This window comes from Pacificibacter marinus, from assembly GCF_018860665.1.
Taxonomy (GTDB): domain Bacteria; phylum Pseudomonadota; class Alphaproteobacteria; order Rhodobacterales; family Rhodobacteraceae; genus Celeribacter; species Celeribacter marinus_A.
In genome coordinates, this window is record NZ_JAHKPK010000064.1 from 1 (window position 1) to 113,075 (window position 113,075).

At 53.2% G+C, this 113,075-nt stretch carries 116 protein-coding genes, 5 tRNA genes, 1 other RNA gene, 1 pseudogene and 1 riboswitch (1 of these 124 running past the window's edge); of the genes and pseudogenes, 53 read left to right on the top strand and 70 right to left on the bottom strand.

The features are described from left to right. Nucleotides 1-75: transfer RNA gene (locus tag KO497_RS17770), tRNA-Glu, on the top strand. Between the two features lie 53 nt (nt 76-128). Here the strand turns inward: KO497_RS17770 and KO497_RS17775 are convergent. From KO497_RS17775 to KO497_RS17790, 4 genes are all read right to left on the bottom strand, one after another. Continuing rightward, nucleotides 129-1,151 (bottom strand): GGDEF domain-containing protein, encoded by a 1,023-nt coding sequence (locus tag KO497_RS17775; RefSeq protein ID WP_215945309.1) that lies wholly within the window; start codon nt 1,149-1,151, stop codon nt 129-131. A 3-nt stretch (nt 1,152-1,154) separates the two neighbouring features. After that, nucleotides 1,155-1,745: a heme NO-binding domain-containing protein gene (locus KO497_RS17780; protein ID WP_215945310.1), complete on the bottom strand. Its 591-nt coding sequence runs from the start codon at nt 1,743-1,745 to the stop codon at nt 1,155-1,157. 161 nt (nt 1,746-1,906) lie between these two features. Then, nucleotides 1,907-2,602 (bottom strand): HAD family hydrolase, encoded by a 696-nt coding sequence (locus KO497_RS17785; RefSeq protein ID WP_215945311.1) that lies wholly within the window; start codon nt 2,600-2,602, stop codon nt 1,907-1,909. Then, nucleotides 2,593-2,871, bottom strand: a complete 279-nt coding sequence (locus KO497_RS17790) for a DUF3572 domain-containing protein (protein ID WP_215945312.1) — start codon at nt 2,869-2,871, stop codon at nt 2,593-2,595. The genes KO497_RS17785 and KO497_RS17790 overlap by 10 nt, the downstream gene beginning before the upstream one ends. 121 nt (nt 2,872-2,992) lie before the next feature. Here KO497_RS17790 and KO497_RS17795 point away from each other — a divergent pair, with 121 nt between their 5' ends. Further along, nucleotides 2,993-4,369, top strand: a complete 1,377-nt coding sequence (locus tag KO497_RS17795; protein ID WP_215945313.1) for a diguanylate cyclase — start codon at nt 2,993-2,995, stop codon at nt 4,367-4,369. Between the two features lie 83 nt (nt 4,370-4,452). Here KO497_RS17795 and KO497_RS17800 read toward each other — a convergent pair whose 3' ends face one another. The 4 genes from KO497_RS17800 to KO497_RS17815 all read right to left on the bottom strand — a co-directional run bounded on the left by KO497_RS17800 (nt 4,453) and on the right by KO497_RS17815 (nt 6,754). Then, entirely contained in the window at nt 4,453-5,019 is a 567-nt protein-coding gene (locus tag KO497_RS17800) for a periplasmic heavy metal sensor (protein ID WP_215945314.1), read from the bottom strand. Between the two features lie 3 nt (nt 5,020-5,022). Continuing rightward, a complete protein-coding gene (locus tag KO497_RS17805; RefSeq protein ID WP_215945315.1) occupies nt 5,023-5,454 on the bottom strand; it encodes a dihydroorotate dehydrogenase in 432 nt (143 codons plus the stop codon). Beyond that, entirely contained in the window at nt 5,441-6,031 is a 591-nt protein-coding gene (locus KO497_RS17810) for an RNA polymerase sigma factor (protein WP_215945316.1), read from the bottom strand. The genes KO497_RS17805 and KO497_RS17810 overlap by 14 nt, the downstream gene beginning before the upstream one ends. Nucleotides 6,032-6,244: 213 nt before the next feature. Next, complete coding sequence (locus KO497_RS17815) at nt 6,245-6,754, bottom strand: EF-hand domain-containing protein (RefSeq protein WP_215945317.1); 510 nt, start codon at nt 6,752-6,754, stop codon at nt 6,245-6,247. A 244-nt stretch (nt 6,755-6,998) separates the two neighbouring features. Here KO497_RS17815 and KO497_RS17820 point away from each other — a divergent pair, with 244 nt between their 5' ends. Continuing rightward, complete coding sequence (locus KO497_RS17820; protein WP_215945318.1) at nt 6,999-7,418, top strand: DUF983 domain-containing protein; 420 nt, start codon at nt 6,999-7,001, stop codon at nt 7,416-7,418. A gap of 106 nt (nt 7,419-7,524) precedes the next feature. Here the strand turns inward: KO497_RS17820 and KO497_RS17825 are convergent, their stop codons facing one another. Next, complete coding sequence (locus tag KO497_RS17825; RefSeq protein WP_215945319.1) at nt 7,525-8,088, bottom strand: LNS2 domain-containing protein; 564 nt, start codon at nt 8,086-8,088, stop codon at nt 7,525-7,527. Between the two features lie 224 nt (nt 8,089-8,312). Here KO497_RS17825 and opgC point away from each other — a divergent pair, with 224 nt between their 5' ends. From opgC to KO497_RS17845, 5 genes are all read left to right on the top strand, one after another. Continuing rightward, on the top strand, nt 8,313-9,500 hold the full coding sequence (opgC, locus tag KO497_RS17830) for an OpgC domain-containing protein (RefSeq protein ID WP_215945320.1): 1,188 nt from the start codon (nt 8,313-8,315) through the stop codon (nt 9,498-9,500). Nucleotides 9,501-9,889: 389 nt separating this feature from the next. Next, nucleotides 9,890-11,845: a DNA topoisomerase IV subunit B gene (parE, locus tag KO497_RS17835; protein WP_215945321.1), complete on the top strand. Its 1,956-nt coding sequence runs from the start codon at nt 9,890-9,892 to the stop codon at nt 11,843-11,845. Between the two features lie 38 nt (nt 11,846-11,883). Then, nucleotides 11,884-12,639, top strand: a complete 756-nt coding sequence (locus KO497_RS17840) for a HEPN domain-containing protein (protein ID WP_215945322.1) — start codon at nt 11,884-11,886, stop codon at nt 12,637-12,639. A gap of 284 nt (nt 12,640-12,923) precedes the next feature. After that, on the top strand, nt 12,924-13,055 hold the full coding sequence (locus KO497_RS19320) for a hypothetical protein (protein ID WP_289846700.1): 132 nt from the start codon (nt 12,924-12,926) through the stop codon (nt 13,053-13,055). Between the two features lie 112 nt (nt 13,056-13,167). Further along, on the top strand, nt 13,168-13,467 hold the full coding sequence (locus tag KO497_RS17845; protein ID WP_215945323.1) for a hypothetical protein: 300 nt from the start codon (nt 13,168-13,170) through the stop codon (nt 13,465-13,467). 204 nt (nt 13,468-13,671) lie between these two features. Here KO497_RS17845 and KO497_RS17850 read toward each other — a convergent pair whose 3' ends face one another. From KO497_RS17850 to proS, 4 genes are all read right to left on the bottom strand, one after another. Further along, nucleotides 13,672-14,352, bottom strand: coding sequence for an ABC transporter ATP-binding protein (locus KO497_RS17850; RefSeq protein WP_215945324.1), 681 nt, complete (start codon nt 14,350-14,352; stop codon nt 13,672-13,674). Beyond that, entirely contained in the window at nt 14,345-15,643 is a 1,299-nt protein-coding gene (locus KO497_RS17855) for a lipoprotein-releasing ABC transporter permease subunit (protein ID WP_215945325.1), read from the bottom strand. Before KO497_RS17855 ends, KO497_RS17850 begins: the two co-directional genes overlap by 8 nt. Before the next feature lie 151 nt (nt 15,644-15,794). Further along, nucleotides 15,795-16,295: a DUF2937 family protein gene (locus KO497_RS17860; protein WP_215945326.1), complete on the bottom strand. Its 501-nt coding sequence runs from the start codon at nt 16,293-16,295 to the stop codon at nt 15,795-15,797. Nucleotides 16,296-16,487: 192 nt separating this feature from the next. After that, nucleotides 16,488-17,825 (bottom strand): proline--tRNA ligase, encoded by a 1,338-nt coding sequence (proS, locus tag KO497_RS17865; RefSeq protein WP_215945327.1) that lies wholly within the window; start codon nt 17,823-17,825, stop codon nt 16,488-16,490. A gap of 161 nt (nt 17,826-17,986) precedes the next feature. On the opposite strand from proS, the gene KO497_RS17870 reads away from it, so the two are divergent. The 6 genes from KO497_RS17870 to KO497_RS17895 all read left to right on the top strand — a co-directional run bounded on the left by KO497_RS17870 (nt 17,987) and on the right by KO497_RS17895 (nt 25,903). Beyond that, nucleotides 17,987-18,286: a hypothetical protein gene (locus KO497_RS17870; RefSeq protein WP_215945328.1), complete on the top strand. Its 300-nt coding sequence runs from the start codon at nt 17,987-17,989 to the stop codon at nt 18,284-18,286. Then, nucleotides 18,279-20,033 (top strand): methyl-accepting chemotaxis protein, encoded by a 1,755-nt coding sequence (locus KO497_RS17875; RefSeq protein ID WP_215945329.1) that lies wholly within the window; start codon nt 18,279-18,281, stop codon nt 20,031-20,033. The genes KO497_RS17870 and KO497_RS17875 overlap by 8 nt, the downstream gene beginning before the upstream one ends. A gap of 110 nt (nt 20,034-20,143) precedes the next feature. Beyond that, nucleotides 20,144-21,307 (top strand): AI-2E family transporter, encoded by a 1,164-nt coding sequence (locus KO497_RS17880; protein ID WP_215945330.1) that lies wholly within the window; start codon nt 20,144-20,146, stop codon nt 21,305-21,307. A gap of 3 nt (nt 21,308-21,310) precedes the next feature. Beyond that, complete coding sequence (locus KO497_RS17885; protein ID WP_215945331.1) at nt 21,311-22,015, top strand: DnaA ATPase domain-containing protein; 705 nt, start codon at nt 21,311-21,313, stop codon at nt 22,013-22,015. A gap of 81 nt (nt 22,016-22,096) precedes the next feature. After that, the gene (locus KO497_RS17890) at nt 22,097-24,232 is read left to right on the top strand and encodes an RNA degradosome polyphosphate kinase (RefSeq protein WP_252729785.1); all 2,136 of its coding nucleotides are present in this window, start codon (nt 22,097-22,099) and stop codon (nt 24,230-24,232) included. Between the two features lie 108 nt (nt 24,233-24,340). Continuing rightward, nucleotides 24,341-25,903 carry a Ppx/GppA family phosphatase gene (locus KO497_RS17895; protein ID WP_252729777.1) on the top strand — a complete coding sequence of 521 codons (1,563 nt, stop codon included), beginning with the start codon at nt 24,341-24,343 and terminating at the stop codon, nt 25,901-25,903. Here KO497_RS17895 and KO497_RS17900 read toward each other — a convergent pair. The 6 genes from KO497_RS17900 to scpA all read right to left on the bottom strand — a co-directional run bounded on the left by KO497_RS17900 (nt 25,900) and on the right by scpA (nt 31,507). Then, complete coding sequence (locus tag KO497_RS17900) at nt 25,900-26,268, bottom strand: hypothetical protein (protein WP_215945333.1); 369 nt, start codon at nt 26,266-26,268, stop codon at nt 25,900-25,902. The two genes, KO497_RS17895 and KO497_RS17900, sit on opposite strands and share 4 nt — an antisense overlap. Before the next feature lie 31 nt (nt 26,269-26,299). Next, on the bottom strand, nt 26,300-27,382 hold the full coding sequence (locus KO497_RS17905; protein ID WP_215945334.1) for an endonuclease/exonuclease/phosphatase family protein: 1,083 nt from the start codon (nt 27,380-27,382) through the stop codon (nt 26,300-26,302). After that, nucleotides 27,382-28,065 (bottom strand): TerB family tellurite resistance protein, encoded by a 684-nt coding sequence (locus KO497_RS17910; protein WP_215945335.1) that lies wholly within the window; start codon nt 28,063-28,065, stop codon nt 27,382-27,384. Before KO497_RS17910 ends, KO497_RS17905 begins: the two co-directional genes overlap by 1 nt. 81 nt (nt 28,066-28,146) lie before the next feature. Further along, nucleotides 28,147-28,638 (bottom strand): GNAT family N-acetyltransferase, encoded by a 492-nt coding sequence (locus KO497_RS17915; RefSeq protein WP_215945336.1) that lies wholly within the window; start codon nt 28,636-28,638, stop codon nt 28,147-28,149. After that, entirely contained in the window at nt 28,635-29,255 is a 621-nt protein-coding gene (locus KO497_RS17920) for a VOC family protein (RefSeq protein ID WP_215945337.1), read from the bottom strand. The genes KO497_RS17915 and KO497_RS17920 overlap by 4 nt, the downstream gene beginning before the upstream one ends. Nucleotides 29,256-29,377: 122 nt before the next feature. Beyond that, nucleotides 29,378-31,507 carry a methylmalonyl-CoA mutase gene (gene scpA, locus KO497_RS17925; RefSeq protein ID WP_215945338.1) on the bottom strand — a complete coding sequence of 710 codons (2,130 nt, stop codon included), beginning with the start codon at nt 31,505-31,507 and terminating at the stop codon, nt 29,378-29,380. A gap of 111 nt (nt 31,508-31,618) precedes the next feature. Here scpA and KO497_RS17930 point away from each other — a divergent pair, with 111 nt between their 5' ends. Beyond that, nucleotides 31,619-32,080, top strand: a complete 462-nt coding sequence (locus tag KO497_RS17930) for a DUF4174 domain-containing protein (RefSeq protein ID WP_215945339.1) — start codon at nt 31,619-31,621, stop codon at nt 32,078-32,080. A gap of 57 nt (nt 32,081-32,137) precedes the next feature. Here KO497_RS17930 and KO497_RS17935 read toward each other — a convergent pair whose 3' ends face one another. Together KO497_RS17935 and KO497_RS17940 are read right to left on the bottom strand one after the other, a co-directional pair. Then, nucleotides 32,138-34,135, bottom strand: coding sequence for an acetyl-CoA carboxylase biotin carboxylase subunit (locus KO497_RS17935; protein WP_215945340.1), 1,998 nt, complete (start codon nt 34,133-34,135; stop codon nt 32,138-32,140). Between the two features lie 182 nt (nt 34,136-34,317). Further along, complete coding sequence (locus tag KO497_RS17940) at nt 34,318-34,518, bottom strand: hypothetical protein (protein ID WP_215945341.1); 201 nt, start codon at nt 34,516-34,518, stop codon at nt 34,318-34,320. Here KO497_RS17940 and KO497_RS17945 point away from each other — a divergent pair. After that, nucleotides 34,517-34,765: a hypothetical protein gene (locus tag KO497_RS17945; protein WP_215945342.1), complete on the top strand. Its 249-nt coding sequence runs from the start codon at nt 34,517-34,519 to the stop codon at nt 34,763-34,765. The two genes, KO497_RS17940 and KO497_RS17945, sit on opposite strands and share 2 nt — an antisense overlap. 104 nt (nt 34,766-34,869) lie before the next feature. Here the strand turns inward: KO497_RS17945 and KO497_RS17950 are convergent, their stop codons facing one another. The 5 genes from KO497_RS17950 to KO497_RS17970 are packed head-to-tail and all read right to left on the bottom strand — an operon-like array spanning nt 34,870 to nt 38,021. Continuing rightward, nucleotides 34,870-35,265 (bottom strand): hypothetical protein, encoded by a 396-nt coding sequence (locus tag KO497_RS17950; RefSeq protein WP_215945447.1) that lies wholly within the window; start codon nt 35,263-35,265, stop codon nt 34,870-34,872. A 19-nt stretch (nt 35,266-35,284) separates the two neighbouring features. Then, nucleotides 35,285-35,689: a RidA family protein gene (locus tag KO497_RS17955; protein WP_215945343.1), complete on the bottom strand. Its 405-nt coding sequence runs from the start codon at nt 35,687-35,689 to the stop codon at nt 35,285-35,287. 1 nt (nt 35,690) lies between these two features. Beyond that, a complete protein-coding gene (locus tag KO497_RS17960) occupies nt 35,691-36,098 on the bottom strand; it encodes a DUF6497 family protein (RefSeq protein ID WP_215945344.1) in 408 nt (135 codons plus the stop codon). Next, on the bottom strand, nt 36,095-36,466 hold the full coding sequence (locus KO497_RS17965) for a hypothetical protein (protein ID WP_252729778.1): 372 nt from the start codon (nt 36,464-36,466) through the stop codon (nt 36,095-36,097). Before KO497_RS17965 ends, KO497_RS17960 begins: the two co-directional genes overlap by 4 nt. Before the next feature lie 22 nt (nt 36,467-36,488). Next, complete coding sequence (locus KO497_RS17970; protein WP_215945345.1) at nt 36,489-38,021, bottom strand: acyl-CoA carboxylase subunit beta; 1,533 nt, start codon at nt 38,019-38,021, stop codon at nt 36,489-36,491. Between the two features lie 216 nt (nt 38,022-38,237). On the opposite strand from KO497_RS17970, the gene KO497_RS17975 reads away from it, so the two are divergent. Both KO497_RS17975 and KO497_RS17980 read left to right on the top strand, forming a co-directional pair. Beyond that, nucleotides 38,238-39,452 carry a multidrug effflux MFS transporter gene (locus KO497_RS17975; RefSeq protein ID WP_215945346.1) on the top strand — a complete coding sequence of 405 codons (1,215 nt, stop codon included), beginning with the start codon at nt 38,238-38,240 and terminating at the stop codon, nt 39,450-39,452. 131 nt (nt 39,453-39,583) lie between these two features. Further along, nucleotides 39,584-40,981 (top strand): helix-turn-helix domain-containing protein, encoded by a 1,398-nt coding sequence (locus KO497_RS17980; RefSeq protein WP_215945347.1) that lies wholly within the window; start codon nt 39,584-39,586, stop codon nt 40,979-40,981. A gap of 86 nt (nt 40,982-41,067) precedes the next feature. Here the strand turns inward: KO497_RS17980 and KO497_RS17985 are convergent. From KO497_RS17985 to KO497_RS18015, 7 genes are all read right to left on the bottom strand, one after another. After that, nucleotides 41,068-41,144 (bottom strand) — tRNA-Asp (locus KO497_RS17985). A 61-nt stretch (nt 41,145-41,205) separates the two neighbouring features. Continuing rightward, nucleotides 41,206-41,282 (bottom strand) — tRNA-Asp (locus tag KO497_RS17990). A gap of 198 nt (nt 41,283-41,480) precedes the next feature. Then, nucleotides 41,481-41,556, bottom strand: a tRNA-Val gene (locus KO497_RS17995). Nucleotides 41,557-41,732: 176 nt separating this feature from the next. Beyond that, nucleotides 41,733-42,449 carry a thermonuclease family protein gene (locus KO497_RS18000; RefSeq protein WP_354668134.1) on the bottom strand — a complete coding sequence of 239 codons (717 nt, stop codon included), beginning with the start codon at nt 42,447-42,449 and terminating at the stop codon, nt 41,733-41,735. Nucleotides 42,450-42,609: 160 nt separating this feature from the next. Further along, nucleotides 42,610-42,852 carry a YdcH family protein gene (locus KO497_RS18005; protein ID WP_215945348.1) on the bottom strand — a complete coding sequence of 81 codons (243 nt, stop codon included), beginning with the start codon at nt 42,850-42,852 and terminating at the stop codon, nt 42,610-42,612. 87 nt (nt 42,853-42,939) lie between these two features. After that, complete coding sequence (locus KO497_RS18010) at nt 42,940-43,836, bottom strand: DMT family transporter (protein ID WP_215945349.1); 897 nt, start codon at nt 43,834-43,836, stop codon at nt 42,940-42,942. A 41-nt stretch (nt 43,837-43,877) separates the two neighbouring features. Then, the gene (locus tag KO497_RS18015; RefSeq protein WP_215945350.1) at nt 43,878-44,480 is read right to left on the bottom strand and encodes a LysE/ArgO family amino acid transporter; all 603 of its coding nucleotides are present in this window, start codon (nt 44,478-44,480) and stop codon (nt 43,878-43,880) included. An 86-nt stretch (nt 44,481-44,566) separates the two neighbouring features. On the opposite strand from KO497_RS18015, the gene KO497_RS18020 reads away from it, so the two are divergent. Further along, complete coding sequence (locus KO497_RS18020) at nt 44,567-45,445, top strand: LysR family transcriptional regulator ArgP (RefSeq protein ID WP_215945351.1); 879 nt, start codon at nt 44,567-44,569, stop codon at nt 45,443-45,445. Between the two features lie 53 nt (nt 45,446-45,498). Here the strand turns inward: KO497_RS18020 and KO497_RS18025 are convergent, their stop codons facing one another. From KO497_RS18025 to mgtE, 5 genes are all read right to left on the bottom strand, one after another. After that, nucleotides 45,499-46,242 carry a YebC/PmpR family DNA-binding transcriptional regulator gene (locus KO497_RS18025; protein ID WP_215945352.1) on the bottom strand — a complete coding sequence of 248 codons (744 nt, stop codon included), beginning with the start codon at nt 46,240-46,242 and terminating at the stop codon, nt 45,499-45,501. A 109-nt stretch (nt 46,243-46,351) separates the two neighbouring features. Next, nucleotides 46,352-48,133, bottom strand: a complete 1,782-nt coding sequence (locus KO497_RS18030) for an SLC13 family permease (RefSeq protein WP_215945353.1) — start codon at nt 48,131-48,133, stop codon at nt 46,352-46,354. 138 nt (nt 48,134-48,271) lie between these two features. Continuing rightward, nucleotides 48,272-49,084 (bottom strand): TIGR00282 family metallophosphoesterase, encoded by an 813-nt coding sequence (locus tag KO497_RS18035; RefSeq protein WP_215945354.1) that lies wholly within the window; start codon nt 49,082-49,084, stop codon nt 48,272-48,274. Nucleotides 49,085-49,155: 71 nt separating this feature from the next. Further along, nucleotides 49,156-49,725: a 5-formyltetrahydrofolate cyclo-ligase gene (locus KO497_RS18040; protein ID WP_252729779.1), complete on the bottom strand. Its 570-nt coding sequence runs from the start codon at nt 49,723-49,725 to the stop codon at nt 49,156-49,158. 20 nt (nt 49,726-49,745) lie between these two features. After that, nucleotides 49,746-51,137, bottom strand: a complete 1,392-nt coding sequence (mgtE, locus tag KO497_RS18045; protein WP_215945355.1) for a magnesium transporter — start codon at nt 51,135-51,137, stop codon at nt 49,746-49,748. 133 nt (nt 51,138-51,270) lie between these two features. On the opposite strand from mgtE, the gene guaD reads away from it, so the two are divergent. After that, nucleotides 51,271-52,581, top strand: coding sequence for a guanine deaminase (guaD, locus tag KO497_RS18050; protein WP_215945356.1), 1,311 nt, complete (start codon nt 51,271-51,273; stop codon nt 52,579-52,581). A gap of 9 nt (nt 52,582-52,590) precedes the next feature. Here guaD and KO497_RS18055 read toward each other — a convergent pair whose 3' ends face one another. The 4 genes from KO497_RS18055 to KO497_RS18070 all read right to left on the bottom strand — a co-directional run bounded on the left by KO497_RS18055 (nt 52,591) and on the right by KO497_RS18070 (nt 55,974). Then, nucleotides 52,591-53,085 (bottom strand): CAP domain-containing protein, encoded by a 495-nt coding sequence (locus tag KO497_RS18055; protein ID WP_215945357.1) that lies wholly within the window; start codon nt 53,083-53,085, stop codon nt 52,591-52,593. Between the two features lie 43 nt (nt 53,086-53,128). Further along, complete coding sequence (locus KO497_RS18060; RefSeq protein WP_215945358.1) at nt 53,129-54,472, bottom strand: 8-oxoguanine deaminase; 1,344 nt, start codon at nt 54,470-54,472, stop codon at nt 53,129-53,131. 55 nt (nt 54,473-54,527) lie between these two features. Next, on the bottom strand, nt 54,528-55,337 hold the full coding sequence (locus KO497_RS18065) for an inositol monophosphatase family protein (protein ID WP_215945359.1): 810 nt from the start codon (nt 55,335-55,337) through the stop codon (nt 54,528-54,530). A gap of 262 nt (nt 55,338-55,599) precedes the next feature. Further along, nucleotides 55,600-55,974 carry a helix-turn-helix domain-containing protein gene (locus KO497_RS18070; protein ID WP_215945360.1) on the bottom strand — a complete coding sequence of 125 codons (375 nt, stop codon included), beginning with the start codon at nt 55,972-55,974 and terminating at the stop codon, nt 55,600-55,602. Nucleotides 55,975-56,313: 339 nt separating this feature from the next. On the opposite strand from KO497_RS18070, the gene KO497_RS18075 reads away from it, so the two are divergent. Beyond that, on the top strand, nt 56,314-57,288 hold the full coding sequence (locus tag KO497_RS18075; protein ID WP_215945361.1) for an NADPH:quinone oxidoreductase family protein: 975 nt from the start codon (nt 56,314-56,316) through the stop codon (nt 57,286-57,288). Nucleotides 57,289-57,313: 25 nt separating this feature from the next. On the opposite strand, the gene KO497_RS18080 is transcribed toward KO497_RS18075, so the two are convergent. Continuing rightward, nucleotides 57,314-58,195, bottom strand: coding sequence for a LysR family transcriptional regulator (locus tag KO497_RS18080; RefSeq protein ID WP_215945362.1), 882 nt, complete (start codon nt 58,193-58,195; stop codon nt 57,314-57,316). 121 nt (nt 58,196-58,316) lie between these two features. On the opposite strand from KO497_RS18080, the gene KO497_RS18085 reads away from it, so the two are divergent. Both KO497_RS18085 and KO497_RS18090 read left to right on the top strand, forming a co-directional pair. Next, on the top strand, nt 58,317-58,529 hold the full coding sequence (locus KO497_RS18085; protein WP_215945363.1) for a DUF1127 domain-containing protein: 213 nt from the start codon (nt 58,317-58,319) through the stop codon (nt 58,527-58,529). Nucleotides 58,530-58,746: 217 nt separating this feature from the next. Further along, complete coding sequence (locus KO497_RS18090) at nt 58,747-59,520, top strand: Bax inhibitor-1/YccA family protein (protein ID WP_215945364.1); 774 nt, start codon at nt 58,747-58,749, stop codon at nt 59,518-59,520. 84 nt (nt 59,521-59,604) lie between these two features. Here KO497_RS18090 and KO497_RS18095 read toward each other — a convergent pair whose 3' ends face one another. Together KO497_RS18095 and rpmG are read right to left on the bottom strand one after the other, a co-directional pair. Then, nucleotides 59,605-60,180 carry a GNAT family N-acetyltransferase gene (locus KO497_RS18095; protein WP_215945365.1) on the bottom strand — a complete coding sequence of 192 codons (576 nt, stop codon included), beginning with the start codon at nt 60,178-60,180 and terminating at the stop codon, nt 59,605-59,607. 131 nt (nt 60,181-60,311) lie between these two features. Beyond that, nucleotides 60,312-60,479 (bottom strand): 50S ribosomal protein L33, encoded by a 168-nt coding sequence (rpmG, locus tag KO497_RS18100; protein WP_085849169.1) that lies wholly within the window; start codon nt 60,477-60,479, stop codon nt 60,312-60,314. Nucleotides 60,480-60,720: 241 nt separating this feature from the next. Then, nucleotides 60,721-60,889, top strand: a riboswitch (FMN riboswitch). An 86-nt stretch (nt 60,890-60,975) separates the two neighbouring features. Here rpmG and KO497_RS18105 point away from each other — a divergent pair. Continuing rightward, nucleotides 60,976-61,896, top strand: coding sequence for a DMT family transporter (locus KO497_RS18105; protein ID WP_215945366.1), 921 nt, complete (start codon nt 60,976-60,978; stop codon nt 61,894-61,896). A 65-nt stretch (nt 61,897-61,961) separates the two neighbouring features. Here KO497_RS18105 and KO497_RS18110 read toward each other — a convergent pair whose 3' ends face one another. Next, nucleotides 61,962-62,672: a DUF533 domain-containing protein gene (locus tag KO497_RS18110; protein ID WP_215945367.1), complete on the bottom strand. Its 711-nt coding sequence runs from the start codon at nt 62,670-62,672 to the stop codon at nt 61,962-61,964. A 191-nt stretch (nt 62,673-62,863) separates the two neighbouring features. On the opposite strand from KO497_RS18110, the gene KO497_RS18115 reads away from it, so the two are divergent. After that, complete coding sequence (locus KO497_RS18115) at nt 62,864-63,826, top strand: YHYH protein (protein WP_215945368.1); 963 nt, start codon at nt 62,864-62,866, stop codon at nt 63,824-63,826. Nucleotides 63,827-63,899: 73 nt separating this feature from the next. Here KO497_RS18115 and rnpB read toward each other — a convergent pair. The 6 genes from rnpB to KO497_RS18145 all read right to left on the bottom strand — a co-directional run bounded on the left by rnpB (nt 63,900) and on the right by KO497_RS18145 (nt 68,600). Further along, an RNA gene (rnpB, locus tag KO497_RS18120) (RNase P RNA component class A) lies at nt 63,900-64,317 on the bottom strand. A gap of 12 nt (nt 64,318-64,329) precedes the next feature. Then, nucleotides 64,330-65,028 carry an N-acetylmuramoyl-L-alanine amidase gene (locus KO497_RS18125; protein ID WP_252729780.1) on the bottom strand — a complete coding sequence of 233 codons (699 nt, stop codon included), beginning with the start codon at nt 65,026-65,028 and terminating at the stop codon, nt 64,330-64,332. 6 nt (nt 65,029-65,034) lie between these two features. Beyond that, nucleotides 65,035-65,739: a hypothetical protein gene (locus KO497_RS18130; protein ID WP_215945369.1), complete on the bottom strand. Its 705-nt coding sequence runs from the start codon at nt 65,737-65,739 to the stop codon at nt 65,035-65,037. Nucleotides 65,740-65,776: 37 nt separating this feature from the next. Continuing rightward, complete coding sequence (gene gatA, locus KO497_RS18135; RefSeq protein ID WP_215945370.1) at nt 65,777-67,258, bottom strand: Asp-tRNA(Asn)/Glu-tRNA(Gln) amidotransferase subunit GatA; 1,482 nt, start codon at nt 67,256-67,258, stop codon at nt 65,777-65,779. A gap of 5 nt (nt 67,259-67,263) precedes the next feature. Next, a complete protein-coding gene (gene gatC, locus KO497_RS18140) occupies nt 67,264-67,551 on the bottom strand; it encodes an Asp-tRNA(Asn)/Glu-tRNA(Gln) amidotransferase subunit GatC (protein ID WP_215945371.1) in 288 nt (95 codons plus the stop codon). Between the two features lie 200 nt (nt 67,552-67,751). Beyond that, nucleotides 67,752-68,600 carry a helix-turn-helix domain-containing protein gene (locus tag KO497_RS18145; protein WP_215945372.1) on the bottom strand — a complete coding sequence of 283 codons (849 nt, stop codon included), beginning with the start codon at nt 68,598-68,600 and terminating at the stop codon, nt 67,752-67,754. A 123-nt stretch (nt 68,601-68,723) separates the two neighbouring features. Between KO497_RS18145 and KO497_RS18150 the strand changes: the two genes are divergently transcribed. After that, nucleotides 68,724-68,933 carry a DUF2061 domain-containing protein gene (locus KO497_RS18150; protein WP_215945373.1) on the top strand — a complete coding sequence of 70 codons (210 nt, stop codon included), beginning with the start codon at nt 68,724-68,726 and terminating at the stop codon, nt 68,931-68,933. A gap of 48 nt (nt 68,934-68,981) precedes the next feature. On the opposite strand, the gene KO497_RS18155 is transcribed toward KO497_RS18150, so the two are convergent. Then, on the bottom strand, nt 68,982-69,434 hold the full coding sequence (locus tag KO497_RS18155) for a nucleoside deaminase (RefSeq protein WP_215945374.1): 453 nt from the start codon (nt 69,432-69,434) through the stop codon (nt 68,982-68,984). Between the two features lie 132 nt (nt 69,435-69,566). Between KO497_RS18155 and KO497_RS18160 the strand changes: the two genes are divergently transcribed. The 9 genes from KO497_RS18160 (at nt 69,567) to dtd (ending at nt 78,330) form a co-directional block, all read left to right on the top strand. After that, nucleotides 69,567-70,913 carry a pseudouridine synthase gene (locus KO497_RS18160; RefSeq protein ID WP_215945375.1) on the top strand — a complete coding sequence of 449 codons (1,347 nt, stop codon included), beginning with the start codon at nt 69,567-69,569 and terminating at the stop codon, nt 70,911-70,913. A 237-nt stretch (nt 70,914-71,150) separates the two neighbouring features. Continuing rightward, nucleotides 71,151-72,038: a 5-bromo-4-chloroindolyl phosphate hydrolysis family protein gene (locus KO497_RS18165; protein WP_215945376.1), complete on the top strand. Its 888-nt coding sequence runs from the start codon at nt 71,151-71,153 to the stop codon at nt 72,036-72,038. Between the two features lie 27 nt (nt 72,039-72,065). Then, on the top strand, nt 72,066-73,256 hold the full coding sequence (locus KO497_RS18170) for a toxic anion resistance protein (protein ID WP_215945377.1): 1,191 nt from the start codon (nt 72,066-72,068) through the stop codon (nt 73,254-73,256). A 2-nt stretch (nt 73,257-73,258) separates the two neighbouring features. Beyond that, a complete protein-coding gene (locus tag KO497_RS18175; RefSeq protein WP_215945378.1) occupies nt 73,259-74,233 on the top strand; it encodes a DUF2927 domain-containing protein in 975 nt (324 codons plus the stop codon). An 18-nt stretch (nt 74,234-74,251) separates the two neighbouring features. After that, nucleotides 74,252-75,355: an SPFH domain-containing protein gene (locus KO497_RS18180; RefSeq protein WP_215945379.1), complete on the top strand. Its 1,104-nt coding sequence runs from the start codon at nt 74,252-74,254 to the stop codon at nt 75,353-75,355. A 24-nt stretch (nt 75,356-75,379) separates the two neighbouring features. Beyond that, nucleotides 75,380-75,775, top strand: a complete 396-nt coding sequence (locus KO497_RS18185; protein WP_215945380.1) for a hypothetical protein — start codon at nt 75,380-75,382, stop codon at nt 75,773-75,775. Continuing rightward, the gene (locus KO497_RS18190) at nt 75,765-76,877 is read left to right on the top strand and encodes a TFIIB-type zinc finger domain-containing protein (RefSeq protein WP_215945381.1); all 1,113 of its coding nucleotides are present in this window, start codon (nt 75,765-75,767) and stop codon (nt 76,875-76,877) included. The genes KO497_RS18185 and KO497_RS18190 overlap by 11 nt, the downstream gene beginning before the upstream one ends. Before the next feature lie 86 nt (nt 76,878-76,963). Next, complete coding sequence (locus KO497_RS18195; RefSeq protein ID WP_215945382.1) at nt 76,964-77,884, top strand: carbohydrate kinase family protein; 921 nt, start codon at nt 76,964-76,966, stop codon at nt 77,882-77,884. Nucleotides 77,885-77,886: 2 nt separating this feature from the next. Further along, nucleotides 77,887-78,330 (top strand): D-aminoacyl-tRNA deacylase, encoded by a 444-nt coding sequence (dtd, locus tag KO497_RS18200; RefSeq protein WP_215945383.1) that lies wholly within the window; start codon nt 77,887-77,889, stop codon nt 78,328-78,330. 49 nt (nt 78,331-78,379) lie between these two features. Here the strand turns inward: dtd and KO497_RS18205 are convergent, their stop codons facing one another. Both KO497_RS18205 and KO497_RS18210 read right to left on the bottom strand, forming a co-directional pair. Further along, nucleotides 78,380-79,018 (bottom strand): ChrR family anti-sigma-E factor, encoded by a 639-nt coding sequence (locus KO497_RS18205; protein ID WP_215945384.1) that lies wholly within the window; start codon nt 79,016-79,018, stop codon nt 78,380-78,382. Between the two features lie 3 nt (nt 79,019-79,021). Next, nucleotides 79,022-79,570 (bottom strand): sigma-70 family RNA polymerase sigma factor, encoded by a 549-nt coding sequence (locus KO497_RS18210; RefSeq protein WP_252729781.1) that lies wholly within the window; start codon nt 79,568-79,570, stop codon nt 79,022-79,024. 234 nt (nt 79,571-79,804) lie between these two features. On the opposite strand from KO497_RS18210, the gene KO497_RS18215 reads away from it, so the two are divergent. The 7 genes from KO497_RS18215 (at nt 79,805) to tsaD (ending at nt 85,375) form a co-directional block, all read left to right on the top strand. Then, entirely contained in the window at nt 79,805-81,109 is a 1,305-nt protein-coding gene (locus tag KO497_RS18215) for an NAD(P)/FAD-dependent oxidoreductase (protein ID WP_215945385.1), read from the top strand. Next, nucleotides 81,106-81,879, top strand: coding sequence for a DUF1365 domain-containing protein (locus KO497_RS18220; protein WP_215945386.1), 774 nt, complete (start codon nt 81,106-81,108; stop codon nt 81,877-81,879). The genes KO497_RS18215 and KO497_RS18220 overlap by 4 nt, the downstream gene beginning before the upstream one ends. Then, nucleotides 81,876-82,604 carry an SDR family NAD(P)-dependent oxidoreductase gene (locus KO497_RS18225; RefSeq protein WP_215945387.1) on the top strand — a complete coding sequence of 243 codons (729 nt, stop codon included), beginning with the start codon at nt 81,876-81,878 and terminating at the stop codon, nt 82,602-82,604. Before KO497_RS18220 ends, KO497_RS18225 begins: the two co-directional genes overlap by 4 nt. Before the next feature lie 85 nt (nt 82,605-82,689). Next, nucleotides 82,690-83,178: a tRNA (adenosine(37)-N6)-threonylcarbamoyltransferase complex ATPase subunit type 1 TsaE gene (tsaE, locus tag KO497_RS18230; protein WP_215945388.1), complete on the top strand. Its 489-nt coding sequence runs from the start codon at nt 82,690-82,692 to the stop codon at nt 83,176-83,178. Further along, nucleotides 83,171-83,776: a hypothetical protein gene (locus KO497_RS18235; RefSeq protein ID WP_215945389.1), complete on the top strand. Its 606-nt coding sequence runs from the start codon at nt 83,171-83,173 to the stop codon at nt 83,774-83,776. Before tsaE ends, KO497_RS18235 begins: the two co-directional genes overlap by 8 nt. Then, nucleotides 83,776-84,390, top strand: a complete 615-nt coding sequence (locus KO497_RS18240; RefSeq protein ID WP_215945390.1) for an L-threonylcarbamoyladenylate synthase — start codon at nt 83,776-83,778, stop codon at nt 84,388-84,390. The genes KO497_RS18235 and KO497_RS18240 overlap by 1 nt, the downstream gene beginning before the upstream one ends. Next, nucleotides 84,383-85,375 (top strand): tRNA (adenosine(37)-N6)-threonylcarbamoyltransferase complex transferase subunit TsaD, encoded by a 993-nt coding sequence (gene tsaD / locus KO497_RS18245; protein WP_215945391.1) that lies wholly within the window; start codon nt 84,383-84,385, stop codon nt 85,373-85,375. The genes KO497_RS18240 and tsaD overlap by 8 nt, the downstream gene beginning before the upstream one ends. Here tsaD and KO497_RS18250 read toward each other — a convergent pair. The 4 genes from KO497_RS18250 to KO497_RS18265 are packed head-to-tail and all read right to left on the bottom strand — an operon-like array spanning nt 85,372 to nt 89,293. After that, entirely contained in the window at nt 85,372-86,109 is a 738-nt protein-coding gene (locus KO497_RS18250; RefSeq protein WP_215945392.1) for a proteasome-type protease, read from the bottom strand. The genes tsaD and KO497_RS18250 overlap by 4 nt on opposite strands. Before the next feature lie 15 nt (nt 86,110-86,124). Further along, nucleotides 86,125-86,922 carry a transglutaminase family protein gene (locus tag KO497_RS18255; RefSeq protein WP_215945393.1) on the bottom strand — a complete coding sequence of 266 codons (798 nt, stop codon included), beginning with the start codon at nt 86,920-86,922 and terminating at the stop codon, nt 86,125-86,127. A gap of 3 nt (nt 86,923-86,925) precedes the next feature. After that, a complete protein-coding gene (locus tag KO497_RS18260; protein WP_215945394.1) occupies nt 86,926-87,867 on the bottom strand; it encodes an alpha-E domain-containing protein in 942 nt (313 codons plus the stop codon). Between the two features lies 1 nt (nt 87,868). Next, on the bottom strand, nt 87,869-89,293 hold the full coding sequence (locus tag KO497_RS18265; protein ID WP_215945395.1) for a circularly permuted type 2 ATP-grasp protein: 1,425 nt from the start codon (nt 89,291-89,293) through the stop codon (nt 87,869-87,871). A gap of 393 nt (nt 89,294-89,686) precedes the next feature. On the opposite strand from KO497_RS18265, the gene KO497_RS18270 reads away from it, so the two are divergent. Continuing rightward, nucleotides 89,687-91,885, top strand: a complete 2,199-nt coding sequence (locus KO497_RS18270) for an NADP-dependent isocitrate dehydrogenase (protein WP_215945396.1) — start codon at nt 89,687-89,689, stop codon at nt 91,883-91,885. 139 nt (nt 91,886-92,024) lie between these two features. On the opposite strand, the gene KO497_RS18275 is transcribed toward KO497_RS18270, so the two are convergent. After that, a tRNA-Leu gene (locus KO497_RS18275) sits at nt 92,025-92,110 on the bottom strand. A 166-nt stretch (nt 92,111-92,276) separates the two neighbouring features. On the opposite strand from KO497_RS18275, the gene KO497_RS18280 reads away from it, so the two are divergent. Next, nucleotides 92,277-93,023: a rhomboid family intramembrane serine protease gene (locus KO497_RS18280; RefSeq protein WP_215945397.1), complete on the top strand. Its 747-nt coding sequence runs from the start codon at nt 92,277-92,279 to the stop codon at nt 93,021-93,023. Between the two features lie 82 nt (nt 93,024-93,105). Here KO497_RS18280 and KO497_RS18285 read toward each other — a convergent pair whose 3' ends face one another. The 3 genes from KO497_RS18285 to KO497_RS18295 form a co-directional block, all read right to left on the bottom strand. After that, entirely contained in the window at nt 93,106-93,312 is a 207-nt protein-coding gene (locus KO497_RS18285; RefSeq protein WP_354668135.1) for a hypothetical protein, read from the bottom strand. Between the two features lie 205 nt (nt 93,313-93,517). Continuing rightward, on the bottom strand, nt 93,518-94,306 hold the full coding sequence (locus KO497_RS18290; RefSeq protein ID WP_215945398.1) for an inositol monophosphatase family protein: 789 nt from the start codon (nt 94,304-94,306) through the stop codon (nt 93,518-93,520). A 130-nt stretch (nt 94,307-94,436) separates the two neighbouring features. Next, complete coding sequence (locus tag KO497_RS18295; protein ID WP_215945399.1) at nt 94,437-95,342, bottom strand: LysR family transcriptional regulator; 906 nt, start codon at nt 95,340-95,342, stop codon at nt 94,437-94,439. Between the two features lie 95 nt (nt 95,343-95,437). On the opposite strand from KO497_RS18295, the gene metF reads away from it, so the two are divergent. Beyond that, nucleotides 95,438-96,280 carry a methylenetetrahydrofolate reductase [NAD(P)H] gene (metF, locus tag KO497_RS18300; RefSeq protein ID WP_215945400.1) on the top strand — a complete coding sequence of 281 codons (843 nt, stop codon included), beginning with the start codon at nt 95,438-95,440 and terminating at the stop codon, nt 96,278-96,280. A gap of 54 nt (nt 96,281-96,334) precedes the next feature. Here the strand turns inward: metF and KO497_RS18305 are convergent, their stop codons facing one another. Together KO497_RS18305 and KO497_RS18310 are read right to left on the bottom strand one after the other, a co-directional pair. Further along, nucleotides 96,335-97,378, bottom strand: a complete 1,044-nt coding sequence (locus tag KO497_RS18305; protein ID WP_215945401.1) for a DUF2235 domain-containing protein — start codon at nt 97,376-97,378, stop codon at nt 96,335-96,337. A 229-nt stretch (nt 97,379-97,607) separates the two neighbouring features. Beyond that, complete coding sequence (locus KO497_RS18310; protein ID WP_215945402.1) at nt 97,608-98,783, bottom strand: type III PLP-dependent enzyme; 1,176 nt, start codon at nt 98,781-98,783, stop codon at nt 97,608-97,610. A 276-nt stretch (nt 98,784-99,059) separates the two neighbouring features. Between KO497_RS18310 and KO497_RS18315 the strand changes: the two genes are divergently transcribed. Continuing rightward, the gene (locus KO497_RS18315) at nt 99,060-99,491 is read left to right on the top strand and encodes an Lrp/AsnC family transcriptional regulator (protein WP_215945403.1); all 432 of its coding nucleotides are present in this window, start codon (nt 99,060-99,062) and stop codon (nt 99,489-99,491) included. Between the two features lie 14 nt (nt 99,492-99,505). Here KO497_RS18315 and KO497_RS18320 read toward each other — a convergent pair whose 3' ends face one another. After that, nucleotides 99,506-100,651 (bottom strand): serine hydrolase domain-containing protein, encoded by a 1,146-nt coding sequence (locus KO497_RS18320; protein ID WP_215945404.1) that lies wholly within the window; start codon nt 100,649-100,651, stop codon nt 99,506-99,508. Nucleotides 100,652-100,980: 329 nt separating this feature from the next. On the opposite strand from KO497_RS18320, the gene KO497_RS18325 reads away from it, so the two are divergent. Further along, entirely contained in the window at nt 100,981-104,025 is a 3,045-nt protein-coding gene (locus KO497_RS18325) for a valine--tRNA ligase (protein ID WP_215945405.1), read from the top strand. Between the two features lie 132 nt (nt 104,026-104,157). Continuing rightward, nucleotides 104,158-105,279, top strand: coding sequence for a pyridoxal phosphate-dependent aminotransferase (locus KO497_RS18330; protein WP_215945406.1), 1,122 nt, complete (start codon nt 104,158-104,160; stop codon nt 105,277-105,279). On the opposite strand, the gene KO497_RS18335 is transcribed toward KO497_RS18330, so the two are convergent. Continuing rightward, nucleotides 105,276-106,520: a pyridoxal-phosphate-dependent aminotransferase family protein gene (locus KO497_RS18335; protein WP_215945407.1), complete on the bottom strand. Its 1,245-nt coding sequence runs from the start codon at nt 106,518-106,520 to the stop codon at nt 105,276-105,278. The two genes, KO497_RS18330 and KO497_RS18335, sit on opposite strands and share 4 nt — an antisense overlap. A 201-nt stretch (nt 106,521-106,721) precedes the next feature. Here KO497_RS18335 and KO497_RS18340 point away from each other — a divergent pair, with 201 nt between their 5' ends. Further along, a complete protein-coding gene (locus KO497_RS18340) occupies nt 106,722-107,417 on the top strand; it encodes a phosphatase domain-containing protein (RefSeq protein ID WP_215945408.1) in 696 nt (231 codons plus the stop codon). A gap of 190 nt (nt 107,418-107,607) precedes the next feature. Continuing rightward, nucleotides 107,608-109,023 (top strand): annotated as a pseudogene (locus KO497_RS18345) (ABC transporter ATP-binding protein); the annotation flags it as partial. Between the two features lie 241 nt (nt 109,024-109,264). Here KO497_RS18345 and KO497_RS18350 read toward each other — a convergent pair. Next, nucleotides 109,265-109,942 (bottom strand): TIGR04283 family arsenosugar biosynthesis glycosyltransferase, encoded by a 678-nt coding sequence (locus tag KO497_RS18350; RefSeq protein WP_215945409.1) that lies wholly within the window; start codon nt 109,940-109,942, stop codon nt 109,265-109,267. A 79-nt stretch (nt 109,943-110,021) separates the two neighbouring features. On the opposite strand from KO497_RS18350, the gene ygfZ reads away from it, so the two are divergent. Then, the gene (gene ygfZ, locus KO497_RS18355; RefSeq protein ID WP_215945410.1) at nt 110,022-110,777 is read left to right on the top strand and encodes a CAF17-like 4Fe-4S cluster assembly/insertion protein YgfZ; all 756 of its coding nucleotides are present in this window, start codon (nt 110,022-110,024) and stop codon (nt 110,775-110,777) included. Here ygfZ and KO497_RS18360 read toward each other — a convergent pair. Both KO497_RS18360 and efp read right to left on the bottom strand, forming a co-directional pair. Next, nucleotides 110,761-111,381, bottom strand: coding sequence for a DNA-3-methyladenine glycosylase I (locus KO497_RS18360; RefSeq protein ID WP_215945411.1), 621 nt, complete (start codon nt 111,379-111,381; stop codon nt 110,761-110,763). The two genes, ygfZ and KO497_RS18360, sit on opposite strands and share 17 nt — an antisense overlap. A gap of 88 nt (nt 111,382-111,469) precedes the next feature. Then, the gene (gene efp / locus KO497_RS18365) at nt 111,470-112,033 is read right to left on the bottom strand and encodes an elongation factor P (RefSeq protein WP_215945412.1); all 564 of its coding nucleotides are present in this window, start codon (nt 112,031-112,033) and stop codon (nt 111,470-111,472) included. Nucleotides 112,034-112,244: 211 nt separating this feature from the next. On the opposite strand from efp, the gene KO497_RS18370 reads away from it, so the two are divergent. Both KO497_RS18370 and KO497_RS18375 read left to right on the top strand, forming a co-directional pair. Continuing rightward, the gene (locus tag KO497_RS18370) at nt 112,245-112,562 is read left to right on the top strand and encodes a DUF6280 family protein (RefSeq protein WP_215945413.1); all 318 of its coding nucleotides are present in this window, start codon (nt 112,245-112,247) and stop codon (nt 112,560-112,562) included. Between the two features lie 130 nt (nt 112,563-112,692). Next, nucleotides 112,693-113,075: the 5' portion of a cupin domain-containing protein gene (locus KO497_RS18375; protein ID WP_215945414.1), read on the top strand. 124 nt of this gene lie beyond the right edge of the window; the window shows 383 of its 507 coding nt (coding positions 1-383); its start codon is at nt 112,693-112,695; the stop codon falls past the right edge of the window.

The following is a 113,075-nucleotide window of genomic DNA, read 5'->3' on the forward strand; positions in this document are numbered from 1 at the left end:
GGTCCCTTCGTCTATCGGTTAGGACGCCAGGTTTTCAACCTGGAAAGAGGGGTTCAATTCCCCTAGGGACTGCCATTGGCCAATATCCCCGATAATGAATATCCAAGCCCTACCAATTGCGGGGCGCTTTAGCGTCGTGATGCTGCCGCATCGGGAACCACGGTCTGTACCCCAGTCATGCCCTGCTCAAACATATTGGCGCACGCACGTCCTTGGTGTTTGGAGGCATAAAGCGCCGTGTCCGCATCATGCATCATCTGGTCTGAATCAATCGCCTCATAGACATCCGTTGTGGTGATTCCGATAGATCCCGAAATACGACACACCGTATCGCCAAAAGGCACTGGCACTTCCAACTGGCTGATGATCCGTTTAGCGGTCTTCATCAAACGGTCCGCCTCCGTCATTTTGTGCAAGATGAGGATAAACTCATCGCCGCCCACCCGCGCCACCATATCATCGCCGCGCGTTTCTTGGACAAGGATTTTGGCGACTTTTTGCAGCACTGCATCTCCGGCCGCATGGCCCAAAGTATCATTGACGTCTTTGAAATAATCCAAATCAAGGTGCATCAATGCAAAAGGAATGGACCCACGGATCATCCGATCCAGCACATGATCCATCGCACGACGGTTTTTAAGCCCTGTAAGCGTATCGGTGAAGGCCTGTTCTTCAGCGGCCACTTTTGCCCCCTGCAGGCGCATGTTAAGCTGCTTTGTTTCTTCCAACACTGCGGATTTTGCCTCAACAAGATAAAGCATTTCAACCGCCAGATCCGTGGCCGCAAAATCACCAGCTGTCAGACGATACTCGCGCACGGAATCAACAACAGATATGCCAAACGACAGGTTGAGCAACAATCCATCACAGCCCGCCACAGGTGTCGCCACGCCTTTAAGAGTGGTGGGCACGCCGTCTTTAAAGGTGAGGTAAAGCTTTTTGTCCGTTGGCAAAAGGCAATCGCCTTTTGGGCGTCCGTCATCACGCAATTCGAAAATATCAAAAACATTCTGCCCCAAGAGTGCCGTTTCACTGCGCAGTTTGCACAAGGTCGGCCCCACGCCACAGATCACGCCGGTCTCGTCCAAAATCAAATGCATAGGCATCAACAAATCAAGAGAGGGTTTATCAAAATTGATTACATGCATCATTTTTCAAACCGCCTGTGCAGCAAGATCAAAACTACGCCCTTCAGCAAAGGATTCTTCCAACAATTGAATATTGATGATTTCTTCTCCTGAATCGCGCCACCCTTGGTGTTCCAAGAACACCAGTGCACCGTAGTCATCCGCCATGGCGCGCATGACACCCACCATCGCATAGCCGAACCCGGGCATCGAATGTAGACAGGTCAAGCTATGCGTCCCGTCAGGGTTTTCAAAAACTTCAAGTTTGGGCACTTCAAGATCAGGCAAAGCGAGGCGTGAGCGCCCTTCGATTTCATTGAGAGAGAACAAGAATTCCCTATATTCATCCCCACCAAATCGCAACAATCTGCGGATCGCTTCCACGTTAGGATGGGATACAAGATAGGTTCCGATGTCTTCAAGCATTGCGTCAACGGGTTTTGACAAATTGCGAGCGGCCGAGGCCAATAATTTGATGGTGACCTCGTCTGGATAATTCAGCATGGCTTCGAAGTTATCGAAACCAAGGTCAGCTTGCTCGGCTACATCGGCCCAAATCTGTGGCCCGTATGTGTCGCGAAGAAAACATTGAATTGCGCGATTTATCATCCCATGCATAAGCAATAGGCCCTTTTACTTGTACAGGCCTGAGACTACGCGCCACGACTTAATAAAGTACCAAGAGCCGCCAATGCATTTAACAAATATCCTTAAAATGCTGCTATATATTCCCTAGCGTCAGCCTAAGACCGTATCAACGCCCCCCCAAACAGAGCGTCTTATGTAAAGAATGCAGCGATCTCGGCCACATCTTCCACCACAATGTCGGCCCAAGGCGTCAAATCTGCGCGGCTTGCGGTTCCGGTTAACACGCCAATCGTGCGCATCCCCGCCTCGCGCCCAGCCGCCAAATCGTGCAAACTGTCCCCCACCATCACAGTGCGCGCAGGATCAACTCCAAGTGACATAGCAGCAGCTATACAGCCATCTGGCGCAGGTTTGCTGCCAAAGCCGCTGTCGAATCCGATCACCACATCAAAAGCGTCCTGCACGCCTGCGTGTTGCAGATGATCCCGCCCAACCTGTTCGAAATCATTGGTCACCACACCCATTTTGATCTGGCGCGATTGAAAGATCTGTAATGCCCTGTCCAAATCGCGCACAGGCACGGGCACAGCGACATCCATTTTCGACATCATGCGGGTCAAAATTTCTTCGCCGCTTAAATCTGGAAAGATCGGCTTAAGCCGTACTATTTGCTCATCAGGCGTGCTGGACACGGCAAAGCCGTCGGCCAAAAATTGCCCCTGCGCGATATCGAACCCCAAGACACCGGCCACAGCCTGCGCCACGGCCGTGTCGTCTTGCGCCAAACGATCGATCACGGCGGCAGCCCAAGGGGACCACGATTTTTGAAAATCAAACAAAGTGCCGTCTTTGTCGAACAAAATCGCGCGAATTGATGTTATGTCCAATGGATGTCCTCCCCGCCCGGCAATGCCTGTCGGGCGCGCATAACGTCATAGGGGTCTATTGACGCATTCTGGGCAAAATCGTTAACCCATTCATCATTCATCATGACGAACTCTAGAATGGCAGACAAAAGCTCTGGTTCGCTGGCCCGATTGCGCAGATCATCTTCGCCAAGTCCCGTAGACCCAAGGAAAACAGGTAAAAGCTCTTCGTTCCCGACCAACCAGACCAGAATTTTAAGGGCGAGAATCTCGGCGGAATCTTGCTTCATATGTGGATAACTCCTTGGGGCTGGAAACCCTTTATTAACCTTTGAGGCGCATTTTAAACGCATATCTTAACAAAAGATGCGTCCCAATAAACATCGCATATCATAGATTTCCGAGGGCACAATGGCAGGACGGATTCTCATCGTGGACAATGTCCCGACGAACCGCATAATTCTGAAAGTGAAGCTTTCATCCGCCTTCTACGAGGTGATCCAGGCGGCGTCTGGCAAAGATGCAGTGCTGCGCGCAAGCGAATGCCAGCCCGACATCATCATCCTTGATACCGACCTTGGGGATATGAGCGCCCATGACGCCTGTGCCCAATTGAAAGCCGACCCGGCCACACGCCATATTCCGGTTCTAATCGCCACGCCTGCGGGGGATACCGAGGCCAAAATCGCCGCACTCAAAGCGGGCGCTGACGAATTTTTGGCCAAACCGATTGACGAACTTACATTGACCGCCCGCGTGCGGGCCCTCATGCGCGCCCGCGCCACCACAGACGAATTGCGCAGACGTGATGAAACGGCGCGGTCTTTCGGCTTTGCAGAAGCCGCTTTTAACTTTACGACCCCCGGCAAAATTGCCCTTGTTGGTCGCTCTACAGAAGACGCGATGATCTGGCGTGCGGGGTTGCGCGGCTTGGTCTCGGATGACATCGAAATTATTGCCGCCGATCGTTTGCTGGAAACCATTGCTGGGGGCAATGCCGCCGACATCTATGTGGTGTCCAGCGACATCTTTGGCGACACAAACGGGCTGCGCTTGATCGCAGATATTCGCGCACGCCAAAACACCCGCTTTGCGGGAATCGTCGTTGTGCATGGGTTGCAAGATCGCAAAGAAGCCGTGATGGCGCTTGATCTGGGCGCGAACGATATTGTCACCCGCGGCGCGGATCCCGAAGAATTGGCCCTGCGCCTGCGGTTGCAAATGCGGCGCAAGAAAGAGGCCGATGTGCTGCGCACATCCGTGGACGAAGGTCTGCGTTTGGCAATGATTGATCCGCTGACGGGGCTATACAACCGGCGCTATGCCCTGCCGCATATGACGCAAATCTCGCAAGAATCGACAAGATCAGGTCAGAATTTTGCAATCATGTTGATTGATTTGGACCGGTTCAAAACCATCAACGACACCTTTGGCCACAGCATTGGCGATGAGGTCTTGATCGAGGTCGCCAAACGGATGCGCAACACCCTGCGTGGCATTGATTTGATCGCCCGCTTTGGCGGCGAAGAATTTTTGGTCTGTATGCCGATGACCACATTGGTCGATGCGCGCTCTGCCGCTGAACGTCTGCGCGCCGCGATTTGTGGCACGCCCGTCACGCAGACCGCGAACGGCACGCCTGTATCAGTATCGGCTTCGATCGGGCTGACAATGGGCGGGGAAAAAGCCGCATCCATCGAAACGCTTTTGGAAATCTCGGATCGGGCACTCTATGACGCAAAAGCCGAAGGTCGCAATCAAGTGACCCTCGGCTCTCATGCTGCGTGACCGCAACGGCGCTGCCTCAACGCAGCGCTTTTCTTAACGTAAGATTGCCCCCTCACATATAGCGCACCCTTTACGCTTGGCGTTTAAGGTTGCGCCTTGGGTTTGGGCTTGGCATCGCGGCCCCCATCTGGCCCTGCATCATGGCGCGGAGGACGTTTGAGCGCTTGATCCAAACGCACCACATAGGCAGCCCGTGCCTCAGGCGTCATCATCGCCACATGTTCGACAATCACAGCGGCCCCGATGCTTTGCTTTTCGGCCAAATCATTGAGCTGTGCCAGCATCGCGGCTTGGAACAAATCTGCGTCAAACGGTTCGGCCTTGAGCGCATCCAAAATCGCCTCGAACTTTTCTTGCGCCCCCGCACGAGCCTTGGCGGCCCCTCCCGCTTTGTTGATAAAATTACGGCCGATTTCGCGGCGCGCCTCTCGATCCAAGGCGGATACATAGGGCCCGAAACCAAAGTCACGGGTCTGCATGGCGCGCGCACGGGCATCGCCATCGCCAGTGGCACCGCCACGCTCACCACCGCGCAAAGCAGCACCCGCCACCAGCCCCACGACGGCCAAGTTCACCGCCAAGGAGAGGATCAAGATGAAGCGCATACGCCGTGATCCGCGTTGCTTTTTCTGAATATTTGCGTCGCTCATAGTCTACCCTTCCGCCGCCAAGTCATAAAAGCTTGGCACCAAATCATCGAGCGCATAGCTCGTGGTCTCTATACTGGCACTCGCCGTCTGCGAGATCGAAGTGCCGCCCCATGTTCCAGAGGCCAAATCCGTCACCGTTGTGGGCGCGCCCAAGCCGATGGCCAAGCCCATAACAGTGGCTGTGGCCAAACCCGCACCACCGCGCCAGCCGCCGACACTGTCCAACAGATTTGCAAACCAAGACCCGCGCGCAGGCCGCGCCGGCTTGGATCTTGCCCAATCTGGCAGGCCTGCGCCATTTGCCTCTTGCACGGCATTCGCATCGGCCAGAACCCGCGCCATAAAGGCGTCAGACGGCACCGGTGCATCCGATTGCGCATCCGCAAACAGAGTATCTAGATCAGCATCACTGAGAAAATCTTCACGCTGTGTCATCTTCAAACCCCAATGTTTCGCGCTGATCTGCCAAAGCCTTGGCCAGCGCCCGTTTGCCGCGCGCGGTCAAACTTTCGACCGCCTCGACACCAATATCTAAAACCTGCGCGATTTCAGGGTTCGATAACCCTTCGATATGGCGCAGAACGACGGCTTCTCTTTGCCGGTCCGGTAAAGTGTCCAACGCTGCATCCAGCGCTGCCACCCGTTGTTTTTGCATCAAAACCGCGTCTTGTGACGGCTTGCCGTCTTCGGGTTCCGCGATCTCATCCAAACCCGTGCCGCGTTTTTTGCGCAACCGGTCTGTGCATAGGTTGGTCACCACACGGTATAACCACGTCGTCACCTTGGCCTCGCCTGTGCGCCACTCAGGGGCGATTTTCCACAAGCGCATCATCGCATCTTGCGCGACATCTTCGGCCTCGGCACGATCTTTCAACAACCGCGCCGCATAGCCGATCACCCGAGGGGCATGTCGATCGGTTAAGACCCGCGCAGCCAAACGGTCACCGTTGCCAAAGGCAATCAGCAATGCGTCATCCGACGTGTCATTTTGGGCGTCAAAAGGCATATCCATTCCTATCAGACGTAGCCTGCGATGAGATCGGCGTCCATGGTCAGTTTTATCCTATGACCTGTGCCAGGTCTTAAAGTCTTGCGCAGTTTTACGCTTTTGTCGTCTTCACGCTTTTGTCGTCAATGTGATCAGGGCGCTTACGCCCCGACCTGTGTTATATAAGCCTATCAAAGTTAAGGCTTACCTGACTTTAGCAAGTCTGATCACGCGAGATCAATTGTCGTCGCCGTCGTGATCGTGGTCGCCACCTTTATGGTGCTTGCCGCCTTTGCCTTTGCCGTGACCCTGATGGCCTGCTGCAAATTCGTCAGCGGACAAAACGCCATCGCCATTGGTATCCAGACGCTCGAAAGGTGATTTTTTCGCCATCGCGTCCATTTCAGCGGCAGAAACTTCGCCGTCGCCGTCTGTGTCCATACGAGAGATCATTTTTTCGATCCGCTTGGTTTGACGTTCAGCCTTTTTGCCATCAGCAGCAGCGGCCATTTCCTCAGCAGACAGTGATCCGTTGCCGTCTGTGTCTGTTTCGGCAAAACGCGCCGCTTTATGCGCGTCCATTTCCGCTTGGGTCACTTGGCCATCGCCATCCGTGTCGAGCATTTCGATACTTGGCATTTTGCCACCACGGCGGCCCATATCTTTTTCGCCTTCTGCAAAGCTTGCAGCGGCAGAACCAACGACAGCGATCAAAGCAACCGCAGAGATGAGTGAAGTACGTTTCATAAGATATAATCCTTATCTGTTATCCATGCGCTCCGCTGTGTGTCAGTGCTGAGCGCTTATAATAGTGAAACGCGCCACCTTTCGCTTTCCGTCGCGGGTGGGCTAAAAAAGTTTTGACAGCGGATTTGGCATTCCGTGTGACGCGACAACCGGACGCAACGACAATCTGTCCTCTATTTCGTAAGACAGTCTCCTTATAAAGATGTCATAAGCAAAACGATCTATGATCCAAAAGGCACATCGCATGACTGATACAGTTCTTCACGCATCCACCAAACCCACTGCCAGAGATTTGCCTGAGCGCGAGATGAAAACCGCTTTGCTGCGCGGTTGGAAACGCCGCTGCCCATCTTGCGGCAACGGACCGATGCTCAAAGGCTATCTTAAAGTGCGCTCCGAGTGCCCTGTGTGCCAAGAACAGCTTCATCACCACCGCGCAGATGATGGTCCACCCTATTTGACCATTTTGATCGTAGGCCATTTGTTAGCACCCACCATGGGCTGGTATTATGTGGAATTTCGCCCTGAACCTTTGGTGATGCTCGCAGTCTTTGCGGCCGGCACCGTGGCCCTGTCTTTGTTTTTGTTGCCACGCTTCAAAGGCGCTATCGTTGCGTTCCAATGGGCCAAACGCATGGGCGGATTTGGCGACGCCCGCGACTGATCGGGCGGCGCAAGCCTTTACAAAGTTCCCTCACGCACCTTATTGACAGCAGCGGTCTTTCTGACAACTGCTGTATAACAAATGCGGCCTTTTTGACTGGTGCAGCCTATTCGGCCAGAATGTCAGCAATGGTTTGGCGCAGATCTTCCCAGCCGCCATAGCACCCCTGCCACACCCCAGCCTGACACCCCGCGGCCCCGCGTCGGCGCAGCGCGTAAATGCGATCATGCGGCACGCCCGCATAGACATAAGCGTTGAAATCAGACGTAGAATCACCAAAAGCCGCCGCAAAGCTCCAGCCGTGATCGGCATAGGCTTTCAAAACACGCTTTTTAAAGGCCCCCGTATCAAGCCGGTCTTCACGACTTTCTGTCATGTGCAATTGGCCGTCTGGAAAGCCGTGCTTGTCCAACCAGTCACTGACGCCAGATTGCAACAAGCGTACCCGTGCGGAAATATAAACAATGTCGAAACCCGCATCGAAAAAGGCCTTTACGGCCTCGGCAGCCCCTTGACGCGGCGTGCGCACAGACAAAATAGATGGCGTCAACGTGCCGTCTATGTCAAAGACAACAGCCTTGCGTTCACCATGAACAGCCGCATCCAGCGTTGACAAAGCCCGCGCTGCGATCCGTTCTGCAGAAGAGATGATCCCCTTAGATCGCCGCATCGGTTTTTATGTCCTTGTTCGCTTCAATTCCAAGCCTAATGACACACCCGCGCGCGAGTTTCTAGAAAGACTTTTAAAACAAGTGAAATGGCTGCCCTGTTAGCCGACGATGTTTGCAAGTCTTTCCGAAGGCCCGCAATCAACAGCTGCCTAATTTTTAGCTAAATTGTATCTTATTTTCACCTTTTCTGCATGCCAGAAACAAACGGAAAAGGGGACAAAACATGCGGCTACAGCATCTCGATGGAATTCGTGGCTTTTTTCTGCTCAGTATGACATTAGGCCATATCGCCATATTTATTCCCAGCGATGTCGGGATTTTGACCCATCACAGAAACGGTTTTGTGGATGCCGCGCAAGGCTTTGTCGCGATTTCCGGTATCGTTATCGGCCTTGTCTTCGGTAAACAATTACTACGAGTCTCTGGTGCTGCGATGCGTCAAAAAATGTTCGCGCGTATGTTCGTTGTTTGGCGGTGGCATTTTCTTATTCTTGGGTCAATAATTGTCTTATCGGTCGCGATGCACGGTGCGGGCATACCATTGATCACCAAGTTGGCGACTGATCCGCTACTGTTCGTTTTTTTAGGGGCCACCCTCACGTCTGGCCCAATGTTTGTTGATATTCTCCCCATGTATTTGGTGTTTATGGCTTTGACACCTGCAGCTCTTGTTGCAATGCAACGCGGGCAATGGCTGCGCGTTGCGTCGATTTCTGCAGTTGCATGGGCTATAGGACAGACCGATCTTCCAAGCCTTGCATGGGCCGCTATCGGCGAGAAAACTGGGATTGCAGATGAAGGTGTGACCTTAGGGCTTTATTTTAATCGCCTTGGATGGCAAGTGCTGTATTTTGCAGGACTGGCAGGAGGCTTTTTAATGGCGCAAAACAAGCTGTCCTTAACTTTTTTGCATCGACCGATTGGTAAGTACCTCGCATTGGCCAGCATAGCCCTTGCTGGAGTGTTCTTCGCATTGCCAAGGGTGATTGCATTCGGAGACCTTGCGCCGGAAACTAACATGGCCATTCTGGCTGCATTTGACCGCAAAGACATGTCCTTCCTACGGATATTAACCTTTGCCGGGCACTTTTATCTCGCGCTTTGGCTGCTTGTTGCTGCGCCTAACGCGCGTGAGCTTTGGCTACGCAATGTGTCGCGCATGCTGGACGCCATCGTCACTTGGAAACCGCTGATTTTCTTAGGACAACACTCTTTGCAAGTATATGCTTGGCATGTGTTGCTTTGCTACCTCATGGCAATTTTCGCAGCCGGCACTCTGAACGCAGCGCCTTGGTTTTGGCGTGAAGTGGCAGTCATCGCTGCTGTGCTGACACTCTTCGTGCCCGCTGCCTTAAACGTATTGTATCAGCGCTACCTCAGTAGGTTGCGTCTTGCCGAGTTGGCCTCGTGAGACCCAATCAACAAAAAGGACTAAGCCCGTGGGTTTGCCTTGCATCCTTTGGATGGAATTAATTCAAACCATTCAGACCTTTTAAGAAGCGGCCGTGTGCTGTCTCTCAGCACTGGAACCCTAAATTGGGCAAGCTCATCGAACTTACACTTCGTCCCGCTTAGCCGACATTAAAGGTCTGCAAAATCAGAGGCCATGGCAAAATCTCTCCTCCGAATGTCACAAACTGTACCCCCTGATCTGGCCCCTGCCTCTAATGCCCTTTGATTTGAATGCGCATTCCCCGCATCTCCTTCTACATCTCCCGCAGCCTACATCTTGCGGTTTTGGCACTTGAGTGGTCTAATCCTATCCCAAAGAGCAAACACCAAGAATCGAGCACAGTGCCAATGTCCGACGATCTCCTCGCAGGGGCCATCCCCGCCTACGACGCCTCCTCCATCGAAGTGCTAGAAGGCCTCGAGCCCGTGCGCAAACGCCCCGGTATGTATATCGGCGGCACGGATGAGCGCGCTTTGCACCACCTTGTGGCCGAGATTCTCGACAACTCTATGGACGAAGCCGTCGCAGGCCATGCCAATCGTATTGAGATGACCCTGCACGCGGATTTTTCCATCACCATCACCGACAATGGCCGTGGTATTCCGATCGATCCGCACCCGAAATTCCCTGACAAATCCGCTTTGGAAGTCATCCTGTGTACGCTCCACGCGGGCGGTAAGTTTTCAGGCGATGCCTATGCCACCTCTGGCGGTCTGCACGGGGTTGGCTCCTCTGTTGTCAACGCTCTGTCCGACAGTTTGGTCGTGCAAGTCGCGAAAAACAAAGAACTCTATGAGCAACGTTTCTCGCGCGGCATCCCTTTAGGCCCCGTTGAAAAAATCGGCTCCGCCCCCAACAAACGCGGCACTTTCGTGACATTCCACGCCGACGAGCAAATTTTTGGCAAGCACCGGTTCAAACCCAAACGCCTGTTCCAATTGGCGCGTTCCAAGGCTTTCTTGTTCTCAGGCGTTGAAATCCGCTGGAAGACCGAAATCGATGACGGCGAGACGCCCACCCAAGCCACCTTCCACTTCCCCGGTGGCCTTGCCGATTACCTGAATGAGACCCTCGGCAAATCCATGACCTATGCCGATGCGCCCTTCGCGGGCACCGTTGAATTCCAGCCGCGCTTTGGTGTGCCGGGCAAGGTCGAATGGGCCGTCAACTGGACGCCCTCGCGTGATGGTTTCATGCAATCCTATTGTAACACCGTGCCCACGCCTGAGGGCGGCACCCATGAGGGCGGCTTTTGGTCCGCCATTCTCAAAGGTATTCGGGCCTACGGCGACCTTGTGGGCAATAAAAAATCCAAAGACATCACCCGCGAAGACCTGATCACCGGCGGCTGCGCTTTGGTGTCTTGTTTCATCCGCGAACCCGAATTTGTCGGCCAAACCAAAGACCGCCTTGCCACCGCTGATGCCGCGCGTCTGGTGGAAAACGCTGTGCGTGACCACTTTGACAATTGGCTGGCTGCCGACACCAAATCCGCGGGCGCTATCCTTGATTTCCTTGTGCTGCGCTCAGAAGAACGTCTGCGCCGCCGCCAAGAAAAAGAAACCCAGCGCAAAACAGCCACCAAAAAGCTGCGCCTTCCGGGCAAGCTCACCGATTGCACCTCAAAGGACCGCTCCGGCACCGAACTGTTCATTGTGGAGGGCGATTCTGCGGGCGGCTCTGCCAAGGGCGCGCGCAAACGCGAAACCCAAGCCCTTTTGCCGCTCAAAGGTAAAATCCTCAACGTGCTTGGCGCCGCTTCTAACAAGCTGAATACAAACCAAGAAATCAATGACCTCTGCGAAGCCTTGGGCGTTGGCATGGGCACGCGGTTTAATGTCGAAGACCTGCGCTACGACAAAATCATCATCATGACCGATGCGGATGTCGATGGCGCACATATCGCCGCTTTGCTGATGACATTCTTCTTTACCCAGATGCGCCCCTTGATCGACCAAGGGCACTTGTACCTCGCCTGCCCGCCGCTCTACCGCCTCACCCAAGGGGCCAACCGTCTCTATGTGGCGGACGATGCGGAAAAAGACCTTTGGATGGACAAAGGCCTTGGCGGCAAAGGCAAAATCGACGTGCAGCGGTTCAAAGGACTTGGCGAAATGGATGCCAAGGATTTGAAAGAAACCACGATGGACCCCAAAACGCGCAAACTTATCCGTGTGACCATTGATGAAGACACTCCGGGTGAAACCGGTGATCTGGTCGAGCGGTTGATGGGCAAAAAACCTGAGTTGCGGTTCCAGTATATTCAGGCGAATGCGCAATTTGCTGAGGAATTGGATGTGTAGGGGCGTTCACGCAAGCATGCTTGCGTGAAGGGGGAATTATGAGCCAAAGTAAACTGAGCAGCAAAGCTCAATGCCTTGTAGAACGCACAGTGCTCTTGACCTATGGAATGGCCGCTGTAGAGGATTACTCAATGGCGCGGCTTTCTTGGGAAAAGCAAAGTTACAGAAGTTTTGGCTGGAATGCAGGGCAGTGTACGGAAAAGCTGCTCAAAGCGTGCCTTCTGATAAATGGGAAAAATGCGAAATTCGGTCACCCCAAAATTGGCGAATACAAAGAGTTCATCGAACAAGAATCCTGTCTCATCGGAGGAAAGCTTCACTTACCTAAAAACCTTTGCGAGCTTGACGATGAACCATATGATGAAGACCTAGAAACGTTTGTTGAGCGTCTAATTAAATTGGGACAAACCAACTTACGTTACCTAGAAGTTAGCTACGAGTTCGATACATATGATCTGCACAAATTCGATGAACTGGTCTTTCGCCTTTCTCGCTGTCTCATTCCTTTAGATTCCAGATGGCGTAATTTTCTCAAAGAAAACCCAGGTCATGTACATTCCGAGTTTTCTCAACTTGTAGATCTCGAACATCAGCACATGTTTTACAAGAATAACTATTCATTCAATCCACACAGCACTGACAACAAACCACAGCTTGCCGTTGGTTTTGGTCGCGATGGTCTTCAAGAACTAAATCGGTGCTATAAAGAGAGAACGTTTGAAGGAATGGAAGCTTACAAATTTCTCTCGGAAAGCTCAAAACTGCTACCTAAAAATAAACTTCCGAGCGCCTGACCCGAGGGTGGGTGACGTAGGCGCCCGCCCATGGGGCGGGTCGGGCGCTCGTGATTTTCTTTTTGAAAATCACTCTAAGGCGATAAGCACACACCTCACACAAGCGACTTCCCCCCACCCCAATCACAACTCCGTGCGCAGGTCTTGAGACCCTCTCAGCAACCCCCTTTATCTATAAGATCAGACCCACAACACGGTCTGACGCAGCCCGAAGCTGGCTCATCGTGGGTCGCCTTTGCGGGCGTATAAGCCGCTTTCGCGGGCATCGATTTAGGACCCTCAAAATGAATAACTTTTTCAAATCCCTCATCCTCACCCTCACTGCTTTGATGGCCTCCCCCGCTTTGGCCGAATCCGACGATCCGCGTCACACTGTGCAGAGCCAGCAAACGCAAAACATCGTGGACAAACAGTAACGGCAGCGCGCGCAGCACTTACATTTTGCGAAATACATAAAAAACAGCGCAAGCAGCGACAGAAACCTTAACCCGACGCGTATGACTTATATCCAACAGTAAGGAGGCCGTTATGCGCCCGACCAAAGTAACTCGTTCTGCCCTCATCGTGACCGCCATGCTTATGGCCGCAACGCCCGCCCTTGCGCGCGGACACCAATCCGAACAGCGCACTGTGGTGGTCACCACACCCCAGCAAACGCCAGCCAAGCATGTTCAGGCCAAACCGGCTACAAAGCAGGTTCAGGTCAAACATGTTCAGGTTAAGCATGTCCCCGCCAAGCCATCCCATGCCAAGCAATCAAACAATAACGTCGCCGAAACCGCCGCCCTCATCGGCGCGATTGGCCTGCTCGTTCATGCTCTGAAATAAATCCCGGTTTCAGCGCAAGACCAGCGCCCCGCAGTGATCCCGCGTCCTGTCCCAATCACGCGATCACTGCGGGGCGTTTTTATCTGAATTTGGTCGATCAAGCGGGAATGGCCGCGCAAAAACCATTAAAACATGTAAAGCCGCCCTGCCCCAAAGCGTTAAACAGTTTAAAACACGCGCCATAATGTCTTTAAAACACGGGGCTCAGGCCTCAACCAGCACGCCATTGTCCAACCGCAGCACACGGTCCATTTTGCCCGCCAATTCCATATTATGGGTGGCGATTAGCGCAGCCAGACCCTCGTCGCGCGCGACCTTCATCAGCGCCTCAAACACACGGTCTGACGTCGCAGGATCAAGGTTCCCAGTGGGTTCATCCGCCAGTAAAAGCGCAGGTTGATTGGCCAGCGCACGGCAAAACGCCACCCGCTGTTGCTCGCCCCCCGACATCGCCGCAGGACGGTGATCTGCGCGGGCTTCTACGCCAACAGATGTCAATAGTTTCAACGCTCTAGCCTCAGCATCCGCTTGCGGAACGCCATTGGCCAATTGCGGTAAAACGATGTTTTCCAGCGCGGAAAACTCCGGCAAAAGATGGTGAAACTGATAGATAAATCCCACCTGCGCCCGCCGCATAGCCGTGCGCGCATGGTCATCCAAACCCGTCACATCCGTGCCATTGATATGCACAGTGCCACCATTGGCAGAATCCAGCAGCCCTGCGATGTGCAAAAGCGTCGATTTACCGGCTCCAGATGGCGCCACAAGGGCCACAACTTCGCCCTTTTTCACCGTCAAATCCACACCATTGAGCACCCGAATTTCATTGGGCTTATGGATGTTATAATGCTTTTTAACCCCTTGTATTTGCAGCATATCATTCATAACGCAGCGCCTCCACAGGGTTCATTCGCGCGGCCTTGCGCGCCGGAAAAATAGTCACAATAAACGACAGCCCCAATGACAGCGACACAGCCTTGGCCACATCGACAAATCGCAGCTCAGCCGGTAGCGCATAGATGCCCCGAATGGACGGATCCCAAGCCCCCCCACCGTTGAGATAATTCACGAAAGCCATGATGTTATCGATGTACATCGCAAAGAGCGCCCCAAGCAAAACACCAAGCACAGTACCGATGATGCCAGTGAAGGCACCACAGATGAAAAACACCCGCATTACAGAGGCTTGCGTCAAACCGATGGTACGCAAAATACCGATATCACGACCTTTGTTTTTGACCAACATGATCAGCCCAGAGACGATATTCATCGCAGCGATCAGCACCAAAATGGACAGGATGACGAACATCACGTTATCCTCGATATCCAAGGCCCGCAAAAACGACCCAGAGGCATCACGCCACGTCCAAATCATGCCGCGTTCGCCCACGGCAGTCAGCAAAGGTAAGGCCAATTCATCGACCTGCTCAGGCTGTTCCACCATGACCTCGATTTCATCGGCGGCACCTGCGCGATTAAAGTATTTTTGCGCCTCAGCGAAAGGCAGGTAAGCTCTTGTTTTATCGATATCATATCGACCAGCGGTAAAGACATAAACGACTTCATAGGTCGACACTCGCGGCGAGGTTCCGAACGCGGTTTTGGCCCCGTTTGGCGAGATCAATTTGACTCGGTCACCAACAGAAACGCCCAGTTCACGCGCGACACCAGAGCCAATCGCGATACCCTCAGCAAAGCGCGAAATATCGCCCCAAGAGTCATCAGGGGTTTGCCCCACACGCGGGATGGTCAACAGGTCATCGTAAGAGATGCCGTAAACATCGATAGCGGCATTGGAGGACCGGTAAGACCCAAGCACCTGCCCGCGCACCAAAGGGGCGGCACGGGTGACACCTGGGACGGCGCGAATGGCATCAGACCAAGCATCGAAATCGGTGATCGCGCGTGAGGTCTGGCCCTCTTCAACATAGATAGACGAATAGACGGTGACATGAGCGTTAGAGCCCAGAATTGTATCAACAAATTCGTTGCGAAAGCCGGTACGCACGGCCAAGGTGATGATCAATGCAGCCACGGCCAAGGTGATGCCGATGAGCGAAATCCACGTCATCGTCGACACACCGCCCTCTTCGCGGCGGGCACGTAAATAGCGCCAAGCGATCAGCCATTCAAACCGTGAAAACGGGGGCGTTGAAACTGGTTTGGTTTGGGTCACAGGGTCTTCCTTTGGCACCGTTATTTGCTCAAGAGACCATGTTGGCAAAGTTACAAAAGGTCAAGTTCGTCAAACATTTGCGATATCAATAGGGCCAGTTCCAAATGCGCGTTAAACTGTGCTGTATCAGTCTGTAATGCCCCGCGCACAGCTAAAACCGTGCAGGACGACGCCGGCGAAACGGCCACATTATGAAATGCAACACAGCCGCAATGAAGACCCAACCGATAGCAAAGCCAATCGCAGAGGATAAAGCCCCCGCAGGCGTCAAAGGCAAGGCGGGGCGAAACGTGTCATAAGTCGCGCGGACCACGGCCTGATCACGCAATCGATGCGGCATGGAAACGCGCGCAATCGGCGAAGCACTGGTCAATGTGGTAAGATCATCTTCAAGTTTGCGATGGCGTTCAATGGTCGCGCGCATATCATTGCGGCGATTTTCCAAAAATACCGAGCCCCCCATGGACGCCAAAGCCGCGTCACGGGTCATATTAGCTTTGCCCGCGGAGGTGTCAAAATCCTGGATCACCACAGCGAGCGCATCGACCTGCCCGCCCAAACGTTGCATATATTGTTGAGTAAATTCAGGGAATTGCGACAGCGCTGCCGCACCGAACATCCCGCCTATGAGTGTCAGTGTTTTCAAGATCATGCTCTGCCTCGGAGCTGGTATTTTTGTTTATTCTTACGGCAAGGTTAGCCAGATTCGGCCCATGACGCCAAGCCATCCCTAAACTGTGCGCGGGTCTTCGCCACAGGTGCCTACATAAACAGCAAAACGCCCCACAAAAGATGCAGGGCGTTTATAATAATGTCTAAACAAGCACGCTAAGTATTTGGCTGTTTAGAGTTCTGCGTAGATTTTTGCGATTTTTTCAATGGCCAGTTCTGGCGTCATTTCCTCAGACGCACCAGTCCGGCGCGACGTCACTTCGACCACTCCGTTTTTCAATCCACGTGGGCCAACAGTGATACGCCATGGCAGACCAATTAAATCCATCGTCGCGAATTTGCCGCCAGCACGTTCTTTGCGATCATCATACAAAGGATCAAGACCCAAGGCCTGGAAGGATTTGTAAAGCGCGTCACAGGCTCCGTCAGCTTCCTCATCACCTTGTTTCAGGTTCACGATACCAACATGGAACGGGGTCACGCCCTCGGGCCAGATGATGCCTTTATCGTCGTGGTTGGCTTCGATCAAAGCGCCGAGCAAACGTGACACGCCGATGCCATGCGACCCCATGTGTACAGGGGTCTTTTTACCATCTTGGCCAACGACTTCAGCGCCCATGCTCTCAGAGTATTTGGTGCCGAAGTAGAAGATCTGCCCAACCTCAATACCACGCGCTGTCATTTGACGGTCCGCAGGCACCTTGGCAAATTCATCGGCGTCATGGGTCTCGTCTGTGCGTGCATAAAGCGATGTGAATTCTTCCATCACACCACGGCACTGGTCGACATCATAAGGATCGATATCGCGTTCACCGAGTTTGATGTCCGTGACACCTTTATCGTAAAACACCTCGGATTCGCCAGTGTCGGCCAGCACCAAGAATTCATGCGTATCGTCACCGCCAATTGGCCCTGAATCTGCGCGCATAGGAATGGCTTGTAACCCCATACGTTCATAGGTGCGCAAGTAAGACACAAGATGACGATTGTAAGCGTGCATCGCGTCTTCTTTGGTTAAATCAAAGTTATAGCCGTCTTTCATCAAGAACTCACGACCCCGCATCACACCAAAACGTGGGCGCACTTCGTCACGGAATTTCCATTGAATGTGGTAGAGCGTCAAAGGCAGGTCTTTGTAAGACCCCACATGAGCGCGAAAAATATCTGTGATCATTTCCTCATTGGTCGGACCATATAACATCTCGCGACCTTGGCGATCTGAAATCCGCAGCATCTCGTCGCCATAAGCGTCGTAACGACCACTTTCACGCCACAAATCCGCAGACTGTAGTGTTGGCATCAAAAGCGGGATATGGCCCACACGCTGCTGTTCCTGATGGACGATATTTTCGACCTTTTTCAGAACCTTATATCCCAAAGGCAACCACGAATAGATACCCGCAGATTGCTGACGGATCATCCCTGCGCGTAACATCAATCGATGAGACGCAATCTGGGCGTCCGCAGGTGTTTCTTTGAGAACGGGCAAAAAGTAACGGCTTAGGCGCATCGTATAGCCTCTAGGTATAGGTGAATTTATATCCGTCTAAGCGATCCGCCTCAAGCAAACAAGACGCCAAGAACTTTTGCCTTTAGAACTTAACCATTTTGTAGGCTCTCTCGTGCACAAGTATGAAACAAATTTCGTTTTCTACGGTCATAGGTGCGCATGTGAATTACATTTTATACGGGTTGGTTATGTTGCTCAGCCTCGCCTTTACGCCCATTGCGTTGCTCAGTGTACCGCCAAAAGATTCGGGACCTGTGATCGCAGTCTTTGCCCCCTGGACAGATATGGACAGTGCTATCGAAGCCTCGGGCACAAAGGAAATTTTCCCAATAAGAACGGCACTCGCAGCCATCATCGATGCACCAACCCTAGAGTCACGTAATGCGCTGAAACACAATGGCGCAATCTTTATTCTTAACGGTGACTTGCTCGCCATTCTATGCGGAGTCGAAAATGTTTAGTTCGCGTGACAAAACCGATCCTACCACACTCCAAGGTGTGAATGTTCTCTCTAAGCTGTGCATGGGCCTGGCCGTTGCCACCGTTGGATTTGTAACCTTAGAGGGCGGACAGATCATTATCGCCATCGTAGGGGCAGTGTTTTTTTCATGTGTTGCGTACTTTGCAGCGCGATCTAGAACAGAATCTGCCAAGGTTTTCATCGCCCTATCCCTCGTCGGCGTTACAATCACTTTGAATGCGGCTCTTATTGGACATCAGCTGCAAATTGACGTGCACATGGTGTATTTTGCGGTTCTGGCCATGACAGTCCTCATGAATAAAAATTCTGCCCTATTGACTGCAGCCGCCACCATTGCCCTGCATCACGTGCTGTTCACGTTGGTGGCCCCCGCCTTACTATACCCATCAATCGACTTGCTACAGAACCTCGGCCGAACCGCCTTTCATGCTGTTGTCGTGATCATGGAAACCGCAGTTTTGTCCCATATGATACATATGCGCAGTAAACTTGATGCAATCATCAAAGACAAAGAAGGCCAAACCAATGCGGCTCTAGACGAGGCGCGTGCCTCCTCTACTCAGGCCGAAGAGGAAAAAAACCGCGCCGAACAGGCCTTAATATCTGCAAAAACCGCCAGCGAAGAAGCGGCAGTCGCCAAAATCGCTGCGGAACGCACACTCGCAGAGTTTCAAGAAGCGCAGCTTGAACAAGCAGAACAGCGTAAAATTTCTGATGCAGCTCAAAAAGATCGTGACGCGGCATTGCACCAATTGGTTACAGTCTTTGGTCGCCACCTAGACCAATTGTCTTCCGGCGACTTAAGTACAAAAATCACTGAGGCATTGGACAGCAACTATGAAGATTTGCGTCACAGCTTCAATTTGGCCGTGTCCAAATTAGGCGCGACAATTCACCAAGTACGAGATCAATCCGGAAACATTCAAGATCAGTCGCGCGAAATTGCCAACTCTGCCAATGATCTGTCTTTACGCACCGAACGTCAGGCCGAAGCGCTGGCCGAAATCGCACTATCAATCACCGGATTGACAGAGTCCCTTAGCACCGTGGCCAAAGATTCTGGAGACGCTCAAAAACTTGCCGAAATCACGTCCCATGAAGCTGCTGAGGGCAGCAAAATTATGCAAGATGCGGTCAAAGCAATGGCTGAGATCGAAAACAGTTCAAAAGAGATCAATAAAATCACCAGCGTTATTGATGACATCGCATTCCAAACAAACCTGCTTGCGCTCAATGCGGGCGTCGAGGCCGCGCGCGCAGGCGATGCAGGACGTGGATTTGCCGTTGTTGCGTCCGAAGTGCGGGCTCTGGCTCAACGGTCATCAAACGCAGCACGTGAAATTAACGAGTTGATCAATTCCTCTGTTCAACAAATTTCTGGCGGCGCCGACCTTGTCAACAAAACAGGAAATGCCCTTGAAGGCATCAAAAGCTCGGTCGATAAAATTACAACTCGCTTAAGTTCCGTCGCTGAATCGACAGCCAATCAATCTCAAAATCTCACAAGCGTGAACTCAGCTGTTGGTGAATTAGAAAGTGTCACACAGCAAAACACGGCTATGTTCGAAGAAACGACTGCGGCAAACTCTCAATTGTCGAGTGCTGCCCAATCAATGAGTTCTCTTGTTCAAACATTTGTGACCACGGATCCCGACCTTGATGATAGTGACGAGTCTTTCGAACAGGATGTATCCGAAGCCCCTCTTTTAACGCAAAAAGTACAGTAACACTATTTCACGGACAGTGACCAAATTACAAAATCAACGGTTCTTTAAGCTGCTAGGACTTGAACGCAAGCGACGACAGGGCGATATGTAACAAAACACGGAGAATGATTTTGGCCCTACCAGTTCGCGACCAAGTCAAATATTGGAGCATCGCCAGCGTTGTCTTCTTAGGTGCAATATGGCTTTTAAGCGATGTCATGCTGCCATTCATCTTGGCAATGGCTGTCGCTTACATGCTTGACCCCGTAGCCGACAGATTAGAGACAATGGGATTATCACGAGCAGTTGCCACTGTGGTTATCACCGCCGTAGCGGCCTTTGCCTTTGTACTGATTGCACTTTTGGTTTTACCGACTCTTGTGGACCAAGCTACCGATTTAATTGCCACTGCACCGCAATTGTTCGACGATTTACAAAAATTTTTAACAGCGAAATTTCCTGAAATTCTTGACGAGCAAAGCCAACTGCACCAGTCGTTGCTACAAATCGGCGAGACCATCCAATCCAAAGGCGGAGAACTGCTATCAACGGCCGTAGGGTCCGTCATGAGCATCTTTAACGTCATGATGATCTTATTCTTGGTGCCGGTGATAACCTTTTATCTCCTGCTCGACTGGGACCGGATGGTTGCGGAAATCGATAAGCTTTTGCCGCGCGATCACGCGCCTGTGGTGCGTCGCCTTGCACGCCAAATCGACAAAACACTTGCCTCATTCATCCGCGGACAAGGCACGGTGTGCCTCATATTAGGCGGATTTTATGCCGCCGCGTTGATGCTTGTGGGCTTGAAATTTGGATTAGTAACCGGCGCGATTGCAGGAGCATTAACGTTTATCCCTTATGTCGGAGCCCTTGTCGGCGGCGCGCTGTCAATCGGTTTAGCGCTGTTTCAGTTTTGGGGCGGCACGGAAGTTATCGATGGAGCCACTGTTGTCGTTGCAACGGATTGGCTGCGCATCGGACTTGTGATTGCTATCTTCGCTTTGGGGCAATTTTTCGAAGGCAATATTTTGACACCTAATCTGGTTGGATCCTCTATCGGCTTACATCCTGTATGGCTGATTTTTGCCTTGACGGCTTTTGGAGCAATGTTCGGCTTCGTTGGGATGTTGATCGCGGTGCCGGTTGCCGCGTCCATTGGTGTCATCGCTCGTTTCGCAGTCGAGCAATACCATGAAAGTCGGTTGTATACTGGGCTTGAAGCGACAAGTCAGCGCAGGAAAGCGACCGATGATCCAGCCTCCATTGACACTGATGACGCCGAGCATTCTTAGCTGATGGCGGAGCAACTCACCTTTGATCTTCCTGTGCGCGAAGCGTTACAGCGTGAGGCATTTTTTGTTTCACCATCCAACGCCATAGCACTCGCAACACTGGACACAACTGAGCTTTGGCCAAGCAACAAGCTTGTGCTCACAGGACCACGTGGATCAGGTAAAACCCACATGGCACATGTATGGGCCGTGGACCGTGATGCTATCATCATCGACGTTGATGAGCTGACCCATGCGGATATCCCTATGTTGGCCAGCATGCGCCATGTCGTGGTCGAGAATGCGGATCGCATTGCCGATTTACCAAATGCACGTGACACTGAAGAAGCCCTTTTTCACCTACATAATTTGATATTGGCAGAAGGTGGGCGATTGTTGGTGACCGCCAGCACGCCCCCAAATCTTTGGAACCTGTGCCTGCCTGATTTAGCATCGCGCATGCAGGGCACCTGTGTCACCAAAATCAATGCGCCAGACGATGCCTTACTATCCGCAATGCTTCTCAAACAGTTTGAAGATCGTCAGCTGGCAATTTCTTATCCATTGATCCCATTTTTGATCAAACGGATGGAGCGTTCAACTGCCAATTTACGATGCATTGTTGAAGCGCTTGATGCAGCCGCCTTGCGGTTGGGCAAGCCAATTTCGCGCAAGTTTGCAGCACAAGTTCTGGACAATATCTCTTTGAGCGCGCAGGATAACTTCTGAAATCCTCTCTCATCGGTAACCTTAAGCGATATGACTTTGACGACATCAACAGATTTTCTGAATGCGCCGTTCCCAGAGGCTATGGATTTACCCGCTGAATGCCTTGAGGGGCCAAAACGATTTTTCAATCGTGAATTGAGTTGGTTGGGGTTCAACTGGCGAGTTTTAGGCGAAGCGCAAAATCCACGGGTGCCGTTGCTGGAACGATTGCGCTTTGTGTCAATTTCTGCAGCCAATCTGGATGAATTTTACACTGTGCGCGTCGCAGGTTTGCGTGAATTGGCCAAAGCTGGCAACACGACACCTGCCGCAGATGGGCGCTCGCCTGCTGAACAATTGGTGCTTATCTCTAAAGACGCGCGCGATTTGCTGGATGCGCAGGTCACGGCTTGGGAACACATTCGCAGCGAGATGCATTCGCAAGGCATCTCTATTGTGGACCCAGACCAATTGAGCGACGACGATTTTAAACACCTGCGTGACGTGTTTTTGACCCAAGTGTTTCCGGTCTTATCACCTTTGGCTATCGATCCCGCACATCCGTTTCCGTTTGTGCCCAACTCCGGTTTTGTTTTGGCCTTACAATTGGTCCGCGACAAAGACAAACGCACGCTGCAAGCTCTTTTGCCGATCCCTGCCCTGATTGATCGGTTTATTCGCCTGCCAGAAACCCCTGACACTGCAGATCGCTTTTTACCACTCGAAGACCTGCTGCTTATCTACATCCGCAATTTGTTCCCAGGCTACACTGCCGAAGGGTCCTGCACCTTTGGCGTGTTACGTGACAGCGACCTAGAGGTCGAAGAAGAGGCGGAAGATTTGGTGCGTGAATTTGAAACCGCGCTGAAACGCAGGCGCCGTGGAGAGGTTGTGCGGTTAAAAATTTCTCAGGGCGCGCCTGACGGGTTGCGAAACGTGATCAAAGAACAATTGGGCCTGTCAGAAGACGAGATCCTTGAAGTGCCCGGCATGTTAGGATTGACAGATTTGAACGAGTTGGTGCTGGACAGCCGAAGAGATTTGCAATGGCCAAACTATACTCCACGCGTGCCCGAACGGGTGCAAGATCACGAAGGTGATATGTTTGCGGCGATCACTCAAAAGGACATTTTGCTGCATCACCCCTACGAGACGTTCGATCTTGTGATCCGGTTCTTGGCACAGGCCGCAAATGATCCAAATGTGGTGGCGATCAAACAGACACTTTATCGCACATCACATGACAGCCCGATTGTATCGGCGCTCTGCGAGGCTGCCGAAAATGGCAAGATGGTTACAGCATTGGTCGAGTTAAAGGCCCGCTTTGACGAAGCCGCCAATATACGCCAATCGCGTCGTTTGGAACGCTCTGGCGTACATGTGATATACGGCTTCACCAACTACAAAACTCATGCGAAAATTTCCACAGTGGTGCGCCGCGAGGGCTCCAAACTTGTGACTTATACGCATTTTGGCACCGGCAATTATCATCCGATTACGGCAAGAATTTATACTGATTTGAGCTTTTTCACCTGTGATGCTGCGCTGGGACGTGATGCCACTAAGGTCTTTAATTACATTGGGGGCTATGCGCCGCCCGAAGGGTTGGAAAATCTGTCCATTTCACCACATACGTTGAAAACGGACCTATTGGCAGGAATTGCGCGCGAAGCAGAGTTTGCGCGCGCCGGAAAACCCGCCGAAATTTGGGCCAAAATGAATTCCTTGATTGAGCCGCAGGTCATTGACGCGCTCTATTCTGCAAGCCAAGACGGCGTCAAAATAAACCTTGTCATCCGTGGAATCTGCGGCTTGCGCCCCGGCGTTAAAGGGCTGTCTGAAAATATTCGTGTTAAATCTATTATCGGACGGTTTTTGGAACATTCGCGTATTGTTTGTTTTGGCAACGGCAAAGGCCTGCCATCGAAGAAAGCGCATGTTTATATGTCATCCGCCGATTGGATGGGTCGCAATCTCAACCGCCGCGTCGAAACGCTGGTTGAAATCAAAAACCCCACAGTAAAAGCACAAATTCTGCAACAGATCATGGCCGCAAATATGGCCGATGTTGCGCAAAGCTGGATTTTGGCGGGGGATGGCACATGGCAGCGCCCTGAACTTGATCCAGATATGACGCCTTTTTCGTGCCACCAATTCTTTATGGAACACCCCTCCCTATCGGGGCGTGGCTCTGCGGGGGTCAAGGACGTGCCTGAGCTTACACATACAGACCTTTAACCTCGCGCGTTTTGGCTGGCTTTACAAAGACAGCTGTAAACGTGCTCAACGATTGACAGCACTGCCCTTGATTTGGCAGTCTGCGCCACAGCCACTGGGGACAACATTTTGCCAACACCTGTATCAGCGCTGGCGCAAGCCGCCGCCCAAAGCGAATGGGGCGTGTTTGGTCGCCCGCTTTTCCTAGACGAAGATGCGCGCGCCTTGTCACGTGTCGGTGTCGTCGATGTCGGGTCCAACTCGGTGCGTATGGTTGTGTTTGATGGGGCTGCGCGTAGCCCCGCGTATTTTTACAATGAGAAGATCTTGTGTGGTTTAGGCGCAGGCCTGCGCGAAACAGGGTTATTGAATCCCACGGGTAAGGCACGCGCCTTATCGGCGATCAAGCGGTTTCAAAAGCTCGCACAGGGTATGGGAATCCCCCCGCTGACAGCCGTTGCTACGGCTGCGGTGAGGGAGGCTCAGGACGGTCCTGCATTTCGGGAGGAAATATTGCAGGAGACCGGCCTGAGCCTTTGGGTTATCGACGGCGAAGAAGAAGCACGCCTGTCTGCGCAGGGTGTATTACTTGGCTGGCCCGATGCGAAAGGCATGATTTGCGACATCGGTGGATCATCGATGGAGCTGGCCGTTGTGGGTGATGGTGACGTCGGTAAACGTATTACCTCGCCCCTTGGGCCGTTGAAGCTGCAAGGTCTCAAAGGCGGGCGCAAAGGCATTAAAGACCACATCAAACCCATCATGGCGGACCTGGCCGAAACCATGGGGACGGATCATAAACGCATTTTTTTGGTCGGCGGGTCATGGCGTGCCATCGCACGTATCGATATGGAACGACGTGGATATCCACTGCATGTTTTGCACGAGTACCGCATGTCTGTGCGCGATGTGACCAAAACGATTCAATACATTCGCGCAAACAATCTGGAAGACATTCGCGCCAAAACCGGTACGTCTTCTGCGCGCATGGCCTTGGTGCCGATTGCTTCCGAAGTGCTGCGCCAATTGGTGCGGACCTTTAAGCCAAAGGAAATTTGTATTTCATCTTACGGCATCCGCGAAGGTATGCTGTACGAGCAAATGCCTGTCTCTGTGCGCGCCCGTGATCCGCTGATCGAAGCCTGTCGCTTTGCAGAACAAAAAGACGCACGCCTCCCCGGCGTCGGCAAGCGGCTGCACCGCTTTATCGAGCCGATTTTTAAAGCGCGCGATTACAATAAAATGCGTCTCATTCGCGCCGCCTGTTTGTTACACGATGTGACATGGCGCGCGCATCCCGATTACCGCGCTGAAGTGTGTTTCGACAATGCGACACGCGCGAACCTTGGTGGGCTGACACATAAGGAACGTGTGTTCTTAGGCCTTGCCCTATTGCACCGTTATAAAAACTCTCGCGAGGGCACAAGTTTTGCACCTCTCATTGAGATGCTGTCAGACAAGGAAATTCAAAACGCAGAAGTGCTTGGCAAAGCCATGCGCTTTGGTGCGATGATCGCCGTGGATGCACCTGACGAGATCGCGAAGCTGAGCTATTTTCCAAAGAAAAAAGACTTGATTTTGACCCTGCGCCCAGAGGCGATTGATCTGTTTGGCGAAGTGTCAGAGGCGCGGTTTATGTCCTTGGCATCGTCTCTTGGTGCAAACACACAGATCAAACACGCGCGAAGCTAAATTTCGATATCGTCATCAGGCATGGGATCAATTTCAATGCGCGGGCGTGGAATGGGGGGCACTGGCGCGGCGGGCGTTCCCATATCGTCATCTGCTAAAGTCTTACGCCGAATGATAATGTCGCCATTGGGCAACATTTCTGGCGGCGCGTAAGAATCAAGCTCAAGCGCGAAGGATTCAAACCCTTTCAGCGCAGGTTCCAGCCCATCGAACAGATCCTGCATCAGCAGCTCCGCCCCGTCGCGCAGCAGTTCGAACCCTTCCGACATGGGCGCATCTGTCAGAGCTTGCGGGCTGTCATCGGCCGATGCCAAGCTCGGCAAAACCAAAATAACAAAAGAGATGTGACGCAAAATGTGTTTCATATCTTTTTTATACCGCTTTTGAGTTCAGGTTTCATCCATTCTTTGTATCCAAATTTTCAGTCCTCAGATCCAAATCCAAAGTCACCGGAAAATGATCGGACGCAGCCAGCAAAGCGTCACGCAATGCGACGTCCTCGTAACATGCGCGATCATCAAATGGATGCCAAATCCGCCATCTGCCCATTGGTGCCAAGTCCTTTGACACCATGATATAATCCAACAAAGCTGATAGATAACGGTTTTCATGCCGAATAAAGAACCGCGATGTGGTGGGCGCGGCACTGGCACGTGGAGCCATCGCCATCCGCGCATGGGGATCAAACAAGCGCTGATCTTCCGCCCTGCGCCCCACTCCTTCACCAATCACAATCTCCAAACCTGAACGCCCGAACAAGGCTTCGAATTCATCCAACCCGGGCCCGTCGTTAAAGTCCCCAAGCACAATCAAAGGATCGCCTGCACTCAAATGCCGCTCGATCCGTTCACGCAACCAAATGCATTGTGCCCTCTGCTTGCGACGGTTTTCGATTGAAATACGGATTTCTTCATCACGATTTCTGGCCCCATGCGGCGCTTTCGATTTCACATGGACGCCGATCATCCGAAAGGCAAATCCCGTCGCGCGCACTTGCATCGCCAGCTCCAACGGAGGCTTGGAAAAGGAAATGGGATCGCGGCTCATGTCAGTGTCTATATCGAGGTGATAGACCGAGTTGAACATCGGTGGGCCATCATTGACATCACCTAGACCCGCATCCTCCACAGGTATCCCACGCGGATCGTGCTTAGCTCGCAAGATCAACGGATCATAGAGCAGCGCGATTTCTTGTTGGGTATCATTGAGAAAGCCGGTTGTGACAGCGCGGGCGCGTATGCCTGAAAAATCCGCAAATTGTTCAAGGGCTTGCACTGTGTCACGCTTGCGCGATGTATCTGGCGCTTCAATAACCATGATCGCATCAGCGTCCAGAGTCCTGAACACCTTTGCCAAAGCGTGCAATTGATCAATGCGCTTAACATCATGACGCCGCGACCAAGCGTCATCTAACAGTGGCCTGCCTTGCGCGTCAAATAGCGCGTCAAACCATTCCACATTATACGTGGCGATACGCACTAGCTTGCGCGTTCCAAAGCGACATCATCCCACGCCCCGTTAATCTCTGCCAAGCGTCGCGTTGCCATCTGTACCGCTTCTTGAGGCACTCCGCGCGCGATCATTTTGTCAGGGTGTGTTTCACGCACAAGATCTTTATAGGCCATTTTAATATCCTCAATGGCCATGTTCGGATCAACGCCTAAAATATCATAGGGGTCGCGTTCGGCATCAGGCACAAAGCGGGCCCGAATGATACGAAATTTACGATCACTGATCTCGAAAATCTCAGCCACGCGGTGTAAAAATGCGTCCTCATTCGGGTGGTATTCACCATCGGCCATCGCGATGTGAAACAGCCCGTCCAACAGATCAAGCAGCGGCGTGCAATTGTCTCCATACATAGATTTCACCCGTTTGGCGTAATCTTCGAACCCTGCAACATCTTGGCGGGCAAGATTGAACACACGCCCCGCTGCGACTTCATCTTCGCTGGAAATATCAAACACTTCGCGAAAAGCCGTGACTTCGTCGCGTGTCACTTGCCCGTCAGCCTTGGCCATTTTTGCCCCTAAAGCGATCACAGCAATGGCAAAGCCCACGCGTTGTTCGGGTTCAGATCGCAGACGATCAAAAACGGCAGACAGGCTTTCGCCTGCGCGCAACGCCGCGATGGCGTCTAATATGCGGAACCAAATGGACATGAAAAGACCTTAGCGAAAAGACGAAAGACTGTCAGGTCACAAACTCATGACGGATTGCCACAGGCGCAGATACGCTGAAATTCACAGCATCTTTTGCATGAAAAGTGCATCCAGCCAGCGATCAAACTTAAAACCAGACTGCGGAATGCGGCCAACCTCTTTGTACCCAAGCGCTTCGTGAAACGCGATGGAAGCTGTGTTGTCGGCATCGATCACACCGATCATCGATTTATGTCCCGCCTCGCGGGCGTGTTCTTCGATGGTGATCAGTAAAATGCGCCCGTATCCACGCCCTTGCGCGGCATCACTTAGGTAAACCGAATGCTCCATTGTATGCCGATAGCCGTTGTTCGAACTGCGAAACTGATCATAGGTGGCGTATCCAGCGACTTCGCCGTCGACTTCTGCCACATAGAATGCGCGCCCTTCTTTGAGGCGGTCCTCGATCAAAGCCGCCCAGTCGTCAACGCTACGCTCCACCGACGAAAAGGTTGCTGTCGATTCCTCAACTTCAGGCTTCATGATCGCCTTGATGGCGCGCGCGTCTGCCGGTGTTGCCGTACGAAGTGTCATGCGATCCAAATCTCCCCTGAGGCTGATCCAATTTCTGCTTGCAAAGATGCCACGGGGCCTTCGCCAATAGATACATGTTCCATCGCCTGCACAAAAGGTGCAAGAGCCGCGCGTAAATCAGTTGCGCTTGGATGTGTCAATTTCAAACGACGCAACCGTAGGTCTCGGTGCGGCAAGTGCACTGTAGGGTGCGATGATTGCCATTCAATAAAGGTCGGAAAGCACCCGTCGAACAAGGGCTTTCCATCATCAGGCACCAACATACGCCACGCATAATCGCCGCGTTCAAACGACATGATCCGTCCCACGGTGGCCGGCGCACGTTCCCATGCTTCATTCAGATCATCGCAGCGGATCACCCAATTTGACAGCTTTGGCGCGCCGCCAAAATCGTCCAGTCCGAACCAACGCGCATGATCAGGTTTTGGGGCCTCGGGGTCGACAGAGATCACTTCGATATATGATCCAACATCAAGGCGTGCGATGTGATTCTGCGTGCCCATAAGCGCATGTTTGCCACGGGCTTCCAGAGGCACATCCAAAAGCCCTTCCGCCCAAAGGCGTCCTTGGTTTAATTCGGAAGCGCAGACCACCAAGTGGTCTAATTCATACGGCATGGGTCACCAAAAATAATATGCTTAATCGAACGGCAGAAACGTGGTGCCGTTTTCGGGTATGGTGCCCCTCTAGCAAGAGAATGAAAAGTGCAAAAGGGTCTGCGACCTCACATGCCCATTTTTTATGCTTTCGCGCCGCCAATCAATTCCAGGATCTCACGCGCGGCCACTGGAATATTCGTGCCGGGCCCAAAGATCGCTTTGACCCCCGCCTCTTTCAAAAAAGCATAATCTTGCTGCGGAATGACCCCGCCGCAAATTACAATAATATCCCCTGCCCCTTGCGCTTTGAGTTCATTGATCAATTTCGGTGCAAGCGTTTTATGCCCTGCCGCTTGTGACGAAATGCCGATGATATGCACATCATTGTCGATGGCATCTTGTGCGGCCTCGGCTGGGGTTTGGAACAAAGGCCCCACATCGACGTCAAAGCCGATATCGGCAAATGCAGTGGCGATGACTTTTGCACCGCGATCATGACCGTCTTGGCCCATTTTAACCACCAGCATACGAGGGCGGCGCCCTTCATTTTCAGCAAAGGTTTCTACGTCTTTCTGAATTTGCGCAAAGCCCGCATCACCTTCATAGGCGGCACCGTAAACGCCCGCCAAAGTTTTCACTTCTGCGCGGTGACGCCCAAATGATTTTTCCATTGCCATCGAAATTTCCCCAACAGTGGCCCGTGCTCGTGCGGCCTCAACCGCCAAGGCTAAAAGATTACCTTTGCCAGTTTGCGCTGCCGCTTCCAAATCGGACAGAGTTTCTGACACCAAGGCATCGTCGCGTGTTTCGCGGATTTTCTCAAGCCGCGCCATTTGGCTCAGGCGCACGGCGACATTGTCGACATCTAAAATATCAATCGGATCTTCATTGTCTTTGCGGTATTTGTTCACGCCCACGATCACCTCAGTACCACGATCAATCAAGGCTTGGCGTTTGGCGGCAGATTCCTCGATGCGCAGTTTCGGCATGCCGGTGTTGACGGCCTTGGTCATACCGCCCATGTCTTCGACCTCTTCCATCAAAGCCCATGCTTTATCTGCCAATTCTGCGGTCAGGCTTTCAACGTAGTAAGAGCCCGCCAGCGGATCGACCACATTGGTGATGCCTGTCTCTTCTTGCAAGATCAGTTGGGTGTTGCGCGCGATGCGGGCAGAAAATTCAGTCGGCAAAGCGATGGCTTCATCAAGCGCATTGGTGTGCAAAGACTGCGTGCCCCCCAGAGCCGCTGACATCGCCTCATATGCGGTGCGGATCACGTTGTTGTAAGGGTCTTGCTCTTGCAGTGACACGCCAGAGGTTTGGCAATGGGTGCGCAACATTTTGGATTTTTCCGATTTTGGTTCGAATTCATCCATCACCCGCGTCCACAACAAACGCGCCGCACGCAGCTTGGCCGCTTCCATGAAAAAGTTCATACCGATGGCAAAGAAGAACGACAGACGTGGCGCGAATTTATCGACATCCATACCCGCCTTGATCGCGGTGCGTACATATTCGCGCCCGTCGGCCAAAGTGAACGCAAGCTCTTGCACCAAATTCGCGCCCGCTTCTTGCATGTGATACCCGGAAATCGAGATCGAGTTGAATTTTGGCATCTCATTGGCGGTATATTCAATGATATCTGCGATGATCCGCATTGAGGGTTCAGGCGGATAAATATAAGTGTTGCGCACCATGAACTCTTTGAGAATATCGTTTTGAATGGTGCCCGCAAGCAGCGCTTTGTCGTGGCCTTGCTCTTCACCGGTCACAATAAAGGACGCGAGAATCGGGATCACAGCGCCGTTCATCGTCATGGAAACAGAAACCTTATCCAGCGGGATACCGTCGAACAGAATTTTCATGTCTTCCACGCTGTCAATCGCCACGCCAGCTTTGCCGACATCGCCCTCAACACGCGGATGATCACTGTCATAGCCACGGTGGGTGGCCAAATCGAAGGCAACCGACACGCCCTGTTGGCCCGCATCCAGTGCTTTGCGATAGAAGGCGTTTGATTCCTCGGCTGTGGAAAAGCCCGCGTATTGACGAATGGTCCAAGGGCGGCCTGCATACATCGTCGCTTTCACACCGCGTGTGAACGGGGCCTCGCCCGGCGTGTTGCCAAGATGGGGCAAGTCTTTGATGTCGTGCTCATCATACAGCGGCTTGACCGTGATGCCTTCAAGCGTTTCCCACGCGAGGCTGTCCACAGGTTTGCCGCGAAGCTCTTTGCTGGCAAGCTCAGTCCAGAGTTTTCTATCGGTCATGAAAGGTTCCTTTCAAACGTGTGTGACTGCAGGGCCATTGCAGCAAAACACTTGGTGGTAATCTTGGTAAATCCTGCAAAGGGCCCTATATAGAAAGGAACCGGAGGATCGATGAAACACATATTTCTCAGCGCCCTAGGCGCAGTTCTTATCAGCGTAGCGCCTGCAGCCTTTGCACAAGAGACGCCCGTTTTGGCACCCCTGTCGCAAGATGCAGAGGGCCTGGCCTTGGCGGATTTCAAATGGATCAACCGCGTCGTGGTGGTTTTTGCCGACAGTCCGCTTGATCCAAGTTTTCGCCAACAAATGGATCTGCTGGCAGAGCGACCAGAGCGATTGTTCGAGCGCGATATCGTTGTGCTGACCGACACCAATTCTGATACCTTGAGTGATGTGCGCAAAACACTGCGCCCGCGTGGGTTTGCTTTGGTTGTTGTCGACAAAGACGGCACTGTGTTGTTGCGCAAACCTGACCCGTGGGATCTGCGCGAACTGACACGCGCCATCGACAAAACACCGCTACGCCAACAAGAAATCCAAGACATCAAAGACGCCGCCCGCGCCGCGCGATAGGCTGCGGTCACGTGCGGGGCTTTATGCCCATGAATTGATGCGACGGCGGTCATGGGGTTATTCAAACTCCATGATCACTTCATCGACTGCCAAGCTGTCGCCTGCACTTGCGTTGATTTTGGACACCACGCCTTTGCGCTCTGCGCGCAGGATGTTTTCCATTTTCATCGCCTCAACAGTACACAGCGTTTGCCCCTCTTGGATTTCATCCCCAACAGCCACATCGACGCCCACGATCAACCCTGGCATTGGGCACAAGAGCAATTTGGACGTATCCGCAGGTACTTTTTCAAGCATATACTTCGACAATTCTGCCGCACGCGGACTGCGCACATAGACCGTCAAATCAGCCCCACGATTGCGAATGCGGAAACCGCCCGCCACTTTGCCCACTTTCAACGTCACCTTTGCGTCATCAATCGTCACCACGGCCAAGGTTTGTCCTGGCACCCAATCGCTCTCAATACGCATCACCTGATCGCCCAGAGTGACGTTTGATCCGGTTTTATCGGCATCAATACTGACAGGGAAATCTTGATCACCGATCTGCACAACCCAATCCGTGCCAACAATGCGTTCATGGTTGTCCATACGGCCAGAAATGCGTGTGCGCCGAATTTCAGCCACACGGTACATCGCCGCACTTGCCGCCGCGATTTTGCGCAGTTGCGCGTCACTCAGCAAAGCACCCTCAAACCCGTCGGGGTATTCTTCTTCGATAAAGGCAGTGGTGATATTGCCAGAGACAAAGCGCGGGTGATCCATCACCGCAGACAAGAACGGTAGGTTATGCCCGATGCCTTCGATCTCGAACGCATCCAAAGCATCGCTCATGTGATCAATAGCCTCCGCGCGCGTTGGCGCCCAAGTGCAGAGTTTCGCAATCATCGGATCGTAATACATCGAAATCTCGCCGCCCTCAAAAACACCCGTATCATTGCGCACAACGCGGGTATCTGACACGCTTTCGGCAGGCGGGCGATATTTGCTCAAACGGCCGATTGAGGGCAAGAAATTGCGGTAAGGATCTTCGGCGTACAAACGGCTTTCCATCGCCCAGCCATTCATTTGCACGTCTTCTTGTTTGATGCCCAAAGGCGCGCCAGCGGCGATATTGATCATCTGTTCGACCAAATCGATACCGGTGATCAGCTCGGTCACAGGGTGTTCCACCTGCAAGCGGGTGTTCATTTCAAGAAAATAGAAATTGCGGTCACCATCGACGATGAATTCCACAGTCCCAGCCGAGGCATAATCCACCGCTTGCGCCAAAGCGACAGCTTGTTCACCCATGGCTTTGCGCGTGGCCGCGTCCAAGAATGGGCTTGGCGCTTCCTCGATCACTTTTTGATTTCGGCGTTGGATCGAACACTCACGTTCTTGCAAGTAAATGCCATTGCCATGAGTGTCGCAAAGCACTTGAATTTCGATGTGGCGCGGCTGGGTGACGAATTTCTCTATAAAAATACGATCATCGCCAAAGGACGACGCGGCCTCGTTCTTGGACGATTGAAACCCCTCGCGCGCCTCGGCGTCATTATAGGCCACGCGCATGCCCTTGCCGCCGCCACCAGCGGAGGCTTTTATCATCACAGGATAGCCGATTTCGCTAGAGATTTTCACGGCTTCATCAGCGTTCTCGATCAGCCCCATATATCCCGGCACGGTGCTGACATTGGCGTCCTGTGCGAGTTTTTTCGACGTGATTTTGTCGCCCATAGCTTCAATCGCACCGACAGGTGGCCCGATAAAGGTCACGCCTTCAGCTTTCAACGCCTCGGCAAATTTGGCATTTTCAGACAAGAACCCATAACCAGGATGCACAGCTTGCGCGCCTGTTTGGCGTACAGCCTCCAAAACCTTTTCAATCACGATATAGGATTGATTGGCAGGCGCAGGCCCGATGTGAACCGCCTCATCCGCCATTTTCACGTGCAGCGCGTTTTTATCTGCATCCGAATAAATAGCGACGGTTTTGATCCCCATTTTCTGCGCGGATTTTATGACACGGCAAGCGATTTCGCCTCGGTTGGCGATCAGAATTTTATCGAACATGTGCTCTCCCTTTCTTTCTTCATATCGCTCTGCCCGACACATATGGTGATGCGGCCAACGATGGTATTTCAAATCACGCGCATGAAAAAAGGCTCCCGAGCTGGCCAGCTCGGAAACCTTGTTTTGCATAACGCCCGAGTCCGCCAAACGGCGCACTCAAAGCCAAATCTGTAGACTGTTTTTTAGCGACAAACGCCTGCGTCGTCGCACAGCGCGCCAGCAGCTGCGCCGCCAAGCGCGCCCACGGCCGCATTGCCACCTGTCGCATCCGCAACAAGCGCGCCAGCAAGGCCACCCGCGATGGCGCGTTCTGCGTCGTTGTCCAAACAACCGGCAAGGGCTGTGACTGAGATGAGGGCGAATGTAAGAAGTGATTTGCGCATGATTTTACTGCTCTTTGTTGTGTTGCACTTACTTTCAGTCTGCCAAAAAAAGCAGCCCGAGAAAAGTAAAATCCACAGACATGAACAGTTTCGGCGAAAGGCAGCGCAAAACGCGCAGGATCACCGAAAGAAAAAGAAAGAAGGCAAGGACCGCACGCATCGGGCGCAATCCTTGCCCCAAGGGAAGGGTCGTAAGAACGTCGTCTATCTGAGCGCGCAATTCTCAAAGCGCACCGGATATCAATAGGATGAAAGACCGCCATCAAACGCGCAAGCCCTGCGTCAAAAGCCCCCCCAATACGGGCAGACTTTTGCGCAATGGCGTCATATGACAGCGACAATCCGCGCATCCTACCAAGGCTCCTCATCGGTTTCAGCATCCGCATCAAAGGGATCATCTGCCACGAACAAATCAGGGAACGTCACTTGGGCAATCTTGACATTGACTTGGATCATCGCCTCGTAAGATGCAGGGTCAAAGTTGTCAGGATCAGCGGGCACGATTTCACGCCCCCAAAACCAAGACAAACGCCCCGCATCCAAATTGCCGCGTTCAAACGGTTGATCGCCGAACATCTCCCAAATCGCGGTGAGAAAGGCCGCATCCACGCGTTTGTCGACAGGCTTGCGATCCTTGAAACGTTCAAGTGCTTTGAGCGGCGTCACGCCTTTTGGATTGGCGCGGCGCAACGTAAATTGATAATCCGAGCCGGGAAAGCGCCCGGGAAAGCCCTTGTGTTTGGGCATGTAATCTTTGGGTGGCATGTTATGCGTCCTCCTGCGGTCTGCGCGCGATCAGGTCGATCTCGACCAAAGCGCCAACAGCCAGAGCGGTCACGCCCACCGTGGTGCGTGCCGGAAGCTGGCCTTCGAGGAAATAACTTTTGTAGGTGTCATTGAACAGCGCGTAATCACGCTCGAATGCGGTCAAAAAGCACCGACATTGCACAACATGACTTAAATCCAGATCCAACTCGGCCAATATCAGCGCAAGATTGTCCATCACACGCCGCGTCTGTGCTTCGATGCCATCGGGCAAAGGCGCATCTGGGGCATTCGGATCGGTGGGCATCTGCCCTGTCAAAATCACCCAACCGTCGTCTTCGACAGCATGGGAAAACGGCGCAACAGGACGCGGGCCTTTGTCAAATAGGTGGAACTTAGGAGCCATCTTAAAACGCCTCCCATTCGCAAACTGTGCCCGCTGGGCGGTAGGCTTCGAACACCTGTGCCACGTCTTGCTCGACGGAACCGAAAACAGTTTCACGTTCTGACAAGGAAATAACGATCATCGACGGTACGGGAGCGGCGATACGTGGCATCGCGTAAGTATCGCACAAATACGCCATATCGGCTTCAAGCTCATCATAACTCAAGGCAGCCAGCGTTTGTGGCAATTCGGGCGCAACGAAACGAAAGCGCGCGGTCAGCCCTGTGGCGGGACGGTCCAACATACTTTCAAAAAAAGTAACCGGCTGACCAGAAGGGACAGTGATAACATCTAATTCTCGAGGACTTAGATCGGCATGCGCCGCTGAGGCGACTGACAGTGACAGCGTAAAAAACAATGCAACTTTCATGCTGCGACCCTCCGTGCGCTGCGCACCCATCTGGCGCGGCGATCGGGGCAGTCTAGCATCTCTGACACCAAAGCCTCAGACCGCAGCTTTGGAAAACACCCCATGACGGCGCCGCCTGCGGTAATTTCCAAATCATCGCCCTGCGCTTTGACCTGCACCACGGGCGCAAAGCCGCGCAAAGATTGCAACACACGCCACATATCCTGTCGCACTTGCGTGGCAATCCGGCCTTTGCGCAAGTTCCCACCGCCTGAAATCACGGTTTTCGCCGCGAAATCAAAGCGTGCAGGCAAACGGCGAGACAGCGTCAGGCCCCCGTCATCCGCGCGCAGCATATGCCACTGTTGATGCATTCCAGTTTTTCCCATGATGTCCTCACATTATCCCAACTTACAAAGGGATATTGTCGTGCTTCTTCCACGGGTTTTCGAGCTTTTTATTGCGCAGCGATGCAAATGCCCGCGCCACACGTTTGCGCGTGGACTGTGGCTGGATCACTTCATCGATAAATCCGCGCTCTGCTGCGACAAATGGATTGGCAAAGCGGTCTTCGTAATCAGCCGTATGAGCCGCGATTTTTTCCACGTCATTCAAATCACCACGATGGATAATTTCAGTGGCCCCTTTGGCGCCCATCACCGCGATTTCCGCTGTTGGCCATGCATAATTAAAATCACCGCGCAGATGTTTTGACGCCATCACGTCATAGGCCCCGCCGTAAGCTTTACGTGTGATAACAGTGACTTTCGGGACCGTTGCTTCGCCATAAGCGAACAAAAGCTTAGCCCCATGTTTGATCACGCCGCCATATTCTTGACTGGTGCCCGGCAAGAATCCAGGCACATCCACCAGTGTCAAAACAGGGATTTCGAAGGCATCACAAAAGCGCACAAACCGCGCTGCCTTTTTGGAACTGTCGATATCAAGACAGCCTGCGAGCACCATCGGCTGGTTCGCCACGACGCCAATGGTTTGGCCTTCGATGCGAGCAAAACCAGTGATGATATTTTTGGCATGTTCGGCTTGGATTTCATAAAAATCGCCTTCATCGACAACTTTGTGAATCACTTCCTTCATATCGTAGGGCGTGTTCGCATTGTCAGGAATGATCGTATCAAGCGACAAATCAATGCGCGCGGGGTCATCAAAGAACGGACGCACAGGCGCTTTTTCGCGATTGTTCTGCGGTAAAAAATCGACCAAGCGGCGCACTTCGATCAAGGCTTCCACGTCATTTTCAAAAGCGCCATCCGCAACGGATGACTTTTTGGTATGGGTGGACGCACCGCCCAGTTCTTCGGCGGTGACCACTTCATTGGTGACAGTTTTCACCACATCAGGGCCCGTCACAAACATATAGGACGTGTCTTTCACCATGAAAATAAAGTCCGTCATGGCAGGCGAATAGACCGCACCGCCGGCACAAGGCCCCATAATTACAGAGATTTGCGGCACAACGCCAGAGGCCATGACATTGCGCTGGAACACTTCGGCGTAGCCCGCCAAAGACGCCACACCTTCTTGAATGCGCGCCCCGCCGGAGTCATTGATGCCGATCACAGGCGCGCCGTTTTGCATCGCCATATCCATGATTTTGCAGATTTTCTCTGCGTGTGTTTCAGACAATGAGCCGCCGAATACTGTGAAATCTTGAGAGAACACATAGACCATACGGCCATTGATTGTACCCCAGCCTGTGATCACCCCATCGCCCGCAGGCTTTGATTTTTCCATACCGAAATCGGTGCAACGATGGGTTTTGAACATGTCAAATTCTTCGAAACTGCCTTCGTCCAGCAAAAGCTCGACCCGTTCGCGCGCTGTCAGCTTGCCTTTGGCGTGCTGTGCATCGATACGGCGTTGCCCCCCGCCCAAACGGGCGTCAGACCGACGATCATGAAGTTCTTGAATGATATCTTTCACAGGTAGGCTCCTCTTCGGCTTATCCCACCTTAGCTGTGTGACCAGCGCGAACAAAGCAAAGTTTGGCAGATTTGCAAAGGATGCAAAGACCACCTCGCGCTAATTGCAAAGTCGCAAACCACCAAAACTACAGCTGGCGCAAACATGACGAACCCCTGTGCAAATGCGCGCCAAGATTGCAGTGGACGCGCGCCCTTTCGCTTCTATGGTGAGCCGATGAACACACATTCAAAAATCCGTTTTTTAGACCGGACCACACCGCCGCACATTCTGACATTGGTACTCATGGCTGGAATTTCCGCCATGACGATGAACGTATTTTTGCCCGCCCTGCCAGAAATGACCGAATATTTCGATACGAATTATGTGTATATGCAGTTGTCCATTGGCGTCTTCATGGGCATGAACGCGGCGTTGCAACTTGTTGTTGGACCGATGTCAGACCGTTTTGGCAGGCGCCCTGTCGCCCTTATTGGCGTATTTTTGTTTATCATTGCGACCTATGCCGCGATGCAGGCCACCACAATTCAGGCGTTTTTGATCCTGCGCGGCGCACAAGCGGGCGTCGTCACGGCGATGGTACTATCACGCGCAGTTGTGCGTGATGTCTATCCCGGCGCAATAGCCGCCAAGATGATGGCCTATGTGACCATGGGCATGTCTTTGGTGCCAATGGTCGCGCCGACAGTTGGCGGTTTTTTGGCCATGGCTTTTGGCTGGGAAAGCACATTTTGGTTGCTGTTGATGTCAGGCTTAGCTTTGCTTGCGTTAATTTATTTCGACATGGGGGAAACCGCGCCGACATCCAGCGGATCGTTTCTTGATATGGCAAAAGGCTTCCCTGACCTACTGACATCACAGAGATTTTTGGGATACGCACTGTGTTCCGCCCTTGCCTCTGGTGCGTTCTTTGCCTTTTTGGGCGGCGCGCCGTTTGTTGGCGTGCAGATTTTTGGCATCTCTGAAGCCGCCCTCGGCATGGGGATCGGTGCGCCCGCCATCGGATACTTTTTTGGAAACTTTCTTTCCGCACGCTACTCGGTGCGTATTGGCATGAACAAGATGTGCCTCATCGGCACTTTGATCACCTTCGCTGGCATAGCCCTATGCGCCTTGTTGGTTTACACTGACCACATCACCGTCTTTTGGTTCTTTGCTCCCATGGTTCCGCTTGGCTTTGGCAACGGCTTGACGATGCCCAACGCCATCACTGGATCCATGTCTGTACGCCCTAAACTGACGGGCACAGCCGCGGGCCTTGGTGGCGCAATGATCATCGGAGGCGGCGCAGCCTTATCCGCTTTTGCGGGAACATTTATGTCCGTGGATCACGGTATCCTACCGCTGTTGATGATTATGATGATAGTGTCCCTACTGAGCATCATCGCGATCCTTTGGGTCATCCACAGGGAGCGCACCTTGAGCCTGTAAAGCAAGGCCTCTCGCACAGCACAGACTGAAAGCGTGCATAAGTCGCACCACCAACCAAAGACTCCCCCTTGCGCACAAGGTTTGCAAAAGCGATGCTAGACATACGCAAAGATGCAAATATGTGAGGTTCCATGGCTCAGCAGAAACTCTACGCTGGCGCAAAGCTACGCGAAACGCGCACCCGTTTGGGGCTGACCCAACGGGCGTTTGCGGAAAAGCTCGGAGTGTCTTTGCCTTACCTCAACCAAATGGAAAACAACAATCGACCTGTATCTACAGGCGTTGTTTTGGCCTTGGCACAAGAATTCGGCTTTGACGTGACTGAGCTGTCGACAGGGGACGCCGAACGCATGGTCACAGATATGCGCGAGGCGCTGGCCGATCCGGTTTTTTCCGACGGCGCACCACCTTTGGCTGATTTACGCTTAGCCGCAAGCAACGCGCCCGCACTCGCGCGAGCATTTCTAAAGCTGCACAGCGCCTACAAACAAGGCTCAGAGCGATTGGCTTCACTCGATGATGCCTTGGGGCGCGATGACAGCCCCGCGCGCCCGTCGCCGTGGGAAGAGGTCCGTGATTTCTTTCACTATTGCGACAATTACATTGATTCCATTGACCGCGCGGCGGAACATTTTGCCTGCCCCAACGGCAAAGCGCGCGACGCGGCAGCGGCCGCAATTGACGTATTGCAATCGCAAGGCATCCACGTCCGCTACAATTCAGACAACGTGCGCCATTTCGACAAAGAGCGCGGCATACTATCGCTCTGCGCACGCACATCAAAGGCCACGCAAAGCTTTCAAACTCTTCACCAATTGGCGTTGCTAACGCAGAATGATTTGCTAGATGCAACATTGGATTTGGCGCGCTTTCACACCGAAGACGCGCGTAAAATTGCGCGCATCGGTCTGGCCAATTACTTTGCGGGCGCGGCCTTATTGCCCTACGCTGATTTTCTCGCGGCAGCAGGTGAAACACGTCACGATCTAGAAATGCTTGGCGACCGCTTTGGAGCGTCGATCGAACAAGTCGGGCATCGCCTGTCCACACTGCAACGCGTTGGCGCAAAGGGCATCCCATTCTATTTCGTGCGCGTGGATCAAGCCGGCACCATCACCAAGCGGCACTCGTCCACACGGCTGCAATTCGCGCGCTACGGCGGAGCCTGCCCCTTGTGGAATGTACACCAAGCCTTTGAGACACCGGGGCGATTCTTGCGTCAGCTGGCTGAGACACCCGATGGCGTGCGCTATCTTTCGATTGCGCGTGATGTGTCTAAATCTGGTGGGTCGTTTCATGCGCCGGTGCGGCGATATGCGGTTGGACTGGGCTGCGAAATAAGTCACGCGTCCGATTTGGTCTATGCCGATGATTTGGATGTGAAAAACCCGAATGCCTATGAACCCATTGGCATTTCATGTCGCATTTGCGAACGCAAAAATTGCCACCAGAGATCTGTACCACCCTTGGAGCGCGCACTGACCATTGACCCTGACAAACGCGGCACCCTGCCCTATTCAATTGATTGAATGGGGCTTGAGCCCTTTGGCGTAGCCCCCAAAAGGGCGGCCATAACCATTCAACAACATATTGACATCATGAATAGAATGGAAAATGGCGCGGTTGACGGGACTCGAACCCGCGACCCCCGGCGTGACAGGCCGGTACTCTAACCAACTGAGCTACAACCGCGCATTGCCTTTCGGCTATTTCCTGCCTCACTTCGAGGCGCCTCATAAGAGACAAGGTAGCGTGGCGCGGTTGACGGGACTCGAACCCGCGACCCCCGGCGTGACAGGCCGGTACTCTAACCAACTGAGCTACAACCGCTCGCTACCATTTCGACGTTACCGCCGAGACGTTGTGGCGTTCTATGGCTCGACGGGCTGCGCGTCAAGCGCCATATGCACGAAATGTGAGTTGGTTTGTAAAAAAAATGTTCGCCCTCAAATACTGGCGCCACAACAGAAGCTAAAGACAAGCAGAGTGCCTGACGCAATGTGGATAGATTATAAAACAAAGGGGGAATGGTGGGTCGTGAGAGGCTCGAACTCCCGACATCTTCGGTGTAAACGAAGCGCTCTACCAACTGAGCTAACGACCCGGTGAGGGCGATTTACCGAATGCATTAGGCAGACACAAGAGGCTTTGTGCAATTAATGTGAACTTCTTTTCATATCCCACTCATTTCTTAACGTAATTTTTTGCAGACGGGTCTGAAAATTATCAAAAATATGATTATAAAACAGTAAGATATGAACAATCGCCACACCAAAGGGCTTAGCTGCGCGCCGCACGCCAGCCTGCGGACTTCGCATCTTTTTCGGAACAAAACCACCGCTCGCCCTGCCCTTCATTGATCCGCGTGCCATCATACCAGCGTGACCCCGGTAGGTGGTACAAGCGCCCCGATTTTGAAATGTTGCCCTTGATGGTGCAGCCCTTTGGGCTTGGGGTCTCTGCTGCCGCTTGTCGCGCCTGTGTCGCGGCCCGTTTGTCGCTACGATACTCAGATGGCGCCTGAACCCCAGACCGCCACATACCAACAGCCATACGGCGCGCTTGGACTTCATGGCTGACGTAATCACGAGAGTATTGCGCATAGGCAAAGGCAGCGCCCTTGGCAACCATCGCAGCATTCACATCGACGCCTTGGGCGAAACACGTCCCAACAATGCGCCCATAGCGATCGATGTCTTTTTGCACACAAGTGATAGTGCCTGTCGCAAGCCGCTCAAGCGCCGCTTTCGACCACTGCCCGCAGGTCCAAATGGCACCGTGCATGTCACTACAGGTTTGCGCAATTTCAGGTGCGTCAATCCCATGAAGACGAATTTTAACTTCGCCCAATGCGAGCGTGTCTCCATCAATAATACGTGCTGCGCCGGTAAATCGAGGTTCGTTGCTTTGAGGCACACCATTTTGAGGTCCAGAGACCGCAACATTTGGGGATTGCGCAGCCTCTAACCCGCCTGTTTTCACAGAAGGAAAAGCCACACCGAGCCCCACCACGGCCGAAAAGACCACAGCATATTGTATAATACCCCATCTCACACCTCAGTATGTGGGGTAAAACAAGAACAAGCGCAAGGGACATCTTACTGTACGGTTAACATGCTCTCATTAATTTGGTATCACATCGCCCATTCGGCGTACCTTAGGCCGTCGCGATGAGCATCTGATACAACGCGTCTTTCAAAGCCATGCGTTTTTTACGCAATTCCGCCTGAGCCAGATCATCCATGGGCTCAACATCCGTCTCAGCGCGGTGCACTTCGCGGTTAAGCTCATGGTACTCTTCCATCTGACGTGCGAAATGCGCGTTAGAGGTTTTCAACGCAGAGATTTTATCTGCAAGTTCGGGAAAATCAGCGGACAATTCGTGTGGCGTATTGGACATGGGGGCGTCTCCTTTTGATCCATTCTTGGCCCAACTATCCAGCATTTCAGACCGCCAGACCTTGATTGGGATCAACCCGAGAAACGTTTAATGAAGCGCTTTTGCTGATTCCATGCGACTTTTGGTGCGGGCTTCACGAATCGTAATGAATGTGACCGAAGCCATGATCATAAGACCGCCGAAGATCACAAAGCTATCAAAGCCTTCACCGAACAAAGCCGCACCAAACACTGTGGCCCAAAGCAACTGCAAAAACGAAACAGGCTGAATGACAGACTGCGGCGCACAGGCAAACGCGCGTGTCATACAGTAATGCGCCAACGTGGCGAAAAAGGATGTACAGAACAGCAACACAAGTTCAAGAAATGTCGGCGTTTGCCAAACAGGAATGACCAAAGGCAACAGCAGCAGCGGCACAATTGTCGACAGCATAAAGACGACAACTGTGGCCGGCACGCGGCGCGACAAGGCATTGGCGAACAGATAACTTCCCGCGCCCGCGATCGGTGTAAACATCATCGCGATATGGCCGGGATCAAGCTCACGAAACCCAGGGCGCAATACGACAAGCCCGCCAATAACAGCAACAATCAACGCGATAATGCGCGGCGCTGCGATTTTTTCACGAAAGAAAAACACCGCGCCAATTGTGACATAAATCGGGTTCATAAAGTTCATTGCGGTAACTTCGGCGATGGGAATACGCGTCATCGCATAGAACCACAACAACACAGCGATCGTATGGATCACACCACGCCCCACCATCAAGCCGACGATTTCGCGCGTGTAGACCACAGAGCGGACCATTTTGATCATTGGTATCAAAAACACCAATCCCAAGACAAAGCGCAAAAAAGCGACTTGAACCACGGGCAACCCTGTGCCCACGTATTTGATCAAGACATTCATCGTGACGAAACTGATGGTGGTGATCGACATCCAAAGGATGCCTGCGAGGGGTCTGGATTGTGCAGATTCTGTCATTCGGCGAACATCTGCCTTTGCCCCCAAAAGCACAAGTGACCTTAGGCGCTAACACTCAAATTTAATGCTATGGACCACATGATCAGGCAGATGGCCCCGTCCAAAACCCGCCACGACATCTCTTTGGCAAAAAGCGGCGCAAGCAAACGCGCACCAAAGCCAAGCGCAAAAAAGAACACTGTCGATCCCGTCACAGCGCCAAATGCAAACAGGCCAGACGAGCTACCAAATTCAGTCGAAATCGCGCCCAAAAGCACCACAGTATCCAAGTAAACATGCGGATTCAGCCATGTCAGCATCAAACAGGTGGAAAGCGCAGCCGCCAAAGATTGGTTGGCGCCCCCAGCAGGCATCAAATGTTGTCCACCGCGCCACGCAGAACGCAACGCAAGCCCGCCATAGACCGTCAAAAACACCACCCCGCCCCAACGCATCACCGGCAAAGCCAAAGGCATCGCAGTAGCGATCCAAGATGATGCAAAGACGCCGATGCAAATAAGAATCGCATCAGACAGCACGCAGATCATGACGACAGGCAAAACATGCGCACGCCGCAGACCTTGGCGCAAAACAAAGGCATTTTGACTGCCAATTGCTACGATCAAAGACAGGCCTGTGATAAATCCGGTGATGGCTGCGTACATGGTGTATTCCTTCGCTTCGCCGACTGTCTAGCGCGCCATAAAAGTTAGTGATAGTAAATATTGCTAATACAGATGAAGGAACTCTAATGCTAGATTATGCAAGCCTCGACGCTCTCGCAGCCGTTTTGCGTGGCGGGTCTTTTGATCATGCGGCCAAGATGCTTGGGGTAACGCCATCAGCGATTTCACAACGCATCAAAGCACTTGAAGAACGTCACGGATGCGCCTTGGTGATACGCGGCACGCCCTGCACAGGTACAGATATCGGCAAACGTTTGGCGCGGCACGCCGAAGATGTCGGACTGTTGGAAGCCGAGCTATCGCAAGATATCTTTCCAAACGCTGCGACCCCGAAAACCGTGCGTATTGCCGTGAACGCCGACAGTCTTGCCACATGGTTCGTCGATGCGCTCGCCCCTGTTGAGGGCTTGATGTTTGATCTGGAAATCGATGATCAAGATACAGCTGGGGATTGGCTCAAACGTGGTGAAGTCGCCGCAGCAGTCTCGTCGCACGCGGGTCCGATTGCGGGCTGTGACAGCTTTGCTTTGGGCGCGCAACGTTACCGCGCCACCGCATCGCCCGACTTTGCGGCCAAACACTTCCAACAGGGGATCACGGCACACAGCCTGAGCGCCGCACCGGCGATGATCTACAGCGCGAAAGATCAATTACAAGACACTTGGGTGGAACGCCACATAGGGCGCAAGCTCGCCCTGCCCCATCACCGCCTACCGTCAACACAAGCGTTTTTAGATGGCGCGATTGTAGGGCTGGGCTGGGGCTTAAACCCTGAACACTCTTTTCAAGCGGCACAGGCCAAAGGGCAACTGTGCGAGCTGATCCCAGACACGCCGCTGGACATCGATTTATATTGGCATGTCTCACGCGCGGTCAAAACACCTTTACGCGGATTAACGGCCTCTGTGCGCAAGGCTGCACGTGCTGCGCTGGTCCAGTCATAAAAAAGCCCCGCGCGGAAAACCGGCAGGGCTTTGAACTAAAAAGAAAGCAAGGCTTAGCCGAGCTGTGCCATAACCTCGTCAGAGGCCTCAAAATTCGTGGTGACCGTTTGCACGTCGTCATCATCTTCCAAAGCATCGACAAGCTTCATCAACTTTTCCATGCCTTCAAGATCAAGTTCGGTTTGGATATTTGGCTGCCAGATCAACTTGGTGCTTTCAGATTCGCCCAATTCAGCCTCAAGCGCTGTTGAAACTTCGTGCAGGTCTGTGCCTTCACAGGTGATCACGTGACCCTCTTCTGTGCTTTCGACATCTTCCGCACCCGCCTCAATCGCCGCCATCATCACGGTGTCGGCATCGCCAACGGATGCGGGGTAAGTGATCGAACCTTTGCGGTCGAACATAAAGCCAACAGAACCGGTCTCACCAAGGTTGCCACCGTTTTTAGAAAACGTGGAGCGCACGGTTGAGGCGGTGCGATTGCGATTGTCTGTCATGGTTTCCACAATCACAGCAACACCATTTGGACCGTAGCCCTCGTAACGGATTTCGTCGTAGTTTTCTGCATCGCCGCCAATGGCTTTTTTGATCGCGCGATCAATCACGTCTTTAGGCACAGAAACAGATTTCGCCTCTTTCACAGCCATACGCAAACGCGGGTTTTTATCGGGATCAGGGTCACCCATTTTGGCAGCCACGGTGATTTCCTTGGCCAGCTTAGAAAAGAGTTTCGAGCGTATTTTGTCCTGACGACCTTTACGGTGTTGGATGTTTGCCCATTTTGAGTGGCCTGCCATGAGGAGCCTCCGCACTAGAATTTCAGCTTTGCACCCGTATAGGCGATGCAGCCCCTGACCTGCAAGGCCACGGGGGCAGTCTAAATGTGCAAAGGGGCTGTAATTCTGCTTAAAGTGGCCACAAAAACGGGATCACAGCTGAGGCCAGCAAGCCGATTGAAAGGTTCAACGGAATGCCCACCTTCATGTAATCGGTGAACTTGTACCCACCTGGACCATAAACCATAGTGTTGGTTTGATAGCCGATTGGCGTGGCAAAACTGGCAGAGGCAGCCACCATGACAGCCACAACAAGACCGCGTGGATCAAGCCCCATTTGATGTCCCAAAGCGATGGCAATCGGCGTGACAACCACCGCCACCGCATTGTTAGACACCAGTTCGGTCAACACAGAAGTCATCAAATAGACGGCCCAAATAACAAAGAAGATCGGCAAGCCGTCAAGCAAAGGTGCAACCCATCCGACAATCATCGTGACAGCACCTGAGGCCTGAAGCGAAGCCCCCACGGCCAACATCGAAAAGATTAATGTCAGCAGGCGAATGTCGACAAAAGAAAACGCTTCTTCGGCGTCGATACAGCGCGTCACCAAAACGACAGCGACGGACACCACAGACAGCATCAAAATCGGAGCCACACCAAGCGCGGCCAAAATCACGATCGAAAACATCGCAATCAGTGCAATCGGCGCATGGGACCGATGATAAGCGCGTTCCGTCGGTTTGGACACATCGCCCAAATCCATATCAGACGCGAGCCTTTGAATATCCGCAGGCGCGCCCTCAATCAGCAATGTGTCCCCGACGCGCACGACAAGATCATTGATCTTTTGGCCGACATTTTGATTGCGCCGATGCACAGCCAAAACGTAAATCCCGTAACGACGACGCAATCGCATCGAGGTCAGTGAACGTCCGACCATTTTACAGCCCGGCGTGATCAAGGTCTCAACGGTGGTGGTTTCAACGGCAGAAACCTGATCAACCCGCTTAAGCGATTTATCGCGTTGCAGGCTCAAAAGTTCTGAGATTTTTGAGCGCAAAATGATGCGATCTCCGACCTCTAGAACGACACCATTCAACGCGTGACGCAGCGAATTGTCCCCGCGCACGACGTCAATCAACCGCACACCTTCGCGCTTAAACAACTGGACATCCAAAACCTCGCGCCCGATCAAGTTGCTATCGGGGGGTACGATGGCTTCGGTGAAAAACTTCATCTTGGCGCGCGAACCGCTGAGCATATTGGCCAAACTGTCGCGTTCCGGCAATATATGCCGCCCGATAAAATACAGATAGATCATGCCCCAAACGACGATGATCATCCCTAAGATAGAGACCTCAAAAATTGTGAACGGCTCAAGCCCTTCGGCGCGCGCGACACCATCAACAAGCAAGTTTGTCGATGTACCGATCAACGTCATCGTGCCGCCCATAATAGCGGCATAAGACAATGGGATCAAAAGCTTAGACGCAGACACTCCCAACTTGGAACTCAGTTGAACAAAGACTGGGATCATCACAACCACAACAGGCGTGTTGGCCACAAAGGCCGATAGAATCACAACTACGCCCAAAAGCATCGCGATAGACAAAGAAGGGCGTTTTTCTGCATGCAGCCCAGCAAGACGCGTGAACCATTCCAACCCGCCAGTGCGCACCAATGCGCCCATGACAACAAACATCGCGGCGATGGTCCAAGGCGCTGGGTTAGACAAAACGGCCAGACCTGCGTCATAAGGCAAGATGCCAAAGACAATCATCAAAGCAGCGCCAGCCAAGGCCACCACCTCAGTCGGAAAAACCTCGCGCACAAACAGCACGAACATGAAACCGACCACCACCAAGGACACAATGGCTTGTGTCATCGGATCAAAATGAAAAATCTCCATGCCGCCTCAATATCCAATTGCACATATTGTCCATAATGGACGCGGATGCAAAGACACTACAAGCGGCAAAATGCCCTTATGAGGCCCGAGCCAGCAAAACGGTGAGAAAAGTCACAAAGTCCGGTCGAAAGATCACCGCTATGGATGGCTTTGTTCCAACCGTCCGCCATGACGAATTTGTTTCACTCGCGTGGCCAAGCCTGTGCGATCATCGGTTTCGACATAAACACCTGATAGGGTTGCCTCGCCTTTTGCCGGCTCGAAACGTCCCTTCGACATGCCAGTGATGAAGCGGCGTAAAGGTTCGGCTTTGTCCATGCCAATCACCGAATTGTAATCGCCGCACATGCCTGCATCCGTCAAGTAAGCCGTACCGCCCGGCAAGATCTGTGCGTCGCCGGTACACACATGTGTATGCGTGCCGACCACGACAGAGGCTTTGCCATCGCAAAAATGCCCCATGGCCATTTTCTCAGATGTGGCTTCGCAATGCACATCGATCAAAGCGGCTTGAATTTGACCACCCAATTTGTGACGCATGAAAACCTCGTCAAGCGCTGAAAACGGATCATCAAAGGCGCGTTTCATGAACACCTGACCCAATATTTGCGCGACCAAAATACGACGCCCACGAGCATCTTCAAAGATGCGCATGCCACGCCCAGGGGCGGTTTTGGCGAAATTTATCGGACGAATAATCCGCGTTTCCGTTTCGCAAAATTGCATCATGTCGCGTTGATCAAATGAGTGATCGCCAAGGGTCAAACAATCAACACCTGCGTCCAACAACAATCGGGCGTGATCCGCAGACAGCCCCATGCCATTGGTGCAGTTTTCACCATTGACCACAATAAAATCGAGCTTCCACTCTTTACGCAAAGTGGGAAGCCGCTGGATCACCGCATCGCGCCCCGCGCGACCGACGATATCGCCGAGAAATAGGATTTTCATGGCCACGACTTACCTGCCCTTGCCCCCCAAACGCAAGCCCTGCGTGACGGACAGACAGGCACAGTCGCGTGTCAAAGGGTGAAAACTTCGTTCTCGGTGACAATTGCGTTCAATGGCACATCATAGCGCGACGTCGGAAAATCCGCCATTTCTTGCCCGCTATAGGCAAATCCAACGGCAAGAATATCGCGCTCGGCACGCAATTTGGCCAAGGTGCGATCATAAAACCCGCCACCATAGCCCAATCGATGCCCCGCGCGATTGAATGCCACAAGCGGCACGATCAGCACATCCGGCACGACAGGTACAGAACGCTTGGGCACCGATGCCCCAAATGCACCGGGAATCATCTCTGTGTCAGGTGCCCATAGGTCAAACCGCAACGGTGCCGCTTTAGCTTCGACAATTGGCACTGCGACAGGGCCATGCTCAGATAACGTACGCATCGCAGCCAGCGGATCGATTTCCGATTTGATCGGCATATAGCCTGCGATCACTTTACCGTAATGCGGCACCAAAAACGTCGCCAAAAGCTGTGATGCTACCCCCGTATGACACCGGTCGCGCGTATGAACAACTTCGCGCTGCGCCAGCGCACGTTTGCGTGCTATCGCTTTCAGATCGACGCTCACATCACTCAATGCTCAAACCCTTTCGCAGCCTACAACAAAAATGTCGCAGCCAGCCCAAGGAACGCGAAAAAACCGACGATATCCGTCACAGTGGTTACAAACGCGCCAGAGGCCAAAGCAGGATCGACCCCGATCCGCTCAAGCACGACAGGCACACCTATACCAGCAAGTCCCGCAACCACCAAATTGATCACCATGGCCACGGCAATAACACCGCCCAGCGCCAGAGATCCGAACCAAACAAGACCGACCACCCCCATGATAACGGCGAATATAAGCCCGTTCACAAAGCCCACCAACACTTCACGACGGATAACCCGCCAGACGTTAGCACCAGTCAAGTCGCGTGTGGCGATGGCGCGCACTGCCACGGTCAGGGCTTGTGTACCGGCGTTGCCGCCCATGGAAGCCACGATGGGCATCAACACAGCCAAGGCGACCAGAGCCGTGATTGTCCCTTCGAACTGAGCAATGACCAATGACGCCATGATGGCCGTCAACAGGTTCACCCCCAGCCAAGGCAAGCGCTGTTTGACCGTATCAAAAACGCGGTCAGTCAAGGTGCCCTCACCGACCCCCGCCAGACGCAGAATGTCTTCTTCATGTTCTTCATCAAGCACGTTCATCGCATCATCGATGGTGATTACGCCGATCAAACGGTCGTCTTCATCCACGACAGGTGCTGAAATCATATGGTATTGGTTGAACGCATAGGCCACATCGGATTCGCTCTCGTCAACGCGAAAGGTACGAAACCCCGGCTCTAAAATATCATTCAGTTTTTGCGCCCGTGGCGCGCCCAAAATTTTACCCAAAGTCACATGACCGATAGGATGCAACAAAGGATCAGTGATCACCATATGATAGAAATCTTCTGGCAATCCTTCGGCTTCGCGCATGTAGTCAATGGCTTGGCCAACAGTCCAGTGTTCAGGCCCCATCACCACCTCGCGCTGCATCAAACGCCCTGCCGAGAACTCAGGGTAGGACAAAGATTGCTCGACGGCGACACGATCTGCGTCCTCAAGAGAGGCCAGAATGGTTTCTTGCGCCCCTTCTTCAAGATCTTCGATCAGATCGACAACATCATCCGAATCCAAATCACGTACAGCGTCTGCCAAGACCTCTGGCCGCATAAGGGCGATGACTTCTTCGCGGATACCATCATCGATTTCCGATAGAATCTCACCGTCAAGCTCGCGCCCGTACAATTCGATGATCCGTCGACGATCAAAGGCGTTCACCTGCTCCAAAATATCGGCGATGTCGGCCGCGTGCAGCGGTTCCATCAGCGCGACAAGTTGCGCTTGGTCCTGAGTTTCCAGCGCAAAAATAATCGACGACAACAGGCGCGGCGCTAGTACATAGGCATCCTCGTCATGGGGGTCGTTTTGTGTCTCGGGTGTTGTCTCTTCGACCATAATGTGCTCGCGGTCTTTTAAGGTGCCTGTTTTACAGACTTTACGTCACGATGGCCCAGAGAAACAGAGGCAAGATCGATTTACCTTCGAAAATCATCACCCTAAACTGCAGCAACACAGATCGGAGCCTTCTATGATCCCTCATGCCCAAAAAGACTGCATCATCGCAGGCCAAATCCTATCATTTCACGGCGATCCATTTGTGATGCCGCCGACCGAGGCCGTCACGGTGCGCGCGGCTGCGCTGCAGATCGCGGATGGGCGCATCAAAGACATCGCGGATCTAGCGGCCTTGCGCGCCAAGCTCCCCGATTTGCCCGTGATTGACCATGGTGACGCCCTGATCACGCCGGGGTTTGTCGATGCTCATGCACATTACCCGCAAACAGGGATCATCACCTCATGGGGCAAGCGGCTGATTGACTGGCTCAACACCTATACATTCCCCGAAGAACAGCGGTTTCACGATGCTGCCTATGCCCGCGAGATCGCAGCACTTTACTTGGATTTTCTGCTCAGCAATGGCACGACCACCGTCACATCCTTTTGCACCATTCACCCCGAATCTGTAGAGGCCCTGTTTGAAGCGGGTGAGGCACGCGGAATGCGCATTATTGCGGGTAAAACCTGCATGGACCGTGACACAGCCCCCGAAGGCCTGCGCGACACGGCACAGACGGCCTATGATCAATCGAAAGCACTGATTGAACGCTGGCACCAGAAAGCCCGCGCCACCTATGCGATCACGCCACGATTCTCGCCAACCTCGACGCCTGAGCAGCTTGAAGCACTCGGTGCCTTATGGGCTGAGAACCCCAGTTGCTTGATGCAAACCCATTTGAGTGAACAGACCGACGAAGTCGCTTGGGTCAAGTCTCTATACCCCAAGGCGCGCGACTATTTAGACACCTACGAACAATTCGGCCTGATCGGAAAAGGCGCTTTGTTTGGCCACGCGATTTACCTAGAGCCGCGCGAAATCGCCCGCCTGCAAGACACTGGCAGCTCGCTAATCCATTGCCCCACGTCCAACACGTTTATCGGCTCAGGTCTGTTTGACATGGCCGCGCGCAAAGCTGACAGGCTGCGTGTGGGCCTCGCCACGGACACAGGCGGTGGGTCGAGTTTTTCGATGTTACGCACCATGGCGGCAAGTTATGAAATCGGCCAATTGCGCGGCACGGCCTTGCACCCTGCTCAGCTATTGTGGCTCGCCACACGCGGATCATCCGAATCCCTGCATCAAGAGCACCAGATCGGCAGCATTGCTGTCGGGCTTGAAGCCGATTTGACGGTGATCGATTTGGCCTCGACCCCCGCCATCGCTCAACGCGCGCGGCGATCTACAGACGTCTGGGAAGCAATTTTCCCGACCATCATGATGGGGGATGATCGGGCTATTGTCGAAACCTATGTGATGGGGCGGGCGATGCGCCCCACCTAACACGCCTGTCTAGCAGCGGCTGCCAAAGTCGGTGACGTAACGCCCACCTTCGCCAATCCCGATGCCGATCTCGTTAAATCTGCGGTTCAAAATGTTATCACGGTGACCTTTTGAGGCCATCCAGCCCTGCACTGCGGCTTGGATAGATGCATGCCCCATCGAAATATTTTCACCCACGATACAATACTGATATCCGACGTGCCGCGCACGATCAGCTGCCGTGCCACCGTTAGAGCCCGTGTGAGAGAAAATGCCCGTGCGCACCATATCCTCCACATGCGCGCGCGCGGCGCGGGTCAGCAGGCCGTTGTAGACCAAAGGCTGCAAGCCGTAGCTCGCACGCTCAGCATTGACGGCTGCCAATACTTCCCCCTCGGCCGCAACAGCGGTATTCACACCGCCGACCTGCACGGGCACTGGTTGCGCAAACCCCACGCCGGTTTGACTTTGGCAAGCGGTCAAAGACAGTGCTGCGCACAATCCCATGAGTGTTTTTTTCAACATCGATTTGGTTCCTCGTAAATTTATCAACTGCGCCATTGATGCTTTAAGTGTCCATCAGACCACGCACCAATCTGGATTGCTCTTGCAACAGGCGCCCCATATCCATCGTCGTGAGCCAACCGTCTTTTACAATGGACTTACCGTCAACGAACAGATGTTTGACCTGCGTTGGCCCCGCCAGCAACAAAGCGGCCGGATCCCAACTGCCAGAAGATTCGATATCAGACACATCCCAGACAGCAATATCTGCGCGCATTCCCACAGCGATTTGCCCTACATCGTCACGGCCTAAGACCTGGGCACCGCCGCGTGTGGCAATTTCCAGCGCCTCACGGGGGCTCATTTTATCCGCGCCGTTCATCACCCGCTGCAACAGCATGGCTTGGCGCGCCTCGGACACAAGATTGCTGGCGTCATTTGAGGCCGACCCATCAACCCCAAGCCCCACAGGCACACCCGCATCACGCATCGCGCGCACAGGGGCGATGCCCGATCCAAGCCTGCAATTTGAACAAGGGCAATGGGCCACGCCTGTGCCTGTTTTGGCAAATAGCTCTATTTCCGAGACATCCAGTTTGACGCAATGGGCATGCCAAACGTCAGGTCCAACCCATCCCAAATCTTGTGCGTATTGGCCCGGTCGACATCCAAACGCTTTCAGCGAATAGGCGATATCTTCATCGTTTTCCGCCAAATGCGTGTGCATCATCACGCCCTTATCACGCGCCAAAATCGCGGCATTGCGCATCAAATCTTGACTGACGGAAAACGGCGAACAAGGTGCCACACCGACACGGATCATCGCGCCTGGATTTGGATCGTGAAACGCATCAATCACGCGCGAACTGTCGTTTAAGATGTCCTCTTCGCGCTCAACCAAACTGTCAGGGGGCAATCCGCCATCACTTTCGCCGATGCTCATCGCGCCGCGCATTGCGTGCAAGCGCAAGCCCACTTGATTGGCTGCATCTATCGTATCCTCAAGACGCGATCCGTTGGGATAGAGATACAGATGATCGGATGTCAGAGAGCAGCCCGAAAAAGCCAGTTCAGCCAAACCAACCATGGCTGAGACGCGTATGTGATCCGGCGTAAACTTCGCCCAGATCGGATAGAGTTTTTGCAACCAACCAAACAGCAACGCATTTTGCGCCTCAGGCACGGCACGGGTCAGGGTTTGGAACAGATGGTGGTGTGTATTGACCAAGCCCGGCGTGACAACGCAGCCGCGCGCATCGATAATTTGAGCATCATCATCATAGAGCGAGCTACCGACAGCTTCGATCACGCCATCGCGCACCAAGACATCACCGCCTTTAATCTCTCTGCGCGTGTCGTCCATTGTGATAAGAACGTCTGCGCCACGGATGATAAAACATGGATGCATCTACTGCTTTTCACCTCGCCTTTTTTGAACGCCACATACCAACCAATATTTGAGGCTACGCGTCTTTCAACAGATCCAAAGCCTCGGACAACAAGGCCTGAGATCCAGCAGCCACGACACGTCCACCGTTTTTCGCAGACTTTCCTTGCCAGTCCGTTACCACGCCCCCAGCGGCCTCGATCACACCGATCGGCCCCAAAATATCATAGGGTTGCAAACCCGCTTCGATCACAAGATCGATCTGGCCTGCTGCCAAAAGCGCATAGGCATAACAATCCATACCGTACCGTGTCAGTTTGCACTTATTCGCCACGTTTTCAAAGCCCCTGCGGTCTGCCGGCGTGCCAACTTCAGGGAATGTGGTGAAAATTATAGCGTCGCTCAAAGCCACGTCTTTGCGGACTCCGAGCGGTTTTACCCCATGAGGCCCCACAACCTCAGCGACACCGAAGCCACCGAAAAAGCGTTCGCCAATATAGGGCTGATCAATCACACCGAGATGCACGCCTGCCTCACCGCGACAGGCAATCAAAACACCCCAGGTGGGTGTGCCAGAAATAAAGCCCCGCGTCCCGTCAATAGGATCCAAAACCCATGTCAGGCCAGATGTCCCCTCTTTGGGGCCGAACTCTTCGCCATGAATGGCATCATCGGGGCGCATCTCGCTGATAACTTTGCGCATGATCTCTTCGGCGCCGCGATCAGCCACTGTGACAGGATCAAAGCCAGCCGCTAGTTTTGATTCGGTGCCCAAAGATGTGCCGCGGAAATACTGCAACGTCATCGCGCGCGCAGCGTCGGCTGCGGCATGTGCGGTTGCGATGAGGCTTGCTTGTTGCTCTGCGTCAATTTTTAACTGCGTCATACCGAGAACACATCCTTTTGTGTTTTGATCTGCGCGGCGCGGACTGTCTGATACGGTGAAAACCTCAAAGGCCATCACGCGCCAGCCTAGACCTTTGCGGTAAACACTCAGGCGCGATGCGTCAAGACGCAAGACCTAGTACTAGAAATGTGAGACAAAACCTGAACTAAGATATGCAAAGGTCCCGTGCCATAAGTGGCATCGGGACCATTGAAAGACATCGTATTGATCGACAGTTACACTTGGCAAGCTGCCACTTACGTCATGCTACGTCGGATAAAACCCGAGCCAATTCGAACAAACGACGGCGTTGGTTTTCTGGAATAGAATAGTAAGACCGCACCAGTTCAAGCGCTTCTTTGTCTGCAAGGATATCCGCAGGAACTGATCCTGATGCGACGACATCTGTGGTTGCAGTAACATCTACACCTTCAAAGAAAAATGCGACGGGCACACCCAAGGCTTCTGAGATATCCCAAAGACGAGACGCCGAAACACGATTCATGCCAGTTTCATATTTTTGAATCTGCTGAAACTTGATGCCCACCTTTTCGGCAAGCTGTTGTTGCGTCATCCCGACCATCCAACGCCGATGGCGAACGCGCTTTCCTACATGTACATCCACCGGATGTTTCATACTAACCGCTCCTTGCTGAGGTACACAAAATAACCTATGCGTGTGTAACAGAGTTCCTCTGACTCGTGACATTCCTCAACCTGTCTTTTTGGATAGGCCAGAAGAATAAAAACATAACTATATGATAAAAAATAACATTTATCACATTTCCGCTAAAGCTTAATAATTAATATTGTTGCTAAAATCGATTTTTCGACTAAACCTCAGCGCGAACGCCCAAGAACCTTTGCATTTTGCGAATATATTTTGTGAAAAGCAACCTATTGATGCAGTGCACAAATCTTAAAATGCGTCAATTCAACTTGTGCATTTCCTGTGATATTCGGATAGCATTGCGTCATGTCAAAACGCACATCCGCATATCAAGTCGTCGCAATCGACACGCCCCCAAAATTGGTGTCACTTAATGCCCCTCTCCCTCAAAGGCAGGAAGCACTTGTGAAAGTGCGTGCTTGCGGTTTGAATTTTGCTGACCTGTTGATGTGCTCAGGCCAATATCAGGACTCGCCCGAAGTGCCATTTACTTTAGGAATGGAATTCGCGGGCGAGATCATCGCCTTGGGCATCGACGCGCCTAAACATCTCGAGATTGGTTCGCGCGTGTCAGCCTATACAGGACAAGGCGGTCTTGCGGATTTGGCGGTCGCAGCAACGCAGCGCTGCATCCTATTGCCTGACGCCTTATCCTATGACGATGCAGCAGCTTTGCAGATTGCTTACGGCACCTCGCACATGGCTTTGACGTATAAAGCGCGCCTACAGCCGGGCGAACGCCTTGTTGTCACAGGGGCTGCGGGGGGCGTTGGTTTAACAGCTGTCGAACTTGGAAAGTTACTTGGGGCCGAGGTGATTGCCATCGCACGCGGCGATGCCAAACGTGAGGTCGCGCGCGCTGCTGGAGCAGACCATGTGATAGATGCAACTGATCCAGACTTACGCGACAAAATCAAAGCGCTTGGTGGCGCCGATGTTGTCTATGACGCTGTTGGCGGCGATCTGTTCGAGGCCTGCTTTCGCGCAACCAACCCCGATGGGCGCATCCTGTTGATCGGCTTTGCCGGTGGTGATCAGCCAACACTCAAGCCCAATCATATGCTGGTCAAAAACATCACCGTGATCGGGTTTTACTGGGGCGCTTACTTTGACTTTGCGCCCGAAATTGTCACAGCGTCTCTGGGCCAGCTGTTTGACTGGGCGGCAGTGGGCAAAATCACTCCGCATATTTCACACCGTTTGCCTTTGGATCGCGCCGCCGATGGCCTTGCTTTACTGGCCAATCGCCAAGCGGCAGGCAAAGTCATCATCACCCCGTAGCCTCTGTGCCGCTATCACCCAAATTTTACTGAGCCGCCAGACCGCGCGCGGTGAGACGCATATCATAGGAAGCGCGCAGCAAATCCCTGAGCGCGTTAAAGGCTTGGCCTCGCGCCATGTCTGAACTGTATAGATTGACCTGTTTGCTTTGCAGCTCGGGCAAGGCCCCGCCATGTTGAACGGTCTCTGATTGTGGTGGAGTCGAGCCAACCAGCATAGCATGGACGGCCAAATCAGCGGAAACAGAGGCCTCAATCGTGCGCGACTGATCGCTTTCGATCGCCATTTGCCACGGAATACCCGCATCATCCAACGCCTTTTGCACGCCCTTGCGGAACAAACACTTGTGTTCGAACGCCAGTCGCAAAGGCCGTTGACGCCAAGCAACGCCATTGATCGCTCCGACCCAAACCAGTGGCAATTCGACCAAAGTCTCGCCCCCTGTGTCCAAAGTGTCTTCGGTGGTTAAAATCAAATCCGCCTCGCCTTTGGCCAACATCTCTTTCAATTTCAGCGTGAAAGACGACACCAGATGCACCCGCATCCGTGGGTAGGCATGATTGAATTGCTGCAACACCTGTGGAATCGAGGGGTAAACAATATCATGCGGCACCCCCAAAGTGATTTCGCCTTCAAACTCTTGCGCTGTCAGACGCCCGAACACTTCGTCGTTCAAATCCAGCATCCGGCGCGCATAGGACAACAGCTGTTCGCCGTTGGCGGTCAAAGCAATGGTGCGCGCCGTACGATCAAGCAGCTTAAGATCAAGACTTTCCTCAAGGCGTTTAAGTTGCATCGACACGGCAGACTGCGTGAGATTTAAAAATCCTGCCGCACGCGTGACACCGCCGCAATCGGCCACAGCCACAAAAGACCGCAGAGCCGTCAGATCCAAATTTCGCGCCATATCAATCTCCGTGATGCATCAATCAACAATCATTCATTTTACTTATCATAGCAAATCGGCGAAACACATCAACATGAATGATACGTAGATAGTGAAACATCACAAATAGGAAAGTAAAGCCATGCTAACATTGACGCTTCAGCGCGCATCTCGCGCCCGCCCCGCCAAATCCCTGTTGTCCCGCGTGATCCAAGCGCGCGCAGTGGCACGTCAACGCAAAGCATTGGCAGATCTTGATGATAGCATCCTGTCAGACATCGGCATCACACGCGCGCAAGCCGAATACGAATCTGAACGTCCAGCTTGGGATGTTCCGCAACACTGGATGAAATAAACCACATTACATCTCACCAATATCGCCTGATTGGAATCATTGTCCCCGAACCATCAGCGATCCAGACCGCGCCTCGCACAAAGGCGTGGTCTTTTTACGATTAATACGCTTGAAAATCGCGCTTAAGTCTTGAAAAGCACCGACAGCACGCCAATATTGATTTGGAAACCAAGCAGTCGGCTTGGAGTAACGTTTTAAATCTCACAGGAGACAGTTAATGGCTGACTACAGAACGATTGATGCAGGCATTGGCGCCCGCTCATCCGCCCAAATCGATGCGGGGCTTCGCACCCACATGAACAAAGTTTACGGCACAATGTCTGTGGGTCTTTTGATCACGGCCTTGGCCGCTTGGGCCATTGCAAATTTGGCTGTAACATCGACACCGACGGAACTCATGTTCCGCGAAGGTCAGTATCTGACCGGCCTTGGCCAAGCACTTTACACATCCCCCCTTAAATGGGTCGTAATGCTTGCCCCTCTCGGAATGGTCTTTGCCTTTGGTGCAGCCGTGAACCGCTTGTCTGCCGCTGGCGCGCAAACGTTCTTTTACGCTTTCGCAGCCTTGATGGGCGTTTCCATCAGCTCGATCTTCTTGGTCTACACCGGCATGTCCATCACGCAGACCTTTCTTGTGACATCCATTTCCTTCGCAGGTCTGTCTATCTTTGGTTACACAACCAAAAAAGACCTGTCCGGCATGGGCACATTCTTGATGATGGGCTTGATCGGTTTGATCGTGGCCTCCATCGTCAATATTTTCTTGGGCTCAGGCGTTTTGAGCTTTGCGATTTCGGTCATCGGCGTTTTGATCTTTGCGGGCCTCACTGCTTTTGACACGCAAAAAATCAAAAACGACTATATTGCACATGCGCATGCGATGGACTCAACATGGCTTGCAAAATCAGCGATCATGGGCGCGTTGAACCTCTACCTCGACTTTATCAACATGTTCATGTTCTTGCTGAACCTTCTGGGCAATCGCAACTAAGGTTCGATGCAATAGATTTGATATAGGCCGGTCTTATGACCGGCCTTTTTTGTGCCTACTCGGCAGTGATTGCCCCGCAGCATATCAATTTAATGCGCGGCGCATTTGAATGGCGGGCAAGTAGAGGCCAGGTTCGAGCGTCAATTCCACCTCGCCTGTCGCATCGAACCCTTTGGCTTTGTAAAAATCTTCGGCCGCCAATGTGGACAGGCAAAACATACTTTCCACACCCTGCGTGCGAGCATGTGCCAATGCGTGATCGACAATCAAAGAACCAACGCCAGACCTGATCACATGCGGCAAGACCGCTACACGGCGCATATGTCCGTTGGTTGCCGGGCCTACGCCGCCAAATGGGGTGGCTTGCGACCAGCCCCCTGCCCCCAAAAGCGCACCACCGGCATCAGCCACAAAATAGCTGCCGCCAGACAGTAAACTTGGCGCGGTGCGCATCAAACGCGGCAGAGCACGTGATAGAATGTCATCATGATAAACGGGCCGCATCAACGCGCCATAACTGGCCGCGATCAAGCCATCGATAGCCAAGGCATCAGCAGGCGTGGCTGTGCGCACGACAAAAGGAGGTAGAACATTTCTCGGTTTTGTAGATAGGCTAAGACTATCGTTTTCGCTCAAAGGGCGTTCTTGTAATAAACACATATCGGGGTCTCCTGTGTCACGCTTGTGCGTCGTGATTTGGGGGAGGTCCGCGAGAGCAATCTTAAATAAAGAAAAACCGCGCGAACCTTGGTGGTTTGCGCGGCTTTTGCATTTTGTCGTTCAAATCAGGCTTACTTGATTTTGCCTTCTTTGTACTCAACATGCTTGCGCACAACCGGGTCGTACTTTTTCATGACCATCTTTTCGGTCATGGTACGTGCGTTTTTCTTGGTCACATAAAAGTGGCCCGTGTCTGCTGTCGAGTTCAGACGGATTTTGATTGTGGTTGGCTTAGCCATTTTTATGTCTCCAGTCTTACGTACAACGGGTCAGTCGGGCACTTGCGCGTGACACCCCGTGGAATCCTTGAAGCCTGCCTTTTAAAGTGTTGCGCCCTCGAGTCAATGGGGTCGCAACAAAAAAACAAGCGTGGCCGGTATGGCCAAACAAACATTGCACATCGTGGAGGCCCCACAGCGCACAATGCATTGCTCTTGGCGTCTCTATGACATAGATTCTCAGGCGCGACCATAGGGGTCGCAACGTTCTCAGGGCGGGGTGCAATTCCCCACCGGCGGTAAGGTCAATTCTGGTCGATCAGAGCAGATCAAGCCCGCGAGCGCCAAGGCTGGTTTTGCCAAGTCTTGGGTCAGCAGATCCGGTGTGATTCCGGAGCCGACGGTCATAGTCCGGATGAAAGAGAGCGGGAAACAGGTGTAAAGTGCCTTTAATACGGGCGCTATACGCCCAGTTGTCCTGTTTGCCTTGAGTTATGCGCAAATGAAAGGACATCGCATGACTCGCCAAATACACAAAGCAACAGCCTTCCAAAAGGCACGCCTTACCCCTGCGCAATTGGGGGCCGCTTTGATGGTTCTCGCCGGCATTATATTCGCCGTGATCAATCTTTTGGGCCAATTTGGCACGATGGTTCAGGGAATCGCTCCGACCCGTTTGGCCTTTTGGCAATATTTTATCGCTTTCTTGTTTTCCGTGCCTTGGGTCGTCCGACATGGCATCAAAGCCATGCGCACTGGCGCTTTCACACTGCATTTTTTGCGAGTCGCGTCCTCGGCTATCCGAGTGCAGCTTTGGATCACAGGGCTCGCCCATGTGCCGATTTGGCAGGCTATCGCTTTGATCATGTTATCCCCGTTTTTCGTCACCCTTGGCGCTGGAGTATTCTTGGGGGAAAAAAACACAGCCGAACGCTGGGGGGCGGTTACCACTGGCTTCATCGGCGGCATGATTATTTTGGCACCTTGGGCCGAAGATTTTTCACCCTATGCACTGTATCCCGTGGGCGCGGCAGTATTTTGGGCGCTGACATCTTTGTTGACCAAATACATGAGCACGACGGAAAGTCCGGAAAGCCTCACAGTGTACCTTTTGCTGCTTCTCACACCCGTCAATTTGGCGCTGGCCTTGAATGGCGATGCAGGCATAAGCAACCTCGCACTTGGATTTGATCTTGCGGGGCTTGTGATACTGGTGGCGGGGCTTTTGACCGCCCTCGCCCAATACGCAATCGCCAAGGCGTATAGTGTCGCGGATGCGGCCTATTTACAGCCCTTTGATCATCTCAAACTGCCACTCAACGTGGGCTTTGGCATTTTGGCTTTTGGCTTTGTGCCCCCAGGGTCGATGTGGCTGGGGTCTTTATTGATCGTCGGGGCATCGGCCTATTTGTTGCGCCAAGAATCGCGACGCGCATAAACTGCAAACGAAAGGGCGAGCCTGTGTACAGGACCGCCCTTTTTTGACGTTTCAATATCCGTAACTTACAGCGCAGGTTTACCCATCGACTGGTGAATCTCGGTTTGCTTGGCTGCGTCTATTTGCAAGGCGGCGGCCAAAGCGTTCAAGAATGTTTTTTCCGCATCCGTATCGACAGAAATCGCCATCAAAGCGGCAGAATAGACTTTGCTTTTGGTGTCCTCGGTCGCGTCCTTGGCCAAGGCCACGGGATCAACTGGGGCGTCCAATTCACCTTGCACGAAATCGATCTCGTCTTTCGAGGCGTCTGTCAGGTGATCCAAAATCTTGGTCCGCTCTTCTGCATCGATTTCGCCATCTGATTTGGCAGCCATGATCATCGCACGGATCATTAGCTTGGCATGCTCTTCCGCAGCATCCCCCATCGGCGTGCCTTGCGTCACAGCCCCAAACATATCAGACAAACCGCCAGCACCGGCGGCAGCCGCACCGCCCATGGCCGCAAACAGCGATCCAAGGCCCGCTTCTGTCGCCTCAGAGGCATCAGCCGCCTGACCGCCAAAAGTGCTCATCATTTTGCGAATGGCCTCTGCACCACCAGGGACACCGAATTTTTCGGCCATCTGGCCCGCTTGATCTGCCAAGCCGCCCTCATCGCCGGCCTTGCGCAGCGCGTCACGCACGCCGTCCATCCCGCCCATTTCCTTGACCTTGGTGACGCCCTTAGCGGCCGCGAATCCGACGGCCAAAGTGGCCAATGTTTTAACAAAGCTCATGGGGCTTCCTTTATGAATATTTCGCCATTGAGTTAAATATGGGGGCGAATGGGCAAAACTCCAAGTATTCTGACGCCTAAGGGGGAACGATTGTCAGATTGGCCCCCTAAATTTTTGCGACGGAAATTTAGGGGCCGCACGTATAAGCTGATACAAACGCATGCAGCTTAGCCCCCTCGATTGGAAAAACGATGCCTCACCTTTTGAAAACATCCCTGATCACCACAATCGCCCTTTGCGCCGCATCGGCTGCATCGGCCCATGAGGATCACTGTGACACAGTCGCAACCTCTGTGGCAGAGGCGGGATTTGGGGACAGCGTCACGGTTACCTGCGATGATACTCATGCATTCATTTCGTCAGATACCTATCCTGATCATGATGTAATGACGGGGATCGTGGGCACCAATGAACAGGTGCCGGTCCCCGCAGAATACGCCGCCCCGATCATTCTATTTACGACCATGGGCAGCACACCAATCACGCGCGACGCTGCGCTGGGGGTCGCGGTCAATGGCGTGCCGATCTACGATTACACAGCAGGCGGTGAAATGTCACAAGCCGACCTGGCACATCACCAAGCCCAGCACGACACCCTGCAAACCCAACAACTTGACGTCTGCGGCGGTCACGCAGGACGCGGCGATGATTATCACTATCACGCCAAACCGACCTGCATGATTGATCAGATGGCGAATGCTGGCGACGACGCCATCATCGGCTGGGCTTTTGACGGCTTTCCGATTTATGGCGACAACAACCCAGATGGCACACAAGTCGCTGAGGGCGATCTTGATATTTGTAACGGGCAAAGCGATGACACCTTTGGCTATCGCTATCACACGTCTGCTGAAGCGCCTTATATTGTGCAATGTTTGATGGGTGAAGTGCCTGACATCGACGCCCTGCCACGAGTCCGCCCGCTTGAAGTGTCAACCGGTGGCGGTGTAGAGGCAGGCCGCCCCCCGCAAGGCGGCGTCGACGATCTTGTGTTCACGCAAGATGAAAATGGCGCACGCAGCATGGATTACACATACAAAGGCGAAGACTATTACATCCGCTACACGCCATCAGACAAAGACGGATGCTATAATTTCACCACAAAAACCGTCACCAACAATGGCGAAGTGCAATCCAGCGAACTTTGCCGCTGATACGATGGCCCGCATCGACCCCACTGAGGCTTTCCATATAAAAGGAAGGCCTTGGTCTGGTCCTGTTTGAAAATTGCACGGATGGCCTATAAGCCGGATTTTGTCTGGGGTTGCCCCCTCGATGACCATTCCTCTAGGCGCAGTGTTACCAATACGCTCAAGCTGCCAACCCGGGTCTCTCGGGCTTGAACCTCCCTATGATCACTCTGCGCGAACGCAGTGCCTCACACGAAACCCCTATTTGGCATTGCTCCCAGTGGGGCTTGCCGTGCCGCTTGCGTTGCCGCGCGCGCGGTGAGCTCTTACCTCACCGTTTCACCCTTACCCCAGCTAACGCTTGCGCGCGTGTAGGGCGGTCTGTTCTCTGTGGCGCTATCCCTAGGGTTGCCCCCGCCGGGCGTTACCCGGCACTGTTGTTCAATGGAGTCCGGACTTTCCTCGCGTCCCAGTAGACTTACGTCCCCAGAACCCGCGGTCACCCAGCCATCCGTGCGCTTTGGGACTTAGGCTGTGCGCGCCGCGCGGTCAACGGGAAAGCGCATCGCAAGATCATGCGCCAAGGCCATATCCGCGCCATCAAGAGGACCGGAATGACGCGGGCGAAATCGATCGCGAAAGGCGGACAGGCACGCCTCTGCGGATGTTTCTGGTGAATATCCAAACGCAACGAGGTCAGCGAGAAACGCATCCTTATCGACTTTACGAGGCGCAGATATTTCAGGCCAAACGCTCAGGCCCTGCACAGCCAAGCGCCGCCAATCAAATCTTGGGCCTGGATCGATTTTACGCTTAGGCGCCATATCAGAATGACCGATGATGCGCTCGGGCGTGATGGAGTGGCGGGAAATGATGTCATGTAGCAGTGCCTCAAGCGCATCCATTTGCGCCGCGGCAAAAGGTACGGACCCGCAATTGGCCAATTCAATTCCAATAGAGCGCGAATTGATATCCGTCACATCGCCCCATCGCCCCGCACCCGCGTGCCATGCGCGATTGGTCTCATCAACCATATGCACAATACGCCCGTCGACATCGATTAAATAATGCGCAGAGACTTCAAATTCAGGATCGCACAAACGCGCAATAGCCGCGTCCGCCGTGGCCATCGCCGTATAATGGATGACGATCATATCAGGCACCGCCCCGCCCTTGCGTTCGCCAAAATTGGGCGAGGCTTGGCTATGGCAGGACAGTGCAGTCATGCGAGCTCAATTACGGCCAGCGGCCAAGCGAAAGGGTCTTGGATCCCATGAACAGGCAAAACCATCGCCATCAGGATCGAGACCTTTGACATTGCGCTCAGGTCCGCCACCGGCCAAAAACGCATCCTGCGCCAGATCAGGCGACGGGTATTTGGCACAATTGCGCAAGGCGCGTGCCTCGGCGCCCAGTGTCAAACGCGAATAGAGTGGCTGGCCAACCGAGTTGGTCGTTGACAGCGCAAATTGAACCAAAGACGTGCCTGTACCTGAGGGGCGACTTGGGATCGATGTAGGCGCAACCGTTTGATATATTTCGCGATTTGCTGCCACACGCGCCGCATCTTCTGCGATTGATCGTTCAGAGGCCACAGCGTCAAAGTCATTTTCCGCTGATATGCCTGCGTCATTTTCAACACCAGCAGAAATCGGCGCAGATGCAAATTGACCTGTCGGATCAGCCGGCACACCCACTGAAGACTGGCTTTGCCCAATGGCCGCCAAAGCTTCGTCAGAAATGTCTGATGCCGCAACAGAGGAGGTCGCCACAGAAGCCGAGGAGCGCCCTTCGCCATTGGCAATCAATTCAGCCTCGCGGCGGGCTTGATATTCAGAATAGGTTCCAAACCCCACGCCAGCACCACTGTCGGGCACGGCAGGATCACAAGCGGCTAAAACGGCCAAAGACATCACAGCAAAAGCGGCACGACGCATCACGCATCTCCCGAAAAAATGAACGTTGTTAGCAGAGTTACCACCATTTGGTCGGCTTGGAAACAAAGCCCGCAGACTGTTCAAGACTATGAGCAATATTCAGCAGATCGCCTTCTTCCCATGGACGCCCGATCAGCTGCAATCCCAGCGGCAATCCTGTAGACGACAGACCGGTCGGCACAGATACCCCCGGCAAGCCCGCCAAGTTGAGCGTCACGGTGAACACATCGTTAAGATACATCTCTACAGGATCGGCTTTAGACACTTCGCCAATACCGAATGCTGCGGAAGGCGTGGTTGGCGCCAAAATCGCGTCAACGCCAGCTGCAAACACCTGTTCGAAATCGCGTTTGATCAAGGTGCGGACTTTGCGAGCGCGGTTGTAATAAGCGTCGTAGAAACCAGCCGACAAGACATAGGTGCCAACCATGATACGGCGCTGCACTTCGCGACCAAAGCCTTCGGCGCGGGTTTTCTCGTACATATCATCGATGCCATCACCTTCGCCGATTTTCGCGCGGTGACCGTAACGCACACCATCATAGCGCGCCAAATTTGACGAGGCTTCCGCAGGCGCAATCACGTAATAAGCTGGCAGCGCGTATTTGGTGTGCGGCAAGGACACATCAACGATCTCGGCGCCCGCATCTTTCAGCATCGCAGCGCCATCATCCCAAAGCTTCGCAATTTCAGCGGACATGCCATCGAGACGGTATTCTTTAGGAATACCAATCTTTTTGCCCTTGATGTCGCCCGTGATCAGCGCTTCAAAGTCAGGCACGGCCAGTTCCATGGACGTGGAATCTTTCGCATCGTGGCCTGCCATGGCTTCCAGCATGATCGCCGCGTCCCGCACGGTTTTGGTCATCGGACCCGCTTGATCCAATGAGGACGCGTAAGCAATGACACCCCAACGCGAACACCGCCCATAGGTTGGCTTGATGCCGACAGTGCCGGTAAACGCAGCAGGCTGGCGAATAGACCCGCCAGTGTCCGTGCCGGTGGCCGCCAAACACAAATCAGCCGCCACAGCAGCCGCAGAGCCGCCAGATGACCCACCCGGTGTCAAATCACGGTCATCGATTTTCCATGGGTTTATCGCAGGGCCGTAAACCGAATTTTCAGTCGACGAGCCCATGGCAAACTCGTCCATGTTCAACTTGCCCAGCATCACAGCACCGGCGTCAAACAATTTGGATGTGATCGTGCTTTCATATTCGGGCCTGAACCCGTCCAAGATATGCGAGGCCGCCTGTGTGGGCTGACCTTTGGTTGCAAACACGTCCTTCACGCCAATCGGCAAACCGCACATGTTTGGCGCATCGCCAGCAGCGATACGAACGTCCGCCGCTTTGGCCTGTTCGCGCGCTTGTTCGGATGTGTCATGCACAAAGGCGTTGAGTTTGCCAGCAGCCGCAATCGATGTCAGGCAGGCTTCGGTCAGATCAGATGAGGTAAAATCGCCCTTGCGCAAACCATCGCGCGCAGCGGCCAATGTCAGTGTGTTCAGATCAGTCATAGCGCTCACTCCACCACTTTGGGCACAGCGAAAAAGCCTTCGCGTGCGTCTGGTGCGTTTTTCAAAATTTTCGCTTGTTGATCGCCATCGGTGATCACGTCGGTCCGGCGTTTGAGGCGTTGCGGAGTCACAGAGGTCATCGGTTCGATACCTTCTACGTCCACTTCGGACAGTTGCTCGATGAAGCCCAAAACGGCGTTGAATTCTTGGGCCAACTCAGGGAGGGCATCTTCCTCAACCCGAATGCGTGCAAGCGATGCAACGCGGCGTGCGGTATCAATGTCGATCGACATAGGGCAACTCCGTTATCTCAACAGCGCTTTAAGGGCGCTCAATTCAATCTATTTGCATTGGCTTTATCGCGCCGCGCGCCCCGCTTCAAGCATATGGCGCGACAAAGTTTGGCTCTGGTCTGATTAGATAGGGCTTGATGTGACGCAATGCAGCATCACGCGGTTGTTGTTTGTGCAATTCCAGCGGCTAGCCCTGCCCGTCAGCTTTGCGCCTCAATCAAGCCGCGAATATGCGCGGAAACACCTCGTGCGTCTACGACGGCCTCTCTGACAAGCCAATCGAAATGACTAGACAAAGATTTAACACGCTCGACTTCGCGAAAAGCCAGATAAAATTGCCCCACATATATAACGGCCAGATTTGGACCGAAAACGGTGACAGGGGAGCTAAAAACCCGATGCGCGTCAAATAAAAATATGCGCAACCTCGGGAACAATTCGTCACATTGATCCGCAATAAAGTTCAACTGGGCATGGCGCAGGTCTTTTCCGACACCCTCATAATAGGCTGTTCCAGCGGCGCAGGCTTCGATCTCGTGAATTGGTAGCGCAATTTCATAGTCAGACACACCAGAGGACACCCATTCCATTTGATCTTGCAGGGCGTCGTAAGCCTGTGGCAACTGGCGCGCGCGCACTGACGCATATTCCCATTCCAACATCTGTTTGGTTTTCAACATATCGGGCAAAGTTGCTGGAACGTGTCGCACTTTATAGCCCGCAGATTCGTGATGCCATTCAAGAAGTTGCGCATCCGCAGACGACCGTTCAGCTGGACTAAGCGATAAGGCTGCCGCCACAATATTACCTGGAGTTTCTGGCCTGTTCGTGAGCCCAAGCAGCCAGTCCGTGCTAACGCCCAAAACATTTGCAGCCTCAGCGGCCAATTGTGCATTCGGCAGGCGCGGTTGATCGACATTTAACAACTGGCCAATCGTAGACCGATCCACCTGCGTTGCGCGCGAGAGCGCGCTCTTTGTAACGCCCTTGAGCGCCATCGCGTCTGATAGGCGTTCTCGAAATAAGGTTGCGCGCTTACGTTTGTCCATTAAGATCAACTTTGTAGGATTAAATCTGCAAAGTTTAGTTTAGGCAGCTAATTCCCCTAATGTCCATAGCGCGATTTTCACGATAGCCCAATACCAACACAACACTTTACGCAAAGGGCCCCCATGGACAGCAAGATCAGACTCATCGCCAAATCTATCACGTGGCAACTGGCTGGACTTTTCACCATGACGCTCATTGGCTTTGCGTTCACGGGGTCAGTTACAGCAGGCGGCGGCATTGCTATTTCTGGCGCAGTCGTGGGCTTCATCTGCTATTTTGCGCATGAAATTGCCTGGTCGAAAATTACTTGGGGCAGACGCAGGCGCGAATAGGCACCACAAACGCCAAGACCACACAACGACAGCACATAAAACGACGGCTCAGCGGCGCCGACTTGCAAAGAAATCTTTAAGTAAGTCTTCGGAATCTTGAGCAGAAATGCCATCATAAACCTCAGGCGCATGATGGCATTGCGCATGAGAAAAAACGCGCGGGCCTTGGGCCACGCCACCTGACTTTTCATCTGCGGCACCGTAATACAAACGCGCAATCCGCGCATTTGAAATCGCCGCCGCACACATCGGGCAAGGTTCAAGCGTCACGTATAAATCATATCCCGACAGGCGTTCTTGTCCCAAAGCGGTGCAAGCTGCGCGGATCGCGACCACTTCGGCATGAGCCGTCGGATCATTCCATTCACGGGTCCGATTGCCCCCCTGCGCGACGACATCACCCGTGGGCGACACAATAACGGCCCCCACAGGCACTTCACCACGGGCCGCTGCCGCATGCGCCTCGCGCAACGCTATATCCATGTAAGATCTAAAGCTCATGATCTGTATCTGCCCCCAAAATCGGGCTAAGACAAGCAAATGCGCGCCCAAACCCGCTCAATCTAGGCTCAATGCAGGCCCAATGCACAGCTCCCCCTTCCCAACTGCGCAAACCCCAGCTATGGCAGGCGTATGACACGAGATTCCGATAAAAAAACCGCCCGAGGCGCAAAATCTGGCGCACCCTCCTTTGTTTCCAAAAGCAAAGGCTCCCGCAGCCATGGTGACACGGAAGGCAAATCGTACAAAAAGCCCCCCGCGAATCCCTATGCCAAGAAAGGCGCGCCCAAAACCGCGCCCGCCAAAGGCCCCGAAGCTGGCGCAGATGGCACACGCCCCGGTGATCGGATCGCCAAAGTTCTCGCCCGCGCGGGCGTCGCCTCGCGCCGCGATTGCGAAGTGATCATCGAAGAGGGCCGCGTGACCGTGAATGGCCGCAAGGTTGTCTCACCGGCGCTGAACGTATTGCCCGGTGATCGCATCACCGTGGACGGGCAACACATCGGCGAAGCGGAACCGCCCCGTTTGTGGCTCTACCACAAACCGCTGGGCCTCGTGACCACAGAAAAAGACGAACTTGGCCGCGCCACGGTTTTTGAAAACCTGCCAGCAGGCCTGCCGCGGGTTCTGTCCGTTGGTCGCCTCGATTTAAATTCTGAGGGGCTTTTGCTGCTCACGAACGATGGCGAATTGAAACGCAAACTTGAGCTGCCAGACACAGGATGGCTGCGCAAATACCGCGTGCGCGTCAAAGGGTCTCCCTCCGAGGCTTTGCTGGATCAACTGCGCAAAGGCGTGACGATTGATGGCGAAGATTTCCAACCTATGGAAGTGGTCTTCGACCGTCAACAAGGCGCAAACGCTTGGCTGACTGTCGGCATCCGCGAAGGGCGCAACCGCGAGGTGCGCCGCGCGATGGAACATATCGGCGTCATCGTGAACCGCTTGATGCGCATCTCATACGGCCCCTTCCGTTTAGGCACCATTCGCCCTGGCCAAGCCGAAGAAGTTAAGGCCCGCGTGTTGCGTGATCAGCTGGGCGTTGATCCTTTCGCGTCAGATATCGAACATCCGTCTGAACCACGTCGTCAAGTCAGCCGTGGCGGCAAACCTGCAGGTCCGCGCAAAGAAAGCTTTGGCCGTACAGATACCCGTGATCGCGATGATCGTGGTCCCAAGGGAACAGGGTTCAAATCACGTGGCGACAAAGATGATCGCGGCCCCAAAGGCAGTGGATTTAAACCGCGTGGCGAGCGTGATGATCGCGGACCAAAGGGCGGCGGCTACAAAGGCAAATCTGTTGATCGTGACGGCAAGCCTGATTTCAAATCTGCTGGCTACAAATCGCGCGGAGGCCCGGACGGCGGTCGCGCCAAAGGGTTCAAATCTCACGGCGACAAACCCACAGGTGGCCGCGATGGCAAACCGTCCGGCGGATCACGCGGCGGCGGCTTTGGCGGCGGCAAAAAACGCAGCTGAACAGCCTTAGCTATGAGCAAGGGGGAGCAACTTATGCAGCTTCCCCGCGCTTAACCCTTTCATGAACCGCATTTGTTTCCTATATCTTATGGCAAGACCCGAACGGGCAAAGGGGCATAAGCCCGCAATAGGATGGAGTGAAAGCGACATGAGCGCCAATGGGGCCCAAAAACTTGCGTATTATCTGTTGGTTGCATTGACCTTTTACGCCACTTTGGGCGCATAGGGCACCTGAGCATGGCGAAAAAATACGGTTCAAAATATTCACCTGACAACACCAATGACGCGCACAGATCGATGGACGCCCCAAAAGCACGTCCTTTTGATGGCAAAAAGCCATCCCGTGTGGGCGCGCGCTCAAACATCTTGTTTTATGCTGCCCTGCCCTTGGCATGGAAAGCTTTTGGCGCTGAACCCGTTGTCATGGCGCAATACATTGTCGCTTTGGGATTGTTGTTGGGGGCCGCTTGGCTGACCCGCGAAGGCCTGAAAGCGCAAGAAGCCTATGAAGCACGCAAAGTCGCTCGCCGCCCTGCGTTTCCACGCAAAATTTTCGGATCTGCGTTGACAGGCCTTGGTCTTGGCCTTGTTGGTATCGCGGGTTGGGGCCCACTTGAAGCTGCCATTTTCGCGGTTCTCGGCACGGCTTTACACAGTTTTGCCTTTGGTATTGACCCTTTGAAACACAAAGGCATGGAAGGCATCGACACCTTTCAACAAGATCGCGTGGCCAAAGCTGTCACCGAGGCCGAACGCCATTTGGCGTCGATGCGTGACTCCCTAGAGCGCACGGGCGATCGCGAGGCGCAAACCCGCCTAGATCAATTCGCCAAAACCGCCCGCGCCATGTTTCGCACCGTCGAAGAAGATCCGCGCGATTTGACGGCAGCGCGCAAATATTTGAGCGTCTATTTGCAAGGTGCGCGTGACGCGACCACAAAATTTGCCGACATCTGGGGCCGCAGCCGTAACATGGAAGCGCGCGCATCATATCTTGCGCTTTTAGACGATCTTGAAAGCAATTTCACAGCACGCAACAAAGCGTTACTTTTAGACAATAAGGTCGATCTTGACATCGAGATCGACGTACTTCGCGACCGATTGGCTCGCGAAGGTATCAAGTAAATCAAACAGTTATCTCTGGGGGACGTCATGTCAGATACCACTCGCCAAAAAGCCGAAGCCACGTTGAAAGACGTCGAAGCCGTCACAGCCGTTGTCCTGCCTGAACCCGCGGGCGATCTTGTCGTCTTGGAAGCTGCAGAACCTGCACAGGCTGACGCGATCCGCAGCGCCATGACTGAAATCGATATGAGCGATACAAATTCCATCGTGCGTTTCGGCTCTGGCGCGCAAGCCGAATTGCAAGAGATTTCCCAAGCCATGCTCGCAGATGTGCGGAACAAAGACGTCGGGCCTGCGGGCGACAGTCTACGATCCATCGTAACCACCATTCGCGGCTTTTCCATCTCTGAACTCGATGTGCGCCGTGATCGGTCTTGGTGGGAAAAACTTCTGGGACGCGCAGCCCCTATGGCGAAATTCGTTGCCCGTTTCGAGACTGTCCAAGGCCAGATTGACGACATCACAGACAATCTTTTGTCGCATGAGCACACGCTTTTGAAAGACATCAAATCCTTGGATGTTTTGTACGATCGTACACTGACATTCTACGACGAATTGGGCATCTACATTGCCGCTGGCGAAGAAAAGCTCAAAGAACTTGATGGCGTGACCATTCCCGCGAAAGAAGCAGACGTGGCAGCTGCGGCGGAAAACGATCAAGTCATGGTCGCGCAAGAACTGCGCGATCTACGTGCCGCGCGCGATGATCTGGAACGCCGCGTACATGACCTAAAACTGACGCGCCAAGTCACCATGCAGTCCTTGCCGTCCATCCGTTTGGTACAAGAAAACGACAAATCCTTGGTCACAAAAATCAATTCAACCTTGGTCAACACAGTGCCCTTGTGGGAAACCCAATTGGCCCAAGCCGTGACCATTCAACGCTCCTCAGAGGCGGCACATGCGGTGCGCGAAGCCAATGATTTGACCAACGAATTGCTGACATCCAACGCCAAGAACCTGCGCCAAGCCAACAAAGTGGTGCGCGAAGAAATGGAACGTGGCGTGTTTGACATCGAGGCCGTAAAAACCGCCAATGCTGAATTGATCGCAACCATCCAAGAAAGTCTGCAGATCGCCGACGATGGCAAAACCAAACGTGCGGCTGCAGAAGCTGACCTGAAGCAAATGGAAGCAGAACTGCGCGACACATTAGCCTCGGCAAAAGCCAAACGCACAGGCTCCGGCGACAACGCTGGCACAGCTGTTCCGAGCTAAGGGTGTCACAAGGCGGCACATATAAAACTCGACGCGCTGCGGGGCTTGTTGTCCTCGCAGCCGCTGCCGTGCTGTCCGGCTGCGTCCAACCCGCAGCTGTGTCGCCGATCCCTCAATCACGCCCCGCCACTGTGCCCACAGCAGTTGAGGCCGAAGCGACGCCTCAAGGGCCCTCAGCGCAAAGTAACGCTATGCGTGACTATTACGCGAAAGTGCAAAGCAACCTGCTGCTCAATGATTTGCTGCGCACAGATGGCGGCGGCAGTGATACGCCGTTCACAACCCACCAGCTGGCCAATAATTTCGACGCCATTGCGCTGAATGACGAATATACCAGTGTGGGCGGCACTTATGTGGCCCGCACCACGCCGTCGTCACTGCATAAATGGGCTGGTCCTGTGCGCATTGGTCTGGAATTTGGCGCCAGTATTCCCGATGCACAACGCGCCACAGACCGCGCGACAGTTGAGGCTTTGACAGGGCGTCTTGCACGGGCAACGAACCATTCGATTTCGATGTCAGCACGCCCCAACTTCCATGTTTTGGTGTTGAACGAAGACGAACGCCAAGTGATCGGCCCCCGCCTTGAACAACTTATCCCCGGCATCGGCCAAGCTGCCATTAATTCCATCGAAAACATGCCGCGGTCCAACTATTGTTTGGTGGTGGCGTCCGACCCTTCAGACAATGGTGTTTATCAAACGGCCGTGGCGATCATTCGCGGCGAACACCCTGATTTGATGCGAAAGTCATGTTTTCACGAAGAAATTGCGCAGGGGCTTGGCCTTGCCAATGACACGCCGCGTGCCCGTCCGTCAATTTTCAACGACGACGAAGAATTCGCGTTGCTGACGGGGCATGATGAATTGCTGCTGCGTATTTTGTATGATCCGCGCCTTTACCCCGGTATGCAGCCCGAAATCGCCCGTCCTATTTCTGCGCAAATCGCCAACGAGCTGATGCGCGACGCCACTTAACCACCACAGGAGCCTCCCATGGGAATTTTCGATTTTCTATCTGGTGAATTTATTGATGTCATCCACTGGACCGATGACACCCGCGATACAATGGTGTGGCGTTTTGAACGTGAAGCGCATGAAATAAAATACGGCGCGAAACTGACCGTACGCGAAGGTCAAGCAGCTGTTTTCGTGCATGAAGGTCAATTGGCGGATGTATTTACGCCCGGTCTCTACATGCTTGAGACCAACAACATGCCGATTTTGACGACTTTGAACCATTGGGATCACGGCTTTAAATCGCCGTTCAAATCTGAAATTTATTACGTCAACACCACACGGTTCTCAGATCTCAAATGGGGCACAAAGAATCCGATCATGTGTCGCGACCCAGAGTTTGGCCCGGTGCGCATTCGTGCCTACGGCACCTATACGGTCAAGGTCTCAGACCCTGCGCTGTTTTTGACGGAAATCGTTGGCACAGACGGCGAATTCACCATGGACGAAATCTCGTTCCAAATCCGCAATATCATCGTGCAAGCGTTTTCACGCATCGTCGCCTCAAGCGGTATTCCTGTACTGGATATGGCCGCGAACACTGATGGTCTTGGCAAACTGGTGGCCACTGAAATTTCCAAAGTCGTCGCCGACTATGGCCTTGTTATTCCTGAATATTACATCGAGAACATCAGCTTGCCTGAAGCGGTTGAAGCAGCCCTTGATAAACGCACCTCGATGGGGATAGTCGGCAATCTGGACAACTACATGAAATTCAACGCAGCCGAAGGCATGGGCGCGGAGAACTCTGCCATGGCGGCCTCGATGGGCGCAGGTATCGGCGCGGGTCTTGGCATGGGCATGGCGCAACAAGCAGCAGGCCCTTGGGGCGCACGCCCAACAGCCGCCGTCCAAGCGCCACCACCGCCCCCCGTAGAACATGTGTGGCATATCGCTGTGAATGGCGAAACCAAGGGCCCGTTTTCAAAAGCGGAAATGGGCCAGATGGCGGCAAAAGGCACACTCACCCGTGCCTCTTATGTCTGGACCCAAGGCCAAGATGGCTGGCTGGAAGCCGATGATGTGGTCGAGCTGTCACAGCTGTTTTCCGTGGCCCCGCCCCCACCACCACCCGGAGCCTAAAGCGGCGATTGGACTGACCTGACCATGCCTCCTAAAGCCATGCCACCAAAAGTGATCCGCAAAGCCGAAGGCCGCGCCCGCAAAGACGCCCGCGCCGAAGACATCGCGCTGGCGTTGATGGGCGTTGGCCCATTGCCCGTTGACATGATCGCAGATGATGCGACTTGGGAACGAGGACAAGACGCCCCAGCCGCTGGCCGTACGGCCATCGCAAAAGTGTTTGACGCCCTGACCGCTCCTGACACCATCACCGTCGATCAAGTTGTCACCCATGGCAAAGCGGCATCGGTTTCTGGTCGGCTGACACGCGGCGCGCAAGAACGTATCTTTTGCCACGTGATCCGGCACACAACTGAGGCAGCCACGCAAATCGCGCAGATCGTCAGCTTTGAACACGCAGAGGGTCGTCATGACCGATAACGACGGATTGCCAGCCCAAGACGTTTTACAAGATCACCGTTTTCCCTGCACCACTTGCGGGGCGGACATGCGGTTTTCGCCCGACACGGGCACACTGGCCTGTGATCATTGCGGGGCAACTGAAGCTTTGGACATCGGCGGGGCAACAGGCCCCTATGAGTTGGATTTCAGTCGCGCCATCAAAGACCTATTGCCGCAACAAGATATGGAAAACACCCGTGTCTCTGAATGTCCGAATTGTGGCGCACAGGTCGAGTTCAGCGCCGAGATCCATGCCACGGAATGTCCGTTTTGTGCCACGCCAGTGGTGGCAGACACAGGGCTACATCGCCAAATCAAACCGCGTGGATTGTTGCCCTTTGCGCTGACTGAGGCGACAGCACGTGAGGCGATGAATGATTGGCTTGGCGGATTGTGGTTTGCCCCGAACGGGTTGCAAGACTACGCCCGAAAAGGGCGCAAACTGTCTGGTATTTACGTCCCCTATTGGACCTTTGATGCCGATACCAAATCACAATATTCCGGTATGCGCGGGGACGATTATTATGTCACCAAAACCGTTATGCGTGATGGCAAACGTAAACAAGTGCGCGAGCGGCGCACCAAATGGCGCAACAAATCGGGGCGTGTCGCACGATTTTTTGATGACGTTTTGGTACTGGCCTCTACCTCTTTACCAAAAAAATATACCGAAGGGTTAGAACCTTGGGATTTGCAAGCAATGGAACCCTATGTTCCTGACTACATTGCTGGGTTTCGCGCCGAAAGTTACTCTGTTGATTTGGAAGACGGCTATCGGTCTGCGCGCAGTTATATGGACCGCGTGATTTTGCGCGACGTTAAATTTGACATCGGCGGTGATCGTCAGCAAGTGGCCAGTGTCAACACGCAAGTTTCAAACGTGACATTCAAACATGTGCTGCTGCCTGTTTGGATGGCCGCCTATAAATACCGCGGGAAAACCTATCGCTTTGTCGTCAACGGACGGTCTGGTCGGGTACAAGGCGAACGCCCGTGGTCGGCTTGGAAAATCGCCTTTGCTGTTATTTTAGGCGCAATCGTTGCAGCCGCCATCGGTTTTATCGCGTCACAATATCAATGATTTTGAATGCGTTTTTGATCAGATAACGCTTGCCCTGATAGCGCTAACGAATTTAAAACGACTGCAACCTTATAAGGAATTGCCCCATGATCCTCTGCGCTGGTGAAGCTCTGATCGATATGTTGCCCCGTACCTCCACCTTGAATGAGGATGCCTATGCCCCCCATGCGGGCGGCGCTGTGTTCAACACGGCGATTGCTTTGGGGCGTCTTGGCGCGAAACCCGCGTTTTTCCATGGCTTGTCGAATGATTTCTTTGGCGAATTGCTCAAATCCAAACTGGCTGAGAGCGGCGTGGACGCATCATTGGCAGTGACCGCGGATCGGCCTTGCACCGTGGCCTTTGTAAAATTGGTCGATGGCCATGCGACCTATGCGTTTTATGATGAAAACACAGCGGGCCGCATGCTGACACCAACTGATTTGCCGGACATTCCCGACACTGTGGACGCGCTGTTTTTTGGCGGCATTTCCTTGCCGGTTGAGCCTTGCGGCGAGGCCTACGAGGCCCTCTGTGCCCGCGAAGCAGCCACCCGCGTGATCATGATGGACCCGAACATTCGCCCATCGTTTATCAAGAATGAAGCACGGTATCGCGCACGTATGGACCACATGTTAAGCCTGTGTGATATCGTGAAAGTGTCCGACGAAGACCTTTTGTGGATCATGGGTGACGGCGATATTGAGCAGCATATTCAAACGCTTTTAACCAAAGGCCCGAAACTGGTGTGCTTGACCGAAGGTTCTGAAGGTGTGCGCGGCTTTACCAAAAACGGTGTCGTGCACGTTACTGCAACCAAGGTCGAGGTGGCCGATACGGTGGGTGCGGGCGATACGTTCAACGCGGGTCTTTTGGCCTCATTGCAACAAAGCGGCAAGCTGACCAAAACAGGCGTGGCCGATCTGGATGACGAGACCATCCGCGCAGCCTTGGAGATGGGATCAAAAGCGGCAGCGATCACGGTGTCACGCGCAGGCGCAAATCCTCCTTGGACCCATGAGATGTAATCATGCGGGTTCTGGTTCAACGGGTACTTGAGGCCAGCGTTAAGGTTGATGGCAAAACCGTCGGTGAATGCGCGCAGGGGCTATTGGTCTTTGTCTGCGCGATGCGTGGCGATACCAAAGCCGAGGCGCAGAAACTGGCAACCAAGCTGTCCAAGCTGCGGATTTTCCAAGACGACACGGGAAAAATGAACCTATCGCTGCGCGACATCAATGGGTCCGCTTTGGTCGTGAGCCAATTCACTTTGGCTGCCAATACCAAAGGCAACCGCCCCGGTTTTTCCAACGCGGCTGATCCACAAACTGGCAAGATGCTCTATAATGCTTTCACGGGGTTTCTGGCCGATACAGGCGTTCCAGTTCAAACCGGTGAGTTTGGCGCAGACATGAAGGTGAGCCTGATCAATGATGGTCCTGTGACCATCTGGATGGATACAGACGACACATAGAAAAGGCCCCCAACGGGGCCTTTAAACTTATTAAACAAGACCTTAACGCTTAAATACGGAACAAGGGCTGTAAAAGGCGCGGCACAAAGGCGCTGAACTTCAACGGCGCATCCGTCGCGGCCAGGCAGATGCATGGCATGCCCTCTTCGGCAACTGGCGTATGCTCTAACGTGTCGTCAGCCACTTCCAAATCACCACGCGCGAAGCGACCCGTTTCGTCCTTGAAGGCGCCTTGCAGCACTAAAGTCAGCTCAAGCCCGCCATGAGTATGGTCTGGCACAGCAAAGCCCGGAGCGATGTGTAAAAGGCGTACGGACCCCTCTTTGCCCGCATTCAAAATGCACTGTTTGGCCCCAGGTCCAAGCGAGCGCCATTTTGGTGCTTTGCTGCCCAGTGCTTCCAACACAGGTGTTGGAAATGTGTCATCGCCACGCGGGCGCTCAGGCTCGGGCGGGATATCATCATCCAGTCCCGCCATCACGCGGTTGCGCAGATCACTTGTGATGGAAATGGGATCGAAAGCATCCAATAACACACCGCCAACGGCCTCATGAGCCGCCAAATTGGCACGGCATTCTTCACAAATCGACACATGTGCGGCCACAACCAAAGCAAAAGGTTGCGCCAAAGTGCCGGAGACATAAGAGGCCAAAAGCGCCTCAGGGATATGGTGAGCAATGTCAGTCATGACTTACCGCTCTCCTTTCAATTCATGGCGCAGACGTTCAAGACCGAGCCGAATACGGGATTTTATTGTGCCAAGCGGAAGACCCGTTTCGGCTTGGATTTCACTATGGGTCAGCTCACCCAGATAGGCCTTTTGCACCAAATCACGTTGCTCAGGGTTGAGCCGCGCAATTGCAGCGTGCAGACTGGCCGCTTCTTGTTCGATGCCCAAAACCTGTTCGCCGTCGATATCCGTGCTTTCGGGCATCGCCAATTCTTCGGGCATAGGGCGACGATCTTTACGGATCACATCGATTTGACGATTGCGGGCGATCTGGAAAATCCAACCCGATACATTCGCACGCTCTGGATTGAAGGAATGAGCCTTGCGCCAAACCGACAACATCACGTCTTGAATCACATCATCGGCTTGGGCGGCGCCAAATCCGTTTTTCATCAACATTCCACGCAACCGTGGCGCGAAATGATCAAAGAGCTTTGCAAAGGCCGCACGATCGCGGGCGTCGCGCACTTTGAGCATCCATTCTGTCTGCTCTGTAAACGTTGTCGACATGCCTGAAGTCACTGGCGTCCTCTCACAGGAAACCCTGCGCGCACTTCGCGCTTTGCGCAAAACAGGCGCAATGTGGGCGCCATCCAAAATTTTATGTTCATCCAGTATCATACCAAGCATACGAACCCCGTCGAGAGGTGGATCACATTCAACATACATTATTTTAGGTCGGCGAAATAAATGATCCAAACGAGGTGAGATCGCGTACCCTACACAAGCAACATAGGATTTCCGATGTCATTTGATATTCCCACCCAAGCACGCTCGCGCATTGCCATTATCGGCTCGGGCATTTCCGGCCTCGCCAGCGCTTACTTACTATCGCCGCAGCATGACGTGACGATTTTCGAATCCGAACCACGCTTGGGGGGACATGCGCGCACGCGAGTTGCAGGAAAGAACGGCGATCAACCGGTGGATACAGGGTTTATCGTATTCAACTACGCCAATTATCCCAACCTGACGGCAATGTTTGATGCACTCAATGTGCTTGTGATCAAATCCGACATGAGCTTTGGCGCAACCATCAACAGCGGCGCCGTGGAATACGGATTGCAAGGATTAGGCGCATTGTTCGCACAAAAATCCAATATGGCACGGCCTGCGTTTTTGCGCATGGTGCGCGATATTTTCAAGTTCAATGCACAGGCTGAAAGCACAGTGCAAGACGAGACGACCACCATCGGCGAGCTGACGGAACAACTGCGCCTTGGCGATTGGTTCGTTCAGTATTACCTGATGCCGATATGTGGTGCGATTTGGTCGACCCCCCCATCCGAAGTGCGCAACTATCCTGCCGCAAGCTTATTGCGGTTTTTCCGCAACCACGCGTTATTGTCAGCCACAGGTCAGCATCAATGGTACACCGTAAAAGGTGGATCGATTGAATACGTGAACCGTCTTGAGGCGCATCTTAAAATGATGGGCTGCGCCTTTCGTCTTAGCACACCCGTTGCTGCCGTGACACGCTCTCCGCTTGGCATCACGGTCAAAGCCGAAAACGGCATTTCTGAACGTTTCGACCAAGTCATCTTTGCCTGCCATTCAGATCAGGCCCTCAAGCTGATCGACAAGCCAACACCGATTGAGCAAAAAGCCCTGTCTGATCTGCGTTATCAAGCCAATCGCGTGACGCTGCACTCAGACCCCAACCAAATGCCAAAACGCCGCGCGGCATGGTCATCTTGGGTCTATAAATCTGACACTGTCGGACAAGAGCAATCGCTTGGGGTCACCTATTGGATGAACAAATTGCAAGCGATTGACGAAAACGATCCTTTATTTGTCACGCTCAACGCGGTCACACCGATTGATGAAGCGAAAATCTATGACGAAACCACGCTTTATCACCCTGTATTTGATAACGCAGCTTTGAAAGCACAAAAGACCATTCAATCCATCAATGGCGACAATCGCACGTGGTTTGCTGGGGCTTACCTTCGCAACGGATTCCACGAAGATGGATTTCATTCCGCCGTGCAAGTGGCTGACAGAATGGCAGAACGGTCGCCTGCGAAGCTGGATGCGATCTTGGTATGACGCCTCACCGCCCTGAGCATATCGCAGGCCACACCAGCCATGCGCGGCGCGGGTCGATAAAGAACGCGTTTCGCTATGGTGTGGATTTCGTGCTGATTGATCTTGAGGCGCCCGAATCCGAGCTGCCCGCGTTGTTTTCGCGCAATCGGATCAATCTCGCCTCCATCCATGATTGCGACCACGGCGGAAAACTGAAACAGGGCATCGGTGCCGATTGGGCGAGACAGCATTTTTCCGATGCAGGCCTAAAGGATATTCGAATTGATCTGCTGACGCAGCCACGGTTCTTGGGCTATGGCTTCAACCCCGTCAGTTTTTGGCTGGGCTGGCGCGGCCCGCATTTGATGGGGGTGATCGCCGAAGTGTCGACACCTTTTGGCGATCGCCATTCTTATCTTTGTGTGCAAGATGATCTTGGCCCCATCACCAAAGCCGATCAGATCACAGCGCCCAAAGCGCTGCATGTTTCGCCATTTCAACAGGTTGATGGGCATTACACGTTCCATTTCGACATCACGCCGAACCGCGTCGCGATCCGTATTTTCCACGGCAATGGGGATGAAGGCGTGATCGCCACGCTTTACGGCCCACGTCAGCAGATGACAAATATATCGCTCATAAAGGCTTATCTGCGCCGCCCATTTGGCCCTTTGCGCACCATGGCTTTGATCCATTGGCAAGCATTGGCTTTGAAACTGAAAGGCGCGACATATCGCAGGCGACCTGCCCCACCGACACATGACCTTACAAAATCTGGAGCACCGAAATGACAGACGCATTTACCGGCAAAACATGGTGGATCGTGGGTGCGTCAGACGGGCTTGGCGCGGCCTTGGCCCAAAAAATCTCAGCCCGCGGTGCGCATGTTATTTTGTCTGCACGCTCAGCGGATAAATTGAATAACCTCGCTGCGACCTTGCCCAACGCAGCGGTTTTGCCGATGGATGTCACTGATGCGAAAACTGTGCACGAGGCTTTTTCACAGGCACAGCACGCCGATGCCATGCTCTATTGTGTGGGCACCTACGAGCCAATGCACGCGCGCGATTGGGATGGTGATGCCGTTGAGCGGATGATTGACACCAATTTCACTGGCGCCGCACGGGTGTTGGCTGGCGTTGTCCCGCAATATGTCACCCGTGGCTTTGGTCACATTATGCTAATCGGATCGCTGTCAGGCTATCGCGGCCTGCCCGCCGCTGTTGGGTATTCTGCCTCCAAAGCGGCCCTGATGCATTTGGCGGAAAATCTGCTGATTGACCTCAAAGGCTCTGGAGTGAAAATTCAGGTCGCGAACCCTGGTTTTATCAAAACCCGTCTGACTGCCAAAAACGATTTTGCCATGCCGCAAATCATGACGGCTGACAAAGCCGCCGATCATGTTCTCAAAGCTGTCGACAGCGGTCGGTTCGAATCCGCCTTTCCACGGCCTTTCGCTTGGGTGTTCAAATGGGGGCGTTATTTGCCACGGGCGCTGTTCAACAGATTGTTTTAATCGCACATCAAACACAGATCCCATGGACCTTTGAGCATTTTTGACCTAAATCCGCCTTGGGAATTCATGTCTAAGGATCAACAGCGTGGCCGCGCATAAACTTCAATCCATAACGCTTCACGCCTCTGATGAGGCGCAGACCACCCGTATTGCGAGCCTGCTTGGCAAGCAAATGGGCGCGGGCGATGTTGCGTTGCTGGATGGGTCGTTGGCAGCCGGAAAAACCTTTTTTATCCGTGCGCTTGTGGGAGCTTTGGGCAGCTCAGAAGACGTCACCAGCCCCACCTATACAATCGCCAATATTTACGAGACGCCCAAAGCGCCCGTTTTGCATGTCGACGCATATCGCCTTGAAACAGCGAAAGAATTTTACCATCTGGGGTTAGACGACTATTTCGATAATGCCATCTGTTTAATTGAATGGGGCACACGGATTGACGGGTTCTTTGACGCGCCATTGCAGATTGATATCGCCTTTGGCGACACCGACGCAGAACGCATTTTCACGCTGTCATCGACAGATAGTCGCTGGGCTCCTGTCTTTGCCAATCTTGAGGCGACGCTCAATGACTGACCTGACCTTTCTACTGCAAACATCAAATGGCGTGCCTGTTTTGGGACTGGCGCGCGGCGATGAAATCGTGTTCGACAGCGCCACCGACGAGTCTCTGATCGGATCACGCAATTATCGCATGGTGCTGGAAACGGGGCTGGATCGGCTGAGCGCGACACTTGGCGATATCAAACAGATTTTTGTCGACATCGGCCCCGGTGGCCTTGGCGTGACGCGCACCGGCGTTGCCTTTGCCAATGCTTTGGGCTTTTCCCTTGGCCTGCCCACCACAGGACTGCCCGCGTTTGAACTGCTCGGCGCTGAGATGGCCCTCGATGGTGTGCCTGTTGTGATCTTACGAAAAGCGGCGAAGCCTTTCGTGCATTTCGGAATGTTTGAGAACGGCATGCTAGCACATTACGAGCATTGTGAACGTGATATTGCTTTAGATATGATTGCAAAACTGGACAAATACCGCATTGCAGGCAATGTCGTGGATGATGGGCTGAAATCACCTGAGGCTAATGTTGCGTCGATGGGAACCATGTTAAAAGTGGCACGCAGCAAAGCATTGCCAGCATCAAACACCCGCGCTTATCCAATCGTAGAGGTGCTGTAATGTCAGTCGACCCGCGCATTTTAGGCGAGGCACAAGAAACGCTGACCAATGGCGGCGTGGTGCTTTTGCCCACGGACACGGTCTTGGGGCTTGTGGCATTGCCCAGTGACACCCAAGCCGTTGACAAGGTTTATGCACTCAAGCAGCGCCCGCGGGACAAGAACCTGCCGATCATCGTTGCCTCCGCCGATCAAATCACAGCTTTTGGTGGTCAAATCACCCGCAGCGCGCGCGCCTGTTTGGACAGTCAATATATGCCGGGGCCATTGACCATTGCGATTGGGTTGCAGGCGAATACGACACCGAAATGGCTTTTGGGGCGCGCAGAATGTGCCGTTCGCATCCCCGACGATGCACTTTTGTTGGCATTGCTCACAAACTTGGGACCTTTGATGGCGACCTCCGCAAATCTATCAGGTCAAGACACGCCGCAGACCACGCAAGAGGCCGCAGATCAACTGAACGGCACACCGGATTACGTCGTTGCAGGACATGCCAAATCGCAAGCGCCATCAACATTGGTCAATTGCCGCGTGACGCCGGCCAAAATTGAACGCATCGGGGCTGTGTCTGAGGCCGAGATCAATGCCATTTTGGAGCATATCGATGACTGACTATGTATTGGGTATCGAGAGTTCTTGCGATGACACCTCAGTGGCGCTGGTCGCAAAGGATGGTTCTGTCAAAGCGATCAAAACCGTATCGCAATATGAGATTCATCAAGCCCATGGCGGGGTCTATCCTGAGCTGGCATCTCGTGCGCATTTAGAAGCCATTTTGCCGACGATTCAATCCGTTATGGATGAGGGGCGCGTCACACCAAAAGACCTTAAAGCCATCGGCGTTACGCGTGGGCCCGGTCTGATCGGGTCGCTTTTAATCGGATTGGCGACGGCAGAGGCCCTATCGATGGGCTGGGGCGTGCCGGTGTACGGCGTCAATCACTTGCGCGGCCATATGCGGTCTGTCGATTTGGAAGAGGTTCGCACCACATACCCTGCGGTGGTGATGTTGGTTTCTGGCGGGCACACGTTGGTGGCCGAGCTGAAAGACCCGGGGAGCTATCGTTTGCTTGGTACAACCCGCGACGATTCTGTTGGCGAAAGCTATGATAAAGTGGCACGGATGCTGGGGCTTGGCATGCCAGGGGGGCCTGCCATCGATGCAGCGGCCAAACGCGGCACGCCTGTTTTGCGCCTGCCCCGACCAATGAAAAACGAAGGCTATGAGTTTTCATTCTCAGGCCTGAAATCATCCGTTGCGCGCCACATCGAGAAACACCCAGAGGTCAGTATTGACGATATGTCCGCGTCTTTTGTGGCCGCCTGTATGGATGTGCTCATCGCCAAGGCCGAGCGTGCTGTTATTGAGTGCGCGCCAAAATCTCTGATCATTGTTGGCGGGGTCGCCGCGTCGCCGCAAATACGTGACGGGATGGCAAAACTGGCACAGACCCACGGCCTATCCTTGTGTTTGCCCCCGATCAAATGGGCGACGGACAATGGGGCTATGATTGGTTTGGCCACATGGGATTACATAGAAAAAGGGATCAAGCCGGACTTGATCCCCAAACCGAACCTAAGCCTTGAGACGCCTTAGTCGTCGTGGCTGTAATTCGGCAGACTGTCCAAAGCGGTTTTCAAAGCTTCCCCCCAACCATTTGAAATGGTTTGAAAATACTTATTATCTGCTTCGATACGCGTTTGCGAGCCGATCTTAAAGCTGTCAGTCGCATAGGTATGCACATCCAAGGGTAGCCCGACTGAGAGGTTGGCCTTAATGGTGCTATCAAAAGACACAAGCAGCAGCTTGATCGCTTCTTCGAAAGACATTTTCGGATCATACGCGCGCACCAAAATAGGTTTGCCGTATTTGGTTTCGCCGATTTGAAAGAACGGCGTATCGGTGCTGGCCTCAATGAAATTGCCTTGAGGGTAGATCATAAACAATCTTGGCGGTGCGCCTTTGATTTGACCTGCCAAAATCACCGTCGCGTTGAAACCGCTGTCTGCTTTTTGCCCCTCATTGGCATGATCGGAAATGACGCTTTTCAACGTGTTTGCGATAAGCTGCGCGGCTTGAAACATCGATGGCACGGCAAAGATAGAGGGTTCACGATCCTCAGGCGCTTTGCTGCGCTCATCCAGCAGGCTGATCAAGGCCTGTGTGGTGGCCAAGTTTCCAGCCGTCAATACGGTGAGCACGCGTTCGCCGGGCTCTTCCCAAGTGGCCATTTTGCGAAACATAGAGATGTTATCAACGCCAGCGTTTGTGCGTGTATCTGACATCATAACAAGCCCGCAATCGAGCATCATTCCAACGCAATATGTCATAGTGTCGTGTTAGCCTTACTGTTGAGCAACTTCAATTTGAACGCTCAAGCGTTCGCCAGAGCCGCCATATCGAGTCCCTGTTACAGGAGCCGCCCCAGCATAGTCCAGCCCTGTCGCAACACGCACATACCGAACATCAGGCGAAATGCCATTGGACACATCAAAACCCACCCATCCAAGGCCCGCTATATGCGCCTCGGCCCATGCATGTGTGGCCTCTTGGTCTATCCGATCATCCATCATCAAATAGCCAGACACATAGCGCGCAGGAAATCCCATCACCCGCGCGCAGGCTAAAAAGATATGACTGTGATCTTGGCAAACACCTTTGCCAGCACTCAAAGCCCCTTCGGCGGTGCCGGTGGGCAAAGAGCTGCCAACTTCATAGGCAACATTTGCGTGGATAACCTTTGACAGGCAGTGAAGACGGTCCAAATCAGTGTCGCCTTCAACCTGTTTGATCAAGGCCCGCGTTCCCTGTCCTGCTTTGGTCAGGTCTGTAGATGTATCATAGAGCCACAAAGGCGCAGGGCCACGGTGCTTGCCCATCATACCATGCGATTCTATCATTTCGACCTCACCTTCGCTGACCAAGGTCACTTCGGTGGCATCACGATCAAAGGAAATAAGATCCACGTGATTGTTGTTGTGATCGCTATAAAACACTTCTTTTGCCCCACCAATCACCGTTGTTTGCCAATTGGCAATCCGTTGAAACGGGCTTTCCTTAGGAGTCAGTCGCACTTGTTGAAGCCCATAAGATACAGGCGTTTCAAAGACATATCGCGTTGTGTGGCGAATTTTTAATTTCATGGGTTACTCATAGAACCTAAAGTCAATTTCGACCTGACGCCCCAAGTCCGAGAAGGCACCTAGCACAGATTGAATGTATTCGTGTAAGCCTTCTTCGAAAATCACATCAATGTCATTATGCGCAAACCGAGAAACCAAGGTCTTGGCCAGTTCCAAGGATTTCGGTTCAATGCCGTAATCCGAGGAAAGGTGCTCAAGGTTATCAAGCACTTTACGCGCACAAAAATTCAAACTGCGCGGCATACGTTTGTCGAGAACCAAAAACTGCGCAATATCGCGTGGATTGGTGTTGTTACCATGCACCATACGGTATCCACCACGCCCTGATACTGACCGCAAAATGGTTTCCCATTGCACGTTATCGATAGACGAACCAACAGAATACACCGAGGGCAGCAAGACATAGTATTTCACATCCAAGATGCGCGCTGTGGCATTTGCACGTTCTAAAAACGTCCCGATACGGGCAAAGTTATACATGTCGTTGCGCAGCATCGTGCCATGAGTTGCCCCACGCACCAGCGCGGTGCGTTGGCGTACCAACCCCAAAGCGGTGGGCAAATCGCGCTCTGACACTTTGCGCGCCAATGCCTTTTGGGACGCCATGAAACAGCCGTTCATCGCTTCCCACACCTCATGGGTCAAAGCCGTACGCACCAAACGCGCATTTTGGCGTGCAGTTGAAATACCGGATTGCACAGACGAAAGATTGTCTTTGGAGCGCAACATCCAGTCAATCACATCATCTTTGTTTATATCATCATGCGTGGCAAGATATCCCTGATCAACGCCCGCAGTTTTCATCACAGAGCGCCATTCATCATCATCCGCGCCAGTGCGTGTCAAACCAATGCGTTGACCAGTTTCGATCAAACGCGATGTGTTCTCAGCCCGTTCCAGATAACGATACATCCAGTAGAGGCCATTAGCAGTTTTCCCAAGCATATCAGTCCTCCAGCACCCATGTGTCTTTGGTCCCGCCCCCTTGAGAGGAGTTGACCACAAGCGATCCCTTTTTCAGCGCCACCCGGGTCAAACCACCCGGCGTGATGTTGATGCCCTTTGGCGAGCATTGCACATAGGGTCGCAAATCCACATGGCGTGGTGTCAAACCGGCTTTGTTGAAAATCGGCACTGTAGACAGGCTAAGCGTTGGTTGCGCGATATAATTTCCGGGACGCGCTTTGAGTTTGCGGCGGAAGGCTTCGATTTCGCGTTTGCTGGCTGTGGGGCCAATTAACATGCCATATCCGCCAGATCCGTGAACCTCTTTAACCACCAAATCTGACAGATTATCAAGAACATAGGCCAAAGGCTCCGCTTCCGAGCAGCGCCATGTTGGCACGTTTTTCAAGATCGCTTTTTCGCCCGTATAAAATTCCACGATGTCCGGCATATAGCTGTAGATCGCTTTGTCATCAGCGATACCAGTGCCTGGCGCATTAGCAATTGTGATGCCGCCCGCACGGTAGACATCCATAATCCCGGGCACGCCCAAGGCGCTTTCGGGATTGAAACTGAGCGGATCTAAATACTCATCATCGATCCTGCGATACAGCACATCAATCGGTTTATAACCACGGGTCGTACGCATCGCGACACGCCCATTGACGACGCGCAGATCGTGACCTTCGACCAGTTCCACACCCATCTGATCCGCCAGAAATGCGTGCTCATAGTAAGCAGAATTATACACACCCGGCGTTAAGACAGCCACTGTTGGCGTGCCCTCACAAGCGGCGGGCGCACAAGCGGCCAAAGAGCGGCGCAAATCTGTGGGATAGTTTTGAATCGACTGCACTTTGTTTTTCGCAAAGAGTTCTGGAAACATTTGCAGCATCGTTTCGCGGTTTTCCAACATATACGACACACCTGAGGGGGTGCGCGCATTGTCTTCTAACACGTAAAAATCATCGTCCCCTGTGCGGACCAAGTCGACCCCCACGATATGAGTATAAATACCACCGGGTGGGGTCATGCCCAACATCTGTGGCAAAAAGGCTTCGTTATTTGCGATCATTTCACGCGGCACGCGACCTGCTTTGATGATCTCTTGTCTGTTATACACATCATGCAAAAAGGCATTAATAGCCCGCACCCGTTGCTCAATACCCTTGGACAGTTTTTTCCACTCGCGGGCTGCAATAATGCGCGGAATAATATCAAAGGGGATCAGCCGCTCTTCGGCCTCGGTACGCCCGTAGACGTTAAAGGTGATGCCCATCAGGCGGAACACCTCTTCGGCCTCGCGTTGCTTGGCTCGCAATCGTGCGGGGTCTTCGCCTTCAAACCAGTGGTTAAATTCTGCATAAGGCGCGCGAAGCTGCCCCTCAGTGCCCAACATTTCATCAAAGATATTTTTTTCACTCATGGATTGACGCTAGGTCTGAAAATCTTAGCTTGCAACAGGATCTGATCACCAAAGCCCTCCAAAACAAAATGTGATTAATTTTTAATCAGCAAATAATCATCCCCAAATTCCATGCCCTTACGTCACCATCTCGGCGGCATAGGGCGATTCTTTGATCTGCCAAAAAACCTCCAATGGCATCGGAAAACTTAAGAAATCCGTCCCCTTTATTGCTGAGGCAGGCTCCACAGCTATTTTGGCAAAGATTTACGATTTGTATACCATTGCACACATTGACTTAAACGGCGGTCTGATTTACCTCAAAGTCAACAGCGTGGACTGGGGGACGTGGATGCCCTGCGAGCCTCTGCCACGCAGGTATTTGTCCGATCATATCGTGAAAGAGACCACAACATGGCCAATCAAACCCCAGACATTATCTACACAATCGTTGACGAAGCCCCCGAGCTTGCGCGCCACTCACTGTTGCCAATCATTCGCTACTTTGCGAAAGCGGCCGACATCAGTGTAGAAACCCGCGATATCTCTTTGGCTGGTCGTATCTTGGCGCTCTTCCCTGATCTTTTGACCGAAGACCAGCGCGTGTCTGACGATTTGGCGGAACTTGGCAAATTGGTGAAAACACCAGATGCCAACGTGATCAAATTGCCAAACGTCTCAGCATCTGTTCCACAGCTGACAGACGCGATCGCAGAATTGCAGTCCAAAGGCTATGCAATCCCTGACTACCCAGCCTCACCTGCAACAGACGCAGAAAAAGCGATCCGCGCCAAATATGATACGGTCAAAGGCTCTGCTGTGAACCCCGTTTTGCGCGAAGGCAACTCTGACCGCCGTTCTGCCAAAGCTGTGAAATCCTACGCGATGGCCAACCCGCACCGCATGGGCGAATGGACTGCTGACAGCAAAACACATGTTGCGTCTATGTCTGGAAATGATTTTTTTGCCAATGAAAAATCTGCAACCATTTCCGCTGATCAAGCTGGCGGCGCGAAAATCGTCTTCACTACAGCAGATGGCACCAAAACTGTACTCAAAGATGGCCTGACATACCTTGAGGGCGAAATTGTTGACGCCACATTCATGTCCGTTGCCGCATTGCGTGACTTCATCAAAGCCGAAATCGCATCCATGGAAGATGGCGTGCTGTTCTCGGTTCACCTCAAAGCGACCATGATGAAGGTCTCTGACCCGATCCTCTTCGGTCACTTCGTATCTGTCTTCATCGAAGACTTCTTGGCCAAACATGGTGAGACCGTGAAAGCGCTCGGCTTTAACCCGAATGCAGGCCTTGGCGATCTGGAAGAGCGCATCAAAGGCAACGCCGAACTCGAAGCCGATCTGAAAGCGGCCCTCGCAGGCAAGCCAGACATGTACATGGTGAACTCTGACAAAGGCATCACCAACCTGCACGTTTCTTCAGACGTCATCATCGATGCCTCCATGCCAGCAGTGATCAAAGCGGGCGGCATCGGTTGGGGCCCAGACGGCAAAGCTGCAGACACCAAATGCTGCATCCCAGACAATTGCTACGCTGGCATTTACGACGAGACCATCAATTTCTTCAAAGAAAACGGTACTTTGGATGTGACCACTTGTGGTGCCGTGTCCAACGTTGGCTTGATGGCGCAAAAAGCCGAAGAATACGGCTCACACCCAACAACGTTTGAATTGCCAGCCGCTGGTACCGTTGAAATCATTCTCGACAACGGCGATGTGCTGCACTCACACGCTGTTGAAGCTGGTGACATTTGGCGCTCTTCCACTGCGAAAAAAGAGCCTATTCTGGACTGGATCAAAACAGGGATCGAACGCTTTGACGCTGTTGGTACAGCCGCTTTCTGGCTAGATGCCAACCGCGCGCATGACGCTGAATTGATCAAATATGTTGAGCCTGCTTTGAAAGCCGCTGGCAAAGACATTCCGATCATGGCACCACGCGAAGCGACACGTTTCTCATGGGTTGAAATGACCAAAGGCAAAGACGTTGTGACCATTTCTGGCAACGTTTTGCGCGATTACCTGACTGATCTGTTCCCAATCTTGGAACTCGGCACATCTGCAAAAATGCTGTCCATCGTGAAATTGATGAACGGTGGCGGTTTGTTCGAAACAGGTGCTGGTGGGTCTGCTCCGAAACACGTGGAACAGCTGGTCGAAGAAAACCACCTGCGTTGGGACAGCCTTGGCGAATTCTGCGCGCTTGGCGAAAGCTTCAACTTTTTGGCGACAGCCAAAGGCAAAACCAAGGCAGCCGTTTTGGGTCAAGCCGTAGAAGACGCCACAGTGAAGCTTTTGCTAGAGAACAAATCGCCAGAGCGCAAAGTTGGCCAAAACGACAACCGCTCGTCACACTACTGGTTCGCACGTTTCTGGGCAGAAGCCCTGGCAGCACAAGACACCGATACAGAACTCAAAGCGCATTTTGCACAAGTGGCTGAAAAGCTTGAAACAGGCGAAGCTGCAATTTTGAGCGAACTCAAGAAAGACGAGGGTAAACCCGCGGATATGGATGGCTACTACAAATCAGACGCCGCCAAAACATCCGCGATCATGCGCCCGTCAACCACGCTCAACGCCATCATCGGCTAAACTGCGCGCAAATATACAAGCATTTGGGGAACCTTTGGGTTCCCCTTTTTTATGCGCACCCGACACAAAGAGTTGGGTAAATTGACAGGATGTTCACGTAAACGACGAGGGCTTTGGGTCAATTCCAATCAATGGATTTTGGTGCGGGCGGGGGGACTCGAACCCCCACGGGCATACGCCCAACAGATTTTAAGTCTGGTGTGTCTACCATTCCACCACGCCCGCAACCGTGTTGCAGACACAAAGCAAAAGATGCGTCGCGCAACGGTTTGATGTTTAAGCGTAATGAGACCTAGAGCCAAGTGGTTTTCGAGCAAAGAAGAACATTCTACTATGATTACACATAAAGTTTTGTGCTTGACGCGCGGTGTTGCTGCGCCAATGTGGGCGCATGTTTCCAATTCGTGACCACAACCCGTCTCGCCACCCCGCCTATGTCACCTATGGCATCATGGCGCTGAATATCGCTGTGTTTTTGGCGATGCTGCCCGCCTATGGCAATGACGCAGCCCTTTATGACATCTACGCCAATTGGGCTTTGGTCCCTGCACGTGTGTCGGCGGGCGACGGGGCGCATACGTTTTTTTCATCAATGTTCATGCATGCTGGATTTATGCACCTGGCAGGCAACATGCTGTTTTTATGGATATTTGGTGATAACCTAGAAGACGAAATGGGTCACTGGAAATACTTGGGGTTCTATCTGTTTTGTGGCGTGATTGCGGGCTTGGCGCAGTTTTTGGCCGGCCCTACCGTTCGCGTGCCAATGGTCGGTGCCTCAGGCGCGATTGCCGGCGTCATGGGGGCCTACTTGCTGTTGTACCCCAAAGCAAAGATCGACATCTTGCTGATATTGATCGTATTTTTCAAAATCTTTCCAGTTCCAGCTTGGGTCATGTTGGGATTATGGACCGTCATGCAAATCTGGGGTGGAGTATCGGCCACATCTGGGTCAGGTGGCGTCGCCTATTTGGCACATTTGGGCGGGTTCGTTGCTGGAATTGTGGTGATATATCCCAAATGGTTGGCCTTGGGCGGACGGCAGTATTGGGATCGGACATTCGGTCATCCCGCACATCCTGAGGCCCAATACCAATTTGTGAAATCGTCTGTCCCTGTTGTCAAACGACGCAAATGAGCCCCAGCCTTTCATGCCATTGACAGATAATCCACCCCAGCCAAACGGGCCGGGTGCTTGAACAGTCTCCAAGCGAAACAGATTATTCGCCGTAGCCGACTTCATAAGCGATCTCTTCAAGATCTTCGCTCACGAAGGTCGCATATACTTGTGCGCCATTTGATATGGTCAAAATGACAGCAAGCGATAGCCCTGCCACCGCGGACGTAATCACGACCCAGTCGACAGTGACGGCACCATCGTCTTCTTGGTTGTTCTTGTTCACCCATTGGGCCAGTGTTTTAAACACGCAATTTCCTCCGATTCATGCATACACAGTCGCATCCAAAACCGACAAGAATAGGGCCGAACCAAGGTTTTATAGAAGAGGAAGAGCAACACTCGATGAAAGCGCGTAGAACTTGTGAAAAAGTAGAAACAATCAAAGGCACTCAGGCAAATAAAAAGCGCGCCTGAACAGCGCGCGTTTTAAAACTTTAAGACTGGTGATGCTGTCAATCGGCGCGAATGACCGAGGCAAACCGATCAAACAGGGCTTCATTCGCACAGATGACTTCGCCATCCTCGACGATATTGTTTGTTTTCACGATAGGTTCAGCAAAGCCGCCAGACTCTTTGACCAAAAGCAACCCCGCAGCGATATCCCAAGGTTTCATGCGACGTTCCCAGTAGCCGTCAAAACGACCAGCGGCCACAAAAGCCATATCCAATGACGGCGCGCCCCAACGGCGAACACCAGCACAAGCAGGCAAAATGCGCGCAAGATCGCGCAGAGTGTCAGGCAAATCAGATTGACCACCATTGGGCAAACCTGTTGCAAACAACCCCTCATGAAGCTTGGTACGACCAGAGGCGCGAATACGCGTGTCGTTCATCCAAGAACCTGCACCTTTTTCCGCCCAGAACAATTCGCCTTTGGCAGGATCAAACACGACGCAAGATACGATTTCGCCTTTGTGCTCAAGGGCGACAGACACAGCCCAATGCGGCAGGCCGTGCAAAAAGTTGGTCACACCATCCAAGCCAGACACAATCCAGCGACGGGTCGGGTCAGCGCCCTCAATTTCTTTGCCGTCTTTGCCAAGCCAACCGTAGGTCGGGCGTGCTTCGACCAGCATATCGTGCATAATGGTCTCTGAGCTGATGATCGCTTTGGAGACAAAGTCCCCTGCCCCTTTGGCTGAAACTTGGAGGTTCTCGACCTCACGAAAGTCTTTGACAAGAGAACGACCAGCGGCGCGAGTGGCCTTGATCATGACGTTTTGGTTTGCACTGCCTAGCATGGGTATCCGGCTCCGAAGATGTTCAAGTGCTGCGTATACGCACAAGGACCCGATCTGCCAAGGGCTTGCGGGGCAGTTTTATGGGAAGTTTTGACCAAATCGACAGGGTTACACGTTCAAATCGTGCAACTTAACCACGTTGCAGTTTCACAGCTTCGGTTTTGGCGATGCGGATCAGATGCGCCATATATGGTTTGGACACATCATCATCGCGTACAGCCGCATATAAGCGTCGCGTTCTGCCCGTCGCGGTCAGCGGCAAAACCGCATATTCGTCATTGTCGCGCGCATCACGCATCACCCAATCGGGCAGCACTGCAACACCGCGATTTGAGGCCACCAACATCATAATCACATCTGTCAGTTCCACTTGGCGCACATGGGCAGGCGACACACCTGCAGGCGCCAGCAATTCTTTGAACACATCCAAACGGGCACGATCCATCGGGTAGGTGAACAATGTTTGGTCGGTGAAATCTTCCGCGTCGACAAAATCACGCGTTGCCAGATGGTTTTTGCTTGAGCAAACAAACATCGGCGAATAATCAAACAAAGGCACGTAGGTGACGCCTGTGGGCACATCGGGATCGCTTGAGATCACCAGATCAACCTGCTCTTTTTCCAAGGCGGTCATGGCACCAAAAGCAAGTCGCAGTCGAATATCGACGTCCACATCCGGCCAAGCTTTACGGAATTGATTGAGCACCGGCATCAGCCAATCGAAACAGGCGTGACATTCAATCGCGATGTGCAATCGCCCTTTGGTGCCATCCTCGATGCCTTTGAATTCTGCCTCGATCGCCTCGATTCGTGGCAACACGTCTTCGGCCAAGCGCAGCAATTTCATGCCTGCAGCAGACAGTTTCAACGGTTTTGAGCGGCGCACGAAAAGTTCCACCCCCGCTTGATCCTCAAGCCCTTTGACTTGATGCGACAAAGCGGATTGAGTGATGTTCAAACGATCTGCGGCGCGCGCCAGCCCACCCTCTTCAAAGATCGCCTTGATGGTGCGCAGGTGGCGGAATTCCAAATGCATATGTGAGCGCCATTCATAATAGTGTTGAGAACTATGAATTTGTCTCACATGACGCAACATGACACAAGATGGCCAAACACATAAGGACGACCACCATGACCAAAACGCCAAATATTTCCTTTGAGTTCTTTCCACCAAAGAACATGGCGGCTACTTTTGGTCTGTTTGAAACGGTCAATGCGCTGCATGATCTGAAACCGGGCTTTGTCTCTGTAACTTACGGCGCAGGTGGCACCACACGCACGCTCACCCACGAAGCTGTGGAATTGCTGCACAAGAAATTCGGGCTAAATGTTGCAGCTCACCTGACTTGTGTTGATGCAACGAAAGCCGAAACGCTGGCGATTGCCGATGCCTATGCGGCGGCGGGTGTTTCTGAAATCGTGGCGCTGCGAGGCGACCCGCCCAAAGGCGCTGGCGGCTTCACCCCCCACCCCGAAGGCTTTGCCAATTCTATCGAGCTGATTGAGGCCCTGTCTGAAACAGGCAAATTCAAACTGCGTGTCGGCGCCTACCCTGATCCTCATCCTGAGGCCGCTGACGAGAACGCCGATGTAAAATTTCTCAAACGCAAATTTGACGCCGGCGCGGATAGTGCCATCACACAGTTCTTTTTCGATCCCGACACCTTTTTCCGATTCCGTGATCGCGCCGTTGCCACAGGTGTCACCGGAAAAATCTTGCCCGGCATCTTGCCAATCAGCAGCTGGACAGGCGTGAAAAAATTTGCGCAGTCTTGCGGCACGCCTGTGCCCGCGCATCTGGATGATCTCTTTACAAAAGCCGGTGACAATGCCGAACAATTGTCCATCGATTTGGCCACGGACATGTGCGAAAAACTGATCGCTGGCGGTGTTGACGATCTGCATTTTTACACGCTCAACAAACCAAACCTGTCAAAATCTGTCTGCACCAATTTGGGTGTAACCTCAGCCTAAGTTTTCAGACGCAAAACCAAAGCGGCTTCGGCGCGTGCTGGAAACAGTGCGCGCCTATCGCTTTACTGCGGGGTGAATCACCTCAGAAGGATCACGCCCGACGATGCGCTTGGTGCGCAGCCAAAAGAACTTGCCCCAGCCTTTGCTCATACCAATGGACCGCCCATGCGGATCGGATAAGAAACGTCTGCGCCAGCCATTAGGCAATTCCAGCCCTGCCTGTTCGGCTTTATCCAGCATCCACACCAATGTCGCATTCGACAATTTACGTTCGGGATTATGCCCTGACAATTGCCCGCCGACATCGCTATGTGACCCCGGAAACCACATTTGTTGCAACACTTGATCCGAGTTGGGATTGGTCTCGAACATCACCGGCGCGTAGGCACGACGACGCTCATCATAGGCCAAAGCATGATAGGACTTTCGCGCACAACGTGGTGGCCTAAGGTCACGAAACTCATGAAAGACCTTTGAAAACCGCCACAACACAGGAAAATGCACTCCAACTGCCGCGACCGTATCCCAAACCCCTAGCATGTCGATCACCACATTTTTATGGCAATGTTTGGCAGCAAAGAAACGCGCGGCATCTGTATCAGGGTCAGACTGATAATGGCGATAGGCGGTTTTAATATTACGCTCTGTCGCCTCATGACTTTCCAAAAGCCCCACTTGGTCAATGAACCCTGCCAAAGATCGCACGGCATAGGCTCCGCGCGAATAGCCGAACAGAAAGATTTTATCGCCGACGCGATAGCGCGATGCCAGCCCACCATAAACCCGCTTGATCTGCTCATTAATGCCGCGCCCTTCCACAACATCCATCGTATCAGCAAAGCTGTCCCATTGAATGCCCGCTTCATAGCGCACCAGCATATTGGCGCTATCAGGTCCGATATCAGCCACATCGCAACACAGCTTAAACGTCAGACCTGCATTGGTCTCATACCCCTCATCCAAAGACGATAGCGTCCCGTCCATAATGATGACATGAGTGATAGGTCCGCGCCCGTGTACGGCTTCTGACGTGGTTATTTTTCGTTTAAATTCAACAAGATGTCGCAGGCGACCAAATAGACTTTTACGAGACTGCACGCCTGTCACCCTTTAGAAATTCACTGCATGCTTGCTCATAAAACGGCATCTCTTGCGTACCACGTGCCAAACTCACTGCAGGACGCGAGCCGTCCATAATTCTGACTTGCTGACATATCCCGCCTTGCCTCACTGCGCACTCCTTAAAACCAAAACGGCCCCTTTGCCGCAGACTAGCGGGCAAAGGGGCCGTGTAAAAGGCAATAGATTGTGAAGCCGAAAGACTGACTTATGCGTAGAGCGGCTCTTGCGCCATGTCAGGCTTGACGAGGCTTTGCACCGTCTCGATTGTGATATTGCCAAACCCGTTGAACCGTGTGGCCGTCGCGATGGAATAGGCGCCGCAACCGGCAAAAACCAAGTGGTCTTCTTCTTCCATATCCGCAGGAAAGCCCAATTCGGACGGCAATTTGTCAGTGCTATCACAGGTCGGACCAAAAACGGTTCGCAACACTGGATCGCCCATGCGGCGATTGCCAAACGGACCGTAGGCTTCGATGCGATCAATAACGCCGACCAAATGCAACTCGGACAAGCCACCGTAGATGCCATCATTCAAGAACACATGCGCATCATCGCGAATGGCTTTCACGCGGGTGACAAGCGCAAAGCTTTCCGCCACAAGCGCACGACCAGGTTCACAAATCAATGCCGGACGCGCATCGCCAAAGGCCTCATCGGTAACGCGATCGATCAAGGCAAAAGTCGCGGACAGCTGTGGCACAACATCGTTTAAACGGTGTGACGGGAATCCGCCGCCGACGTTTAGACGATGGATGTGTACGCCTGTGACGCGGGCAATCTTGGCCGCTGTATAGATGTAGGTTTCCCATGCTTTCGGATCAGTACATTGCGTGCCAGGGTGGAAATTAAGCGAGACATCAAAGCCAAGCTGATCCGCCAGCGTCACCAGTTCCATAGCTTTTTCAACTGTCGCGCCGAATTTGGCACCAAAGTTATAGGCAGCCCCTTCAACTGGCAGTTTGAAGCGTACGGCGATCTCAACACCATCCGCAGGCACCAATTGCCCCAGCTTCACCAGTTCAGAATGACTGTCGACAGAATAGGATTTCACGCCCAGCGCGACGGCATGTTTGATCTCAGAACGCGAGCGCACTGGATTGTTGTAATGCAGCGCCGCATGTGGCGCCAAACGTGCGATGGTGTCCATTTCCACAGGAGAGGCCACATCAAAGCCGCTAATACCAGCCGCGATCAGGTTAATCAGAACCTCTTCGTCTGGATTGGCTTTGACCGCATAGGTCACAAGCCCAGGGAATCCTTGCAAAAATTCATGTGCACAGGCCTGAAGCGTTTCAGGTGAAAAGAACATAACCGGATGATCCGGTGAATGTGTACGAAGGTAGTCTGCGGGCGATGCCCAAAGAGTATTAGAGAGCCCCATTAGCGTTTCCTCACCAACAGTTGCAGCCACTATCTTACCCGGGGTGTCCGGTTGGGAATGCGCTTACGCGTTAATCCAAACCAGGCCAGGTACAAGCGTCTCCGCTGCCCTTTGATCCTGAAACAATAGAGCGTGTATGACGTGACATTTCACCGAAAAAAAGAGTTGAAATGTACATATGATACGTTATTTTGTAAGGTATTGAAGTTAATTTGTTAGTTATGTAGCATCCCCTATCGGCCAAGACTGGGGGTCGACTTTCAAAAGGAACGTTTCATGGATGATTTGGACCAAAAAATACTCGCAGCGATGGCCACTGATTCATCGACCTCTGTCTCGCGATTGGCGCGACGGTTTAAGGTCGCACGCTCGACCGTACAGGCGCGATTGGAAAAGCTAGAAACCAACGGGACGATTGCAGGCTATACAATCAAATTGGGAGACGTCGCATTGGCCCGACGGGTCAAGGCCACCGTGCTGGTCTATTGTGAACCGCGCGCCTCCGCAGGTGTGGTCGGAAAACTCAAGGCTATACCCGACGTGGAAATGGTGGCCACATCAACGGGGCGTGTTGATTTAATTACGCAAATAGCTTGCGCCACCACCGAAGATATCGACCAAACATTAGATCAAATTGCGTCGACCACAGGCGTTCAAGACATCGAAAGCCTGATTCATCTCAGCGTCAAATTTGACCGCTCTATTTAACGATGCCCTACGCGTTATGCTGCAGCATGAGGTGCCAGACCGCTTTTGGATGCGTTACGTGATTCATTTGAATTGGCTTCGCCGCGCGCGATGGCTTCAATCACCCGAAGAGATAAGGCGATAGAACGCCCAGGGTCAGCAAGCTGGTTGGTTGTCCCCGCCACATAAATTTTAAGCTTGGGGGCATAAAATGCAAAACTGCCCCCAAAGCCAAAATGGCCATAGACTGCGGGCAATTTCCGCCCCCATGACCAAGGGTCTTTAAGACGAAACTTGAGCGCCACCAAGCGCGATGCATCAACGCGCATCACGCCAAGGCCGTAATCAATAGGCGGATGCAACGGTTTCCAGTCGTACAAATCACGGATGTGCTGGCGTTCGAACAAATACCCTTCAAAGAAACTGCGCAAGAAAATCAACCCATCGCGCGAGGTCGTCACCAATCCGGCATCTGCTTGAAAAGACGTCATGCTACGCGGCACTATAACCTCTTGAGTGTGGGACATCAGATTGACTGGCCGCGTGTCAGAAGGGTCATTGTAAATATAAGTGGCACTCAACCCAAGTGGTCGCGTGATGCGATCTTGAACAACCTGTGAAAAACTTTTTTGCTCGAGCGCCTCGATCACCTTCCCCAAAATATGAAAATTGCTGTCCGCATAAAGCGCCTTAGATGACACACCGGGTGCTTTTATCGCGCCATGAGACCGCGTGCGCGCGATCACATCTTCAAACGTCCAAGACGTGTCGCCCCCCTTTAAGAGGGTATGCTGCAAGTTTCTGGCACGATTGCGAAAGACAAAGAAATCACCCAAGCCGGACGTCTGCGACATCAGATGCCTGATGGTGATGTCATCCGTATAATCGACAGCATCTTTGACATGAATTTCGATGCATGATTTTCTATCAGCTATGTAGGAAATAAAAGGCGTATCAAAGGTCACTTTGCCTTCATCGCGCAGCTGCATCAAAATCGCCACGACATATAGCTTTGCTATGGATGTCGCAAAATAAGGCGTGCGCGCATCCAACTGTCCCGCATTGAAATTGTAATGCGATGCGTCTGACTGTCGATATGCTGAAATCGCGATTCCGCTGTATTGCGCGCTTTCCACCATGCGAGCAATGTCTCGATCCAAATGTGTTTGCCTGTCGCCCATGCTGCATGTCTCCTATCGCAGCCTATCTTTTAGGTCCAAAACCTTAAGTCACCGTCAATTTTTAATGTCCGCCAAGTGGCGATTTCTGGGCAGCAAGTGACGCATTTCGACAACCGCGGCCCCGGTTTGCTAAATATGCCCCAACCCCATGCTTTCGACGAAACATTACAGGCTCCCCCAAGGCCGAAAGCGCAGAAGACCATCAAATGTCATAAAGTCTTGCAAGTTTGTCCATTCGGCAGGGCAACATCCTCGGGTTTCACCCTTTCCCTTGCCGTGGCCGCGCGGTACATATCGCGCAACAGGAATGACGTATTAGGCGGCTTATCATGACCATGGACAAAGTTTTTGACGCGAAAACAGCGGAAACGCGGATTTATAGCGATTGGGAAAAGGCAGGGGCTTTCAAGGCTGGCGCCAATAAATCGCGCGAGGAAACCTTTACCATCATGCTGCCCCCGCCCAATGTGACGGGCGCTTTGCACGTCGGCCATGCCTTTAACCACACCTTGCAAGACATCATGGTGCGCTGGCATCGGATGCGCGGCTTTGACACCCTGTGGCAGCCCGGCCAAGACCACGCAGGCATCGCGACGCAATTGCAGGTCGAAAAGAAACTCATGGCTGATGAGGGCAAGAAACGTGCTGATTTGGGCCGCGATGAATTTCTATCCCGTGTCTGGGATTGGAAAGGCCAATACGGAACGACAATTATCGAGCAAATGAAACGCTTGGGCAATTCCTGTGATTGGTCGCGCAACGCCTTTACCATGTCCGGCGCGCCAAACGCCCCTGCTGGCGAAGAGGGCAATTTCCACGATGCCGTGATCAAAGTCTTTGTCGAGATGCACTCCAAAGGCCTGATCTATCGCGGCAAACGCCTGACCAACTGGGACCCGCATTTTGAAACCGCGATTTCCGATCTCGAAGTGGAAAACATCGAAGTCGCGGGGCACATGTGGCACTTTAAGTACAAGCTCGCCAAAAACCCTGAAACGGGCGAAAGTGAGAAGTATAACTATGTGGAAAAAGACGAAGACGGAAATGTAGTTTTCTCTGAAGAACGCGACTACATTTCCATCGCCACCACGCGTCCTGAAACCATGCTGGGCGATGGCGCTGTTGCTGTGCACCCCTCTGACGAGCGTTACGCGCCTATTGTTGGCAAAATGGTGCATCTGCCGCTCTGTGATCGTTTGATCCCGATTGTCACCGATGAATACCCCGACAAAGATTTCGGCTCTGGTGCGGTGAAAATCACCGGCGCGCATGATTTCAACGACTACCAAGTCGCCAAACGCTGCAAATTGCCGATGTACCGCTTGATGGATCGCAAGGGCGCGATGCGCGATGATGGCGAGGCCTATGAGGTTTGTGTGGACCGCGCGCGTGAAATCGCGGCGGGGGCTGAGGCCATTGAATCCGAGATCGACGCGCTCAACCTTGTGCCAGAAAAATACCGTGGCATGGATCGTTTCGATGCGCGCAAAGCCGTCATCGCTGACATCACCAATGCTGGTTTGGCCGTGATGCATACCGTCACCAAGAAAGTCAAAGACGATGAGGGCGTAGAGACAGAAGTGTCTGAAACCGTGCCTTACGTTGAAAACAAACCTGTGATGCAGCCCTTTGGCGACCGTTCCAAAGTGGTGATCGAGCCTATGTTGACGGATCAGTGGTTTGTCGATGCAGAGAAAATCGTTGGCCCTGCGCTGGATGCTGTCCGTGACGGCAAAACCCAGATCATCCCAGACTCGGGCCGTAAAGTGTACAACCACTGGCTTGAGAATATCGAACCTTGGTGTATTTCGCGTCAATTGTGGTGGGGGCACCAGATTCCGGTTTGGTACGTTCCAGGCCAAGACGATTGGTACCCTATTTGTGCGGCGACAGAAGCAGAGGCAATCGAAAAGGCCAAACTGCAATCTGCTGACGGCACAGATTTCCGCATCGTTGCAGATGAACAAGAAGCCGCAGCGCTTTTGGCCGAACAGATCAAGCTGATGGACACCAAGAACGAAGGTGAAATCAGATCCTTTGAGGGTCCGATGGAAGTGCCAATGTTCCGCGACCCCGACGTCCTAGACACATGGTTCTCCTCCGGCCTTTGGCCCATCGGCACGCTCGGCTGGCCTGAGTGGACGGAAGAGACCTCGAAATACTTCTCGACAGACGTGTTGGTCACCGGCCAAGACATTCTGTTCTTCTGGGTTGCGCGGATGATGATGATGCAATTGGCTGTGGTCGATGAAGTGCCGTTCCACACCATTTACCTGCACCAGCTCGTGCGTGACGAGAAGGGCAAGAAGATGTCCAAGACCACGGGCAATGTCATCGACCCGCTGGAAATCATTGACGAATACGGCGCCGATGCGCTGCGCTTTACCAATGCGTCCATGGCTGCCATCGGTGGGGTTTTGAAACTGTCCGAGGATAGCATCAAAGGCTACCGCAACTTTGGCACTAAAATCTGGAACGCAGCTAGATTTGCCGAAATGAACCAAGTGTTCGAGGTCTATGACCCCTCTGTGATGCCACAGCCAAACGCCACGGTGAACAAATGGATCATCGGCGAAGTCGCCAAAACCCGCGCCGAAGTTGACGCCGCAATCGAAGCCTACCGTTTCAACGATGCCGCCAATGCGCTTTACGGCTTTGTTTGGGGCAAATTCTGTGACTGGTATGTCGAGCTTGCGAAACCATTGTTGTTTGCTGAAGACGAAGCGGTCTTGGCCGAAACACGTCAAACAATGGGCTGGGCCTTAGACCAAGCGCTTATCATGTTGCACCCCTTTATGCCGTTTATCACCGAAGAACTTTGGGGCACTGTTAAAACAGATCGCGGTCTTTTGGCCGTCACCGATTGGCCAACCTATGGCGCTGATTTGATCGATGCCGAGGCCGACCGTGAAATGAACTGGGTGATCAATCTGATCGAACGCATCCGGTCTTCACGCGCTGAAGTGCACGTACCTGCGGGGCTGAAAATCCCGATGGTACAGGTCGAATTGGACGATGCGGGCAAAACCGCTTGGACCAACAACGAGGCCCTGATCATGAAACTCGCGCGCATCGACAGCCTGACTGTCGGCCCGATGCCCAAAGGCGCGATCACCATTCCGGTTGAGGGCGGCACATTCGCGCTGCCGCTCGCGGGCGTGATTGATATTGCTGAGGAAAAAGCACGGCTTGAGAAAACCATGCAAAAACTGGCCAAAGAACTGGGCGGTTTGCGCGGACGTTTGAACAATCCGAAATTCGCGGCCTCTGCCCCTGCTGATGTTGTGGCCGAAGCCCAAGCAAATCTAGCAGCCCGCGAAGAGGAAGAAGGCAAACTCAAAGCGGCCCTTGCCCGTTTGGCCGAAATTGGCTGAGAGTATACACCTTGAATTTAAAAACGGGCGCAGCGAAATCTGCGCCCGTTTTTACTATCTTGTTGGCAGTCTAGTTTGTCGTCTGGGCCATGACCACTTGTCCGCGCCCGCGACTTGGGGCAGATATTGACCATGACAGATACACGCCTCACCCCACTTGCCGCCTCATTGCCCTCGACCATTCCCTTTGTCGCGCCTGAGCGGATCGAAGCTGAACGCGGAACCGCGTTTGCCGCACGTCTTGGCGCGAATGAGCTGTCTTTTGGCCCCTCTCCCAAAGCCATCACCGCGATGACAGATGCGCTAAGTGGCATTTGGAAATACGGCGTGCCCGAAAATGAACCGCTGCGCACTGAGTTGGCGACGCACCTGAACATCGCGGCTGAAGCTGTGACCATCGGCGAAGGCATCGATGGATTGCTGGGCATCTTGGTGCGGTTGTATGTGGGGGCGGGGGACGCTGTGGTGACCTCTGACGGGTCATACCCGACATTTAACTATCACGTGGCGGGCGCTGGCGGCGTGTTGCACAAAGTCCCTTATAAAGACGATTTTGAAGACCCTAAGGCGCTGATCGCCAAAGCAAGTGAGGTTGGCGCGAAACTTGTGTACTTGTCCAATCCGAACAATCCTATGGGCAGCGTACACAACGCGCAAACCGTGCAATCGATGATCGATGCAGTGCCTGAAGGCTGTCTATTGGTGCTGGACGAAGCCTATGCGGAATTCGCGCCTGACGGCACAACTCCTCAGATAGATACCTCTGACAAGCGCGTGATCCGTTTTCGTACCTTTTCAAAGGCTTATGGTCTTGCTGGCGCGCGGATTGGTTACGGTATTTCGCACCCAGAGATCATCAGCGGCTTTGACAAAACCCGCAATCATTTTGGGGTGAACCGTGTGGCCCAAGCCGGCGCTTTGGCCGCTTTGCACGACCACGATTACCTATCTGAAATCCTAGAAAAGGTCGACCAATCCCGCGCCCGCATTGCAAAAATCGCACAAAACAATGGGCTGATCCCCCTGCCGTCTGCCACCAATTTTGTCACGATTGACTGCGGGCGTGATGGTGACTTCGCCCGCGCGCTTTTGGCAGCGCTCAGCGCAAGAGGCGTATTTGTCCGTATGCCGGGCGCAGCCCCACTGGATCGCTGCATTCGGATCTCAGTGGGACTTCCGCTGGAGTTGGATATTTTGTCCGAATGCCTGCCTCTGGCTTTGCAAGACGCGCGTGATCACATCGACAAAACTTAACCGCCGCAACACCCGCCCGCCTCGGCTGGCGGGGTCACCGTTCCAGCGTTGCTGGCCAAAAACTGCGCAGCGGCAGTTACACCACCTGCCCCATGCGGGATATCCAGCGCAACAAATCCGGTTTCAATCGCACCTATAACGCCCAAAACCATCTGCGCATTTAAGTGCCCCATATGGCCGATGCGGAAATATCCGTGCCATTCTGCCGCGTCCCAAGCGGCCATACCCAAGGGAATGCCAAGCGTGACGCCCATGTGTTCAGTCAGCCAATCACGCAATCGCGTGCCATCAGGTTCCGTCAACTTCAACGCTGTGACAGCATGCGACCGATGTGCAGGGTCAGCGACGTTCAAGACCAAATCGCCCCCCTGCCCCCAAGCCTGTGCGGCCGCCCAATACGCCCCAGCCAAAACAGCATGACGGTTCCAGACATTTTCCATCCCCTCATCCAACAGCATGTCCACAGCTGTGCGCAGAGCATACAAGTGCTGCGTCGGCGGTGTGCCACCAAAGAATTCGTAAAGATGCACGGGATTTGTGCGCAAGTTCCAATCCCAATAGGGCGTGCGCATATCGGCGGATTGCCCAGCGGCGAGCGCCTTGTCTGAGACCCAAATAAATCCCATCCCTGCAGGTGTCATCAACCCCTTTTGCGAGGCAGCGATGGCAACATCTACGCCCCAAGCATCCATTTCAAATCGGTCACAGGCCATGGAAGCCACGCAATCCACAGCGTAAATCGCGGGGTGGCCTGCGGCGTCTATCGCAGCGCGGATCGCTTTGATATCGTTGCACAATGAGGTCGCCGTATCCACATGCGTGACCAGAACAGCTTTGATCTTGTGATCCGTATCAGCGCGCAAAGCCTGCTCGACTTTTGCGGGATCAATCGCTGCTTTTTTGCCAAAATCCAAACGTTGCACCGATGCTCCAAGACTTTCAGCGACATCAGCCCAGCCTTCACCAAAAGCACCGGACAAACAGGCCAAGACTGCGTCCCCGCGTGAGATCATATTGGTCAAAGATGCCTCCCAAAGACCATGCCCGTTGGAAATATACATCGCCACATGATGTTGCGTGCGTGCGATTTTTTTTAGATCGGGAATAAGCCCATGGGTCAATTCGACCAATTCGCCAGTATAAATATTTGGTGCTGGGCGCTGCATTGCTTGTAAAACGGCATCCGGCAGAACGGATGGACCAGGAATGGCAAGGTAATGGCGACCATTTGACAGTGACATATTCAAATCCTACGTAATGAGACCTTAACCGGTAACGCGCAGAATTCCTTTGGTCAATCTGCACGATTGGCGCGGCAAGATTGACGTAAGGGAGGGCTGATGCCTGCAATGTTTCGTGGCACATGCACGAGAAAGCAGCGGCTTGCGAGAAAAGCGGATTGAAGATACACAGCGCAGACTGGATTTTCCACATGAGGCAACATGTCAAAGACACTTAAAGAACGTTTCAAAGATCTTGAATACGGACGCGTGGGCGCCTTTGGCAATGACGTGTCGACACCACGCACACGTCGGTTGGCCTATTGGCATTTCCAATTGTTTGATCACGCATTTTTACGGGGCCTTTGGCACAACCTGTATGAAATCGCGCCGGGGGTGTGGCGCTCGAACCAGCCCTCGCCCAAACGTATCGAAAAATATAAAAAGATGGGGATCAAAACGATCCTATCTTTGCGCGGAAATCCAAGCCAACCCATCAGTTTTATGCTGCTGGAAAAACAGGCCTGCAAAGACCACGGCATTACTTTGGTGACCGAACAGTTGAGCGCCCGCAGCTTGGCGCCTAAAGAGGCATATTTGCGTGTTTTGGATCGGCTGGAACAGCTTGAGCCCCCGTTTTTGCTGCATTGTAAATCCGGTGCGGATCGCGCTGGTTTGGTTTCAGCGCTTTATCTTTTGCATGTCAAAGGAGCCCCAGTCAGCGAGGCGCGCAAACAATTGCATTGGCGGTTTGCCCATTTGAAAAGCACAAAAACGGGCATTCTGGATCACCTGCTAGACTGTTATGAGGCCGACATCATGCGCCTTGGCGAGATTCCGATCCGCCAGTGGTTCGAGAACCATTTTGACCAAGAGGCAATAACCGCAAGCTTTAAGCCTCTTTGGAAACACTCGTAACTGTGTAAATATCGCACCGGCGGCTTAACCGTAGCCGCTGGCACGCTGGGCGAAACGCCTCTTACTGTCAGGATCTTGAATGAGCGACACATTGCAGCGACAGCCGAAATCGACCAAGATATTGATGAGTTGGTTTTGGTCTGGCTACTTGCGCCAATCAACCCCAGCCCTTTTGGGTGCCTTTGGCTTTATGGCCATTGAGGGCATGATGCTTGGCGCGCTGAGCTATTTGATCAAGCCTATGTTTGACACTATATTGACCGCTGGCAGCACCTCGTCGATCATTTGGGTGGCTTTGGCGATCATGGGCGTTTTCGTGGTGCGTGCTGTGTCGTCTTTTGCGCAACGTATTTTGATGGCCATCGCCCAGCAACGCACTTCTGCGCGAGTTCAGACCAGTCTTGTTAGCCATGTTTTGACTTTGGATGGTCCGTTCTTTCACAAATACCCCCCAGGGGTTTTGATCGAACGCACCCGTGGAGACAGTCAACAAGTGTCGGTTCTTTGGGGACAGTTGTTCACGTCTTTGGGCCGCGATGTTGTTGGTTTGATTTCTTTGCTGACTGTAGCTCTGTACACAGATTGGCTGTGGACGCTGATTGTTTTGTCAGCGACACCGCTGCTGATCTGGCCGATCTCATCTTTGCAAACATTGGTGCGACGCACATCTTACCAAGCCCGCGAGACATCGTCTTTGGTGTCCAATCGTCTGGACGAAGTGTATCACGGCACCACATCCATCAAACTATCAGGCACGGAAGCGCGCGAAACCAATCGATTTATGACCGCGATCAACGCTTTTGTGCGCTCTGAATTGCGTGCTGTGCGCGGCCAAGCGGCTATGCCTGCCTTGGTGGATTTGATCGCAGGGATCGGGTTTTGCGCCGTGCTGTATTACGGAGGCGGGCAGATCATTAATGGCGAAAAATCCATAGGCGAATTCATGTCATTTTTCACCGCCATCGGATTGCTGATCGATCCTGCGCGCCGTTTGGGCATGTCAGCGGGCATTTGGCAGCAAGCCATGGCGCCGATTGAACGCCTGCACGAAGTGTTCATGCAAAAGCCAACGATTATTGATCCGGCCACGCCCAAACCCCTACCCTGCCCTGCCAAAAACGCGGATGTGCAGCTTGACGATGTGGTGTTTTCCTACACCGATGCACCTGTGCTGCGCGGCACCAGTTTCACCGCCAAGGCCGGCGAAACCACGGCTTTGGTTGGCGCATCGGGGGCGGGTAAATCAACGATCTTTAGCCTATTGACCCGCTTGGCCGATGTGCAATCTGGCGCGATCACTTTGGGTGGCACCAATTGCCAAGATTTGGCGCTGTCAGAATTGCGCGGACTGTATTCCGTCGTATCACAAGACGCGATTTTGTTTGATGAGACCATCCGCGATAACATCACCATGGGTCAAGAGATCGATGAGGCGAGCCTCAAAGCGGCGATGGATGCCGCCCATGTAAGCGACTTTGTGGACGGGCTGGATCAGGGTTTGGACACGCTGGCAGGACCACGTGGATCTGCCTTGTCGGGCGGGCAACGTCAACGCGTGGCGATTGCGCGTGCTGTCTTGCGTGACCGGCCAATACTGCTGCTGGACGAGGCCACATCAGCCTTGGATGCGCAGTCAGAGAAAATCGTGCAAGAAGCGCTGGAAAAACTGTCACAAGGCCGTACAACTTTGGTCATCGCGCATCGTTTGTCGACCATTCGCAGCGCCCATAAAATCGTGGTGATGGATCACGGCCAAGTGGTCGATCAAGGCACCCACGATGAATTATTGGCGCGCGGCGGGCTTTACGCCGACCTGTACCGTTTGCAATATTCTGACGGCAAAACCATCACCGATAGCCGCGGTGTGGCTGCTCGGGACGCCCGCCAAGCAGATAGCGCAACAATCGCCACAGATTCCGCGCCCCTTGGGCTAACCAGCCGTTTGTTTGGTAGCGTGTCGCGTCTGTTTGGACGCAAAGCGGGCTAAGTGTGATCTGACCTTTGAGCGCGCGAGCGATGGCCACGTCTTCCATCATGGGCTGATCGGGATAGCCGCCGATACTGTCATATAATCTGCGCGAGATCAGCAAGGCTTGATCGCCATAAGGCAGACCAAACACACGGCTGCGAAGATTGGCCCAAGCGCTTGTCATCTTCGGCATAAATCCGGCACTGCGAAACGAAAGCGAGAAGGCAAGCGCGCCATGACCTGCTTGAATCTGCTGCAAGGCGGCGTCTGACCAGCCGTCGGGCAACCAGGTATCAGCGTGCAAAAACAGCAACCAATCCCCTTGTGCGGTTTCTGCGCCGCGCGCCAACTGCCCGCCACGGCCTGCGGGACCTGCGATAAATGTTGCGCCCACCTCAGCAGCCAATGCCGCGATATCATCTGTTGATCCGCCGTCCGAGATCACCAATTCGCGCACCACGCCAGTGTTCAGCCCCTCCATGACCCGTGCCAAAGTATCGGGCAAATTGGGGGCTTCGTTAAGCGTTGGGATAATGATTGATATTGGTGCGCGCATTGTGATGTCTCTTTGTAGGGTCGCCACTGGTGTCTTTGGTCAAAACACCTATATGATCGCCGTGAACAAAGGAATGTATATGAACACCCTGAACGCCCAGCCGCAAGACCGCCTCGTGATCGCACTGTCTGGTCCTGATCGGATCAAGTTTTTACAAGGCCTCGTGTCCAATGACGTGAGCAAGCTTGGTGACTCCGCCGTCTATGCAGCCCTTTTGACGCCGCAGGGCAAATTTATGGTGGATTTCTTTGTGATACCACAGGGCGACACGATGTTGATTGATGTGGCCGCATCCGAAGCTCCAGCTTTGCTCAAGCGTTTGACCATGTATAAAATGCGCTCGAATGTGACGCTTGAAATGACGGATTTGACCGTATCACGTGGCGCAGGCGATGCGCCCGATGGTGCTTTTGCCGATCCACGCCACCCAGCGTTGGGCTGGCGCGCTTATGATGGCCGTCCATCCGAGAACGTAGATTGGGATGCTCTGCGTGTGTTGCATTGTGTGCCCGAAACAGGTGTTGAACTCACGCCAGATACCTATTTGCTAGAGGCGGGTTTCGAGCGTCTCAACGGCGTTGATTTTCGCAAGGGCTGCTATGTCGGCCAAGAAATCACCGCGCGAATGAAACATAAAACCGAATTGCGCAAAGGTCTGACGACGGTGAATATCACAGGCGCAGCTCCCATCGGCACAGTGCTTAAAACCGAAGACGGCAAAGAGGCGGGCACCTTGTTTACGCAAAGTGGCGGTAAGGCCATCGCGCATTTGCGTTTTGACCGCGCAAAGGGGCCAATGACAGCAGGCGACGCGCGGGTCACTTGGGACGGGTAAAGCCCGCACGCTGAGCCTCAACAGCCGCATAGCAATGGCAGTCGGGCGCGTGATCGTTGACCAAGCCCATCGATTGCATAAAGGCATACATCGTTGTGGGGCCTACAAATTTCCAGCCGCGTTTTTTCAGATCTTTTGACAAAGCGACAGACGACGGCGATGTGGCGGCAGGATACTCTAGCGCGGCCAGCTCTTCAGCACTGGGTTCAAAGCGCCAAATATAAGCGGCCAATGACCCCTCGCTTGTCACCATTTCGATCGCGCGTTTCGCGTTATTGATGGTCGCATTGATTTTGCCGCGATGACGTATAATGCCCGCATCCAACACCAAACGCTCCACGTCTTCGTCCGTATATTGCGCAATCTTATAAAAATCAAAATCATCAAACGCCGCGCGAAAATTATCGCGTTTGGCTAGAATCGTGCGCCAGCTTAGGCCAGATTGGAACCCTTCCAAGCACAGCTTTTCAAACAAGCGCTGATCATCGCCCTGTACAAAGCCCCATTCTGTATCGTGATAGACCTGATAAAACGGAAAATCTGGCGCGACATGCGCCCAATTGCAGCGGGTCTTGCCATCAGGGCTTTGGGTAGAATGGGACATCGCGGGCTCCTTATGCACTCCGTCATTAAACGCAAAAGGCCGCCCAAAGGCGACCTTTAAAACATTGTAAGCTTATACGTTTTTAAACTTACGCACGCTCTGAGTATTCCATGGTTTCTGTATTGACGATGATGTCTTCGTCTTGCGCCACAAATGGCGGCACCATGACTTTAACGCCATTGTCCAAAATCGCTGGTTTGAAAGAATTCGCAGCCGTTTGACCTTTGACTACAGGTTCTGTTTCAACCACTTTGCATTTCACTTTTTGTGGCACAGTCACGTTGAGTGCTTCCACATCGTAATATTCGATCACAACAGTCATGCCGTCTTGTAAGAAAGGACGACGATCGCCAAGCAAATCTGCAGGCAGTTCGACCTGTTCATAAGTCTCGGTGTCCATGAACACGAGCATGCCGTCTGATTCATACAAGAACTGCTGGTCTTTTTGCTCAAGACGTACACGCTCAACCTTATCGGCAGAGCGGAAACGTTCGTTCAATTTGCGACCGTCACGCAAGTTTTTCATTTCCACTTGAGCAAAGGCACCGCCTTTACCTGGCTTGACGTGATCGACTTTAACAGCGACCCACAAACCATTCTCATGTTCAAGTGTATTTCCAGGACGAATTTCGTTCCCGTTGATTTTTGGCATGTGCACACCCGCGCTTAGGTTGAAAAAAGATTTATCCACCCTATATCTGGACAGTCTGGGTGGCGCAAGACGCGGATATAGGTTCGCTTTGGCAGAAAGCCAGTCACTAGACGCATATCAGGTATGCAAATACAGTGTATCCGAATCGTCACGAACATGTCATAAGGCACCTCACGCCGAAAAGACAAGACCAATAAAACAAGGATAAACCATGGCTGATTTCGTTGACGGCTCCGCATTCAATTATGAACAAGGCCAGCGCGCACGCAAGCTTTTTGCTGCTGTTGTACTTGCCGCTTTGGATGACGCGATCGCCGATAACAAGAAATACGGCAATGGCCCAGAACAGATCGCCCGTTGGGCACGGTCTCGTGATGGGCGCGAAGTTTTGTCATGCTCAGGCATCGATCCAAACGAACGGGTTGTGTCTGGTTTGATGGAATTCGTATCTAAGGGCATCCGCACATCGGTTGCTCTGTCACGTGAAGAAAGCGAACGCCGCAACGCTCAGCAAGCGGAAGCAGCTTAATTCATTAGAGAAACTGCCATTTCTTACCAAAGACGCGCCTCGGGAAACTCGGGCGCGTCTTTTGTTTTACGCCCCTCAAACTTTGCCCCATACTGATGTCATTCCACCAGATCAGTCGAAAGGCGATGATATGACCCAATCCCCAAAGGGCGGTAAAATTGATATCGCAAATGTGCCAGCCAAGATCGGCACGCTCTATCCACCGCCCCATCACATAAACACCAAAGCCCGCGAAAAACGCGCGCTGGGGGATGCCGTGGGCCTAGACCAGTTCGGCGTCAACATCACGCGACTTGGGCCAAACACATGGTCCGCCCTGCCCCATTGGCATGAACGTGAAGACGAATTTGTCTATATCATCGAAGGTCACCCGACGTTGATCTATGGCGACACAGAAGAGCAACTCGCCCCCGGAGACTGCGCAGGTTTCAAAGCGGGTATTGATGTTGGCCACTGTATACAAAACCGCACAGATAAAGATGTTGTGATTTTGGAAGTCGGATCGCGCATCAC

What these genes read in the sequence shown, in the direction of transcription:
- KO497_RS18360 (WP_215945411.1), bottom strand. Translation starts at nt 111,381, where the DNA reads ATGTCCCATTCTACCCAAAGCCCTGATGGCAAGACCCGCTGCAATTGG.
- KO497_RS17940 (WP_215945341.1), bottom strand. Translation starts at nt 34,518, where the DNA reads ATGCGCAAATCACTTCTTACATTCGCCCTCATCTCAGTCACAGCCCTT.
- KO497_RS18210 (WP_252729781.1), bottom strand. Translation starts at nt 79,570, where the DNA reads ATGTCGACAACGTTTACAGAGCAGACAGAATGGATGCTCAAAGTGCGC.
- KO497_RS17840 (WP_215945322.1), top strand. Translation starts at nt 11,884, where the DNA reads ATGAGCCAAAGTAAACTGAGCAGCAAAGCTCAATGCCTTGTAGAACGC.
- KO497_RS18070 (WP_215945360.1), bottom strand. Translation starts at nt 55,974, where the DNA reads ATGAAACATCCGGTGGATGTACATGTAGGAAAGCGCGTTCGCCATCGG.
- KO497_RS18310 (WP_215945402.1), bottom strand. Translation starts at nt 98,783, where the DNA reads ATGGGGCTCTCTAATACTCTTTGGGCATCGCCCGCAGACTACCTTCGT.
- KO497_RS18015 (WP_215945350.1), bottom strand. Translation starts at nt 44,480, where the DNA reads ATGTACGCAGCCATCACCGGATTTATCACAGGCCTGTCTTTGATCGTA.
- KO497_RS17935 (WP_215945340.1), bottom strand. Translation starts at nt 34,135, where the DNA reads ATGTTCGATAAAATTCTGATCGCCAACCGAGGCGAAATCGCTTGCCGT.
- KO497_RS18370 (WP_215945413.1), top strand. Translation starts at nt 112,245, where the DNA reads ATGGCTGATTTCGTTGACGGCTCCGCATTCAATTATGAACAAGGCCAG.
- KO497_RS18065 (WP_215945359.1), bottom strand. Translation starts at nt 55,337, where the DNA reads ATGACGCAGTTAAAAATTGACGCAGAGCAACAAGCAAGCCTCATCGCA.
- KO497_RS18335 (WP_215945407.1), bottom strand. Translation starts at nt 106,520, where the DNA reads ATGTCACTGTCAAATGGTCGCCATTACCTTGCCATTCCTGGTCCATCC.
- KO497_RS18105 (WP_215945366.1), top strand. Translation starts at nt 60,976, where the DNA reads ATGACTCGCCAAATACACAAAGCAACAGCCTTCCAAAAGGCACGCCTT.
- gatA (WP_215945370.1), bottom strand. Translation starts at nt 67,258, where the DNA reads ATGACTGATCTGAACACACTGACATTGGCCGCTGCGCGCGATGGTTTG.
- parE (WP_215945321.1), top strand. Translation starts at nt 9,890, where the DNA reads ATGTCCGACGATCTCCTCGCAGGGGCCATCCCCGCCTACGACGCCTCC.
- KO497_RS17775 (WP_215945309.1), bottom strand. Translation starts at nt 1,151, where the DNA reads ATGATGCATGTAATCAATTTTGATAAACCCTCTCTTGATTTGTTGATG.
- rpmG (WP_085849169.1), bottom strand. Translation starts at nt 60,479, where the DNA reads ATGGCTAAGCCAACCACAATCAAAATCCGTCTGAACTCGACAGCAGAC.
- KO497_RS18170 (WP_215945377.1), top strand. Translation starts at nt 72,066, where the DNA reads ATGTCAGATACCACTCGCCAAAAAGCCGAAGCCACGTTGAAAGACGTC.
- KO497_RS18350 (WP_215945409.1), bottom strand. Translation starts at nt 109,942, where the DNA reads ATGCGCGCACCAATATCAATCATTATCCCAACGCTTAACGAAGCCCCC.
- KO497_RS18130 (WP_215945369.1), bottom strand. Translation starts at nt 65,739, where the DNA reads ATGCGTCGTGCCGCTTTTGCTGTGATGTCTTTGGCCGTTTTAGCCGCT.
- KO497_RS18265 (WP_215945395.1), bottom strand. Translation starts at nt 89,293, where the DNA reads ATGAGTGAAAAAAATATCTTTGATGAAATGTTGGGCACTGAGGGGCAG.
- KO497_RS18325 (WP_215945405.1), top strand. Translation starts at nt 100,981, where the DNA reads ATGACCATGGACAAAGTTTTTGACGCGAAAACAGCGGAAACGCGGATT.
- KO497_RS18030 (WP_215945353.1), bottom strand. Translation starts at nt 48,133, where the DNA reads ATGGAGATTTTTCATTTTGATCCGATGACACAAGCCATTGTGTCCTTG.
- KO497_RS17915 (WP_215945336.1), bottom strand. Translation starts at nt 28,638, where the DNA reads ATGACACTTCGTACGGCAACACCGGCAGACGCGCGCGCCATCAAGGCG.
- KO497_RS18295 (WP_215945399.1), bottom strand. Translation starts at nt 95,342, where the DNA reads ATGCATTTGGAATTCCGCCACCTGCGCACCATCAAGGCGATCTTTGAA.
- KO497_RS18330 (WP_215945406.1), top strand. Translation starts at nt 104,158, where the DNA reads ATGACAGATACACGCCTCACCCCACTTGCCGCCTCATTGCCCTCGACC.
- KO497_RS18020 (WP_215945351.1), top strand. Translation starts at nt 44,567, where the DNA reads ATGCTAGATTATGCAAGCCTCGACGCTCTCGCAGCCGTTTTGCGTGGC.
- KO497_RS17815 (WP_215945317.1), bottom strand. Translation starts at nt 6,754, where the DNA reads ATGAAACGTACTTCACTCATCTCTGCGGTTGCTTTGATCGCTGTCGTT.
- KO497_RS18320 (WP_215945404.1), bottom strand. Translation starts at nt 100,651, where the DNA reads ATGGGCGACAGGCAAACACATTTGGATCGAGACATTGCTCGCATGGTG.
- KO497_RS18215 (WP_215945385.1), top strand. Translation starts at nt 79,805, where the DNA reads ATGTCATTTGATATTCCCACCCAAGCACGCTCGCGCATTGCCATTATC.
- KO497_RS18270 (WP_215945396.1), top strand. Translation starts at nt 89,687, where the DNA reads ATGGCCAATCAAACCCCAGACATTATCTACACAATCGTTGACGAAGCC.
- KO497_RS17890 (WP_252729785.1), top strand. Translation starts at nt 22,097, where the DNA reads ATGGATTTACCCGCTGAATGCCTTGAGGGGCCAAAACGATTTTTCAAT.
- KO497_RS18240 (WP_215945390.1), top strand. Translation starts at nt 83,776, where the DNA reads ATGTCAGTCGACCCGCGCATTTTAGGCGAGGCACAAGAAACGCTGACC.
- KO497_RS18280 (WP_215945397.1), top strand. Translation starts at nt 92,277, where the DNA reads ATGTTTCCAATTCGTGACCACAACCCGTCTCGCCACCCCGCCTATGTC.
- metF (WP_215945400.1), top strand. Translation starts at nt 95,438, where the DNA reads ATGACCAAAACGCCAAATATTTCCTTTGAGTTCTTTCCACCAAAGAAC.
- KO497_RS17980 (WP_215945347.1), top strand. Translation starts at nt 39,584, where the DNA reads ATGGCTCAGCAGAAACTCTACGCTGGCGCAAAGCTACGCGAAACGCGC.
- KO497_RS18010 (WP_215945349.1), bottom strand. Translation starts at nt 43,836, where the DNA reads ATGACAGAATCTGCACAATCCAGACCCCTCGCAGGCATCCTTTGGATG.
- KO497_RS17800 (WP_215945314.1), bottom strand. Translation starts at nt 5,019, where the DNA reads ATGAGCGACGCAAATATTCAGAAAAAGCAACGCGGATCACGGCGTATG.
- KO497_RS18185 (WP_215945380.1), top strand. Translation starts at nt 75,380, where the DNA reads ATGCCTCCTAAAGCCATGCCACCAAAAGTGATCCGCAAAGCCGAAGGC.
- KO497_RS17825 (WP_215945319.1), bottom strand. Translation starts at nt 8,088, where the DNA reads ATGCGGCGATCTAAGGGGATCATCTCTTCTGCAGAACGGATCGCAGCG.
- KO497_RS17920 (WP_215945337.1), bottom strand. Translation starts at nt 29,255, where the DNA reads ATGCCGTATGAATTAGACCACTTGGTGGTCTGCGCTTCCGAATTAAAC.
- KO497_RS18090 (WP_215945364.1), top strand. Translation starts at nt 58,747, where the DNA reads ATGGCTGACTACAGAACGATTGATGCAGGCATTGGCGCCCGCTCATCC.
- KO497_RS18220 (WP_215945386.1), top strand. Translation starts at nt 81,106, where the DNA reads ATGACGCCTCACCGCCCTGAGCATATCGCAGGCCACACCAGCCATGCG.
- KO497_RS17975 (WP_215945346.1), top strand. Translation starts at nt 38,238, where the DNA reads ATGAACACACATTCAAAAATCCGTTTTTTAGACCGGACCACACCGCCG.
- guaD (WP_215945356.1), top strand. Translation starts at nt 51,271, where the DNA reads ATGATCCCTCATGCCCAAAAAGACTGCATCATCGCAGGCCAAATCCTA.
- efp (WP_215945412.1), bottom strand. Translation starts at nt 112,033, where the DNA reads ATGCCAAAAATCAACGGGAACGAAATTCGTCCTGGAAATACACTTGAA.
- KO497_RS18205 (WP_215945384.1), bottom strand. Translation starts at nt 79,018, where the DNA reads ATGACTGACATTGCTCACCATATCCCTGAGGCGCTTTTGGCCTCTTAT.
- KO497_RS17850 (WP_215945324.1), bottom strand. Translation starts at nt 14,352, where the DNA reads ATGAATGATATGCTGCAAATACAAGGGGTTAAAAAGCATTATAACATC.
- KO497_RS19320 (WP_289846700.1), top strand. Translation starts at nt 12,924, where the DNA reads ATGAATAACTTTTTCAAATCCCTCATCCTCACCCTCACTGCTTTGATG.
- KO497_RS18115 (WP_215945368.1), top strand. Translation starts at nt 62,864, where the DNA reads ATGCCTCACCTTTTGAAAACATCCCTGATCACCACAATCGCCCTTTGC.
- KO497_RS17795 (WP_215945313.1), top strand. Translation starts at nt 2,993, where the DNA reads ATGGCAGGACGGATTCTCATCGTGGACAATGTCCCGACGAACCGCATA.
- KO497_RS18190 (WP_215945381.1), top strand. Translation starts at nt 75,765, where the DNA reads ATGACCGATAACGACGGATTGCCAGCCCAAGACGTTTTACAAGATCAC.
- KO497_RS18035 (WP_215945354.1), bottom strand. Translation starts at nt 49,084, where the DNA reads ATGAAAATCCTATTTCTCGGCGATATCGTCGGTCGCGCGGGGCGCGAT.
- KO497_RS18095 (WP_215945365.1), bottom strand. Translation starts at nt 60,180, where the DNA reads ATGTGTTTATTACAAGAACGCCCTTTGAGCGAAAACGATAGTCTTAGC.
- KO497_RS17965 (WP_252729778.1), bottom strand. Translation starts at nt 36,466, where the DNA reads ATGGGAAAAACTGGAATGCATCAACAGTGGCATATGCTGCGCGCGGAT.
- KO497_RS18290 (WP_215945398.1), bottom strand. Translation starts at nt 94,306, where the DNA reads ATGCTAGGCAGTGCAAACCAAAACGTCATGATCAAGGCCACTCGCGCC.
- KO497_RS18055 (WP_215945357.1), bottom strand. Translation starts at nt 53,085, where the DNA reads ATGTTGAAAAAAACACTCATGGGATTGTGCGCAGCACTGTCTTTGACC.
- mgtE (WP_215945355.1), bottom strand. Translation starts at nt 51,137, where the DNA reads ATGGTCGAAGAGACAACACCCGAGACACAAAACGACCCCCATGACGAG.
- KO497_RS17805 (WP_215945315.1), bottom strand. Translation starts at nt 5,454, where the DNA reads ATGACACAGCGTGAAGATTTTCTCAGTGATGCTGATCTAGATACTCTG.
- opgC (WP_215945320.1), top strand. Translation starts at nt 8,313, where the DNA reads ATGCGGCTACAGCATCTCGATGGAATTCGTGGCTTTTTTCTGCTCAGT.
- KO497_RS18315 (WP_215945403.1), top strand. Translation starts at nt 99,060, where the DNA reads ATGGATGATTTGGACCAAAAAATACTCGCAGCGATGGCCACTGATTCA.
- KO497_RS18225 (WP_215945387.1), top strand. Translation starts at nt 81,876, where the DNA reads ATGACAGACGCATTTACCGGCAAAACATGGTGGATCGTGGGTGCGTCA.
- KO497_RS17810 (WP_215945316.1), bottom strand. Translation starts at nt 6,031, where the DNA reads ATGGATATGCCTTTTGACGCCCAAAATGACACGTCGGATGACGCATTG.
- ygfZ (WP_215945410.1), top strand. Translation starts at nt 110,022, where the DNA reads ATGAACACCCTGAACGCCCAGCCGCAAGACCGCCTCGTGATCGCACTG.
- KO497_RS17820 (WP_215945318.1), top strand. Translation starts at nt 6,999, where the DNA reads ATGACTGATACAGTTCTTCACGCATCCACCAAACCCACTGCCAGAGAT.
- KO497_RS18260 (WP_215945394.1), bottom strand. Translation starts at nt 87,867, where the DNA reads ATGCTTGGGAAAACTGCTAATGGCCTCTACTGGATGTATCGTTATCTG.
- KO497_RS18085 (WP_215945363.1), top strand. Translation starts at nt 58,317, where the DNA reads ATGCTAACATTGACGCTTCAGCGCGCATCTCGCGCCCGCCCCGCCAAA.
- KO497_RS17860 (WP_215945326.1), bottom strand. Translation starts at nt 16,295, where the DNA reads ATGATCTTGAAAACACTGACACTCATAGGCGGGATGTTCGGTGCGGCA.
- KO497_RS18025 (WP_215945352.1), bottom strand. Translation starts at nt 46,242, where the DNA reads ATGGCAGGCCACTCAAAATGGGCAAACATCCAACACCGTAAAGGTCGT.
- KO497_RS18160 (WP_215945375.1), top strand. Translation starts at nt 69,567, where the DNA reads ATGACACGAGATTCCGATAAAAAAACCGCCCGAGGCGCAAAATCTGGC.
- scpA (WP_215945338.1), bottom strand. Translation starts at nt 31,507, where the DNA reads ATGACCGATAGAAAACTCTGGACTGAGCTTGCCAGCAAAGAGCTTCGC.
- KO497_RS17955 (WP_215945343.1), bottom strand. Translation starts at nt 35,689, where the DNA reads ATGGCTCCTAAGTTCCACCTATTTGACAAAGGCCCGCGTCCTGTTGCG.
- KO497_RS18155 (WP_215945374.1), bottom strand. Translation starts at nt 69,434, where the DNA reads ATGAGCTTTAGATCTTACATGGATATAGCGTTGCGCGAGGCGCATGCG.
- KO497_RS18005 (WP_215945348.1), bottom strand. Translation starts at nt 42,852, where the DNA reads ATGTCCAATACGCCACACGAATTGTCCGCTGATTTTCCCGAACTTGCA.
- KO497_RS18340 (WP_215945408.1), top strand. Translation starts at nt 106,722, where the DNA reads ATGTCAAAGACACTTAAAGAACGTTTCAAAGATCTTGAATACGGACGC.
- KO497_RS18125 (WP_252729780.1), bottom strand. Translation starts at nt 65,028, where the DNA reads ATGACTGCACTGTCCTGCCATAGCCAAGCCTCGCCCAATTTTGGCGAA.
- proS (WP_215945327.1), bottom strand. Translation starts at nt 17,825, where the DNA reads ATGCGCCTAAGCCGTTACTTTTTGCCCGTTCTCAAAGAAACACCTGCG.
- KO497_RS17885 (WP_215945331.1), top strand. Translation starts at nt 21,311, where the DNA reads ATGGCGGAGCAACTCACCTTTGATCTTCCTGTGCGCGAAGCGTTACAG.
- KO497_RS17950 (WP_215945447.1), bottom strand. Translation starts at nt 35,265, where the DNA reads ATGCCCAAACACAAGGGCTTTCCCGGGCGCTTTCCCGGCTCGGATTAT.
- KO497_RS18255 (WP_215945393.1), bottom strand. Translation starts at nt 86,922, where the DNA reads ATGAAATTAAAAATTCGCCACACAACGCGATATGTCTTTGAAACGCCT.
- KO497_RS18150 (WP_215945373.1), top strand. Translation starts at nt 68,724, where the DNA reads ATGGACAGCAAGATCAGACTCATCGCCAAATCTATCACGTGGCAACTG.
- KO497_RS17910 (WP_215945335.1), bottom strand. Translation starts at nt 28,065, where the DNA reads ATGTCCATTTGGTTCCGCATATTAGACGCCATCGCGGCGTTGCGCGCA.
- KO497_RS18060 (WP_215945358.1), bottom strand. Translation starts at nt 54,472, where the DNA reads ATGCATCCATGTTTTATCATCCGTGGCGCAGACGTTCTTATCACAATG.
- KO497_RS18180 (WP_215945379.1), top strand. Translation starts at nt 74,252, where the DNA reads ATGGGAATTTTCGATTTTCTATCTGGTGAATTTATTGATGTCATCCAC.
- KO497_RS18075 (WP_215945361.1), top strand. Translation starts at nt 56,314, where the DNA reads ATGTCAAAACGCACATCCGCATATCAAGTCGTCGCAATCGACACGCCC.
- KO497_RS18235 (WP_215945389.1), top strand. Translation starts at nt 83,171, where the DNA reads ATGACTGACCTGACCTTTCTACTGCAAACATCAAATGGCGTGCCTGTT.
- KO497_RS17930 (WP_215945339.1), top strand. Translation starts at nt 31,619, where the DNA reads ATGAAACACATATTTCTCAGCGCCCTAGGCGCAGTTCTTATCAGCGTA.
- dtd (WP_215945383.1), top strand. Translation starts at nt 77,887, where the DNA reads ATGCGGGTTCTGGTTCAACGGGTACTTGAGGCCAGCGTTAAGGTTGAT.
- KO497_RS17780 (WP_215945310.1), bottom strand. Translation starts at nt 1,745, where the DNA reads ATGCATGGGATGATAAATCGCGCAATTCAATGTTTTCTTCGCGACACA.
- KO497_RS18195 (WP_215945382.1), top strand. Translation starts at nt 76,964, where the DNA reads ATGATCCTCTGCGCTGGTGAAGCTCTGATCGATATGTTGCCCCGTACC.
- KO497_RS17960 (WP_215945344.1), bottom strand. Translation starts at nt 36,098, where the DNA reads ATGAAAGTTGCATTGTTTTTTACGCTGTCACTGTCAGTCGCCTCAGCG.
- tsaD (WP_215945391.1), top strand. Translation starts at nt 84,383, where the DNA reads ATGACTGACTATGTATTGGGTATCGAGAGTTCTTGCGATGACACCTCA.
- gatC (WP_215945371.1), bottom strand. Translation starts at nt 67,551, where the DNA reads ATGTCGATCGACATTGATACCGCACGCCGCGTTGCATCGCTTGCACGC.
- KO497_RS17900 (WP_215945333.1), bottom strand. Translation starts at nt 26,268, where the DNA reads ATGAAACACATTTTGCGTCACATCTCTTTTGTTATTTTGGTTTTGCCG.
- KO497_RS18165 (WP_215945376.1), top strand. Translation starts at nt 71,151, where the DNA reads ATGGCGAAAAAATACGGTTCAAAATATTCACCTGACAACACCAATGAC.
- KO497_RS17875 (WP_215945329.1), top strand. Translation starts at nt 18,279, where the DNA reads ATGTTTAGTTCGCGTGACAAAACCGATCCTACCACACTCCAAGGTGTG.
- KO497_RS18110 (WP_215945367.1), bottom strand. Translation starts at nt 62,672, where the DNA reads ATGAGCTTTGTTAAAACATTGGCCACTTTGGCCGTCGGATTCGCGGCC.
- KO497_RS18145 (WP_215945372.1), bottom strand. Translation starts at nt 68,600, where the DNA reads ATGGACAAACGTAAGCGCGCAACCTTATTTCGAGAACGCCTATCAGAC.
- KO497_RS17845 (WP_215945323.1), top strand. Translation starts at nt 13,168, where the DNA reads ATGCGCCCGACCAAAGTAACTCGTTCTGCCCTCATCGTGACCGCCATG.
- KO497_RS17945 (WP_215945342.1), top strand. Translation starts at nt 34,517, where the DNA reads ATGATTTTACTGCTCTTTGTTGTGTTGCACTTACTTTCAGTCTGCCAA.
- KO497_RS18080 (WP_215945362.1), bottom strand. Translation starts at nt 58,195, where the DNA reads ATGGCGCGAAATTTGGATCTGACGGCTCTGCGGTCTTTTGTGGCTGTG.
- KO497_RS17790 (WP_215945312.1), bottom strand. Translation starts at nt 2,871, where the DNA reads ATGAAGCAAGATTCCGCCGAGATTCTCGCCCTTAAAATTCTGGTCTGG.
- KO497_RS18250 (WP_215945392.1), bottom strand. Translation starts at nt 86,109, where the DNA reads ATGACATATTGCGTTGGAATGATGCTCGATTGCGGGCTTGTTATGATG.